The following is a 115,343-nucleotide window of genomic DNA, read 5'->3' as shown; positions in this document are numbered from 1 at the left end:
AGGCAGTTCTTTACCCGTATCCGTAAAGAAGTACTCGATATCGATTTCCGGGTAGTTCCTTGCCATATAGACAGCGAGTGCAGCACTATCCTTTCCACCTGATAGACCAAGAACATGTTTTACTTTACGTACACTACTCATCGACAACACCTGTGTTCTTTAGCCTTGAGTTTCAAGAGAATCTCTCAAAAGCTGCTGTAGTACATTGATTCTTTGAAAATCATCTAAATGTGCTAGTTGACTTTCGATTGTTTCCATTGTGCTTTGTAGGGGAGCGAGCTCTATATCCCTGATTTCACGTCTGAAGGACGTCAGTTTGCCATCCTTACCCTCTAAAACAAGTGACACAAGCTTTGTTTTTGCATTGTCGACATGTCTATCATTGGTATGTTGAGACTTTGCAACGCTCAAAAAATCTTGCGCATAGTCGCTGATTTTGTTGGATGCAGACTGGAGAATTCCTTCATTCCAGTTTTGCTTTCCACGGCCCGTTACAATTTGAATGATGCTCTCAAGCCACTGTAGTAAACCGGTATCGCTTTTCGCCAATTCCCGGGCAAACGCTTTCAAGCGCAAATCACCTGAGTTTTGCTCTACGTATTGACACATCTGAGAAAGTTCTTCTCCCGTTTCAGGGAAGATAGTTTTTACTTTCGTCTTGATACTAGCCAACATTTGTTCATGCTTTTGGCGCAGCTTTTTAAAACAATCTGTCAGAACATCAATTTGGCTAGAGAAGTCATCTTTCCCTAATCGCTTCAACTCTCTACTTAAATCTTTAATTAACAAAGCATGCGGATCGTTAGCTTGTAAAAAGAGATCTCGGATTCGCAGATATGCTTTATTTTGCTCAGAATCATCAGCAACAATACTATGTGCGTTTTTAACCCACTGGGGTAGATTGTGTATAGTGGTCACCAGGGGGGTTGCTACGGACAGAATATTATTCGATATAGTACGGTTGGTTTCAGTGGCAGCAAATACGGCTAGGTGTTGAAGCCATTCCTTCTCTTCTTTAGCCAGGACAATGTACTTAACGGCAAGCTCGTTAGGGCTACGGATAAGCTTGTGCACGTAATCAACATCAGGCTCGGCAATATATGCGAAGTCACCAGATAAATCTTTCTCATAGAAGGCAATCTGCTCCCCTAGAGACTTTAGAAAAGCCAAAAGAAATATCGGAATCACACCTTTAGTTAAACCAAAGGGCGCGTTAGTCCATAGCACAACGATGTCTGATAGAACAACCTGCTGTCCTTTGCATTCTTTCAAGCGAGACTTCGCTGCTGCGAAAGCGACATCGAGATTCGCATCGAGATTTTCAATAAACCAATGCTGTTTTGTTTCCCCCTCTCCCTCCGCGGAGTGAATAAAGGTATTTTTAAGACAGCTGATATACATAGACTTTTCTGGTGGAAAGCCCTCAATGCCCAAGTCTTCGCGCGACTCATTCTCAAGCATAGCTTGTAGAAGTCTTTTTAGGGCTGCAACAGCCGTACCTGATAGTTTATTTCGATTTACCAGTTCGTTTAGGATTTTGGGTGTTTTTTTGAAAATGCTATCAGCGGCATACGTCGCAAGCTCACTCATGGTTTCTTTTTCATAAACCACGCCATTGTATATCCAGTGAGCATTATTGAAAGCACTTGCAAGTGCCGTATCAAGCGCTGATTGCGCGTTAAACGTTCTTGCTCTATGTTCCTCTCTCGCGACTTTGTCGTGAGCGAGATCTGCACCTGTAGTTTTGTCGCTTTTAATGAGCTCTAGCGCGTATTTTTCATTTGATAAGCTAATAATCTCGGCCGCATTTGAAGCACAAGCCATGATTAGAGACTTATCTTTACGAGTTAGTTCAAGTAATTGTTCTTCAGGCTCTTCTTTTAGAAGCAATAAGAAGTTAGCGAACTCTCCATTACGTGATTTCGTTAATGTTGAAATATCTACGCTGCTCAGCTGTAAGGCTACGCTTTGTGTCGCCCAACGGAGCGTTCCAAATTCATGATAATGGCCTTTTGCAATAACCTGCGAGCTGTAGCTGATCCGTTCCAAGGCTTCATTACTATTTTGAAGCTGCTCAACTTTTTCTTCAACTAAGCCTGCAATATCGAGGTCCGAACCCTCGAATACGTCCCACGATGATAGATGCTTTCTATACACGATGCATGAAGCATCCTTGAGCTGCTTGAGTACAAGGTTTAGTTGTTCAGGATCGCTAATTGCTGTAGCTGTGAGCAGCAATTGGTTAGTTGCAGTCAAATTGGCTGCTTTACCAAACAATGTGATCAGAGAAACCGATTTGAGTAATTGTATCGACTCAGGCGAAAAGTCTTGTTTTAATGCTTTTCGAATTGCCTCTGCTGCTGTTGCCCAACCATGACCATCAGGTGAGCCCAAGATGGCATGCTCCATATTGGCTTCGAGATAGTCCCAAAGATTGGCTAGGTCATAACGTGCGTTCTCATCGTTCGTTTGTTGCAAGAAAAGCTGAAAGCTAAACTGCTCATGTGAGTTAAGAAAACTAAACGTACTCCGCTCATTCTGACTAAATCGGCGCTTTGCTAACGGGCCTAATAATAATGCTGTTAGTGGGTGCAGGGGGATGCATTGCTCTAAGCGGCTTAATAGAAGGTCTTTTCGCTGCTGCTTATCATCTAGTGCATTGAGCACTCGTTGAACAAGAGCATCACCTTTTTGTGGCGGTAGCGTCGTTTTCATAGAGTTACTAACGAGGGCTACAGTTTCGTCAGTTGATACGTTATAAAGAATGTCACTATAACGGCCCTGAATTTTTGCCCATTCATCTTGTAATTTTGAGCCTCGCTCCTTCGCGTACTCACTAAAAGCTTGATGTAAAAGACCTAAAAATATAAATGGGGTGTCAATCCGAGAGAGTTCTTCTGCAATGTCCTGGAAAAGATGCAGATCTCCACCTTTGCGGTTGATATACTCTAGGCTTTTCCCCATCTCATCAGCAATGATAAGCACGCCGTCAACAAGTTGTGCTACGTCCTCAAACAGAGATTTCCAAGTACTTATAAGCTCGCTTTCACTCTCTACTGCTGCTTTGCAATATTTATCTAATACTTTAGCTTCGCGTGTATTAGGGTGCTCTTTGAGTGCCTTTATTGTTGCATTCCAAAAAGATTCAACTGGGCCGTGAACGCCCCCTACAGAGCGTATTTGTAGCCAACCATCTCGATACTTAGCGCTTTTCTCGATTAACGTTTTAGACTGTTCGTTAATTGTGCTAATGGCGGCATTGCGAATACCCGAACTAGGGTGAAGTAAACCAGCTAAAAGTAATGCAACCGTAGACTTGCCTGAGCCGTATGCACCGGTCAATGTATAAGCGTTCTGACCAGTTTGAGAGTATTGTCGGAAAAGGGTCTCTAATGACGATTGAGCAGTACCGTGATAAACCAAACCGGAAAAAAAGTCGTCACTTAAGTCACTATCAATACGGGTTGAACGTTGATGGCGTGCCGCAATAGAGTATATGTTACTTAAAGTCACGACTTATTTTCCCTCTGAGATGTAATAAGATTTTAAATATTGTTCCGGGGTGATATCGCTGATATCTGAAAAAGAATGCTGAACCTGCCGTAAGCCTTGAGTATCCGTCCAGGAAATTTTCCTATCCGTAAGCGCTTCTACTTCATCTAACTTGTCGCTCAATCCGCTCGAAGATAGGCGAAAGACGCGTCCTGGTGAGCCAACATCTTTTAGCAATGAGTCAAATGACAGTGTGTTTGTATTGCTGTCTTTCTGTTTCCTCTTCATGAAATCAATCAGCGCAAATGTGAAGACCTCTACCGGCAGGGTTGGTCTTTTCGTGAGCTCAGCTAGATAGTTTTTTGCATCCTCTTGTTTTAACAATTCAAGCTCGGTAAAAGGAGATGCAAAACTATCTTCATTGATTTTGTTTGATTGCAATGATTTGTGAGCATACATTTGAAGAAAGCAGTCAATATCTTTGCTTAGTGTTGCTTCTGTTAGTTGTTTTTCGTGATTTACAAGCGTGTCGTTAATGTCGAGCAGAAGCGCTTCTTTCTTTATCTTTATGCCGTTGAAATAGTTAAAGAAAAATCTGGATGTGTTTAACTCGCCCTTACTCGAGGGCATTGATTGTAATAACCAGTGTAACAGCCACGTTGTACCAATCTTGTCGAGATATTCATCGTATGCAACACACCCGTCGTTGTTCGTAAACAACTGTTCCGCCAAAGGAGTCAGCTTGTACAGCTGCTTAGCATTATCGACACAAGTGACCAGGTTTAAAGCTCTAATCCAGTGACGCACCGAAAGCACCATGTTTTTGCCCATGCCCATTGATTGCATTTGCTTTTCTATATTTGAGCTGCTTGAAAGAGACTCCCCCTTTGCAATCTCTTGAATAATCTTATAAATCCATCCGTATCGTATAGGAAAGGTTTGATGTCCGGAGAATTTCAGGGTCGTTGTTTCGATGCTCAATGTGCTTACCTTGCTGAATTGGAGATTTTATCCAAACAGAGATCTTACACATTAATGTCCTCAGGTCTAGGCGCTTTTATCAAAAATGAGGTATGACTTTTATATGTCCTGAAGGACGATGTAGGAATTTACTCCTTTTTAAACAATTGGTTGGGTCTTTTTGGTGAGGCGGCGCCTACAATTTATGTCGATTTATCGTTCTTCTATAGTGGCATAGTGAATTTGGCCACCTGAATAGACGAAGTGATAGACTCACTTCCGGAAAAAGGTGGTAGAAATGAAGAACACAAGACCGACATTCAGTACAGAGTTCAAATTAGAAGCTGCGCAGCTAGTAACGAAGCAGGGCTACAGTGTAACGGAGGCAGCAAGCGCGATGGGCGTGAGTAATTCAGCCATGCGTAAATGGGTAAACCAGCTTCGACAAGAGCAGCAAGGCGTATCCCCCAAAGGCGCACCGCTCCCCCCCGAACAACAGCAGATCCGCGAGCTAGAGAAGAAAATCCGCCGCATTGAAGAAGAGAACACCATTTTGAAAAAGGCTACGGCTCTCTTGATGTCAGACTCACTGAACAGTTCTCGTTAGTCGAGAAACTCAAGAAGAGCCATAGCGTAGAACGGATTTGTTCAGTATTTGGTATTCACCGCAGCAGTTACAAGTATTGGCGAGGCAGACCTACCACCATTGACTCGAAACAGGTAAAACTGCACAGCTTGGTGCGGGAGGCCTATGAAGCCAGCAATGGGTCAGCGGGTGCCAGAACCCTGGCTGATATGGTGACGACTGCTGGCGTGAGGTTAACTCGCTATCGTGCCACAGGGCTGATGAAGAAACTGGGGCTAGTGAGCTGCCAGGTGCCGCAACATCGCTACCAAAAGGCAGACAAGGAGCATGTCGCCATCCCTAACCTCCTTGACCGCCAGTTTGCTGTGACGGCTCCCAATCAAGTGTGGTGTGGCGATGTGACCTATGTGTGGACAGGCAAACGATGGGCTTACCTTGCCGTTGTTCTGGATTTGTTTGCACGGAAACCGGTGGGGTGGGCGATGTCATTTTCGCCCGATTGTGCGCTAACAAGCAAGGCTCTAACCATGGCCTTTGAGGCGCGAGGAAGGCCGAAAGACCTAATGTTCCATAGTGACCAAGGAAGCCACTATACCAGCCACCGCTTCCGCCAACAGCTCTGGCGTTATCAGATTAAGCAGAGCATGAGTCGACGAGGAAACTGCTGGGACAACAGCCCGATGGAGCGCTTCTTTAGAAGCTTAAAAACAGAATGGATACCGATGACCGGCTATCGGGATATCGGTGAGGCTAAGAGTGAAATTTCGCGATATGTGACGGGGTATTACAGTCAGCTGAGACCACATCAATATAACAGTGGGCTGACACCCAATGAGTCAGAGCGAAGATACTGGCTTGAATACAAAACCGTGGCCAATTTTAGTTGACCACTACAAAAGCAAAGCATGGGCAGACGAGGGAACTGCTGGGACAATAGCCCGATGGAGCGTTTCTTCAGAAGCTTGAAAACAGAATGGATACCGATGACCGGCTACCGAAGTATCAGTGAGGCTCGGGTTGAAATATCACGATACGTGACGGGGTATTACAGTCAGCTTAGACCGCATCAATATAACGGTGGGCTGACACCGAACGAGTCAGAGCGAAGATACTGGCTTGAATACAAAAACGTGGCCAATTTAACTTGACCACTACATTCGAAATTGATGCTCAGACGCAGATAGGCTGCTCTCTCATGATCAATTAATTCTTTAAAATAAAACGTGATCCGGTATACGATAGGACCATAGTGTTAATCAGCATAATGTAACAATTCAATGAAGGACTACTTCGATTTTGCCGCTTCTACTCCAGTTTCACAGCAAGTGCTTGAGGCTATGAAACCTTGGGAAACGGATAATTTCGCTAATGCGTCATCGGCGCATCAAGCGGGGAGAGCTAGCCATCAAGCAATACAGCATGCAAGAGAAGCTATCGCGGATAAAATCGGGGCATTACCTAGTGAAATTATCTTTACAAGTGGTGCTAGCGAAGCAAACAATCTCGCTATTAAAGGTATAGCATTCAAATTTTTAGACAAAAAAGGCCACATCATCACATCTTCGATAGAGCACAAATGTATTCTGAATACTTGTGCTTTTCTTGAGTCAATTGGATTTGATGTCACTTACTTGGCCCCTGACTCGGAAGGGCGGATATCGGCGGAATCACTAATCGAAGCTTTACGTAGTGACACCATCTTAATCTCTATCCATCACGTCAACAATGAGTTAGGGACTATTCAGCCGATCGCAGAGTTTGGTGCTATCGCTTTTGAAAAAGGTGTACCTTTTCACACAGACGCAGCCCAAAGTTTTTGCAAATGTGACATTGATGTTGATGAGATGGATGTCGATATGCTTTCACTATCTGGACATAAGATTTATGGCCCCAAAGGGATAGGTGCTTTATTCGTCCGTAACGCTCGTGATTCAGAATTGGTGCCGATTATTCACGGAGGGGGGCAGGAAGCTGGCTTGCGCGGAGGGACCTCTCCCACACCACTGATTATCGGTTTGGCTGCTGCGGTTGAGTATTATCCAACGAAGGCAGGCCCAGATGAGCAAAGATTTCTTTATGCGATTAAGGAGTTTGAATGTAAGAGAAATGGCGGCGTAGACGTAGTACCTACTATCTGGAGTGTAACGTTTAAGTCAGATGATGATGTAAAGTCTTTCACTCACAAAAATCCTTGGCTTATCTCTCAAGGCTCCGCTTGCAACTCCTTATCCAACGTTGCATCGCACGTACTAATAGCGTTGGGGATGACGGAAGAACAAGCAAGAAGAACCTATCGCATCAGTCTTTCGCCTTACCGAATTAGCGGGAAGTAATCCGAAATCCTACGATCTTTTTTCTTGCGAAGAGAAGCCGCTCTTCGAGAGCCTTCCTATGTATGATAACTTCTGTGTTTTCGTTCGTACCTAAGATCTTCGAGAGCCGCCTATCGAAGCTTTTTTGCTTTTCGTATTGTTCGTGTAGTTTGCCAAGCAATAGGTGTTTATTTAGCAGTGGTGGTCGCCGTGATACCTCCGCATAATCGAAGAAATCAATTTCCTGAACAGCCATTTTCACCTTAATACGCTTAACTAAAAACGGTACAGACTGTTCAAAGTCATCGTAGTGGGTCAAAGTTAACTTACCAGAAGTTGTGTGTATTTTGACCAGGTCGATAGCGTCATCTAACTCACCATACATTTGGATGGCTGCCCCAACATAGACTCGCAGTAACAACGGTAATGAGTCAATGTTCTCTTTATGAAAAATGAGAGAGTGCCCTCTATTAAGAATACTTGCTGGTAACTGCTGATATGCTTTTGCGCATTGTTCTTCAATAAGCTTGGTGTCAGCTATAGCAAAGAGCAACTCTGTAGCTAGATTGATTATTGTGCGATAGTCATCAAATAACGCCTTTATATCTCGCTTTAGGCTATCAGGTTGCTGTGTATAAGGCCTTCTCTTCTCAAATAGCCCCATTGCAAAATACAAAAGGATATCCTCTTTACGGCTTTGTTTCGCCTCTTCAAACTCGTCTTTGCCATAAATTTTCAACAGTAACTGATGCACTTTGTTGTTGGAGCCTATCAGGCTTTTTAGCTGCGCCGAATCACTGAATTCGTCTTGTGCAGGCACTCGGCCCATATCTAAACTTTGCTGCCAGAAGGCGTCAAACAAAGCCTTATTTTGGGCAATTATGAGCCGTGCTTTGTCTTGAGAGGTTATCGGTGTTGGCGAAGTACGCTGCTGCCAATTGTGATTGCGGCGATAACGATTTTGGAGGTAGTCTTGCTCTGCTAATTTATCTTTGAATACGAAGAAAATACCTGGTGCTATAGCTATTGGCACTTCATCTAGTGAGCGCTCTATGTAGGCTTTGATTTCACTTTGCTGGTAGTATTTTTGAAAGGTGTTCCGCGAGGTAATGACGCCATCTTTATATGGTTTAAATTGGCTGACAAACTCATCGGTTCCCAGCATCACGCTAACTACTAAAAGTTTTTTTGCTAATTCCCAGGCGCCCAGCAGAGCCTCAAGTCGTTCGTGTTTATCTTCAATAACATTTAGTACAAAACCGAGATTGACAATATCAGTATAGGTTTTGTCCCCATCTGGGTAGAAATTTGGGTCCCAACCCATTACATCAATGCCGTGAGCCAGTAGCTCATTCATGTCGTCGCCTCTACCACAGCCATAGTCGAGTAGTGAATAGTCGCCTTGTAGATAGCCTTGCTTAGCTAAAGCTTTCATGGGTGCAGAGAGTGCATGGCGGGTAATAGCTGTTAGATGCCGGTCGACTTGATGTCCATGAGTTTGTTTGACCATGGTCGAGCGGAATAGGCGACCGTCCACTAATTCGTATCCATGTTGTCTAATCAGGTTTTCCCATGATTGTTTAAAGCCAATTATCCTTGTATTTTCATACAGCCCAGCACTTTCGCCTTCCTCAGTTAGCTGCGAAAATAAAGAGTGATAATCACTGCTTGGCAACACCATAAGCTCTTTGCGGTGGAGAATTGGCGGATTATCAGAGTCTTGGTATGTGGTGACTCGGTGTGTGAGTTTATTGAGGTCAACTGTAACGCTCTGCGTCAAAGATGGGTAAGAGTCCGTATAAAACGTTGGGTAGCTCAGGAGTGATAGGCAGAAATCGCGCTTAAAAAGCTTCACTAAATGCCAGGTCTCGGTATCTATCTTTAGTGCTGTTGCTACTGCATGAATGAAGGTGACAAGTTCGGAAGGCAGAGCCGTGAATGCATCTTTATGTATGTATATGGCTTCGGGAAGGTGCTTCCCTTTGTTTACTTGATGTACTAGTTGGCTAAATTTGACGTTATCCACTCTACAGCATCTCCGTGATTTCATTATGTTCACAAAGATACAACGCATTTTCTCCACTTGCACGTTGGGAGGGCGCATAACTACCTTTTGTGTTGGGCTATCAGGTGCATTCTGTCTTCATAGCTGCTCACCAAGAAATCAACAGCACTCCCATGGCGTTGGCATATCAGATTACCTTTAGTGTTGACTTCTGAAGCGGCAAGCTAAATAGCTGTTCCTAAATGTAGATCACTGAGTTTCGAAAATAGAAGGAACTCGGCTCGATTCAAGCGATCTGATCAATCGCCAAACCAACCAACTCACACAAACCGAGCCGAGATCATGATTCTAACATTACCAACCCGCTCTGAAAGACGTCGAATACAAAAAAAGATGTATAAAACCAGAGATAAAGACGAGTGCCGTCGCCTGAATGCCATTCTCTTGTTGGCATCTGGACGTACTGTTACTGAAGTATCAGGCTTGATAGCTGCGGCGCGTTCTTCAATCAACAGATGGGTCAGTTGGTACACTGAATGTGGCATTGAGGGGCTAGAGTCTTCAACCAGAGGCCGTTCCTGTGTGCTTCCTTTCCAACAAATAACGAGTGTAATCAAACTACTGCTTCAATTGTCCCCCCAAGAGCTTGGATACCAACGTTCCCGCTGGAGTACTGAATTAATAGCTCTTGAGGTTAACCGCTTATTTTCGCTGCAGGTTCATTCCTCAACGATTCGGCGGTGGTTGCCTAAACTTGGCGTTGTTTGGCGTAGAGCCGCTCCCACCTTGCATATCAAAGATCCTCATAAAGATGAGAAGCTTGCGGAAATTAAGGCAGCTTTGAAACGCTGCAATATAAACCATCCCGTATTTTATGAAGATGAAGTTGATATCCATCTCAATCCAAAAATCGGCGCAGATTGGATGCATAAAGGCCATCAAAAACGAGTGACAACGCCGGGACAGAATAGCAAACGATACTTGCCAGGTGCGCTACACACAGGAACGGGGAAAGTCAGTTATATCGCCAGTTCCAGCAAAGATTCTATGCTATTTCTTTCAATGCTGAAATTGCTCAAAAGACGGTACAGACGAGCCCAAACGATTACGCTCATTATCGATAACTACATCATCCACAAGAGTAAAAAGACTCAAGCTTGGCTCAAGCAAAACCCAAAGTTTATCTTGTTGTTTCAGCCGGTTTACTCATCTTGAGTCAACAAAATAGAGCAGTTGTGGCACGCACTACATGAAACCGTTACCCGAAACCATCAGTGCAAAAACATCTGGAAGTTGATGGAGCGGGTTAAGTACTTTATGGACCATGCTTCACCATTCCCTGGTGGTGGGCATGGTCTCATGAAAGTGGAGCACAATTAGGATCACTTATTTAGCAATCCTTGGTGTCATAAGCACCATAGGCAGACACCTGTTCGCTATGACGGCGAACTGGATTGAATAAGGTGCTAACACTTCGTTGTCGACAATACTTTCAGGACTGACCTCGGCCGCAATAATGGCATGAGTTTTAGACTGCCAGCAGCAGCTTGCGTCAGACCCGACGCTTTTCTTTGCCATATTTACGGGTTTTCCATTCGCCTTCGCCGAACACCTTCAGACCTTTGGCATCGATAACGACATGAGCAATCGCCACATAACTTGGCGCTCGATAAGCGACTTTGACGGTTTTAGCCCATTTACTGATGCAGCTGTAATCCGGTGATGCGAAGCGAATATCCAGTAACCTACACCGACTGTTACTTAATGGTCTTGATAATTTGTTCTTCGGCATAACGTTTTTATATTGAGCGCTTTATTGGCTATTGTGTATTGGATATTTCGCTGGTGTCATGCTCTTAAATTTGAGAGAGAAGTCACCAACAGCGCCATGCTGCCGCAGGCTAACAGTACCCATCCCAAGTGCTGCACCGCGCCTGCCAGAGCAAGGCCGCTGCCGATGAGTAAGTAGTACATCAAGCCGAATAGGGCACCAGCGCTGCCAGCCTGCTGTCGGTACTGAGCCAAGGCCATGCTGAGCACATTGGGGATAGCTATTCCGAATGCCATAACCACGAGTAGCATAGGCGCCAGAAACCCGATGGAGTTCGGCGAGAGTTGTACTCCTATGGCTCCCAGAAGCAGCAATAGAGCGGCGCCTTGCAAGAGCTTGCCTTGAGAGACTCCCTTGGAGATCAAGCGTTTATTGCTGTAGCTGCCAACCAGTGAGCCCAGGCCAAGGATTAAGCCGCTGTAACCGAACTGTTCCGGCGTGAACCCAAGCCTGGCAAAGTTGAATCCACCGAGTTGGTAGTAAGAAAACAGGGCGACGTTATAAGCAGTGACCAAGAGCGCAGATTGCCAGATTTGCCTGTCACCGAGCATACGTTTACTCAAGGCGACCAGTTGCAAACTCTGCCTGCTGGTTTGGGTTTCCGGCAGCCTGATAAAACAATAGGCGAATAATCCCAAGGCCATAATAAATAAAGCTAAAAATACCGCATGATGACCACCCACCTTGACCAATTGGCCACCGGAAAACATGCCGATAACAGGGCTGATGGCAATCCCAAGCCCCATCACACTGAACACTTTCCCCAACTCTTCGCCGCTGAAGGCGTCACGCAGCATGGTTTGGGTGACGATTGAGCCGACAGCAATACCAAAAGCGCTGCAGGCTCTGGCGGCCATCAGCACGGCGAAGCTGGTTGTTGACATGGCCACCCAGGCTGCGACGCCATAGATAAAGAGTCCCAGCAACATGGTCGGGCGACGGCCGCAACTGTCGGCCACTATGCCCCACACTGCCACGCCCAAAGCGAAAGCCAGGAAATAAACCGATAGAGTTTGCGCCGCCTGAGGGTAGGACACGGCAAATGTCTGCGAAATCGCCCCCAGGGCCGGGCTGTAAATGGTTTCCACTATTTGCGGGAACATCAGTAGCGCCAGCATCAACCATAGCGAAGGTTTGGTTTTCATCTCTTATCCTTATCACAATCAAGCAAGCTGCGAACAAGCCCTGTTCCTCTATGCAGGCTTGATCCGCGCTTTTCCAAGTCGGCACGCAGTGTATACTCGTGATGAAACGGCACGTTAACGACATAAAGACAAGAAACATCAAAATAGGGACATCATGGCGATTATTGAGCAGGAAACTGAGTTCGATGCGGATACCTTTCCAGCCAGTGTTATCGGCATTGCGGCCGATGTTGGCCAGCACGATTCGGGCATGCACCAACACCATAAAGGGCAACTACTTTATGCCCCCCACGGCTGCATGAGCTTTGCATTGGAGAACGCCATCTGCATCTTGCCGCCCACCAAAGCCGTGTGGATCCCGCCCGGTATTTCGCACCGCGCGGTAATGACCAATGTGGTGGCCTATCGTTCTTTGTATTTTGATTGCGCCAGGTTCAACACTCCGGCTGAGCTTCGCATGATAGAGGTCAACGCCCTCTTGAAAGCCTTGATAGACAAGATGGCACTGTGGCCTTGGGACACACCGGAGCAGAATATGGCCAATAGCAGTGCGTTATTTTGGGAAGAGTTTTATGCCGCCAAGAAACATTCATTTCAGCTGCCACTGCCACGGGATCGCAGGTTTCGCCGATTCCGCCAGCAGCTTATCAAGGAAGAGTTTCTCGCGCCTGATATAGGCCGACTTGCCGGCAGTGTCGGCGCAAGCACCAAGACAGTCACCCGGTTATTCAAGGCTGAAACCGGTATGACTTATCAGCAATGGCGCCAACAGTGGCGCCTTTTGAAGGCCATTGAACTCCTATCCGGCGCCAGATCTGTCAGTGAAGTGGCCCACAATCTGGCGTTTTCTTCCGACAGCGCCTTCATTGCGTTTTTTAAAAAGCAGACGGGCCAAACGCCTTTGAGCTTTATTCACAATCCAATCAACTGAAAACAAGAGTCAAATGCACAAACAACAGCCTAAAATCACAGTTCCCCAACCGGCTGATTTACATCTAACATCCTTAGTGGTAAAAATTGAGCGGTAAAGCTACTTTCAACTCTCATTGAGGCATTGATGCTGGAGATTGTAATCATCAGATAATCAGTTAACTGACCTTCCAAGGCCGGTCTGATTATCAATGCGCGTAAATCAAAGGTGGACACTGACAAGTGCCCGCATGTTTTGCTCATGATGATTATCGAGTTTTTCCAGTATGAATATATCCCGTCAGGAACAACGTACCCTGCACGTCCTCGCCAAAGGCGGACGCATTTGTTATTTCCGCGACACTTCAGGTCGCGTCACAGCCGTTGAATGTTATAGCCGCGAAGGGCTTGTTCTTTGCGACTGTACCCTCGCCATTTTCAAAAAGCTCAAAGCCAAAAAACTGATCAAATCTGTCAAAGGTCAGCCCTATCGCATAACCACGGCCGGCTTGCACAATGTGCGCGCCCAACTGGACAACCGTTGAGGAAAGAAAGATGAATACACTATTTTCCCGTGACTATATCAACAGCAACATGATGGGCCCCAACGCCCTGCTGCTGGCCGAAGAAGTCTGCCGGTCACTGCAACTGCAACCAGGGATGCGGGTGCTGGACTTGGCCTGTGGCACAGGCATGACCTCCATCTATCTGGCGAAGGCCTTCAACCTCGAAGTCACCGCAATGGATCTTTGGATAGCGGCCGAAGACAACCAGGCAAGATTCAAGGCCGCTGGCCTGGAAGACAGGATCACGGCGGTAAACTTTGACGTAACCCAGATGCGGCCGGGACATGCCCCATTTGCAGAAAACAGTTTCGATGCCGTCTTGTCCATCGATGCCTATCACTACTTTGGTGCCAGTTCAGCGTTTTTTGACACCCACCTCGCCCCTTTCATCAAGCCGGGCGGTCAGGTCGCCATAGTGGTACCCGGGCTGAAAAAGCCTTTTCCACTGCAGCAAAGCGTTGCCCCTGAGCTGGCCCCCTGGTGGCAGCCCGGGATGAACTTTTTCACCGTCGACTGGTGGATGCAACTCTGGCAACAGAGCGCATTTTTACAGTTGGAGCTGTGCGAAGAGAGCGGGCAGTGCACCCAGGCATGGCAGGAGTGGTTGGCATGCGACAACCCTTATGCCGTACGGGATCGCGAGATGATGGCCGCCGAAAACGGCCAGTGGTTCAACTTTACCAAAATGACAGGCCGCATACACAAGTAAGCTTTCAAAAAAGCAAGGAAAGGTATGAATATCAATAAGCTAATCAGCCAGCATTTGCCAATAAGGCTGTCGCCGAACGAAAGCAAAATTCCCTGGAATGATGCCGATTTCAGCCAGCGAATGCTGGAAAACCACCTCTCCCAGGAGCACGATTGGGCCAGTAGAAAACTGGCGGTGATTGAGCGCCAGGTAGATTGGCTCTGCAGCCAACTGGCTCCTGGCGCAAAAGTGCTGGATCTGGGTTGTGGCCCCGGCTTTTACACTCAATTGCTGGCAAAACGCGGCTTTTGCTGCACCGGTGTCGACTTCTCACCAGCCTCTATAGCCTACGCCCAACAACAAGCGCAGGCGGCTGGACTGGATATCGACTATCAACTGCTGGATGTCAGAAGCTACCGGCCGACCAAGAAGTTTGACTTCATCATGATGACCTTCGGTGAGCTGAATGTTTTCAGCACAGCGGATGCCAAGAGTTTACTCAAGCATTGTGCAAACTGGCTGATGCCGAATGGCAAACTACTTGTGGAAGTTCACAGCTTTGATGAAGTCAAACGACAGGGACAGGCAGAGCCAAGCTGGCAAAGGCATTCACAGGGCCTATTTCTCGATGCTCCCCACCTGCTACTGACGGAGCATGCTTGGGACGAGGCACTCCAAACCAGTTCCACACTGTTTTGGGTGATTGAAGAAAACGGCAAGGTGGCGCGATTCGGCAGCCGGATGCAGGCTTGGCAAGATGAGGAATATCTGCAGCTGTTAAACGAGTGCGGCTTCAACAAGATTCAGCGGATAGACACTGCAGAGTGGCCCAGCAGCAATACCTTTGAGGGCAAGCTCTACACACTAATGGCATGCTCCAAGGCATAACCTGAGTCCGTTTGAAAGAGGAAGGTGTTAAGGTCTAAACCCCGGGTACCTTCCTCTTTTTTATTGTTATCAACACCAATACATTTCAGTAGCGCTTTCTAAGCAGTCTCAAGGCGTTGGCAGTTACCAACACAGTTGCGCCCGTATCGGCCATCACCGCCAGCCAGAGGCCGGTGATCCCCAGTAAGCTGGTCACCAGAAAAATCGCCTTCAGCCCCAGCGCCAAGGCTATGTTCTGGCGGATATTGCTCAGGGTTGCCCTGGCCAAGTGGATCATTGCCGCCACCCCTCCCAACTGATTATGGGTCAGGGCCGCATCGGCGGTTTCCAGCGCGGCATCGGTTCCGCCGCCCATGGCAATACCGATACGGGCTCGCTTCATTGCCGGGGCATCATTGATACCATCTCCCGTCATGGCAACATTGCGGTGCTCGGCCAATGCCGCCACCTCAGAAACTTTATCTTCCGGCAGCAGCCCGGCGCGCCAATCGATGGCCAGTTCCTCGGCAATCGCCTTGGCGGTTCTTGGGTTGTCACCGGTCAGCATTATGCTGTCGATACCGAGATGGCGTAGCTTAGCTATGGCTTCGGCGGCCTCGGCGCGCAGCTGATCCCTGAGGGCAATAATGGCCACAGGAAGAAGTAGCTCCCGCTCGGCATCACACAGTACCACCAGGGTTTGCCCCTGCTGCTCCAGTTCTGTGACGCGTTGCAGCAACTCAGGAGCTAGGTTTGGCAGCCTTGAAGGGGCCAACAGTCGCCAGTTTTGCGAATCGACCCGTCCTTCAACGCCCATCCCGGGTAAGGCCCGAATAGCTTCTGCGCCTGGCAGTTCCAGCCGCTGCTCTTTGGCATGATTGACTATCGCCTGTGCCAGGGGGTGATGTGAGCCCAATTCAATGGCGGCGGCCACCCTGAGCCACTTGGTCGCATCCTGCTCTGTGAGGCTCTCCACCAGGGTAACTTCAGGTTTACCTTCTGTGAGGGTACCGGTCTTATCGAAGGCGACGGTATCGACATGTGCCAGTGCTTCCAATGCCGCGCCGCCCTTAATCAAGGCTCCCTGACGGGTTGCGGCCGCCAGCGCAGAGGTTACCGCCGCCGGCGTCGAAATTACCAAGGCGCAGGGGCAACCTATCAACAACAGTGTCAAACCACGGTAGATCCATTGCTCCCAAGGCTCGGCGTACAGCAGAGGTGGCAACAGCACAGTCAACAAGGCCAGCAACATGATGGCTGGTGTGTACCAGCGACTGAACTTGTCGATGAATCTCTCTATCGGTGCTCTTTGCCCTTCGGCCTCTTCAATCAAATGCAGGATGCGGTCTATGGCGTTGCTGCCGGGCTCGGAGACAACCTTCATCTTCACCAGCCTGTCGGCTGCCAGGCAGCCGGCGGCGACCCGTTCGCCCTTAACCCTTTCTACCGGGATAGATTCTCCCGTAAGGGCACTTTCATCAAATGCCGCCGAGGCATCGAGCAGTTCGGCATCGGCCGGCAGGCGAGCTCCAGGCGCAACTTCTATGATGTCGCCCGGATGCAGCTCTGAGGCGGCCACCTCTTGCCTCTGGCCATCATTTAACCTCAATGCCTTGTCCGGTACCAATGCCATCAAGGCGCTGACTCCGGCGCGGGCGCGGCCGGCCGCAAACGATTCGAGCTGCTCACCGAGCATAAACAGGAGCAACACCATAGCCGCCTCGGCCGTTTCGCCCAGCAACAAGGCACCTATGGCGGCAACTGTCATCAGGGTTTCAATGGCAAAAGGGGTGCCGCTGCGAATAAGGGCCCAAGCCTTGCGGGCAATAGGCAACAGCCCCCAAACTGTAGCCAGAGTGAACAGGCTGGTGCTGATACTCGCAGGCGCCAGAGCCGCCAGCAGCATTAACAGTGCCAGTGACAAAGGTTGCCAGTATTTGGGTTGCCAGTATTTGCCAAGCCGGCTCGCCGGGCCGGGTTTTGGGCCTTCCTTACCTGCCTGGGCCTGCTGCTTAAGCTTAAAGCCGGCCGCATGCACAGCATCGACTATGCCTTGGGGCGAAACGCCGGGCGTCAGTTCCACCAGCAGCTTTTCGGTGGCAAATACCACCCTGGCGCTGCAAACGCCGCTCACCCTGGAAACCGCAGTTTCGACTTTACGGGCACAGCTGGCACAGTCCATACCCAGTATTTGCCACTGATGCTGCTCACCTTGAGCAAACCGGGCAGTGTTGACTTCGGCAGCGGAGTCGGCCTGATGGGACTCATGATGATCATGGCAACAAGCCGAATGACAGCCAGAATGCTCGTTGGAATGACTGACGGCGTTACCGGCTACCTGGCTATCTGTGCAATTTGCCGGGTCCTTAGCCCCCGCCTTTACAGTCTCGGGCGTGGGTTTGGGATCACAACAGGAATGACTCATAACTGTGCCTCATGCTATGGCTCAAATGATGCCTCGGAACTCAAATGTGACTATCCGGGCCGTTTGTTATTGCCAAGGAGTGTAAAGCTTGGAGTAAGCTCCAGAGTCAAGCATCTGTGCCAAAGTATTTGCCCGGCCCGAAAACCAAGCCCTATCAATTAACCAACCAGCCCAAGCCCGATCAGCCAGCCACTATCAATTAACCAGCCATAGCCGCTATGCCGCCCTAGCCTACAACGACGCTGATTGTCCCATTTACCGGCGCCAATGTTGCGCTTGACAGTCAACCGGCTTCCACCAAAAATGCGCCGGGGATTTAAAGTGCCAGGCGCAGTTTCGCCACAAAGCAACATACGGGTAAAGGCTCAGGAAGATACTGAGAGACGCTGCATTGCAAGCCATCTTCTGCACAGCGCAAAGAATAGATGGCGCAACTTATACGGCTGAAGCAGGCTAAACCTCTTGTACCAATGCTTATGTGAGCAGGCCCTAACTCCCTGTCAACGCCAGCTTAAGATTGAAGCCTGGTGGCGACTGCGGTTAACATAGTCGGTCGATTTTTCTTTTTATGATCCTGAGGGAGCCCAAGTTGTCCTTGATTCGAGGTTGTCTTGCCTTTAGCGGCTATGTTATCAACACCCTGTTTTGGAGCCTGCCAATTCTGCTGGGCAGCCTGATAAAACTGCTTCCAATAAAGCCATTACAGCGCCTATGCAGCCACGCTTTGGATTTCTGCGCCAGCGCCTGGATCAGTGTTAACGGCGGCATAGAAAAGCTGTTTCATCCGCTGAAGATGCATATAGACGAGCTTCCGGATCTGTCAGAGCAGGAGTGGTATATGGTGGTAGCCAACCACCAGAGCTGGGTCGATATTTTGATCCTGCAGCGACTGCTTAATCGGCGGATCCCTTTTCTCAAGTTTTTCCTGAAAAAAGAGCTGATTTATGTCCCTGTACTTGGGCTGGCCTGGTGGGCGCTGGACTTTCCCTTTATGCGCCGTTACAGCACGGCCGAGTTGAAAAAGAACCCGAAACTCAGAGGCAAAGACATTGAAATTACCCGTAAGGCCTGTGCCAAATTCAAGCACAAGCCGGTGAGCGTGATGAACTTTGTCGAAGGTACCCGCTTTCAGCCCAGCAAGCACCAGAAGCAAAACTCACCGTTCAAACACCTGCTCAGACCCAAGGCCGGCGGCATGGCCTTTGCGTTGTCGGCCATGGGCGATCAGATCCATAAACTGGTGGATGTCACCATCTATTATCCCGGCAAGATCCCCAGTTTTTGGGACTATATCAGCGGCCGTCTGCCTGAGGTTTACCTCCATTTGGAGGTCAAGGAGATAGACTCGGGGATGCGGGGTGACTACGCCAATGATCGTCAGTTCAAACAAGCCTTCCAGGAACGGCTGAACGCCCTCTGGCAGCACAAGGATGAAGTGCTGGAACAATTGGCCGCCAAGGCAAACCATTCTCAAGGGGACTCCTGATGTTGCACTTCCTGCCCGGGCCTGTGCTGTTTATTCTCAGCCTGAGCTTGCTGATCATCAATACCGCCGTTTGGGGGTCGCTGGTGTGTATCGGCGGCCTGTTCAAATTGTTGCTGCCCTGGAAGGGTGGCCGCATCGCCATGACCCGGTTAATGAACCGGTTCATGTGGGCCTGGGCCAGCTGTAATGGCGGCATACTGCACCTGATAGCCAAGGTCGAATGGGATGTACAAGGGTTAGAAAGCCTCAAGCCAGATGGTTGGTATCTGCTGATCAGCAACCACCTCAGTGGCTTTGATATTGCTGCGCAGACCTATATCCTGCGTAACAACATCCCCATGCTGAAGTTCTTTCTCAAGAAAGAGCTGCTGTATGTTCCTATCATGGGCCTGGGTTGCTGGGCGCTGGACATGCCCTTTATGAACCGCACCAGCCCGGAAAAGTTGAAGAAGAATCCCAAGCTCAGGGGCAAGGATCTGCAAACGACCCGGCGCTCCTGCGAAAAATTCAAAGACTTGCCCACCTCCATCATCAACTATGTGGAAGGCAGTCGCTTTACCGAAGACAAACGACAAAGGCAAAAGTCCCCCTACAAACACCTGCTGCGGCCAAAAGCCGGCGGCATCGCCTTCACCTTGTCGGCCATGGGCGAGCAGTTTGATGCCTTGCTGAATATGACTGTGCTTTATCCCGATGCGCCCAAGGATATTCTCGGCGCCGTGATGCAGGGTAAAGTGCACAAAATCGTGGTGCGAATCGAGGCCCTGCCTGTGCCTCAGGTGGATTCTGTTCGCTACTTCAGCGAGCCAGAGTACAGGGTCGAGTTTCAACGCTGGCTCAACGACATCTGGCAACAAAAGGATGCCCAAATAGACCAGTTGCTGGCCGAATGCCATCCCGCCGACGACTACAGCAAGCTGGCACAAAAAAGCCACTGACAGTGATTGTCCAGGACAAAACAATGCCGGGTCTAAGCCCGGCATTGTTGTTTTAAAACTGAGTATTTCGACTCAAGCGCTTTTATCGCATTCAGTCAGATACTTCTCGGCGGCGTCCAGCTCAAATTCGCTGAACACTTGAATACCATGGCGCATCAGCAAAGCGGCGGTCACGCCGTCGCCCTCTATGAGTTGGCGGGAGAAACTGCCATCGTAAATCTTGCCTTTGCCACAGGAAGGACTGCGGGCCTTGAGAATGGCAGCAACCACTTGCTGTTGCTGCGCCTTGGCCAGTGCCAGCTCGGCGCCTCGCTCAAAGGCCTCTGTCACGTCCTCACCGTCACAGGTCAGCACTCGTCCCTGTATCTGTTCGGCCGGAGCTCTGGGTGTCGGCAAGCCGCCGGCGCACTCGGGGCAGAAAGGCACAAACCGCCCTTGGGCCTGCCATAGCTGCACTCTGGCATCATTGAGCAAGTTATGGCCACCGTCATAGCGTACTTCTTGCCCCAATAAACAGGCGCTTATCAATATCCGATTCGGTTTTGCTGTGTTGATGATTTCTGCGCTCATGCTTTGTCCACTCTTGTCACTCTTGCCTCTCTCCTCACTCGAACGATTCACTCCGGGGAACCGCCCTCGCCTAATTGGCAGTGGCTCATGCTCTCGGTTTAACGGCCCAGGGTCTGGGACACTGCTACGGATAACAAGCTTCGCTCTTTTCCTTGTCTACCGCTGACAAGGAGCATTCTATCAGTCGCCCCTCAAGAAAACTGTTTAAAACGGGATTGTCGACAATAGTTGCAATAGCAAGTGTAAACCCATGCTAACAGCAAGTTTAAAAAATAAACCCAAGACAATGTTAAGTAAGGGTTTAACCACCAAAAACACCAAATTATTAGACTTACGTCTAGGTAAAGGTATTGTTGACAATGACCCAGATCACATCTAATGTCGAACCATTGTTAACAATCGAGCGAAACTTAAGCAGTGACTCAGGCACCTGTATTGGACAAAAACAACGTTGATAAAGCCACTCCGGAGAAGAGCAGCACCCTAGTGGATCAGATCCTGGTGCAAATTCAGACCAGCATCATCAAGGGTGAGTTGGCTCCCGGCAGCAAGATCAACGAGCAGGCGCTGGCACTCAAGTACGGTATCAGCCGCGGTCCAACCCGTGAGGCCTTGCAGATCCTCGAGCGTCAGCGCTTGGTAGTACGTATCCCCCATGTGGGTGCCAGAGTCGCCGCCATGACAGTGGCTGAGCTCAACGACCTCTACGAACTGCGCAGCACGCTGGAAGCCATGGCCTGTGAACTGGCCGCCAAACGGATAACCGATGAGCAGCTCAGCCAGTTATGGCAACTGCTGGCCCGTCAGGAAGCGGCGCTGGCAGAAGGCGATACCTATTTTCAGGAAGAGGGTGATGTGGACTTTCACTACCAGATCATCCGCGCCAGCGGTAACAAGCACCTGCAGGAAACCCTGATCGGCGGCTTATATCACCTGCTGAGAATGTATCGCTATCAATGCACCAATAAGAACCGCCCGGTCAAAGCCATCGCCGAGCACAGACGCATAGTCGAAGCCATAGCCCAGCGCGATGCCGAACTGGCCGGCTTGCTGATGCGCCGTCATATCGAACAGGGACGGCGCAATACCGAACTCAGACTCAAACAGCTTCAGGCGGAGCATGCCGCCCTGGACTCAATATAAGGAAGCAAACAGATGACTCGCAGCGCAGGACTCAGATTCCGCCAGGCTCTGGCCAAGGCCAAGCCGCTTCAAATCGTGGGAACCACCAATGCCTATTTCGCCCTGATGGCCGAGCAATCCGGTGTTCAGGCCCTGTACCTTTCCGGTGCCGGTGTCGCCAACGCCTCTTACGGCCTGCCGGATCTGGGCATGACCTCAATGAACGATGTGCTGATCGATGCCGGCCGTATCACATCGGCCACCGAACTGCCGCTGCTGGTCGACATAGACACAGGCTGGGGCGGCGCCTTCAACATTGCCCGCACCATCAAGGAGTTTGAAAAGGCCGGTGTTGCCGCCGTGCATATGGAAGATCAGGTGTCACAGAAACGCTGTGGTCACAGACCCAACAAGGCCGTGGTCAGCACCGAAGAGATGGTTGACCGTATCAAGGCTGCCGTGGATGCCCGCACAGATGAGAACTTCGTCATCATGGCTCGCACAGACGCAGTTGCCGTGGAAGGGCTGGATGCCGGTATCGAACGCGCCCAGGCCTATATCGAGGCGGGTGCCGACATGATCTTTGCCGAGGCGCTGACCGAGCTGGATCAGTACCGTCGATTCAAGGCGGCCGTCAACGCCCCGATCCTGGCCAACATGACCGAATTCGGCAAGACAGAACTGTTCAACAAGGAACAACTGGCCGAAGCCGGTGCCGACATGGTGCTCTACCCACTGAGCACCTTCCGCGCCGCCAACCTGGCCGCCCTGAAAGTGATGCAGGCACTGATGGCCGACGGTCATCAACGCAATGTGGTCGATGCCATGCAAACCCGTGAAGAGCTGTATAAGTTCCTCGGCTACCACCACTACGAAACCAAGCTCGATGAGCTGTTCAGCCAAAAGTAACGGCTGAATCCAGGGATGATTGACCGGCGCAGACGCGCCGGTTGCAGGGTTTGCCCCAAGAAACACCCGGGGTTGCCGCCCTACACAGCGCCCCAGAGCGCTGAAAAAGGCAACCGCATACCAGACCAGCCATGGCTGGCCAACAAATTGACAAGAGTGTAACGGAAGAGGGAATGCATTATGACTGACAAGAAACTGAGCGGCGCCGGATTACGCGGCCAAAGCGCAGGCGAAACTTCACTGAGCACAGTCGGTAAGTCCGGCTCAGGCCTGACCTACCGCGGCTATGACGTTAAAGATCTGGCCGAAAACGTCAGCTTCGAGGAAGTGGCCTACCTGATCCTTTACGGCGAACTGCCCACCGAAACGCAACTGGCGGCCTATCGTCAGAAACTCAAAGGCATGCGCGGCCTGCCACAGGCACTGAAAGAGGTGCTGGAGCGGATCCCGGCCGATGCCCACCCTATGGACGTTATGCGTACCGGTTGCTCCATGCTGGGTAACCTGGAAACCGAAAAAGATTTCTCCGAGCAGAGTGAAGTGGCCGACCGTCTGCTGGCGGCATTTCCTTCCATCATCTGTTACTGGTATCGCTACAGCCATGACGGCGTGCGTATAGACACAGAAACCCATGACGACCAGATAGGCGCCCACTTCCTGCACCTGCTGCACGGCGAAGCTCCATCTGCCCTGCATGCCAGGGTTATGGATGTGTCACTGATCCTCTACGCCGAGCACGAATTCAACGCCTCTACCTTCACCGCCCGGGTTTGTGCCTCTACCCTGTCTGACATGCATTCCTGCATAACAGGCGCCATTGGCTCACTGCGCGGCCCTCTGCACGGCGGCGCCAACGAGGCGGCGATGGAGCTGATTCAGGATATGCGCGATGAAGACCATGCCCGCGAAGTGCTCAAGGGCAAGCTGGAGCGCAAAGAGAAGATCATGGGCTTTGGTCACGCCATCTACCGCGAGTCTGACCCCCGCAACGTGATCATCAAAGAGTGGTCGGAAAAGCTGGCGCAGGAATATGGTGATGATCGCCTCTATCGCGTTTCTGTTGCCTGTGAAGCCCTGATGTGGGAAGAGAAGAAACTCTTCTGTAACGCCGACTTCTTCCACGCCAGTGCCTATCACTTCATGGGGATCCCCACCAAGCTGTTTACCCCCATCTTCGTTTGCTCCCGCCTCACCGGCTGGGCCGCGCACGTGATGGAGCAGCGCGCCAACAACCGCATTATCCGCCCGAGTGCCGATTATGTTGGAGTTGAACCACGCAAGGTGACGCCTCTCAGCGAGCGTTGATCCCGGCGGCCAAACGGCCGCCCGATGAATGAGCAAGAGCGGGCACCCAAGTGAGCAGGGGCCCGGCTCTTTTTGCAGTTGCTTCTCAGTGGACAGAACTCATGAATACCAATTACCGAACTCACCTGCCCGGCACCAGCCTCGAGTATTTCGATACCCGCGCCGCAGTCGAGGCCATCAGCCCCGGAGCCTATGCCAAACTGCCCTACACCTCGCGGGTGTTGGCTGAAAACCTGGTCCGCCGAGCAGAGCCCGGCAGGCTCAACGACTTCCTCGAACAGATTATCGAACGCAAACGGGATCTGGACTTCCCCTGGTTCCCGGCGCGGGTGGTGTGTCACGACATTCTCGGCCAAACAGCACTGGTTGATTTGGCCGGTCTGCGTGATGCCATCGCCGACAAGGGTGGCGATCCGGCCAAGGTTAACCCTGTGGTGCCAACCCAGCTGATTGTGGATCACTCTCTGGCGGTGGAACACCCCGGCTTTGAAGCGGATGCCTTCGAGAAAAACCGCGCTGTTGAAGACAGACGCAACGAAGACAGATTCCACTTTATCAACTGGACCAAGACGGCCTTTAAAAACGTCGATGTGATCCCGCCCGGTAACGGCATCATGCACCAGATCAACCTGGAGAAGATGTCCCCCGTAGTGCAGAGCCGCGACGGCGTAGCCTTCCCGGACACCTGTGTCGGCACCGACAGCCACACGCCACATGTGGATGCCCTCGGGGTGATCGCCATAGGCGTGGGTGGCCTGGAAGCCGAAAGCGTGATGCTCGGCCGCGCTTCCTGGATGCGCCTGCCGGACATAGTCGGCGTCAAGCTGACCGGCAAGGCCGCTCCCGGCATTACCGCCACGGATATAGTGCTGGCGCTGACCGAATTCCTGCGTAAAGAGCGGGTGGTGGGTGCCTATCTGGAATTCTTCGGTGAAGGCGCCGCCAGCCTGACCCTGGGTGACAGGGCAACCATCTCCAACATGACTCCCGAATATGGCGCCACTGCCGCCATGTTCTATATCGATCAGCAAACCATAGATTATCTGCGCCTCACCGGCCGTGATGACGAGCAGGTAGCGCTGGTGGAAAACTATGCCAAGACCACGGGTCTGTGGGCCGACAGCCTCGAAGGCGCCGAATATGAGCGGGTACTGGAGTTCGATCTCTCCTCCGTGGTGCGCAACATGGCCGGTCCTTCCAACCCGCATGCCCGTTTGGCCACCAGCGACTTGGCCGCCAAAGGCATTGCCGGCAAGGTCGAGCAGCAAGAAGGCCTGATGCCGGACGGCGCCGTGATTATCGCCGCCATCACCAGCTGTACCAACACCAGTAACCCACGCAACGTGATTGCCGCCGGCCTTATCGCCCGCAACGCAGTGGAAAAAGGCTTGGTACGCAAGCCTTGGGTCAAGACCTCTCTGGCCCCCGGCTCCAAGGCGGTGGATCTCTATCTGCGCGAGGCTGGGCTATTGCCTTACCTGGAACAGCTGGGCTTTGGCATAGTCGCCTTCGCCTGTACTACATGTAACGGCATGAGCGGCGCGCTCGATCCCAAAATCCAACAGGAAGTGATCGACAGAGATCTTTACGCCACCGCGGTATTGTCCGGTAACCGTAACTTCGATGGCCGGATCCACCCCTATGCCAAGCAGGCATTCCTGGCCTCGCCGCCTTTGGTAGTGGCCTACGCCATTGCAGGGACTGTGCGTTTCGACATAGAGAAAGACGCACTCGGCACAGATCAGAACGGCAACGCCGTAACCCTCAAGGACATCTGGCCCAGCGACGAAGAGATAGATGCCATCGTCAAGTCGTCGGTCAAGCCGGAGCAGTTCCGCAAGGTGTATGAGCCCATGTTCAATATCGCCGTGGAATACGGTGATGGGGTCGACCCTCTATATGACTGGCGCCCAATGAGCACCTATATCCGTCGCCCACCCTACTGGGAAGGCGCCCTGGCCGGTGAACGTGCGCTCAAGGGGATGCGGCCACTGGCGGTATTGGGTGACAACATCACCACGGATCACCTGTCGCCATCGAACGCCATTCTGCCATCCAGCGCCGCCGGTGAATACCTGGCCAAGATGGGCTTGCCGGAGGAAGACTTCAACTCCTACGCCACCCACAGGGGTGACCATCTGACAGCTCAACGGGCCACCTTTGCCAACCCCAAACTGTTCAACGAAATGGTCAAGGACGACAACGGCAAGGTGATCCAGGGCTCGCTGGCCCGTATCGAGCCCGAAGGGCAACAGGTACGCATGTGGGAAGCGATAGAAACCTACATGGAGCGCAAGCAACCCCTGTGCATCATAGCCGGTAAAGACTATGGCCAGGGCTCCAGCCGTGACTGGGCCGCCAAGGGCGTGCGCCTGGCCGGAGTCGAGGCGATTGTGGCCGAAGGCTTCGAGCGCATTCACAGAACCAACCTGATAGGCATGGGCGTGCTGCCGTTGGAGTTCTTCCCGGGGACCGACAGGCTGACCCTGGGCATAAATGGCACAGAAACCTTCGACGTTCTCGGCGAGCGCACTCCCGGTGCCACTCTGACCCTGTTGCTGCATCGCAGCAATGGCGAAACGGTAGAAGTACCTGTGCGCTGCCGCCTGGATACCGCTGAGGAAGTAACCATCTATGAAGCCGGTGGTGTACTGCAGCGTTTCGCGCAGGACTTCTTGCAGGGCAATGTTTAAGCCGGCCCTTGATGCGTGACCAAGTCGGCCATAGCCAAGGTTATGGCCGACTGATAAGAATATTCATGTCAAAGGATCCAATGCCATGGCATTTAAACCACAGATAAAAATTCCCGCCACCTATATGCGCGGCGGCACCAGTAAGGGAGTGTTCTTCCGCCTGGACGATCTGCCCGAGGCGGCCAGAGTGCCCGGCCCGGCCCGCGATGCCTTGTTGATGCGGGTCATCGGCAGCCCGGACCCCTACGGTAAACACACAGACGGCATGGGCGGCGCGACCTCGAGTACCAGCAAATGCGTGATCATGAATGCCAGCCAGGTTCCCGGCCACGACGTGGACTACCTCTATGGTCAGGTCTCCATAGATAAGCCCTTTGTCGACTGGAGCGGCAACTGCGGCAACCTTTCCACTGCGGCAGGCGCCTTTGCCCTGCATGCCGGTCTGGTGGCCCCGGAACGGGTACCGGAAAACGGCATCTGCGAAGTGCGGATTTGGCAGGCCAATATCGGCAAGACCATTATCGCCAAGGTGCCGGTCAGCGCCGGTGAAGTGCAGGAAACCGGTGACTTTGAGCTCGACGGTGTCACCTTCCCCGCCGCCGAAATTGTGCTGGAATTTATCGACCCAGCCGATGACGGAGAAGACGGCGGTGCCATGTTCCCTACCGGCAAGCTGGTGGATGAGCTGACGGTTCCCACCCAAGTACACCCCAGCGGTAAAATTCAGGCGACGCTAATCAACGCCGGGATCCCGACCATTTTCGTCAATGCCGCCGATCTCGGCTATCAAGGCACCGAACTACAGCCGGAGATCAACGGCGATCCCGAGGCGCTGGCTCGCTTTGAGCTGCTTAGGGCACACGGCGCGCTGGCCATGGGGCTGATTAAGGAGCTATCCGAAGCCGAAACCCGCCAACACACTCCCAAGGTAGCGTTTGTAGCCAAACCGCAGGCGCATCAGGTTTCCAGTGGCAAACAGCTGGCAGAAACCGACGTCGATCTCTTGGTTCGCGCCCTGTCCATGGGTAAATTGCACCACGCCATGATGGGCACGGCGGCAGTGGCCATAGGCACGGCCGCGGCTATCCCGGGCACCCTGGTTAACCTGGCGGCCGGCGGCGGTGAGCGCAGTTCGGTACGCTTCGGCCACCCATCTGGCACCTTGAAAGTCGGCGCCGAAGCCGAGTTCAAAGACGGCCAGTGGCAGGTGACCAAGGCCATCATGAGTCGCTCGGCGCGTATCCTGATGGAAGGCGCAGTACGAATTCCGGACGACAGTTTTTAACAGTAGCTTGGCTTTCGATGGCAGTCGTTGATAACACAGCTGTCGATTGCCTCTCCCCCTTTCCAAAAGGCTCCGCTTCCTCCCTTCCGGCGGGGCCTTTTTTCCTTTCTGTTATCAACTGGGCAACAAAGTAGGATAAAGTGCGATAAAGTTTGCCAAACTGAGAAAAGAAATCTGTTATAAAATAAATTCTCACCAATCAAAAACCTACTGAAAAAAGAGGGCCTCTTGTCTCGGATCTGCTGCCTACTCGCCGCTCTACTGTTATCTGTCTGCCTGTTTGAGCTCAGGGCAGAACCTGCGCCCCAGCTCAGATTCCAGCATGTCAGCAGCATGAATGGCCTGAATCAGAACAGCATCACCAGCCTCTACCAGGACAAGGCGGGCATTTTGTGGATTGGCACCCAGGATGGGCTGCACAGTTACAACGGCATCGAATTTACTCTGTTTCAACATGACCCCTACCACAGCCAGACATTGTCGGATAATCATGTCACCGACATACTGCAGGATAGCCGGGGGCAGTTGTGGATAGGCACCTTCAACGGCGGACTGAATCGCCTGGATCTACAGACGGGAGTATTCACTCCCGTTGGCCGTGACAAGGGGATCAACAGCAAAAGAATCAACCGCCTGACTCTGGTGGGTGAGACACTCTGGGTTGGAAGCGGCAATGGACTCTACGCCCTGGATACGGTCAGCGGCGAGCTGCATGAGTTGTCACTGGGGCAAAATATCAACGCCGATATCCGGGTACTGACTCCCATAGGAAAAGATGCTCTGCTGATTGGCACCCAAAGTGATGGTTTGCTGGTTTTGCGCAATGAAGGACTCAAGCCCCTGCCCTTACCCGATGCCGAACATGGTCATCCGGTACAGGCCCGCCAGAGCGAAGATGGCGCCCTGTGGCTGGTTATCGATGATGCACTCTGGCGTTATCCGCCCGGGCTGAAAAACCCAGAGTTCATCTACCGGCTGCCAACGCCCAATCGGGGCATTCTGGAGTTTATCTTTGACAGCAGGGGCGGCATCTGGCTAGGGGGCCAACAGACGGGGCTTATCCAGCTACAACTTAAAGAAGGCCAGTGGCAAGCCAGGCACTACCGCTATGACCCATCCGATCCCAATAGCCTCAGCGATAATGATGTCTACAGCCTGCTGCAGGACAACAACGGTATTCTGTGGATTGGCAGCCTGTTTTCAGGCATAGACAAGGTGAACCTGGCCCGGCAGTATTTCGAGCATATCTACAACAATCAACAACCCCTGGAGCGCCAGCGGGACAACAATATCCGCGCCATTTTTCGCTCCGGCGACGGCTTGCTGTATTTGGGCACCGACAGGGCCGGCTTATTTCATATGGATCAAGATGGCCGATTTTTCTCCCACAACAGCCAGCTTGCCAAACTACTTGGGCAGGATGAATCCTTTTTGGATCTCACTATCAGGGCGATTACCGAGGACAGCAGCCGGAGGTTATGGCTGGCCAGCAGTGAAGGCTTGATAAGACTGAACAATAACGGCCAAATGCAGCTGTATCGGCCCCCGGGCAACGAACCCGGTATTCGCGATTTGATCATCAGCCCAGATGAACAGATCTGGCTCGGTGCCGGCAACACTTTATACCATTTCGACCCGGATACCGGTGTTTTCCAGGCCCACTTTGTCAACGAGTATCTTGAAGAAGGGCCACAGTCGCAGATGATCCTCAGCCTGACCACGGCCAACAACGGCATCTGGGTCGGCACCACCAATGGCGCTTATTGGCTGCAACCCGACACCGGCCAACAGCAGATCATCCGCGGTGATCGCCTGGCCAATCCCATGGTGCGGGATATTCTCAGAGACAGGGACGGCAATATCTGGTTTGCCACTCACGGTGGCCTCAGTCGCCTGCGCCAGGATGAGCTGCAACACTTCGGCCGTAATCAGGGATTACCGGGCAATACCGTCTATGCCATGGAGCAGGACAAGAGCGGCGACCTCTGGCTCAGCAGTAATTCAGGGATCAGCCGCTTTGCCATCGACAAGGAAAAGGTGCTGACCTTCAACGAATATGAAGGTTTGCAGGCGCTGGAATTCAACGGCAATGTCAGTTGGCAGGACAAGGATGGCAGTATCTGGTTTGGAGGCATCAATGGGTTGAACCATTTCTACCCTCAGCAGGTGCCCAAGGTACGCAAACAACCCAAACTTGCCCTGGCCGGTTACCGCCTGGGCAACAGCTATTTTCCCAGGCTGGATCTTGGCCATATACCCGAGCTGACGATTCCCTATAGTGAGCAGTTAATAAGCTTTGAGATCACTGCACTGGATTTTGCCTATCCCCAACGCCACAGATTCAGCTTTTTCCTTGAGGGCTGGGACAAGAGTTGGCATCCGGCCCAGTCGCTGCACGAGATCAGCTATACCAATTTGGCGCCCGGCGACTATCGGCTGTTTGCCCGCCATCAGTTGCAGCACAATCCCGAAGGACATGAGCAACTGTTGTTAAAACTCACAGTGCCGGCCCCTTTTTACCGCACCACCCTGGCTAATCTGTTTTATCTGGCACTGGCGCTGTTGTTGTTTGGCCTCTGGCTAAGGCGTTTCCTGTCGCAACGTCGTCTCGAGCAGCAAACACAGTCCAATATCCAGCTTTCTGAAGAGAGGCTGAAACTGGCGCTCTGGGGCTCGGGTGACCGGATGTGGGACTGGCAGTTGGAAGACGATCGCTTCTTCGTTACCGGCCCCAAACAAGGCTCGGAAGCACCACTGGAAACCAACGCCAGTCGGCAGATGGCGCTGGTACATCCCGACGACAGGCCCCATGTTCAAGCGGCACTGGAGAGCTACCTGCAGGGGGATGCCGAATTCTTCGAGGCCGAGTATCGTATCAAGCTTGGCAACACGCACTGGGGCTGGGTGTTGGATCGCGGTAAAATAGTCGAACGCGACCGTAGTGGCAAACCTCTGCGCCTGGCGGGCACCTACACGGATATCAGCATGCGCCGTGGCCAGGAAGAGGCGCTGCGGCTATCGTCCCAAGTACTGGAAAGCATGAATGAGTCTGTGGTGGTCTGCGATCTCAACTACCGCATCATCTCGGTCAATCCGGCGTTTTGCAGCACTACCGGCTTCAACGAACAGAAGATCTCCGGCAAGTCTTTCCTGTTCCTGACCCGAGGACTCTACGCCAGAAGCTTCTATCAGCAGATAGAGCATCAATTGCTGAACCAAAAACACTGGTCCGGTGAAGTGCAGATCCGCACCCACAGCAAGCAGCCGCTGCTGGTATGGATGGAAGTCAATCAGGTGCTCAACAGCCAGGGCGAAGCCAGTCATTTCGTGGTGGTATTTACCGATATCACAGACCGTAAACAGGCCGAGGAAGACCTGCGCCTGTTGGCCAACTATGATCAGCTCACCGGCCTGCCCAATCGCACTCTGTTCCAGGACAGACTGGATCATGCCCTGCGCCAGGCGCACCGTAACCGTAACATGGTCGCCCTGTTGTTTCTGGATCTGGACAGGTTCAAACACATTAACGATTCTCTGGGCCATCATGTGGGCGATCAACTGCTGAAAGCGGTTTCCTCCAGACTGACCCAAGCGATAAGAGATGGAGATACGGTTGCCCGCCTGGGCGGTGACGAGTTCATCATCATCCTCGAAGGCCTGCAAAAAACCAAGGCGGCGACCGTTATCGCCGAAAAACTGCTGGCGGCGTTCGAACGCCCCTTCGCACTGGAGAACTTCAGCCTCAATGTTTCACCATCCATAGGCATCAGCCTCTATCCGGATGATGCCGAAGAGGCGCTGGAATTGCTGAAGTTTGCCGATACCGCCATGTACCATGCCAAGTCGCTGGGGCGCAATAACTTCCAGTTCTACACAGCTAAACTCAACGCCTATGCGGTGCGCCATGTGCAGCTGGAAGCCGGGCTGAAACAGGCGCTGGATCGCGACGAATTCTATCTGCTGTACCAACCCAAATTCTGCGTCCATACCGGCAAACTCACCGGCATGGAGGCCCTGCTGCGCTGGGAAAGCCAGGATCTGGGACCTATTTCTCCGGCGGAGTTTATTCCGCTGGCCGAGGAAACCGGCCTGGTCAACGCCATAGGTCAGTGGGTACTGCTGAGTGTCTGCAGTCAACTGGAGCGCTGGCAGAATCAGGGGCTGGAAGCGGTTCCGATAGCGATCAATATCTCCGCCAAACAGCTGCAGACTGACATTATTTCCAGCATAGAGGTTGCTCTTGCCATGCATGGTCTGGCTGCAGATCTACTTGAGATAGAGCTGACAGAGTCGGCTGTGATGCAGCAACCGCTGGAATCAGTGGAAATACTCAATCAACTGAAGGGGTTGGGGTTAAGCCTGGCGGTCGATGACTTCGGTACCGGCTACTCCAGTCTGGCCTATCTCAAGCGTTTCCCGCTGAACACCTTGAAGATTGACCGCGAGTTTGTCCGTGATATCACCAAAGATCCTGATGATGCCGCCATTACCAGCGCCATCATAGTCCTGGCTCACAGCCTGGAGTTACAGGTGGTGGCAGAAGGGGTAGAAACCCAGGCCCAGCTTAACTTCCTCGCCGCCCAGGGCTGCGATCAGGCACAGGGCTTCCTGCTGGGGCGCCCAATGACAGAAGCGCAAGCACAAGCCTTACTCGGCCGAAAATAGCATCACCCCATAAAAAACGCGGCTCAAATGGCCGCGTTTTATCAATAATTAGTTATTGGCTTATGCCTTCTCCAGCCTGGGCACTTTGCAAACCCAACCTTGAGGGCCTTGTCTGTGCCCTTTCTGGATTTCGGTGAAAATTCGATAGATGCGACTGACATGTTCACCCACCTTGCCGTCACCAACAGTGACCACCCGGCCATCTTCAAAAATGTAGGAGCCGACCGGAGAAACCACGGCTGCTGTGCCGAAACCGCCGGCTTCGATGATCTCGCCCGACTCGACACCTGCAATAAAATCATCCAGTTTGACCTGCTCCTGGCGGACATCACAGCCAAGCAGTGGCGCCAGCTCAATAATAGACTGTGAGGTGATCGACTTGAGTATGGTATCGGTAAACTCAGGGATGATCACTGTGCCATCCTTGAGAATATGGAAGTGGTTCATCGCCCCGGCTTCTTCGATATATTCATTGGTCGAGTCCAGATACAGCACCTGGGAAGCACCGTGAGCCGCGGCAGCCTTACCGGCACGCAGTGAAGCGGCATAGTTGCCGGCGGCCTTGGAGGCACCGGTACCACCGGATACTGCACGGTGGAATTCTTTACTGATCAGCAGGCGAATGGCGTTGAGGCTCTCACCATAGTAGGCGCCGCTGGGGCTCATCACCACACAGAAGGTGTAGCGGTTGGCCGGGCTGACTGACAGTCTGTCTTCGGTGGCAAAAATAAAGGGTCGAATATAGAGGCAAGCCCCGTCCTGCATGGGGAACCAGAGACGGTCGACATCGATAAGGGCGTTGATCGCCTTAAGCTGCATGGCTTCATCAATATTGGGAATACAGACGATATCGGCAGAGCGGTTCATGCGTTCGGCATTCTTGTTGAGACGGAAGGTATAAATCTCACCGTCTTCATGCATAAAGGCCTTGGCGCCCTCAAAAATACTCTGACCATAATGCAGCGCCATCGCGCCGGGAGCCATCTCAAACGGACCGTAGGGGACGATGCGGGGATCCCGCCACTCGCCATCATAATAATCCATCATGAACATATGGTCGGTGCGCAGACGACCAAAGCCAACATTACCTTCAGGGCAAAACTGCTCTGAGCGACGCTCTGCGGCGGGCTTTAACTGATACTTGATTTCCATTGCTTACCACCTTGACTATTGTTCAAGCAGACTAGGGAGCGCCCGGAATAATGTCAAGAGGACCAAGGCCTGTGTCCAGCAGGAGTACTGTAAAAAATTTAGCCATCAAATATCGGTAAGTTCCCCCTGGGGAGCTAAGCGGGAAAAGTCGCCGCCCTCTTCAGGGCTGACCAGAGTAAACAGCCCTGCATCCCTGTGCCGCTTAAGCAAGAGATCCACTTCCAAAGTGGCGTCCTCCTTTAACAGCCTGGATACCGCGCCGGCATCAGACTGGAACTCAACCGCACGATAATAACAGGCGCCATCATCTGGGCGCGGTACCAACTTAAAGCCGATTTTCCCTTGAGACAGGGTCTGCATCTTGGCGGCATCCAGATACAGGGTCAGGCAGTTGGGGCTCTGCTGGTTGCGCTGCTTATCCTGCATAAAGCCTCTTGGCAGAATACCCGGCAGATACTGCTCGCCACTGAGCAGATAAAAATCGAAATCCTCTATGGCGGCGCCGGTATCATCCCACACCCGAATCACCAGCATGGTGTAACGCTTCTTGGTGGTCCGGCTTTGGGTTTGCCGCGTAAGCTCCTGACAGGCACGGCGGTAAGCCTCTACCGAGTCGACCTTCAACCAATTCAGAATCGCCTGCACTACCGGCTTGTTGGCAGCGTTTCTACGACTGACGGAACGCATGATCCCCATTTTCTCTTTGCTGTGGCAGGCCTTGGGAATAATGCCGAAGCCACTGACAGGGGCCTGAATGAAACTTTCCGGCGCCAGCTTGGCCACGCAGGCACCATCAAAGCTGTCACATTCCTGTACCTGCTCCACCAGGCGCAGGCGAGCATAATTCATATTCGCCGCGGCTACCCGCACGACACCATCCGAGCCCGGCTCGGCGGTATAGGAGTTGAGATAATCATAGAGGGACGCATCTATACTTTCGCCGGTCAGCACCAAGGGCCAAAGCCGAGCGGCCTCAAAATCATAGTTCAACCAGGCTTTACTTAAAGCAGCCTGCCCCAGGCTGCCCAGCTCCAACCAGTCGAGGATCTTCTGCCCCGGCTCCAATCCATCGAACCAGGCCTTAATCCTGGCGAGGCGCGACTTGCCAAGCTGTGCCAAGGCGGAGCCGTGGTTGGCTGGTGCCAGCATGATCATATGAGTCACGGGACAAGCCGACAACTTTTGGGCTCCGAAGAAGGTCTCCAACCAGCAACGTATCACGGCTGCTCCAGTGCTGTGGGTGATCACCGCGAAAGCTTCATCCCCCAGCACTTCACGTCTGGCAGCCTCGAAGGCCAGCGCAACGTCCTCCAACTTCACCTGGTCCTGAAAACTGATATAGCGTCCCAGGTGCAGATGACTCACCTCAAGCTCAGTGTCTGCCAGCTTGGCCAATGCCTGCGGCAAATAACCATAGGTCTCTGTGGACGTCACACTCCAGCCGTGTACAAATACCAGTCTCATCCCTTTTCCCTCAGGTTAACAGTCTATTTTTCGACCACAAACCCATCACTGACCCACAACAATTGGAATTTCTAACATCAGGTTTTTTAACACAAAAAGCCAATACATACGATTAAAAACCCGATCCAGCTCTCATTCAGGTGGAGTTCAGTAAAGCGGTCCTAACCTGCCGATGAACACAAGTTGACCCGGCTTAAAAACAGCCATCCGGACTTTCCCGGATCCAGGAGTAAATTATGAAAATTCAATCTCTAGTACTGGCTTCCGCTGCGGCTCTCGCTTTCTCAGCCCCTTCTTTTGCAGCTGACTGGTTTGTTGGCGGCGGTGTTGGTGCGCAGCAAAATGACTACTCTCATAAGCCCACTGATGGCGGCAAGTTCAGCGATGATGATCGCAATGCCGTCTACATGCTGCGTGGTGGTGCCTTCCTGACCCCCAACCAGCGTCTTTACGCGACGTACAGCTACAACAGCGATGACTTTGCCAAGCAGCAGATGGGACTGGTTTCCTATGACTACCTGATAGGTTTGGATCAGGCCAACAAACTGAACTGGTTTGTCGGTGCCAGCGCCGGTATCAACCACACGGCACCGGATAGCGGTGCCCTGGAATCAGACAATAATTTTGTCTGGGGTGGTCAGACAGGTCTGGTGTATAAGCTGAGCGACAATCTCAATACCGAGATAGGTTATCGCTATCTGAAGCAGGACTATGACAACAAGATAGACTCAGGCAAATATGCACTGGATAACACCCAGCAACTGTACCTGAGTGTCGACTATCGATTCTAGCCAAACTCCAGCCTCTAAAAAGCCCCATTTATGGGGCTTTTTGTTTAATATCTCTTCTTGAATCGAGTGGCATGGTTAACAGCCACGACGATACAGCGACTTTAGCAAGCCACTCCCCCACCAGGTTCATGTCTCACAATTTACTGCAAGTTATTTTGGTATAAGTGAAAATTCGAACTACTTTTATACCATTCTGCATGGAAGCAGGTGCAACTTTGGATAGCTCAAGCTTCCATCTGGAAGCGCATAATTTAACTTCAAACTAAAAGACCAAGATATGAAACCTTACCAAGCCATAGATTGCGGCCGCTATGATTACCTGGAGTTGGCCTGTATTCGCGGTTATCCGCTGAAAATAGAGCTGTTGCAAGGAGAGATACTGCATGGCAAGGCGCTGATCACCGAGACCCGTCCCGACAAGAGCGAGTGGCTGCTGGTGCAAACGGCCACCAGCAACCGCGCCATTCGAATGGATCAACTGTTGGCTATCACACCTGAGCAGGAAGGCGCCGAGTTTGGCCGAGTGCTGATTGCCTCGGCAGGCTGTGAGATTTAAATCGCCGCAATAACCGAGACTTCCACCAGATACTCGGGTTCGGCAATAGCCGCCTCCACACAGGCTCTGGCCGGTGCATGCCCCGCCGGTAGCCAGGCATCCCAAATAGCATTCATGGCATCATAATCGCTCATCTGTTTCAGGTAGATAGTCGCAGAGAGGATCCGCTCACGACTACTGCCAGCCCGCTCGAGCAGTTCATCCACCTCTTCGAGCATGGTACGGGTCTGCTGCTGAATATCGGCAAACTTATCCTTGGCAACCTGACCACAGAGATAAACCGTGTTGTTGTGGATCACTATGCTGCTCATGCGCGGATTGGTATCGATACGTTGAATTGTCATCGGCTTGGTTCCAGGTGAAAACCGTTATTTTATCCGGCAAAAGTCGGCTTGGGACAGTTGTGGTTCAGATAAGTGAAAAAAACTGCCAAACAGCCAATTTTATCGCATATTTTTTGGACACTTGGAGATAAGAGCTATTCCTTAAGCCAGCGGCACTGATAGAATCAATATCTCATTCGCCCAACTATTTAAGGACTCCTGTATGAGCCTAGAATTACTGTCCAAACTGGAGACCAAGATCCAGGCCGCGCTCGAAAATATTGAGCTTCTGAAAATGGAGCTGGAAGAAGAAAAGCAGAAGAATGCCCATCTGATAGAGCAAAACCAACAACTTCAGCAAGATCTCAACTCGTGGAACGAGAAAGTCACCGGCCTTGTTGGTCTGCTCAACGACGAAGTCAACTGAATCTAAACGGTTTTAGCTTGGCTATTCTGAGTTTCAATGAGTTCGTTCAATTCCATGATAGCCTGCTTTACCTTTGGCAGGCTTTTTCTCGGCAGCAAAAAGCGCCCTTTATCAAACTCTAATCTTCCCAGATCTTTCACCCAGACGGCGCCGGTCAAGAATATCCTTACGTGTTTGACAATCAGCTTGGGAGCATAGACAGGAAATACACGCACGAGAAACCTCCTTTAGTTGATTTCCGATCCCGAAGTTTTGACCCCCCAACCCGGTGGAAGGTTTCATTTCAATCCGGGAAAATGAGTCAAAATTCGCAAATATGCGCCTTTGTTCTAAAAATCTTGCTGTTATACCTCTCGCCCAGGTGAATTAGTCAATAAAGCAACACTTGCCAATTTTTTGACGCACTGCTAGAGTAAAGCCGTTACTCAGGGTAAAAACTGAGCCCTATGGCTCTAATCCGTGCTTCTTGCGACCAGGGAGTACGGTTTTTTTTTGCTTTATGCCCAGCTGTTTTCCGGGTAACAAAAAAGGGCCATTAAGGCCCTTTTTTGTATTTAGATGCTAAATTATTTCAGCTGAGTCAGATAGATAGCAATATCCAACATCTCGTCATAAGACTTGATGGCACCGGTTTCAACCCGATACTTACCATTCACCACCAGCGCTGGAACACCTGAGATCTTGGCGTTTTCTGTGTTGCGCTTCATGTTAGCCACCATGCTGTTGACCATAAAAGAGTTGGCCGCAGAATCAAACTGCTTGGGATCCACACCATTGGCAACAAAGATAGCCTTGATGTCGTCACGATTGGTGAAATGCTGCTTCTTGTCCTGAATCGCGCTGAACATGGCATGATTGACCTTATCAGACACCTTCAGTACTTCGGCAGTGGCGAAAGCACGGGACATCTCAACACCCATCTCGCGGCCGATAAAGTCGACATGGTTTTGCTCAAAAGCCACACCTTCGGGCAGACGAGCCTTCAGCTTGGGGATCACGTTCTTTTCAAAGTTATAGCAATGAGGACAGTAGAAAGAGAAAAACTCTGTGATTTCAGGCTTGGCGGAGGCGGGGCCTTCACTAACCACAGTATAATGCACGCCTTCTTTGTACTGGGCCGCTGTGGCCGCCAGGGGAAGCAGCAAAAATGCCGCCGCCAACATCAGGATTTTCTTCATTGGAGTTCCTTGTTTATTAAAATTTCAGCCAACACTGCTGGAGTTGCTGAATAACATAATCTTCTTTTTGAGTCGAACTCAAGCTCTGAGTTCCCTTTTTGTTAAATCCAAATGCCGGGCGGCCATATCCTCAACGCCCGGCACTCGTTCGATGCAGCCTCAATAAAGAATAAGACTCAGTGGTGCTTCATCCAGGCGCTGTTGCTGTTCTTTAAAGGCTTGCAACTGCTGTTGCCAGTATTCTTCGGTCGCAAACCAGGGGAAGTGGCGCGGAAACGCGGGGTCGTCCCAGCGCTTGGCCAGCCAGGCGTTGTAATGCAGCATTCGCAGAGCCCTGAGTGGCTCTATCAACTGCAGCTCTTTGGTATCGAAGTTGGAGAAGGCCTCGTAGGCCTCCAGCAAGACTTCCAACTGCAGCGTCTGTTGCTGCCTATTGCCAGACAGCATCATCCACAGATCCTGCACCGCAGGGCCGTTGCAGGCATCGTCGAGATCGACAAACCCAGGGCCATTGGGGGTCCAGAGAATATTGCCGGGATGCAGATCGCCATGCAGACGCATACTCTGGTATTCGATACCTTGCCAACGCCGCTGCAGCTCAGAGAAGAGACTTAACGCCGCCTCGAGCAGATGTTCCCGCATAGCGTTCGGGATCAGCTCTGTGCGCTGCAATTGTTCCAGCGCCGGAGTACCAAGGGTTGTCGGCGTCAGATTCAGGCGCTGTTTGAACAGGCTGCCACGGGAATACTGGTGCAAACGGCCGATAAACTGGCCGGCACCCTCTATCTGATCCAGGTTGTCCACCTCAAAGCTGCGACCTCCTATGGAAGGAAACAGCGCAAAACGCCACTCTTTGAAGTGATGCAGACTGCAGCCGTCGAGCACCACAGGTGCAGCAATGGGGATCTCGGCTTCGGCCAGCTCGAACGTAAATTCATGCTCTTCCAAAATCTGGGCATCGGTCCAACGCTCGGGGCGATAGAACTTAACCACGTACCTCTGGCCACGATCGCAACGAAACTGATAGACCCGGTTCTCATAGCTGTTGAGTGGCGTTAGCCCCGTCTCGGGGTAAATCGCCAGACTTTCAATGGCATCCAAAATCAGTTCAGGGGAAAGATCCCGATAATGAAACGCCGCCGTGGCCTGCTTTTCTGTCATGCCTGTGACTCCAGTAAGTGCTTCAGGTATACCAACACATCCCAGTCTTGTTCATTCTGGCAGCTCAACCAGCACACATCGCCGTAGAACTCATAGTTGAGCCACAAGAGACTGCCTTCAAAATCCAGCAGCCATTGGTGACGATCAGCCCCCCATTGCCGCTCCAGCACCTTGGCATCGAGCGCCCGGCACAGGGGCTCGGCAAAGCTGTCGAAGGCTTCGAACTCGACCCCGGCCGTCATCGACAGGGTTTTATGCTCGGGATCCAAGCTAAGATTTTGATACTGCATTTTTTAATCCTATTTCTTAACTACTGCAGGACATGATCAACCCCTGCCCCCAATCCGGAGGTCGCTTGGCATACTCCTGCATCTCAGGCTGTTCATCGAACGGGCGTCTGAGGAGCTGGTGCAACTGCTCAAGCGGCTGGGTATTGCCCTCCTCTTCGATGGCAATTATCGCTTCCTGAGCCAGATAGTTGCGCAAGATATATTTGGGGTTGTGGGCCCGGCGCTCGGCCTGCCACTGCTCAAGTCCCTGGCGAGTATCGATACGGCACCGGTACTCGGGCAGCCAATCATCCCAGCCCTGACGATTGATAAAATCATCCCTCAGACTGCTGTTTTCTGCCTTGGGATCCAGCTCGCCAAAGCGGCGCAGGCTCTGGGTGTAGTCCAAGGCGTTTTGTTCCAACAAGCCGGTAAAGGCGCCGATAAGCGCCAGGTCCTTGTTGTCCTGCTCCAGCCGGGCATCAAGGCTTAAATCTTCGGCCAAAGGTGCCAGCCCCAACTTGGCGCGCATCAAACCAAGATATTGCTGCACTAACTCATGCTGATAGCTATTGAGCGCGGCTATCAAATCATCGGAAGCCAGCACTGGCGTCAACGCCTGCGCCAAACGTTGCAGGTTCCACAAGCCGACGCCGGGTTGCTGACCGAAGGCGTAGCGTCCCTCGGGATCAGAATGGTTACAGATAAAGTCTTCCTTGAAGGTATCGAGGAAGGCGAAGGGGCCAAAGTCGAAGCTGTCACCGAGAATCGACATATTGTCGGTATTCATCACCCCGTGGGCAAAGCCCACCGCTTGCCAGTGGGCTATCATACGCGCGGTATCACGTACCACCAGAGCAAACCAGGCCTTGTAGCCCTCATAGTCCAGGCTGAGCTGGGGATAATGTTGGCTCAGGGTGAAATCGAGCAGCTGCTTGAGCTTGTCGGCCTGACCCTTCTCGCTGTAACAGAAATACTCGAAGTGACCAAAACGTATATGGCTACGGGCCAGGCGCACGGTAATGGCGCCTTTTTCCAGCGACTCGCGCCACACCGGCAGCTCAGAGCCGATCACCGCCAGCGCCCTGGTGGTGGGCACGCCCAAATGATACAGCGCCTCGGAAACCAGAAACTCGCGCACCGCAGAACGCATCACTGCACGGCCATCACCGTGACGCGAGTAAGGCGTGGGTCCCGCGCCCTTCAAGGCCAGATCCCAGGCACCGTCAGGCCCCTGCGCCTCACCGAGAATGATCGAACGGCCATCGCCCAACCTGGGGCTGTAGCCGCCAAACTGATGTCCACTGTAGACTTGGGCGTAATATTCGGCGCCCGGCATTCTCTGGTTGCCGGCGAGTTGCTGCAGCAGGGTTTCATTGGGGCCAGCCAAGCCCAAAAGCACCGCCGCATCATCACTCCAGGCCAACCAATGGGGCGAAGGTAGCCCGGCAGGCAGTACCTGCTGGTAAAATCCCGCCAGGCGGGTGAAGTAATCCTGTTTAAATTTCATGTCCCTTAGGGGCCGTTATTGTGCCATTGGTCACAGATTATCATATCCCTGTCGTCGAGACGGCAGTTGTGACCACACTCGAAGCTGCCCTTGCCCTCATTGAGGCGCTGCATGCCTCTGCCCTTGTCCTGGCACTGCTGCAGGGTTTGATAATAACCGGCAATGGCGTGGTAACGATCCAACGTCTCGGCCGTTTGCGGCTCGACGTCCGACTTATCTCTATTCGGCTGCTGTATATCCGTATCCGGATAGTAAAACAGGGTCCATTGCGGCTGCTTGCTGCAGGCTGCCAGCAGCAACAGCGAAGTGAGGGCAACCCATAAAGTCGCTGGTTTCATTGCGGCTCTCCATCAATAAAAAAGCGAACCCGCAGGCTCGCTTGGGAAGGAGTGAAAAAGCACTTTGCCCTTCACTCCTTGCTTGATTCTACACATTGAATCGGCTTTTGTACTCAGGCTGAGGCTTTATCCCTGGCCTTTTCTATCCGTTTGATACGACCTTCAAAGCCCGTAACTGTGCCATCTTCCAGCCCATATTCAATCGCCTTGTTGCAAAGAGCTATGGCGGCATCGAAACGACCTGCATCGCTGCACAGGGTAGAGAGCTGCATAAAACCCGTGCCCTTGAACTCGGCCTTGGGTGATTTGCTGAGTACTTTCTCCCGACTGGCGGCAAACAGGGCGCTATATGCGGTATCGTACTCTTGCCCCAACTGCAGATACTTGCTGTTTTTCCGCTGCTTGTAGCATTCACCTATCACGGCCAGTAAAGCATCATGCGCTTCGATAGCGCCTTCAGAGGCCTGATACTGTTCCATCGCCCGCTTGAGGGTGATATTGCCCCAACTGATATCCGGCGCAGCCGCCTTGACTGGCTCTGGCTCTGGCTCTGGCTCTGGCTCTGGCTCTGGCTCTGGCTCTGGCTCTGGCTCTGGCTCTGGCTCTGGCAGGACAGTCTCAACCTCGGCGCGGCCAACTTCCACCTCAGGGGCGATATTTTCCGCTTGAGGTTCAAGCTCAGGCGACTCTGCGACCGCTTGCTCAGCCGATGGCTGAGGCTTGGGTTCGGCTTGCTCTTTCGATTCGGCAAAGTCCAGATCGACACTCTGGTGCTCCTCCTGAGTCTCGTTTTCCGTCTCGGCCTGTGGTGCCTGAGGCATGGCCGAAGCTCTGTCTTTGAGCTTAAGCGCCTCATCACGCTCCTCTTTTGCCAGCCGCTGCGCCCGGTTATAGAGGAAAATACCCACTGCGACCAACAGTACTACGACCAGAATTTGAAACATCTTCGCCCACCATTTCTTGAGTGCCGGGCCAACTGGCGGCCCTGTTTTGTGGTATTGGCAATCCGCCAAAGCCACCCCGCTCTGCACAGAGTTTAACCGATATTAATAGAGTATCGTCTTAGTATAAATCAAGTATTTATGCTTTTTCTGCTCGCTTTTAGGCGCTTTTTGCAATTGAAACTCAGTCTGTGAAGCCTGTTGCGCCATCGACAGATACAAGCTGGTACACTCCCAGGGTTTTGATCCCAAGAATGGCAAACAAGGATTCAGATGCAAAAATTACTGATAGTGGCTCACGCCAGCCCTTATGGCACAGAAAAATTATTCAACACTCTGCGTATCGCCCTGGCGCTGAAAGACCAGGAGCAGACCGAAGTGGAGCTCAAGTTATTCCTGATGTCAGATGCTGTCTTTGGCGCAGTAAAAGGTCAGAATACCCCTGATCTCAGCTACAACCTGCAGCAGATGTTTGAAATCCTTACCGCTCAGGGTGTGCCCTTGCTGCTGTGCAAGACCTGTGTTGAAGCCCGCGGCGTAGTGGCCGACATGCTGCTGGACGGTGCCACCATTGGCACACTCGGCGATTTGAGCCGCTGGACACTGGAAGCCGACAAGGTTATCCATATCTAGGGTTAACTTGTCATTTGACCCTGGGTGCGCATAAAGCTTCATTTTGTGCGCACCTTCATAATTCCTGCCACTGACTTTGAACCCTGCCCCGCCTCAGGACTAAGATGACCATAGTTGAGTTATTTACTAAGGTAAGGCTATGGAACTGCTGCAAGGAAAACTACTGACCGAATTCCGCACTGTTTCTGCCATGGTGTGGATCTACTGCCGTGACCATCACCCCAGAACTGAAGATGGCAGCCTCTGCCCCGACTGTCAGGCCTTGATGGAGTACGCTCACACCCGCCTCGACCGCTGCCCCTACGGTGAAAGCAAGCCCACCTGCAACAAATGCCCGGTACACTGCTACAAACCTGAACCCAAAGAACAGATGCGTCAGGTGATGCGTTACGCCGGTCCCAGAATGCTGTTGAGCCACCCGATACTGGCACTGCGCCACCTCTGGTGCGAGCGCAAAGCCGCACCGGGCAAGCCCCCGAAGGATGCCTCCAACCGCCATAAGCGCATGCAGTGCGCCAAAAACTGACTATTTTTTGTTGCACCCCTCAAGCGGCTGAGATAAGAATGTCGTTAAGGGGGCCAGATGACTGCATTCAGCGACATTTTTACCCAAGCTTACTGGTGGCTGTCGCTGCTTGGAGGCCTGCATTGCCTGGCGTTGTCCATCTACGCCCGCTTTGTCTATCAGGACAGCCATAGCCAACGTCGACTGCTCGCCGGCATCTTTGCCTTGATGGCACTCTATTTCTTTACCGGCCTGTTCAATAGTGACAATACCCCGGCGCCTATCCATTTGCTGTTTCTGTTATTACTGCCGCTGTACTTCCTGTTGATGCCGGCACTGTATCAATACCTGAAGCAACAACTCAGGCCGACTGTAGATGCAAGGTTGCCGCTCAAGCATCTGTTGCCGTCCATACTTGCCATGTTCCTGGTGGTGTTGCTGTGGCTATTCAATCCCAGCCTGGTCACTGGTGTGGCTCTACTGGGCTACCAGCCCAGCCTGAGTTGGGGTTCCCTGCTGTTGCCACTGTTGCTGTTACTGCAAACTACCCTGTACCTGGTATTGGTGCTGCAGCTGATGAAGCGCCACTTTCATGCATCGGCTCAGCAGGACAACAGGTTGCAACAGCTGCGCAGTAACTGGCTGCTGGTATTGACCCTGGCACTGATACTGAACTGGTTGGTTCGTAACATTGCCGTACTCTTGACTCTGTTTCTCGGCGATCAGTTTTCGGCTGTGGCGCAGGCAATCCCGAGACTGGCACTGCTGCTGACCCTCTATCTGCTGGCCATCTACGGCCTCAATCAGCTCACCCGCGCCGCCTATCTGCGTGGACGCGAATCCCGTGCTCAAGCCACCTCTGTACCCAAACAGCCTCTCGATAAGGAAGAGCTGGATTTTCTCAATGAGATACTGCACGAAAAAAAAGATAAGTAACATCGCCCAGGCTGTGACCTTTACGTTAATCTAATGCGGCTTTTAATAACAAAAACAAAGGAACAGAGATGGGATTGCCTAACAGCTACAGCCTGCTGGCCCTGTGCCTTATCGGTATGGGAACCCAGGTATTGGCCGCAGAGCGGCAGCATAAAATAACCAACCAGGACTTTTTCGAGATAGCCAACATGGGCCAGGTAGTGCTCAGCCCGGATGCCAAAATGGCCGCCTGGCTGGAATCGCGCTGGGACAAAAATCTGGATAAGGCCCAGAAAGACATCTGGCTGGTCGACAGCAAGAGCCGCCAGAGCAAACGACTGACCTTCAGCAACGAGAGTGAAAGCGCTATCAGCTGGAGCCCGGATGGCCAATATATCTACTTTCTCAGCAGCCGCGGCAATGCCGAGCAGCCGGCGCCCTTCAACGCCAAACCGCAAATTTATCGTCTCTCTATCCAAGGTGGTGAAGCTGTTCCCGTTACCCAAGAGACCGGTGGCGTCAAGAGTTACCAGTTGAGTGACGATGGCAGCCAGCTCTATTTCCTGACCCATAAGACCCTGACAGACAAAGATCCCTGGGCCGGTATGCGCGCCGCTCACCAAGGCCCTGGGTATGCTCACGGCAGTCGCAATACCAATCCCCTGTACCGCCTGGATCTGAACCATTTTCGCAAGCAGTTGCTGCTGGATGATGACAAAGTGGTTTGGGAGTTCAGCGTCAGCCATGATGGCAATAAACTGGCGCGGATCACCACAGAAGACAACGAGTTGGTCAATCTGGAAGGTTGGTCCAAGGTAGAAGTCTTCGATATCAAAAACGCCGGCAGCCTGGTTCTGGCCGACAAGCGTTGGCGTGAACAGGCGCCCTCCCCTTACGGCTGGCTGCTGGGGCTGAGTTGGGCCGAGGATAACCGCCGTCTCGCCTTCAGAATCGATTTCGACGGCCATCCAGGCAGGCTGTTTATCAGTGATACCAGTAAACCCGAACAGGCACCTTTGAGTGTTAAACGCCAGGGTGATATGACACTCAGCGGCGGCGACATCCATTGGCGTCCGGGCAGCGAAGAGATCTGCTATCGCGGCGCCGATCATGCACTGGTACGCCTCTACTGCACTGAAATCAATGACCTGGAACAGGGTGACACCCGGACTCTGCTGCAGGATGATACCGTCATCGGCAGTTACAGTTTCAGTCACAACGGCAAGCAACTGGCGTTCAGCCATAACGGCCTGGATCACTTCTACGATCTGTTCATCGCCAACGCCGAGAAGCGCAAAGCACCGGCCAAACGCCTGACCAATATCAATCCGCAAACCGATTCCTGGTTGCTGCCACAACTGAGCATAGTCAAGTGGCAAGCCGCCGATGGCACTCAGGTTGAAGGCATACTGGAATTACCACCCGGCTACCGCAAAGCCGATGGCCCCCTGCCACTTGTTGTGCAAATTCACGGAGGCCCCACTGCCGCTACCCCGTTTGCACTGCAACACAGATCCTATGGCCGTGCCACTTTCGCCGCCAACGGCTGGGCCTTGTTGTCGCCCAACTACCGCGGTTCTACCGGTTATGGCGACAAGTTCCTCACTGATCTGGTGGGCCATGAACACGAGATTGAGGTAAACGACATCATGGCCGGTGTGGACAAGCTGATTGCCGAGGGCCTGGTCGATGCCGACAAGCTGGCCGTCATGGGCTGGAGCAACGGCGGCTATCTGACCAATGCACTTATCGCCAGTAGCGACAGATTCAAGGCCGCCAGTTCAGGGGCCGGGGTATTCGATCAGCGCCTGCAATGGATGCTGGAAGACACGCCCGGACATGTGGTCAACTTTATGCAGGGCTTGCCATGGGAAAAACCCGAGGCTTATACCCATGGCTCGTCGCTGACGCATGCAGACAGAATAAAGACCCCGACACTTATCCATATCGGAGAGAAAGACGCCAGGGTACCTTTAGGGCACGCCCAGGGGCTATATCGCGCCCTCAAGCATTACCTGAATGTGCCGGTGGAACTGATTACTTACCCGGGTGAAGGCCATGGTTTGAGCCGCTACAAGCACAAACAAGCCAAGATGGATTGGGATCAGGCCTGGTTTGAACATTATGTTCTCGGCAAACCCTTTCCTTAGCAGTGCTGTATAGGAGATGGGTTAACTGAACTCTGGCTGACATTCACTCCAAAAAGCGCCGTTATCGGCGCTTTTTTAGTCTCCCCCTCTGTATTTTTGCTGCCGGACAAGTAAGCTCAAGAGTACCTACAGGTACCCAGTCTCTCATTGACGGGGAGCTTAAGACTCTCAATTTGGAGGTTCATCATGAAAGCCATTTCAAGTGCCTTGTTTGCCTTATTAGCCCTGGCGAGCAGCCTGCTGCTGATCCCGACGGCCAGTGCCAATGACAGCTACAGCAGTGCCATAGCTACCTTCAAACAAGCCAGTGAAACCCATAAATTCTTCGACTCTGCCTATGGTTACGCCATATTCCCCACTGTCGGCAAGGGAGGTCTGGGCATAGGGGCGGCCTATGGTAAAGGACGTGTCTATCGCGGCGGCGTTTATACCGGTGAGTCGAGCATGACTCAAGTTTCCATCGGTTTTCAAATCGGTGGTCAGGCCTACAGTGAGATTATTTTCTTTAAGGATGAACAGGCCTACCGCGACTTTACCAGCGGCAGCTTTGAATTCGGCGCCCAGGCTTCCGCCGTAGCCATCAACGCCGGTGCCAACGCTCAGGCCGGTACTACAGGCAACTCGGCCGGAGCCGGCCAATCCGGCGGCAGTCAGGCTGCCAAGGCCTCCTATATCAACGGCATGGCGGTGTTTACCGCTGCCAAGGGTGGCCTCATGGTTGAAGCCGCACTTGCCGGACAATCATTTACCTTCGAAGCGCAATAAGCCCATGGGTGAGGTGATCCTGAGTCGCCTCACCCATTTGCCAGTATTATCAATGTCCCCATGGCGCCGGAGGTGGCGTTACTTCATTGCTTAAGTTGAACTGCAACAGAAAATCGCGCTTCTCCCGGGTCAGGCGATAACTGAAATTCTGCTGATCCAGCCCCAGATGCCAAACATTGGTTACCGACTGGGCCAGACCATGCTGTTTGAAATTGGCAATTGAAAATTCATCGACCGGGAATGACTGCCAGGACTCGGTTCCCGGACTGCGACTGTCACCGCCATACTGGGTTACGGCATCTTCGCTGCCATCCTGATGACGATGATCATGCTTGAGCCTGAGGCCATCGGCCGTCTTGCTGATCACCCAGGTGCGGGATCTGTCCTCTCCCACATGCAGCGGAATACGGATCTCGGTTGTTGAGCATTGGCGCACATGCATCACCAGCGGCTGGCCCGTAAAACCATCGCCGCTGCTGCCCCCCTTGATCAACTCACCACTGTAGGCCTTGCCACACAAACCGGATAAGTGGTTAAAAAACTGCTCGGCAGCAGTCAACTCCTGCCCCTGAACCGTCGTTGCCAGCAGCAAGGATGCCATCAGTCCCAATCGTTTCATTATTCTTGTTCCTTCTCCATTAAATGAACGACTATAACGGCGCAGTTTGAAACCAAACTGAATCCTGAAGAATCCCCTGATGATTTACAAATAAATCATCAAATTAGGGTGGAAGCGCATCTTGTTGCATGATCAAATGGTTTCGCCAAAAACTACACTTGGACAACAAGATGCGCGAAGCCAATATCCTACAACATTCTTTACACCAATACTGCCCAGAACTTCACCTAAAACGATTAAACAGCTTGATGCTGGCCTCTAAGGCACTGATTGAATGTAAGACACTGACCTTGACTGAGTTAGGTCGAAATTTACAAACCACGGCCCGAACCAAGCACAACATCAAGCGCATTGATCGTTTGCTCGGCAACACGCATCTGCATCAAGAACGGTTAGCTGTCTACCAATGGCATGCCAGCCTCATCTGTTCTGGTAACCCTATGCCGATTGTGCTCGTCGATTGGTCAGACATCCGAGAGCATAAACGCATCATGGCTCTGCGCGCCTCAATAGCCTTCAATGGCCGCTCTATTACCCTGTATGAGAAGTCCTATCCCCTATCAGAACAATGCTCTAAGGCCTCCCACAACGGTTTTTTAGCGGACTTAGCCAAGATTTTACCTTTGCATGTTACCCCTCTCATCGTGACTGACGCGGGGTTCAAAGTGCCTTGGTACAAAGAGGTTGAGGCGCATGGTTGGTTTTGGCTAAGCCGTATTCGCGGTACAGTTCAATTTGCAGATATTGGCGCTGAAAATTGGCGTGCAGTTCGCAGTACACATGACTTGGCCAACGGTCAAGCGAAGAGCCTGGGTTGTAAGACCTTGACCAAAACTAACCCTATCAATTGCCATCTCACGCTTTATCGTAGCAAACCTAAGGGGCGTACAAATCAGCGTTCAACGAGGACTAATTGCCACCATCCATCGGCAAAAACGTACTCAACATCGGCGAAAGAGCCTTGGGTGTTAGCCAGCAATTTACCACCAGAATCTCGGAGCCCAAAGCAGCTGGTAAACCTGTACGCCAAACGTATGCAAATAGAGGAAACCTTTCGTGACCTCAAAAGCCCGGCATACGGCTTTGGCTTACGCCAAAGTCGTACCAACAGTCCAGAGCGATTCGACATAATCCTACTGATAGCGTTGATGGTTCAATGCCTGTTGTGGCTAGTTGGTTTACACGCACAGCAACAGGGCTGGGATAAGCATTTTCAGGCCAATACCATTGGGCATCGAACGGTACTCTCAACGATTCGCTTGGGATTGGAGGTACTCAGGCGGCCTGATTATCAAATCACGGAGAAAGAATTGCTGGCGGCCTGGGTATTATTCGCCAATCAGTTGCTCAAATATGGCTATGCTATGGCTGATTTATGAGGGGATCCTTCAGAACTGAATCCCTATAACAAGTTTTTGTCATGCGCAAGTAGCAAAGTCACAAGTGAGTATCTCGAAAATACTTTCACTGTATTACTTGAGTAAATTCACACCCTGAGAATAAAAATAACCCTATGTTAATTTCGTCTGCGGAAATAAGGTTTTTTCGCTTAGCTAAAAATAGGAAGCAATTCATGTTTCAAATAATTAACTATTTCTCAATGTGATCTTAATCTTGGCAATAGGCCAACAATGAATTCATAGTAATGTCTCAGCAGTGTGGGGAGCGATTACATGAAAATTGACAGCCTTAATTACAACCAATTAAAAGTTTTACTCGCTGTATATAAACATGGTCAAGGAAGCTTGGCCGCAGCCGAATTAGGTATATCCAGTTGTGCCGTCACCCGTACACTAAATGCGCTACGTGATGTTTTTATGGACTCTTTATTTGTCCGTAAATCAAATGGATTAATTCCTACACAAAAGACCGAAGAGTTAATCCCACACGCCAAATTATTGGTAGAACAATATCAACTGCTTGAGAGGCAACATTCTGTCTTTTCCCCCAGCCAATCCGGCGGTCATTTTGTTATCAGAGCCTATGATGAGTTTGTCTATGCGGTTCATAAAGTCATAGATAACTATATTCTTCCCGAAGCCCCCAACTTGCGTTTCGACATCCGTACACTCAGCCATGACTGCAGCAATGAGCTCATTGGTGGCGGCGTCGATTTCGTGGTGGTCTACGAAGGCTTCGATGACACCCGGCTCAACTATGAAATCTTCTCTGAGACAGGTGATATCTACATTCTGGCCAGAAAAGATCATCCAATTCTGTCCGAATCCATGTCATTGGAGCAGCTATCCCACTATCCCTTGCTGGAAATCGACAACTACAACGACCTGACCTGCCCTTTGCTGGTCAATCTGTGTCGGGACAACGGCCTGCAGATGGATGTCGCCGGTTATACAGACAGTGTTGCCACCGCGATGCAGATCCTTGCCGAGTCGGACAATATAACCCTCAGCTGCAATCAATTTACCCGCAAGTTTGTCGACATGTTGCCGGCGGTCAGTTATCGAAGATTATCTGACAACATGATTGAAAATATAAAAGAAATCCGTAGCGAACATCGTACCGTCGGCAATTACATTCTTTATGGAAATATTAATAATTCCCCGGCATTCAACTGGGTGAAATCAAAACTCGTTTATGGACTGGAACGGGAATGGCGTTTGGCTGCGGCCACATAGAGATAAATCACAAGTGAAACAAGAGGTATCCAATGGAGTTCACACTATTTTGCATTACGGCCTATGCCGCTTATCTGGTTTATAAGAAACCAGAAAAAGAAAAACTGGCAGATAAACTTCTTTTCGGTTGTATCGGAATGAGTTTCTTTATTTGGATCATGATGTCCTGGGGCATTTTACTTCCAGTCGGAAATTACTAAAGAGTCGTTATGAAAGAGCATATATTCAACAAGTTGGCATCCTTCGCCGCTATTGTCATCATGGCCTTACCCGTAGGTATTGCCTGTTTCTTTTTCGGATTTATTCTCCTGGATAACCCTTGTGCATTTTGCTGGCAAGAACGTACGGCAATGATTCTGGTGGCGCTGACCGCTCTGTATATTGTGCGCTTTGGCCTCAAGCCGAAATATATTGCCGCGCTGGTTTGGCTGGGTATTTATGGTGCCTTTATGGCATTCGTGCATACTTCCATCAACCTCGGCAGCGACATAGGCCAGGGCTTCTCATTGAAGATCATGGGCGCCCATACCTACACCTGGGCACTGCTGGTCTTCATCGTGGTCCTTGTGGTTGTTGCTCTGCTGATACTGACCCTGGGCAATAAATTTCCCGGCAATGCCTATGGCAAACAGCCGCTGGACACCCTGCCAAAATTGGCCTGCGGCGTATTCCTGGTAGTGATTGCCGGCAACATAGTACAGGCCTTTACCCAAACCGGCCCGATTCCCTTCGTCGGCCAGGACAGTCCAGGCCGCGTATCCTTCAATCCCAAGTTCATGAGCTGGGAACTGGACCACTGGCCAACCTATGCCCCGGATGCCCGCGGCGCCTATGCCATCAGCAACCCTGATATGGAAAGTTGGAACAAGACGGCTGCACTGTTTACCTCGGCTCCAGAAGCCAGACTACTGAGTCAAACGGCATTGCCGGAAGCGATTTCCGGCCGGGTAACCGCCATCGACTACCAGCCTGAAAGCCAGCTCTACGCCCTGACCACTTCAGACAACTGGGTCTACATACTCGACCGTCAGTTCAAGCTGCTCACTCAGGCGCAAATCGACGGCATGTATATGCTGCACATTGAAACCTTGAGCGGCGTCAGCTTTACCTCGGCCAACAGCCTGTTGGTGATGGGGTTCAACAAGGCCTGGGCCGAACTGGTAGTGGATCCTGAGCAAAATTGGGAAATGAACTATCGCCGCTTCAATCAGAGCAACGACGGCATAGGCGAAACGGCCCGTGGTCAGTTCAGCACTGTCAGAGCCAAGACCAGTTATAGCCTGGCACTGGGTTACAGCAAAGCGCTGGATCAATACGTCACTGTCACCACCCGCAACGAACTCAGCGATGCCTTGGTGGTATCCCGTTTCGACAAGGGTGACATGACACTGTCTGCCGAAGCCAATCTCAAGGGGCTTGAAGGCAAGGCGCTGCCACAACTGACGGGTATCAGCGTCGATGGCGAGCAAGCCTGGCTGCTCAACAATGACGCGAGTGAAGCCGTGCAACTCAACCTGCTCACAGGTGAAGTTCACTCAGGTGTGAAACTGCCTGGCACAAACAACCCACAGGGCTTGCTGGTTCGCGATGGTCAACTGCTGACTGTCAGCCTGGTGAATGGCCGTAACCAACTGCAAACCTTTGTAATGTAACGCACCTTAGCTCCGGGGGGGGATCCCCCGGGGTAACGCCGGGAAACCGGCACTATAAAGGCCCTTGGGCCAACAATCATAACGGACCCAGGGTCCAAATTATGGTGAGTGATGACTATGAAAATCAACAGACGCACATTTCTACAGGGGGCCAGCGCCACAGCCGTGCTTTCCTCACTGTCAGGGTTGACTCCCGGTGTTGCCAATGCCAAAGAGGCGGGAGCCAATTCAGGGTTGCTGGCCAAGCGTAACGGCAAAGTCGTGTACCACAGCTGCCTGCGTAACTGCGCCGCCCGCTGTCTGCTCAAGTTCCGGGTTCAGGACGGCAGAATGACTTATGTCACCGGCGCCGAGGAACAGGCCAAGACTGGCAAGGCACCCTGCCTCAAGGGGCAAAGTTATGTTCAGTACACCTATGCCGCCGACCGTATCCTGCATCCCATGGAACGGGTGGGCAAGAAGGGTGAAGGCAAGTGGCGCCGGATCACCTGGGATCAAGCCTACAGCAAGATCGCCAGCCGCTTTAAGCAGATCATCAATGAGCACGGTTCGGAAGCAATTCTGCCCTACAGCTATTCGGGTAACTATGGTGCTATCGGCATGTCGGCCTCCGGCGAGCGTTTCTGGAACCGTATCGGTTCCTCCATTCTGGAACGTAAGGTATGTACCTACGCCGCCTATGACGGCCTCAAGTCACTCTACGGCACCTTCCTCGGCCCGGATCCTGAAGATGTGCTGCTCAGTGACGTCTATCTGACCTGGGGACACGATGAAGTCGTTTCCAACACCATAGCTATCAAGCTCATCAACCAGGCCAGGGATCGCGGCACCAAGCTGCTGGCGGTCAACCCACAGCGCACACCTTTGTGCTCTCAGGCTGACATCTACCTGCAACCTCGCCCCAGCACAGACGTACAACTGTGTGCCGGTATCATGAAGTATCTTGTAGAAAAAGATCTGGTTAATCATAAGTTTATCGCCGAACAGACCATAGGCTACGATGAGTTGCTCAAGCGCCTCGATGAAATCAGCTACGACGAAATCGAAGTCATTACCGGGGTACCCAGAGCCAAGATGTTTGAATTTGCCCAGGTACTGGGTGAAAACGAAAAAACCATGCTGCGTATGGGTTATGGCTTCCAGCGCAACTTCAACGGTGCCCGTATGTCTCGCGCCGTCGCCATGCTGCTGGCGGTCACAGGCAATTTCGGTAAGCGCGGTAACGGCCTTATCTATGACAACGTTCATGCGGGTGGTGGCTTGAATCAGTACCAGGCCAGCGGCAAATATATGCGCCCGAATCCGGATGCCCAGCGGATCAATATGACAGAGCTGGCCAAGGCGCTGCATCCAACCAATCCCACCAGCCACGACAAGCCCAGCAAGCCGATCCACGGGATGATCATCTACAACGGTAACCCTGTGGTTGTGGCACCCGATACCAATGCGGTGCTCGAGGGGATGAAGCGCGAAGACCTGTTTGTTGTCGGCCACGACATGGTAATGACAGACTCTCTGCAGTACTGCGACATCATAGTCCCGGCTGCCAGCCAGTTTGAAACCGATGATATTGTCGGTGACTACCACGGCTACTATGTACAGGTGTGCCAGAAGGTGATTGAACCTCTGGGTGAAGCCAAGTGTAACTGGACCTTCTTCCGCGAGCTGGGCCAGGTAATGGGCTTTGAAGACCCCGCCTTTCAGGCAAGCAATGACGATGTGATCCGCGAGCTGCTGGATACCGACTCCGAGTACTATAAAGGAGTAACCTATGACCGGCTGATGAAGGAGAAATACATCAAGCTGGACATTCCTCAGCCCGTATTGGCCGACGGTAAATATGAAACCCCAAGCGGCAAGATTGAATTCAGTTCTCAGTTGATGGCCGATGCCGGTTTCCATCCGGTACTGGATTGGGGCCTGCCAGAGGATGAGATGGAACCCAGAGAGCGAGAGCTGCCATTCCGCTTGCTATCTTCCGGGGTACCACAGCGGGTTAACAGCTCCTTCTACAATGTGAAATATATCCGCGCTATTCCAGCCTACTACGTCAAGATCAATCCCAAAGATGCCCAACAATACGGCATTGCCAACAACGACACAGTCAAACTCAGCAACCACAGAGGTGAAGCCAAATTTGTGGCCATGGTCACCACAGGTGTGCCAGAGGGCTCGCTGATGACTCCCAAGTGTAACTGGCTCAGGCTCAATCCCAACGGCACCGAAGGCTGCACCAACTCGTTGACCACAGACAAATTGACCGATATGGGCGGCTGCTCGGCCTATCACTCAACCCGCGTGGCACTGGCCAAAGCCTGAAGGAGATCCTCATGGAAAACAAACATCAACTCGGATTCGTCTTCAGACAGGAAAACTGTGTCGGCTGCCAGGCCTGCACCATAGCCTGCCAGATCCACAATGAGCTGCCGGAAGACGTGCGCTTTCGCAAGGTAGACCGCTACGAAGTCAAACGTGACGACGGCATGGTGGACGTGTGGCTCAGTCATTCCTGCATGCATTGCGGCAACCCGGCTTGTCTCATGGTGTGCCCGGCTCAGGCCTATACAGTGCGTGACGATGGTTTGGTAGTACTCAACCGCGAGAAATGTACCGGTTGCGGCCTGTGTGTCAGTGCCTGCCCTTATGATGCGGTAGTCATGCTGAAAACCGATGGCAAAGCCGCCAAGTGCAACATGTGTATTGAGCTTATCGATCAGGGTCTCAAGCCCGCCTGTGTCGACGGTTGTCCGGTCAAGTGTCTGGATACCGACAGAGTACAGCAGGTGTTGGCCCAGAAACCTTCAGCCAGTAAACAAGGCGTAGGTTACGGCGACTGCATCACCAAGCCTAATATGGTCATCATCAAGGAGCGGCCATGACAGATCTCGACCTCGGTCCGGTCGCCAGCGGCTATCAGGCCTTGAAGGGAATGCTGTTTGCCCCCTCAAGCCCTGAATCGCTCAAGCGGCTTATCGATTGGCTGGAACAGGAGCAGCGCTATCCAGAGTTGCTCCAACAAGCCAAACATTGGCAATCAGAGCCTCTGGAACTTGAGTGTGACTTCAACCGTATGTGTATCGGCCCCACCAAGTTGCTGGTGCCTCCCTATGAGTCTGTCTACCGCGATGTCGGCCGGCAGATCCATACGGATCGCACTCTGGAAGTCGCCGACTTCTACCAGCAGCTGGGACTGGTGACAGATACAGGTTTCAACGAACCGGCTGACTATATAGGCAATGAGCTGGAGTTTCTGTTTTGTGCCGAGGCCCTGCGCCATCAGCAGCAAAACGAAGACCCGGCCGCAGCCGATGAGCTGGAGCAGTTGGCGCAAGTCTTCCTCGAGCAACATCTTGGCACCTGGTATCAAGCGTTTGCCCAGGGGATCAGCCAACATTCACGGCTGGATTTCTGGCGTTGCTATGCCCAGGTGCTGGAAGACTTCCTCACTTCCAGACTGAAGAATTCCGGGGTCGAGACTCCGACTGCAAAGCATCATTAAGATGTTTAAGGATTTGACATGAAAAGTTTGAATGCCTTTATCTCAGGTGCTGTGGCCTTAGTATTCAGCTTACCGCTGCTGGCCGCCGACACTCTGACACCCGAGCCACAACAGTGGCAACCGATACAGGAAGTGGCAATTCAGGGCGATATCCCTGAACTCAGGGGCATGCCGCAACAGGTACAGTTCCCGGACGCGTTGCCCCCCGTCAATCAAGGGTATCTCGATACTCTGGCGCCGGCCTCCTGGTGGGCCGACCTCCTGAGCTACAGCTTCTTTGGCATGATAGTACTGCTGGCATTGTTCGTGGCCATCAATGGTAAAGCCAAGCTGAGCCAGGGCTTTTCTGGCAAAAAGGTCGACCGCTGGAGTGGCATGGATGTGCTGGTGCACTGGGTGGGCGCCATCGCCTGCCTGCTGCTGATCATCACAGGCCTTATCATGGTTGCCGGCCGTTTCTGGCTGGAACCCAACATGGGCGCCTCCCACTGGACCGGCTTTATCGGCACTTCGGTAGCCCTGCATGACCTGATGGCCTTCCCCTTCATCCTGGGATGGGCGGTCATGGTGGTCAAATGGGCCGGTAAGCAACTGCCGGAAGCCTGTGATATCGGCTGGCTCAAAGTGGTTGGCGGCTATCTGAACTTCGGTCCCTTCAAGGGCAAGCATCCGGATGCCGGTTTTGCCAATGCCGGTGAAAAACTCTGGTTCTGGTGCTTCGCCTTGTTCGGTGCCCTGATGGTCGGCTCGGGTCTGGTGCTTATGTTCCCAAGCCTGGTGGCCACCAAAGACGGTGCCAATCTGGCATTGATCCTCCACCTAGTCAGTGCCTTCGTGCTCGGCGCCTTTACAATAGTGCACATCTATATGGCCACAGTGATCTCTGAAGGCGGTATGGAATGTATGCTCAGTGGCAAGTGCGACGAAAACTGGGCGAAACAGCACCACAACCTCTGGTACGACAGCCTCTCCAAAGGCAAATAACCCCTGCGCCCTCCTCCTGCTCCCGGGGGAGGGTTTTCCAAACCTATGGCAACCACGGCCCTGATGGGTCGGGGATCCCTATACCCAAATGAGGGACAAACAGATGCGAACATCTTCCCTGTATTTACTCAGTTGTGCCCTGCCGCTGACAGCAATGGCGGCCGACAATAACAGCAACGGTGACTGGCAGCAGATTGACCAGCGCCTGCAACGCTTGGAGCAGCAACAAGTCAGCTCCAGCGCCGAGAACACCAGCTTCAGCCTCTATGGCTCACTGCGCCCGACCCTGGTTTACAGCGACAGTGACATCACAGATGAGTGGGATGTGGGCGATGCCCTGTCCCGCATCGGCGTCAAGGGCCGCACCGAATTTGCCCCCGGCTGGGCCTTGCTGGCTCAGGGTGAATGGAAAGTCAACCTCAATGGTGATGGCAGCTTCGGCGATGCCAGGCTGGCATTTGCCGGGGTGGATTCACCCTATGGTCAACTCAGCTTCGGCCGCCAGCGGCCGGTGCAGTACACCCTGGTGGCCGAATACACAGACATATTCAACAACGCCAATAGCCCGTTTGCCTACAACCAGGAAAGCCCCTTCTTCGCCGACAACCTGGCGTTGTATCAGTTGAAGTTGCAGCACTTTACCCTGATGGCCTCGGCACGTTTCGATGGTGAAGGCGATAACAGCGGCGCCGATGCCATCAATGCCGGTCTGGGCTTTGACTGGCAGGGTTTGCATCTGGGGGTGAGCTATCTGGAACAGGACAATTTCGAGGGTGAGCTGAAAACCGGCAAGGATAAGACCAGCGCCGCCGCTGTGGCCTACAGCTTCGACAACGGCATCTATCTGGCGCTCGCCTACCAGTATAAAGACTATCAATTGACAGGCTCCGAAGACAGGGACGGCAGCACCCTGGACGCCGCACTGGCGATCCCGCTGTGGCAGGACTACAAACTCAAGCTGGGCTACTTCCGCTTCGATGATGGCCTGGAGCCCGATATCAGCCTGGATTATCAGGGCTTCAACACCACGCTGGAATGGAACCCCGCCGGCAATGTACGCCTGCACCTGGAGTACCTGCAGCAAGACAACGAACAAGGTGCCACCGACAAGAGCATTGCCATAGGCATTCGCTACGACTTCGATCTGAACTGGCGCTTCTGAACCTTCTCCATTGGGCCAGGGACGGCCAACCTTGAGTTACTGCTCATCCCCAAACCAGCGCTTCAGCGTCTGATCGGCTTCCTGCTTCACCTCGGCATTCACGTAGAGGCTCACCATGGTCAGTGCCGCTGCCAGCGCACCGAGATCATCACTGAAACCCACCAAGGGCGTCAGATCCGGAATGGCATCCAAGGGAGTAATGAAATACGCCAGGGCGCCAAAGATCACCGTCTTGGCCCATTTGGGGGTATCGGGTCTTTGGGCGGCATAGTATAGCCAGAGTGCCTTTTGCACTACCTCCCTGCCGGCCTGCCTGGCATAACCCTTGAGTTTGGCCCAGAAACCACTGTCGCTGTACTGCTCTTGTTCCATCTCACTCTCCACTGCCGATATAGAGGACAGTATTCAACCCAGGCCCCGACAACGTCAAGCACCATAAAAATGTCTGATACTGGAATAATCCGCCGACTCATTTACCTTTATGCAACAGTCTTAATAAAGTGAATATTTAATCAAATAATCGCAATATAATCTCAAATATATCGATATATCATACATATCCATTTATTTTAAATGTTCCTTATTTTATGTATAACCAAAACAATATATAAATATAAAGTGTAAATTTTTGGTACAACTCATTAAAAACAATAAAAATTTAAAATAAGCAGATACACTTTTTCACAAGTGATTGGAACTATGACTTAGCTCATACTTTTATTTTTTGGCCGGATATAAACTCGCAATTAAGTTATCACCAGTGCTTTTCTCTAAACGTAATGGAGTTGTATATGAAGAGAAAGTCCAAAATCATGGCGCATATAAGGCGCACCCGACATATCATGATGCCAACCCATCGTGACTATTTTGACTACTCCTACTTTTTCCCCGCCTCAATCATCGCTGACTGAGGAGATAGGCTGCTCCGCGCATCCATCTCCTTAGCATCCCCAATACATACAATTAGTTGCTTTTACTCGGCCGGTAATATCCTGCACGCGTAACGGTAAGGCTTTCTTATACCTTTTCTCTGACGAAGCATTCGTCATGGTATCTCTACGCCTTACATAAATATCGCTGCTTGAATATATCAGCCCAGGGCTGACTTTATCTAAATTTTAATATTGGAATTTATTTTCCGATACGAGCCCTGCTGACTTTTTTAAATAAGGTTATTTTATGAAATCACTAAAAATTGCAGCAAGTTTATCTGTTCGTTCTTGTTTTGATACTGAAAGAGAAGTGGTCAACGTATTAACTACCGACTTTTGCGATATTGGTGCCGTGGTTGTTTCAGTCACAGACGTTAATAACGGTATAGTCGACAAAATCAATAACACAGGCCTGAAACTGCCGATCTTCGTTGCCGTATGTTGTGAAGAAGCCTTTCCCGATGATATCTGCTCTTCCATTACCGGCGTATTTGAGCTGTGCGCCAGCAGCAGTACTGAGTTTTACGGCAAACAGGTAGAAACCGCGCTCAATAAATATGAGCAGGCCCTGCTGCCACCTTTCTTCGGTACACTGAAGAAATATGTGGAAATGGGTAACTCCACCTTTGCCTGCCCAGGACACCAAGGCGGCCAGTTCTTCCGTAAGCACCCTGTTGGCCGTCAGTTTTTTGATTTCTTTGGCGAAACAGTATTCCGCTCCGACATGTGTAACGCCGACGTCAGACTGGGCGACCTGTTGATCCACGAAGGCGCCCCCTGTGATGCCCAGAAGCATGCCGCCAAAGTATTCAATGCCGACAAGACTTACTTTGTCCTTAACGGCACTTCAGCCTCCAACAAGGTGGTGTGTAATGCGCTGCTGACCAAGGGCGATCTGGTACTGTTTGACCGCAATAACCATAAGTCAAACCACCACGGCGCGCTGATCCAGGCCGGTGCTACCCCGGTTTATCTGGAAACTGCCCGTAACCCCTTCGGCTTTATCGGCGGTATCGATGCCCATTGTTTCAGCGAAAACTATCTGCGCGAAGAAGTCCGCAAGGTTGACCCCTGCCGTGCCGATGCCAAGCGCCCCTTCCGTCTGGCGGTGATCCAGCTGGGTACCTACGACGGCACCATATATAACGCCCGTCAGGTCGTGGACAAGATAGGTCACCTGTGTGACTACATATTGTTTGACTCCGCCTGGGTGGGCTATGAGCAGTTTATCCCCATGATGAACGACTGCTCACCGCTGTTGCTGGAGCTGACCGCAGAAGATCCGGGGATCCTGGTGACCCAGTCGGTACACAAACAACAGGCCGGTTTCTCACAAACCTCGCAAATCCACAAGAAAGACAGCCATATCAAGGGCCAGGACAGATACTGCAACCATAAACGTTTCAACAACGCCTTTATGTTGCACGCCTCCACCAGCCCCTTCTATCCGCTGTTTGCCGCACTGGATGTCAACGCCAAGATGCACGAAGGCGCCAGTGGCCGCTTCCTGTGGCGTGAGGCGGTGAAAGCCGGTATCGAAGCCCGTAAACTACTGCTGAAAAAGTGCAAATATATCAAGCCATTCATTCCGCCAATGATAGAAGGTAACCCATGGCAGGATCATGAAACCGAACAGATGGCCGATGACCTGCGCTTCTTCGAATTCGAACCCGGTCAGAAATGGCATGCCTTCGAGGGATATGAGAAAGGCCAATACTTCGTCGACCCTTGTAAGTTCCTGCTGACGACTCCGGGTATCGATGCCGAAACCGGCAAGTACACCAACTTCGGTATTCCGGCGACGATTCTGGCCAACTTCCTGCGTGAAAATAACATCATTCCGGAGAAGTGCGACCTCAACTCGATTCTGTTCCTGATCACCCCGGCCGAAAACATGGCCAAGATGCAGCATCTGGTATCTCAGATTGCCCGCTTCGAGAAGCTGGTCGATGAAGATGCGCCGCTGTCTGAAGTGCTGCCCAATGTCTACAACGCCAACAAGGAACGCTATCAGGGTTACACCATACGCCAGCTGTGTCAGGAGATGCATGACCTCTATGTCAGCCATGATGTAAAACAGCTGCAAAAAGAGATGTTCCGCCAGGCCCACTTCCCCAAAGCCGTGATGAACCCACAGGAAGCCAACATAGAGTTTATCCGCGGCAATGTGGAGCTGGTGCCCCTGTCACAGGTGGAAGGACGCATCGCGGCCGAAGGTGCCCTGCCTTACCCACCGGGAGTGCTCTGTGTGGTTCCCGGCGAGATCTGGGGTGGCGCGGTTCAACGTTACTTCCTCGCCCTGGAAGAAGGGATCAATCTGCTGCCGGGTTTCTCACCTGAGCTGCAAGGCGTGTATCTGGAACAAACCCCTGAAGGCCGGCAACAGGCCATGGGCTATGTCCTGAAAGCTTAACCATAAGCGGCGGGGCATGGCGCCCCGCCACCTGGCAACATGACTTAGGTAAATAATTATGAGCAAAGCAAATAATAAAATTGGCGTGGTTCAGCTAACCATACTCACCATAGTGAACATGATGGGCTCAGGTATCATTATGCTGCCAACCCAGCTGGCTCAGGTGGGAACGATTTCAATTCTGTCCTGGTTGGTGACGGCGGCGGGTTCAACGGCATTGGCCTACGCCTTTGCCAAGTGCGGTATGTTCAGCAAAAAATCGGGTGGTATGGGCGGTTATGCCGAGTATGCCTTCGGTCGCAGTGGCAACTTTATGGCCAACTATACCTATGCGGTATCTCTGTTGATCGCCAACGTGGCCATCGCGATTTCCGCCGTGGGCTATGGTGCCGTGCTGTTCGGTGTCGAACTCAGCCCCATCGCTATCTGTCTGGCCACCATAGGTGTGCTCTGGCTGGCCACTGTGGCCAACTTCGGTGGTGCCCGCATCACAGGTCAGGTATCCAGTGTTACCGTGTGGGGGATTATCATTCCGGTTATCGGGGTGTCCCTCATAGGTTGGTTCTGGTTCGACTTTGACCTGTACAAAGCGGCCTGGAACCCCCACGACATGCCATTCTTCAAGGCTCTGGGTGGCTCAATCGCCATGACACTGTGGGCCTTCCTGGGATTGGAATCTGCCTGTGCCAACTCTGAAGCAGTAGAGAACCCAGAGAAAAACGTGCCTATCGCGGTAATGGGCGGCACCATAGGTGCAGCGGTTATCTACATCATCTCTACCAACGTGATCGCCGGTATTGTACCCAACGGTGAGCTGGCGCTGTCCAACGCACCTTTCGGTCTGGCCTTTGCGCAAATGTTCAACCCCACTATCGGTTCCATCGTCATGGCCTGTGCCATCATCTCTTGTACCGGTTCCCTGCTGGGTTGGCAGTTCACCATCGCCCAGGTGTTCAAGTCATCTGCCGATGAAGGTTTCTTCCCTAAAGCCTTCTCCAAGGTGACCAAGAAAGACGCCCCGGTTGTGGGCATGCTGATCATCGTTTCGGTACAAACGGTACTGTCACTGATGACCATCAGCCCATCGCTGAGCAAACAGTTTGAGGCGCTGGTTAACCTGGCCGTGGTCACCAACATCATCCCTTACATCCTTTCCATGGCTGCTCTGGGTGTGATGCAAAAGCAATTGAATATCCCTGTAAAACAGGCCCGAATTGCCAACTTTATGGCGGTAATTGGTGCCCTGTACAGCTTCTATGCCCTCTATAGCTCAGGGGAAACCGCCGTAATGCTGGGTTCTATCGCAACCTTCTTCGGTTGGACCCTGTTCGGCATTATTTCCAACAAAAACGACAAGCAAAAATTGAAACACGCTTAAGGCTTACGGGTGTGCACTCCCCTGCGTGCGCGCCCACCTAAAAGTTAAATCAATAACAATATTGGATGAGGTGGACTATGAACAAGACAATACTGGCGCTGGCAATCCCTGCGCTGCTACTCTGCGGCTCAGCCCAGGCAATCGATCTGTACAACGATGATACCAATAGCTTTGGCATCAGCGGATGGCTGGGTTTCGCCGCCTACAATGATGGCCACGAGACCTCGGTAATTGACGACACGTCAAGGATACGTTTGAGCTTCGAGCGTAAAGAACGCAACGGCTGGACCGCCTATGCGGTCACCGAATGGGGCATCAACATGGTCACCAGTGATGACAATCTGGTGCTACAGGGCGGCAGACTCGCCGCAGAGAAAACCGATGACTTCCTTAACAACCGCCTGGGTTATGTCGGTCTGTCCCACGATACCTGGGGTAGCCTGACCTTCGGGAAGCAGTGGGGCGCCTATTATGATGTGGCCGGTACCACTGACTTACCCAATGTCGTGGCCGGTTATGCCGTCGGCGCTTACACCTTCGGCGATGGTGGCCTGACGGGTACCGGGCGCGCCGATGCCGCATTCCAATACCGCAATGACTTTGGCCCGCTGCATCTGGCACTGCAATACGCCGCCAAGCAAGATGGTGAGGTCTCGGTACAGGACAGCAATGGCGAACCACTGGCCAACTCTGAACTGGACTTTGATTCCAGCTACGGTGCCAGCCTGACCTACAGCGTCACCGACAAGTTCAAACTGCTGGCCGGCTTCAACCGTGGTGATATCGATGGCCACCTGGAAGGCAGCGAACTCAAGGTGACCAACCAGATAGTAGGCATAGGTGCCATGTATGGCGACTATTATCACTATGCACCCAACCGTGAAGCCAGCGGTTTGTATGTGGGTTTCAACGCCCACAAGAGTGACAACAACGAACTGGTTGGCGGTGAACTGTACGACGCCACCGGCGCCGAACTGATGGTGGCCTACCAATACGACAACGGCTTTGTGCCCATTGCCATGCTCAGCTACCTGGATCTGGATACAGATCAGCACAGCGCCATTCAAGGGGACTGGCGTCGCCAGTTTGCCATGGTGGGTCTGCACTATAGATACAGCAGAGACACTGTGATGTTCTTTGAGGCCAAACTGGACTTCAGCGACATGGATGACCCGGCCGAAGATGCCGCCCAGGACAATAACTTCGCAGTGGGGATCAACTACTTCTTTTAACTGAACTTCTATAGCGGCACACTCCCACTCCATTGCTGGCAGTACCCTTTTTGCCAGGCACGCTCGGCCACCCTGACCCCACTTCCTTCCAGGGTGGTTTTTTTTACTTGAAACCGAAAAGTTTGGCGGGAGATATGCCCCCAGGCTCCACTCAAAACGACCGGCATCATGGCGCATTTCTGGAAAGCTTACGCCTAAACCGTTAGGATACTTGCCATCCCGCGGCTTCAGTGGATGCAGCCGCGCCAACGCAAAAAAGTAGCCAAGGTCATGCCCGCCAAACCATTACTCGCTTACTACCAGGATTGCTATAAGGAAGATTGTGTCGACCTTAATCTGTGGCACCTTGGCAAACTAAACCAGGAAGACAGGCTATTTATTGAGGGCGAGGATTCGCTGCTTTCAGGCTTCCTGCCAAGACAGCCAATCGCCCATGAAGCCGGGGCGCAGCTCCTGCCCAGAATCGCCATGTACCAGCGCGAGCGCCAACTGCTCTATGTTTCCCATTTCGTGGTCGGCCAGCTAAAGGAAGAGGGGCAGACCCGCACTGTACTCAGCCCTCTGGTTTTTAAAGAAGCACAGTTGGAAGAAGATGACGGCAGCTTCTATGTTTCCCTCAAAGAGGGGGCACTGCAGATTAACGAACCCTTGCTGCGGCTGTTGCTGCCGGAAGACAGTATGGAAGCCGGCTTTGACGCCATCTTCGCTCCCGAGCGCCCCGACAGCTGGACCTCGCTGTTGAGCCAGAGCCACCAGAACATAGATACCCTGGGGCTGCTGGGATTCCCCAAGCTGACAGGCTATGACAGCCTCGCCCGCCTGACCCGCAAGCGTAAGTTAACTCTGGTGCCGGCATCGGCGCTGGTGTTTCTGAAACGCCCCAGCGCCAGTCGCGGCATTCTGCATGAGATCTCTGCCATGATGAATGCCGCCGAACTCTCGGCGCCGCTGCAGAATCTGATGGGAACACAACTGCCACCCAAGGCCGAAGCCAAGCGCCGGCTCAAAAGCCAGTACCTGCCCTGCCTCTTGTCCCGGGCACAGCAGCAAGTGCTGGAGATTGGCGCCGGCCACAGTCTTGGCTGCGTTGTCGGGCCGCCGGGAACAGGCAAGAGTTATACCATAGCCGCCGTCGCGACCGAACATATGGCCCGGGGCGAGTCTGTGCTGATCGTCGCCAACAACGAACATGCGCTCGATGTCATTAACGACAAGCTTGAGAGTCAGTTCGGGCTCAAGGACATCAGCCTGCGGGCGGGACAAAAGGCCTTCCTGAAACAGCTAAAGGATTATCTCAGCAATCTGCTGGACGGCTATCATTCACTTGAGCACACCCCCCCGCAGCAGTTGGAAAGCCAGCTCAATTTATTGAACCGGCAACTGGACAACTCAGAACGCCGGCTGCTGCGATTTTTACGCCGCGCCATCCGCCGCGGTCAAAGGCTGCACAAACTGGAGCGCTCACAGCGGCGCTGGTTGTTGCAGCTCTATCTTGCTCTGTTTGGCCACAGCATGGAAAACCTGAGCCAACATTGGGACACTCTGGATGAGTTGAACGATAGCCTGACAACCAAAGAGGCGCTGGCAGCCAAGTTGCTGCAAAATGTCAAAGCCAGCCGGGTCGCCGGCTTGCTGAACAACCACAGGCAACAGCTGCAAACTTTCAATCAAGCGATTCGTTCCCGCACCTCACAGCGGCAGTTTGCACTGTTCGATACCTTGGATTACCAGGTGTTGCAGCAGGCGTTTCCCATCTGGCTGGTGAGCCTCAACACCCTTCACAAGGTGTTGCCGTTGCAGCGGGAGCTATTCGATCTGGTTATCTTCGATGAAGCCAGCCAGAGCAATATCACCAGCGCCTTACCGGCGCTGTTTCGGGCCAAACGGGCCCTGGTGGTCGGCGATGGCAAGCAACTCAGGCATATCTCTTTCCTGTCCCGCAGCAAAGAGCAGGCGTTGCAACAACTGCATGGCGTGTCCACAGCGCAATCCGGCATCTGCAGCTATCGCGATAAATCGATTTTGGATCTGGTGGCCGAGCAGATAGCCTCCCAGCAGCAGATCGCCTTTCTCGATGAGCACTTTCGCAGCGCTCCCGAGCTTATCAGCTTCAGCAACTCACAGTTTTATCAGCAGCGGCTGCGGATAATGCAGCACAGACCCTGTACCAGCAGCGGCCATCTGCATCTGCACTCAGTGATGGGCGAGCGCAGTGAACAGGGAGTCAACCAGGCTGAAGTCAGTGCACTGTGCAACCTGATAAGGCAGCAGATAGACAGTTGCGAACAAGCGGGAATGCCCAAGTCGCTGGGAGTGTTATCGCCTTTTAGGGCTCAGGCCGATGCGCTGGCCGATGCTTTGTTCAAACAGTTTTCCGCCACCGAGCTGGAAAAATATCGCCTGCGGGCCGACACCCCCTTTGGTTTTCAGGGAGAGGAACGCGACATTATGTATCTCTCCTTCGCCGTTGACCCACAGAGCAAGAGAGCCGCGGTATATCTCAACCGCGAAGATGTGTTCAATGTAGCCATTACCCGCGCCAGGGAACAACAGCACCTGTTTGTTTCGGTAGCGGCCCAAGAGCTGCCGAGCAACTCACTGCTGCGCCTCTATCTGGAATCCAGCCGTCAATTCAATGCTCGGCACAGGCAAAATGACCAGTTGGATCAGTTTCAGCGCCAGCTTTGTGACGCCTTGGCCGGGCACAATATCGAAACCTGGCCGGGCTATGAGATAGCCGGCACAGAGGTGGATATCCTCTGCCGCTGGCAGGGCGAGTATCTGGCGCTGGATCTCATCGGCTTTCCCGGCCCCTGGATGGACTTTTTTGAACTGGACACATACAAGATACTGCAGCGGGCCAAGGTGCCCATGTTGCCCATCAGCTATGGACTCTGGTTGAAGAATCCCGGTGCCTGTATCGAGCGCATTCGCAGTAAGCTGACTCGGGAACCCCAGAGTTAACAATCATCAGAAGCGGTTTTGGCGGCCGCAAGCGAACCCAAACGGGAATGACGCAGCAGCAGTAACCATAAGGTCATCCCCAAACAAAGCACGCCGGCCCAAAACATGGCGACCCCAAAGCCGGCGGCAACCGCCTGATGATTTATCGCCGCTATCCCACTCGGTTCAAACTGTCCCCCGCTTTCAGTCTCTTTGGCCGTGTAGATGACCCGGCTCATCAAGGTGCCCAAGAGGGCGATCCCCAAGGTCATACCCGTCTGCCTCACGGCATTCATGGTGGCCGAAGCCATGCCCGAGCGCTGGGCCCCGACACTGGCCATCACCAGCTCACTGGTTGCCGGTACCGCCAGCCCCATTCCCAAACCAAGCAGGGCAAGATAGCCCGCCGTCAGAGAATAAGCCGTTTCCGCTTGCAGGTTTGACAGCAACATGAGCGCCAAAGCCATCAATCCATACCCCAGACTCATCAGTCGCCTGACTCCAAAGTTCGCCGCCAGGCGGCCAAACCCCATGGCCGCCACAGCCATGGCGATAAACTCGGGCGCCATCCGCCAACCGGCCTCGGCGGCATCCCAACGCTGCGCTTCCTGAAAAAACAGCGACATAAAAAACACGCTGCTGTAGGCAGAAAAGCCCAACACAAAGGAAGCCGAGTTATAGCAACTAAAGTCCCGCTGCCGAAACAACTTCAGCGGCAGCAGTGGCCGCGGCGCCTTAAGTTCAACCCGGATAAAGACCGCAAACAAAATGGCGGCCAACAGCAGCGGCACCAAGGTGTGATAACTCAACCAATCATGCTCACCCAAGCCGATAAGGCCATAGGTCAGTCCCCCAAGGAAGAGTATGCTGAGCAACTGCCCGGCAAAATCCAGTGCCGCCTGTTCCGGGTCGGCACTCTCGTCCAGCCCCCAAGCCCCCAGCAGTAATGCGATTATGCCTATGGGGACATTGATCCAGAAAATGCTCTGCCAACCCACATGCTGCACCAGCAAACCGCCGACTATCGGCCCCAGTATCAGTGACAGGGCACTGACCGATGACCAGATGCCTATCGCGCGGGTGCGGGCGCCAACGTCAGAAAAGGCGTGGGTCAACAGAGACAGGGCTCCCGGGATAACGGCGGCACCGGCAATCCCTTGAATCACCCTTCCCAGAAGTAACAGCCACAGAGAGTCTGCCATGGCGCAGGCGATTGAACCCAGAGTGAACAGCACGCCCCCGCAGAGCCACAACAACTTGCGGCCAAAACGGTCCCCCAGCGGCCCGGAAGAAAGAATTAAAGCCGATAAACACAGGGCATAGGCGTTCACCACCCATTGGGAATCCGCCATGCTGATTGCCAACTCCTGTTTCATGGTCGGCAAGGCGACATTGACTATGCTGATATCCAGAGTCGCCATAAAAGTGCCCAGACAGATGGCCGCAAGCAGAGCGACCTGACGCAGAGAAGACATGCTGTTCCTCCTTGAAGCTTAACAATTATTGAGAATAATTCTCAATATAGATTTCGACCGACCGTCGGTCAATGATATTTACAATCACTGGACGGTCGGCATCTGGCCTTGGATCATCACTTTAGGTAGGATGAATGCCGATTCCGACCTAAGGAAGGTGCGAATAAGTCCTCGTGGCACTCTGGCTTACAAGCCTGCCTGCTGTGTTGTGCTTCTTGCAAAGGACTAGGGCCATTTACTGCAAACCACGCCTTGCATTCAGGCCCGTAAGCCGACGCAGAGCACACATGGGATTTGTTCGCACCTTCCTAATGCACAGGGGCTTGATTCACTCGGCGAGTATGAAAGAATTTGGCGGCCAATCGGCCAAGAAAAACATTATCCTGGCCGACGCAGTTTCCTGGCAGATCAAACTTCTTATATTGAGTGGTATGGCTAATGACAAATAACAGCACCCCGGGAGCTCCACGTACCAAACCGGCAGAGGTTCGTCTCGATGAACTCATGGATGCGGCCCAGAAGTTATTTATTGAGAAGGGGTTTGAAGCCACTACAGTCAGCGACATAGTGCGCGAGGCCAAGGTCGCCAAGGGGACTTTTTACCACTACTTCGATGCCAAGCCGGAGATACTCTCGGCTCTGCGGCAACGCTTTAGCCGGCATTTTGTCGAGCAGGTGCAACTGGCAATGGATGCCTGCGATAGCGATGACTGGCCGACACGACTGGATGTTTGGTGCCGGGCCAGTGTCAACGCCTATCTGGCCGGTATAGAGCTGCACGACCTACTCTTCCATGACAACTATTATCACGGTCACGGCAACAGTGAGCGGGATCGGGTGTTGGCGCAGATTATTGAGCTTTTGCTAAGCGGCAAGCGCCATGGCGCCTGGCAGTTGCAAAGGCCTGAGCTGAGCGCCATCATCCTCTATCACGGCATGCATGGCGCGGTAGACAACGCCATGCATAACGGCATCAAGGACCGCCAAGCGACGGCGCAACAACTCGGCAAAGATCTGTCACTGGAATTCCGGCGTCTGCTGGGCTGTTAGCCTACGCAGCCCTTGTTTAGAACAAAGGCTTGCTAGCGCCCTCTATCGTCTTGGGTTTTTACTTTGATTTCTTACTCTGGCCCTGGCTTTTACCCTGACTTTTACCCTGAGCATGGCTCTGAGCATGGCCAAAGACAGGCCTGGCACCTGGTCTGGCTTTGCCACTGCCGGGCTTGGAGCCTTTAGCTGTTGTCGGTTTGCCTGTTGTGTGGTCGCCGCCCTTGCCTTTTCCGGCCTTGTTACCGCCTTTGGCCCCTTCAGTGGACTTACCCTTGGCGGCTTTGCCGCTGCGCTCTGCAAACTGATTGTCGCTGAAACGGGTGAGTCCCTGGCGGCCCTTGTCTGCCCCCTTGCGGTTATGCTTACCGGCCCAGGCTTCGGCGCGGCCTTCCGGGGGCACCAGATGCTGTGGCCCGGTGCCGATAAGATGCTGTTTCCCCATGGCGATAAGCGCCTCGCGGATCAGCGGCCAACCTGCGCTGTCGTGATAGCGCAGCAGGGCCTTGTGCAGTCGCCGCTGACGCCCCTTCTTGGCCACCGGCACCTCTTCGCTGCTGTGTTTGACGTTTTTCAACGAGTTCAGCTCTGTGTGGTAGATGGTCGTGGCATTGGCCATAGGCGATGGGTAGAAGTTCTGCACCTGATCCAGCTTGAACTTACGCTCCTTGAGCCACAGTGCCAGGTTGAGCATGTCCTCGTCCGTGGTGCCCGGGTGAGCCGAAATAAAATAGGGGATCAGATACTGCTGCTTACCCGCTTCGGCCGAGTATTGGTCGAACAGCTCCTTGAACTTGTCGTAGGTGCCCATACCTGGCTTCATCATCTTGGACAAAGGCCCCTCTTCGGTATGTTCCGGCGCTATCTTGAGATAGCCGCCCACATGGTGCTTGGCCAGCTCTTTAACGTAACGCGGATCTTCAATCGCCAGGTCATACCGCACGCCGGAGGCGATCAGTACCTTCTTGATCCCGGGAACATCCCGGGCGGCGCGGTAAAGATCTATGGTGTGCTGATGATCTGTGTCCAAATGGCCACAAATACTGGGAAAGACACAGGATAAGCGCCGACAGGTCTTTTCGGCCTTTTCGCTCTTGCAGCCGAGACGATACATGTTGGCCGTTGGGCCGCCGAGATCGGAAATCACCCCGGTAAAGCCGGGCACTTTTTGCTGTATATCTTTAATTTCTTTGATAATTGATTCTTTCGAGCGGCTCTGGATAATTCGCCCTTCATGCTCGGTTATCGAGCAAAATGAGCAGCCACCGAAACAGCCTCGCATGATATTGATCGAGGTCTTGATCATGTCGTAGGCCGGGATCTTGGCCTTGCCGTAAACCGGGTGTGGCACCCTGGCGTAAGGCAAGTCGAATACCGCATCCATCTCATCTGTGTTGAGCGGCCAGGCCGGAGGGTTGACCCAAACACCACGATCGCCGTGGGGCTGGAACAGGGCTCTGGCACAACCTGGGTTTTGCTCCTGATGCAAAATCCTCGATGCATGGGCGTACAGGTATCTGTCTTCACTCACCCGCTCGAAGGCCGGCAGCAACACATAGGTCTGCTCCCAGGGCCTTGGCTTGGGTGGCTGCACGCTGATGGGCTTGGGAGCGTCGTTGTCGAAGATCTTCTTGTCGGATGGACCGGACAAGTTCTGGCAGCCGACATCATCGGCGCCATAGGGATTGGGGATAGGGTCAATTTTGTGCAACTGATCTATCTTGCGCGAGTCCATGCCGCGCCATTCTGGCAGTGGCTCTTTTCGGATAACCGCTGTGCCGCGGATATTCTGCATCTGCGCCATGGTTTCACCCTTGGCGAGACGGTGCGCCACTTCCACCAGCGGCCGCTCGGCATTACCGTAGATCAGGATGTCGGCCTTGGCATCAAAAATCACACTGCGGCGCACTTTGTCGGACCAATAGTCATAGTGGGCAATCCGCCGCAGGCTGGCCTCGATACCGCCTATGACCACGGGCACCTCTTTAAAGGCTTCCTTACAGCGCTGGGTATAAACAGTCACGGCGCGATCCGGGCGCTTGCCGCCTTCATTGCCCGGGGTATAGGCATCGTCGTGGCGCAGTTTACGATCGGCCGTATAACGGTTGATCATCGAATCCATATTGCCTGCAGTGACCCCGAAAAACAGATTCGGCTTACCCAGGCTCATAAAGGCCTCTTTGCTGGACCAATCCGGCTGCGAGATGATCCCCACTCTGAATCCCTGCGCTTCCAGCAAACGGCCAATCACCGCCATGCCAAAACTGGGGTGATCCACATAGGCATCACCTGTCACCAGGATCACATCACAGCTGTCCCATCCCAGTTGTTCCATCTCCTTGCGGGACATAGGCAGAAAGGGAGCCGTGCCGTAACACTCGGCCCAATACTTGGGATACTGAAATAAGCTGGATTCGACTTGCATTTGAGACTGACCATCAGAGGATTCGACACACGGCAGCCACGCTGCCTCAGGGCCGCGGAGTATAACAGGCTAACCTGGTTAAGTGTGACTAATTTTTCACCAATTGCCGACTATTTGTGCCCCTTGTTTGTGCCTGCAAGCCAAGGCCCTACTAGGATTGTGGCTTATCTCGGCTCAGAGCAATAAGCGCCCCACATACTGCCAGAGGTTAAACAGCGCCAGCACGAGTATGCTTATCCAGGTGAACAAGGTGCCGAGGAAACGGCCCGGGTGGTAACCGCCCTTGCCTTGGGTCAGACCTATGGCATGCAGCAATCTGGCCACCAGCCAAATCGTCCCCAGTAGATGTAACCAAACGCCGGCCATGCCGTTGGCCTCGGCCAGCACCAAAAGCAGCAAGGCTATCGGGGCATTTTCCAGCAGGTTACCGTGTACCCGGTTGGCCAAATGCAGTGCATCGTTACCGCCATCGCCCAGGCCTATCTTGTAAGCACGGCGCAAACGCACCACCCGGTAGGCTAAAGCCAAGACCAAAAGCCCCGTCAATGCGGCATAAAAACCCGATATAAACAATGACATAAGTTATTTTATCTCCTTTTGAAATTCTCTGTTCAGCCTTGACTGATGCGACGCTGTCCAAGCGCAGCCAATCAACCTTAACGCAACAAGCTTGCACTTAAGCTCACATAAAGGAAATAATTTTTAAAATGTCATTAACCGGATTCTGCCCCCTTGCTGTAGAATCCGCGCGGGCAAAAAGCCGTCCATCCAATCAAGGGCACAGTGGGAAACCGAGTGGATAATCAAGAATTCATTGAAAAGCGCCGTTTTATCATTAAGTTGGGTAAGGCTCTGCATAAGTTCGGCACCCCGGCTTATCGGCTCGAAACCCACTTGCAGACAGTGGCCAAGACGCTCGGCATCGAAGGCTATTTTCTGATCTCGCCCACTTCGATGACCTTTGTGCTGCAGCACGACACAGATCAGGAATACAACCATGTTGCCAGGGTCAAACCCGGCGAGCTGGATCTGGGGTCGCTGGCCCGTACCGACGCCTTAGTGCAGGAGCTGAGCCTGGGGCAACGCAGCCTGAGTGAAGCGCTGGAACGGCTGGATGAGATAGCCAACAAGCCCAATCCCTATGGCCCTATGTTAACCCTGGGCGCCTTTGGTACCTCGGCCGCCGCCTTTGCCATGCTGATGGGCAGCAGCTGGAATGATGTGTTCTGGTCGGCCTTGATAGGCATGCTGGTCTATGGCTTGGTATTCAGCGCCGAACGCTCGCGGCGGATGGCCGAACTGCTGGAGCCTCTGGCCGCCATGCTGGCCGGTTTCGCCGCCTGTGGCCTGGCGCAACTGGATGCCGGGCTGAATATCCCCGTGGTGGTACTGTCGGGGATCATCGTCTTTATTCCCGGCCTGGCGCTGACCCTGGGCCTGGCCGAACTGGCGGCAAGGGATCTCATGTCAGGCACCATGAGGATCATGGATGCGGTAATGCTGCTATTTAAACTCTACTTCGGCGCCGTACTCGGCGTGGCAATAGGCAATGCCCTGTTCGGCGAATCCCTTTATATTGAGCCCATGCCGTTGCCTCGCTGGGCCATCTGGTCGGCGGTGCCCATACTTTCCATGGCGCTGGTGTTTATCTTCAAGGCCAGGCTCAAAGATGCCCCCTGGGGCGTACTGGCCGGTATTGTGGCCTTCTTCTCCGCCATGTTCGGCGGCCTCTATTTGGGGGATTCTCTGGGGATCTTCTTCGGCGCCCTGGCCGTGGGTATTTACGCCAACCTGTTTGCCCGCTGGATGAAGGCACCGGCCTCCATAGCTCTGCTACAGGGGATAGTCATCCTGGTGCCTGGCTCCAAGACCTATATCGGCCTCAATGTGCTGATCTCGGGTGAAACCATGTTGAACCAGTCGCATCTGGGGTCGCAGATCTTTCTGATATTTATGTCACTGATCGCCGGGCTTATCTTCTCCAACGTGGTGGTGCCGCCGAGAAATACTCTCTAAACACAGCTGCCGTGGGCATTAGCGCCGGGAAAAGATAGTTTATTACAAGCTAAATCATTACTTTATTTCGAAGGTCGCCTTGACTAACCGCCTATTCGGTTGTGTTATTGAAGTGTGAATATCAGCCCGATATTCACTACCGAGAGGAGGCAGTCTATGGCAACAAGCCGCAGTGTCTTGCTTCTGGCAACCCTGTTTGCCAGCCTCTCCGTTTTGGCCGAAACCGGCACCAAAGGCGATAGCACAACCTCGTCTTCCCAAGGCCAAAATCCACTCCCTGAGCGATTCAGGGTTGGCAAAATTGTGGTGGTCAGCAACCCAATTTTCGACGAGTCTGCCGACAACGCCATCTTCCTGCATAATTGGGCCAACGCCCTGCATATCAATACCCGGGAGTCGGTGATCCTCAATCGCCTCAGTATCCAGGAGGGGCAGGAAGTGACCCCAAGGCAATTGGAAGAAGCGCAGCGAATTCTTAGGCGTGAAGCCTATCTCAGAGACGCCAGGATCTCTGTGGTCAAGGTCGACCCGAGTGCCGATCAACAGCCTGATGGTGAAACCTTGCTGGTGGAAACATGGGATCAATGGTCGCTGCTGCCCACTATCAGCCTGGGACGCAGCGGCGGCAACAACAGCTTCTCCGTCGGGTTGAAAGACGACAATATTCTGGGCCTGGGGATCCGCACCCGTTTGAAGTATCAATCCGACGAGGACAGAACCGGCTACAAAGTCGCGTTCGAAATGCCGCTGAACATCATCAAAAATGCCACTGTGGCGGCCAACTTCTATGACAACAGCGATGGTCAGGCCAAACAACTGTATTTCGACAAGCCTTTCTATACCCTGGACGACACCCGGGCCTACGGTGCCGAGTATCTGGATGAAGACAGAATCGACACCATTCGCCAAAACGGCCTCGACATCAACGAGTTCGATGAAGAGATCCGCTATCGCAACCTCTACTGGGGCTTTATGTTCGCCAAAGAGAACCAGAGCCGGCAAAGATTACGCCTTGGAGTTACCCAGGATAAGCACAGCTTTCACGCCCTGCCTCAATACCCGCAGCAGCCCTTGCCTCAGGACAGAGACTTTCTCTACCCTTGGGTAGAATGGGAGTACCTGCAGGATGACTTTCGGGTACTGACCAATATTCACCTGGTCAACTATAACGAAGACTTCAACCTCGGCTGGCATCACAGCGTTAAATTGGGGCTGGAAACCAAAGACAGTGACAACCTTGGCTATCACCTCAACTGGCGCAGCAGTCGCGGCTATTTTGAGGGTAAGGAACTACTGTTGCTGGCATTTAGCGGTGAAGCCACCCTGGCCACCCGGCAACGGGACTTTTATCAAGTGAATGTTGCCGCCGAGTATTTTTATAAGTTCACCCCCAAGTGGACCGCCTATTCCAAGGTGCGGCTGTCCAACTCCAACAACAACTATATCGACCGTCCCTTTGCACTGGGGGATGAAACCGGCATTCGCGGTTATCCCAACGACTACCAGCACGGTGACAATCAATGGCTGCTGACCGGCGAAATCCGCTATTACCCCAATATCAACCTCTACCAACTGGCAGAGTTGGGCTGGGCCGCCTTTATCGATGTCGGTCAGGCCTTTGGTGGTGCCATGGCCAATGACAACGAAGTCTCGGGCCCCATAGGCTCTATCGGCATAGGTGCCAGAATCTACTCTTCCCGCTCCAGTTATGGTCATGTCGCCCATATCGATTTCAGCGTGCCCTTTACCCGGGGCGAGGAAGTAGACGGCTGGGAATGGCGCTTTCAAGTGAAACAGAGTTTCTAGGCTGACTTTGCCAACCCAGCGGCAAACTCTGCACTAAACTTGAAGGGTCACAGCAACCTGGACCTGACATGAAAAAACTCCTTTCCTCTGTGCTGCTCGGCCTGTCGTGCCTGATATCGGCACAGGCAAGCACGTTGAAAATCGCCTTTTTTGATTTTGCGCCATACAGCTTTCAGGAAGAAGGAGAACTCAAGGGCGTCATGGTAGAGATGACTCGCCTGGCCTGCCAGCGCTGGGAGGAAGGCTGCCAACTCAAGCTGTGGCCCAACCGCCGCGCCAGGCAACAGATGAACTCGGGAGAAACCGGTGCCATGGGGCTGGCCTGGGCAGATTATCGCACCTCACAATACTATTTCTCGGTCCCCCTGTTGCAGTCTGAATATGGTTTCTTCAGCCTCAAAGCACTGAGTTTGAAGCAGATGCAGCAGCTATCGGATCAGCGTGTGGCAGTGTTCTCACCATCCAATACCCACAATGCCCTGCAAAAATTGAATCAGGAACTGCTCCGGCAACAAGTCCCCCCCATGCAGGTGGTTACCTTTCCACAAAGCGATGAGTTACCACTGAAAATGCTCGCCAGAAAGCGTTTTGATGCCTATTTTGTCAACCGGGATGTCGGTCGCTGGTACGCAGGGAAACAGGGGATTGAAGGCTTGGACTATCTACCCAGCCAACCCAAGACTTACTACTGTCTGGCATTCGATATCCGTCATAATGACCGACAGACCATAGCCCGCTTCAATCGGCTGTTGTTGGAATTGCAGCAGGGAGAAGCCTGGCACCAGCTACTGCAGCGCTGGCAGGTTGAACCGGCCCAATGGCAGCCTGAGCAAGCCCAAGCCATGAACATTCCACTCGAGTAGAAAAGCAAAAGGCCGCCCGTGATAACACGGGCGGCCTCATTTTATTTGGTGAGTTGGCCTATAAGCCGGGTCCTGTTCTCCCGAAGGAGCGGCAGTCATTCCTCTAGGCCTGCAATCGCTCACAGGCTCAAGCAATCTACCCGGTTCCAACGCGAGCCACGCATTAATTCCGAAGAATAGTGGAACCCTATTTGATCTTGCTCCGGGTGGAGTTTACCGTGCCGCGAACTGTTACCAGCCGCGCGGTGCGCTCTTACCGCACCCTTTCACCCTTACCGGCCCGAAGGCAGGCGGTCTACTCTCTGTTGCACTGGTCGTCGGCTCACGCCGCCCAGACGTTATCTGGCACCCTGCTCTATGGAGCCCGGACTTTCCTCCCCGTTCTTGCGAACGCAGCGACTGCCCGGCCAACTCGGCGCAGATTATAGCCCATAGCGAGCCTCACACCAAGGCATTTCCTTACCAGCCCAGCTCCAGCCCTTTTTTATAGAGAGCGTTTTTCTTCAACCCATGGATCTGTGCCGCAATGGCGGCCGCCTTCTTCAGCGGTAATTCATCACAGAGTAGTTTGAGGGTATCCAGCGCCGCGGCGGGCGTTTCGTCTGCTTCTTCACTGACAAAACCGTGCAGCATAAGCACGATTTCACCGCGCTGCTGGTTGGCATCGGCTTCTACCTGCGCCAGCACTTCGGCCGTGGTGCCGCAGAGGAAGGTTTCAAAGGTCTTGGTCAGTTCCCGCGCCATCACCATCTGCCTATCCGGCCCCAGGACCTCCACCAGCGACTTGAGGCTGGGCAGAATTCTGTGGGGAGACTCATAGAAAATCAGGGTGCGCGGGTCTTCCCTAAGCGCCAGCAGTTTATCCTGGCGCCCTTTGTCTTTGGCCGGCAAAAAGCCTTCAAACGAAAAGCGATCCGAGGGCAAGCCAGATGCCGACAGCGCGGCAATGGCGGCGCAAGGGCCGGGCAGCGGGATCACCGGATAACCGGCGGCGCGCACATGGGATACCAGGTGATAGCCGGGATCGGAAATCAGCGGCGTACCGGCATCGCTGATCAGCGCTATGGCTTCACCTTCGCCGAGGCGTTCGACAATCCACTGCGCCCGGGCACGTTCATTGTGGTCATGCAGCGCTGTCGTGCGGGTGTCTATGCCGAAGTGACTCAGCAATTTACCGCTGTGGCGAGTGTCTTCACAGGCGATCAAAGCCACCTGATTCAATACTTCCAGAGCCCTGGGGCTCAAGTCCCCCAGGTTGCCTATGGGAGTGGGAACTATATACAGCGCGACCGACAGGTCCATAACTACCTCGGAGATGAAAGTGCCGAGACTTTCGTCAGGCACAATAGAAGGTTAAACTAGAGCCAGCATCTTACCAGAGTGAAGCCCTGTGTTAAAAAGCCTGAATAGAGTTAAGTACATTTCTGCTGCGATTTTGCTTGCCAGCCTGTGGGGCTGTAGCAGCACGCCATCGGCAGACAAAGATCAGCTGGCCGTCGTTTCTCTGGTCAGTGCCCCGCAAGCCCCGGCCGAGTATTTGGCATTTGCCGCCAAGGCGCCCAGCAAGGAAAACCGCGAGCGTTACCTGCTGTTGGCCGCCAATGCTTACCTCAAGCAAGGTGATACAGATGCCGCTGCAGATATTCTGCGTTCAATGCAGGCCGGGCTGAGCCCGGTGGATGAAATCCAGGCCGAGCACCGTTTTCTCAGCGCCCGCCTGCAAGAACTGACCGGCAAAAACGCCGAGGCCCTGAGCACCCTGAATTACCCCGGTAATTGGCAACTGGCCGATTGGCAATGGGCCAGTTATCACCAAGCCCGTGCCCGACTATTTGCTGCCAACCAGCAACCCGTGGAGCAAGTGCGTGAGTTGAGTAAGCTCAGTCAGTATCTGCCGGTGAAGGCGACCGGCGAGGTTAACGATGAAATTTGGCAATTGCTCAAGCCACTGCAGGAAGAAACCCTGCAGAGCTTTGCCGCTCAAGAGAGCGATGCCGTATTTACCGGCTGGCTGCAGCTGGCTTATCTGGCCAAACACTACGCGGTGGATCCCTCAAGCCTGATCCGCCAGCTGAGTGATTGGCAGAAACGTAATCCTTATCATCCTGCGGCGGTGCAGTTGCCTTCGGATCTGCAGCTGGCGCTCAGTGCCAAGCCATACAGACCCAGCAATATTGCCGTGCTGCTACCTCTTTCGGGCCCAAGAGCCGGAGTCGCCAACACAGTGCGTCAGGGCATACTGGCCAGTTATCTGAGCGACCCGGACAGCAATGTCAGCCTCAACTTCTTCGACACGGCCCAAGGTGCCGACAAGGCCTACCAGCAAGCGCTGCAGAGCGGCGCGGAATTTGTGATAGGCCCGCTGCTGCAAAACGAAGTGGAACAGGTGATGGCGGCCCAGCAAGCTGCAAAGACAGATACCCCGCCGCAACTGTTTCTCAATCAAATAGATAAGCTGCAACCGCAACAGAATAAGTACTACTTCGCCCTGTCTCCCACTCAGGAAGCCAGCGATGCCGCCAGACGCATGTATCAGGATGGCATACAGGTGCCACTGCTGCTGGCCAGCAATGATGCCGTAGGCCAACGTATGGCCCAGAGCTTCAAGCAGACCTGGATGGAGCTGACCGACAGTGATGCCGAGGTTCACTTCTATGATAACGGTGACAAGATGCGCGAAACCGTGGAAGGTGCCCTTGGCGTGACTGACAGCAAGGCGAGGATCCAGGCCATTAAGGCACTGCTGGGCAGTAAGGTGAAGGCCGACTTCCGCTCCCGTACCGATATCGATGCCATCTATATGATCTCGGGGATTCAGGACTTGCCACTGCTGAAACCCTTTATCGATGTCAACTTCAGTGTCTTTGCCGAGCAAGTGCCGCTGTATACCAGTAGCCGCGCCCGTCAGGAAGACAACGCCAAGCAAACCGCGATTGAACTGAACAATATCACCATCAGTGATATCCCCTGGTTGCTGCAGGCCAGTGAAGAAACCGAAGCGGTCAACAAGTTGTGGCCCACCTGGGGCAATGCCCAAAAACGCCTGTATGTAATGGGCTATGATGCCCTGCAGCTGGTCAATCGTCTGGCTCAGATGCATGCCTTCCCCGGATACCAGTACAGTGGCCGCAGCGGCCAGCTGACGGTGAGCCCGGATGGCGTGATCGATCGTCAGCTCAGTTGGGCCAAATACCAGCGCGGCGTTTTGCGGCCACTGTAAGCCGGCTTATGGATCTGGGACAGGAAGGCGAGCGTCTGGCTCGCCGCTATCTGGAACAACAGGGCCTGACCTTTGTCGAACAGAATGTGCGCTACAGTTTCGGCGAACTGGACTTGGTAATGAAACAGGGCAGCCAATGGGTGTTTGTTGAGGTAAAATACCGCTCACCAAGCCGATTCGGCGGCGCTTTGCAGTCATTGAGCCAGGCCCAGATAACCCGGCTTCGCAAGGCCGCCAGCCAGTATCTGCAGCAACACAGGATCAATGCCCCCTGTCGCTTCGATCTACTGGCCATTGATGCCGGCAAGGTGCAATGGCTACAGGACGCTTTTTAGTAAGCGCTTAACCCGAAACAAATTTACACTTTAATGCCTGAACAAAGCCCCCGGCCTATGGCATGATAGCAACACTTGATAGTGAAGGACTTATCCATGTTAGAACGTATCAAAGACAGCTTCACCGAGTCGATTCAGACCAAGATTGACGCCGCAGAGGCGCTGCCAGAGTCTATCGCCAAGGCCGCAGAAATGATGGTGCAATGTCTGTTGGGTGGCAATAAGATCCTTGCCTGTGGTAACGGCGGCAGCGCCGGTGATGCCCAGCACTTTTCAGCCGAGCTGTTGAACCGCTACGAAGTGGAACGCCCACCTCTGCCGGCCATAGCTCTGACCACAGACACTTCTACCCTGACGGCCATCGCCAACGACTACAGCTACGACGAAGTGTTCTCCAAACAGATACTGGCACTGGGTCAACCCGGTGACATACTGCTGGCCATTTCCACCAGCGGTAACTCAGGCAACGTCATTAAAGCGATGGAAGCCGCGCTGAGCCGGGATATGACCATAGTAGCGCTCACGGGTAAAGACGGCGGCGCCATGGCCGGATTGCTGAGCACCAATGATGTTGAGATCCGCGTCCCCTCCAATGTCACGGCCCGCATTCAGGAAGTGCACCTGCTGGTTATCCATTGCCTGTGCGACAACATTGACCGCACCCTGTTCCCGCAGGACGAACATCAATGAGACGTCTGCTGCCCCTGTGTCTACTGCTTACCAGTTTGACCGGCTGTGCCGGAGCCGTAATGGTGGGTGCAGTTGGCGGCGCCATGGTGGTTAACGATGAGCGTTCGCTCAAGACCCAGTTGGATGACACCAATGCCGATTTTCGTATCTCCAGTGTACTGGGAGCGGAAGATGATCTGAAGAATCAGACCAATATCACCGGGGTCAGCATGAACGGCAATGTGTTGATGATAGGTCAGGCGCCCAACTCCATGCTCAGGGACAAGGCGATTCGGCTGGTCAAAGAGCTGCAACTGGGTGGCAAGATCCACAATCAGATCCGTATCGGCAACCCAACTTCCTTCACTACCCGCAGCAACGACACCTGGATCACCACCAAGGTCAAGGGTCGGATGCTCAACGACAAGAATCTGGATGTCACCAAGATCAAGGTGATCACAGAGAATGGTGAAGTCTTTCTGCTGGGCCTGGTCGAGCGTGAACAAGCCGACCTGGCGGTAGAAATCGCTCGCAATACCGCTGGAGTACGTAAGGTGATCAAGGTGTTCGACTACGTCACCCCTTAACGCCCTTTATATCGAGTCGAACGAGAGCCGGTCACACCGGCTCTTGTGCTTTCAGCTCGCGGGCTTTCATCAACTTGGCGATGGCGGGCAGGCACAAAGTCGGCAGCACCACCAGGGCAGCCCCTACCCAACTCAAAGTATCCAGCCACTCGTCGAACAGCAGCCAACCGAGGAAGACAATAAAGATAAGCCCGCTGTATTCGGCTACGGCAATTTCACTGGCCTTGGCCCTGCGATAGGCCAGGACACAGAACCAGTTATATGCCAGCAGGAAGGCATTGGATAACAGCGCCACTCCGAGCAGTTGCCAGCTCAGCCCGGCCAGTTGTTGCGACAGCGCCACCAGCAGGATCAGCGGCAAACTCAGCAGGTTGTAACAGAGCAAAGTCAGACTGGCGGCCTCAGTACTGGGCAGCTTGCGCAGGCTCATCTGGTTCAAGGAGAAGGTAAAGGCCGAAACCAGCACAGCAATGCCGGCCAACTCCAACTCGCTGGGCCTGAGGATCAACAAGATACCGGCAAATCCCAGCGCCGCAATCCCCCACTGCAACGGTGTGATCTGTTCTTTCAGGAATAGGGCACCTAGCACCATGATCATCAAAGGCGCCGAATAGAACAGTGAACTGACAGTCGCCAAGGGCAGTGCCATCAGACCAATAATCAAAAAGAGCGCGCCAACAGCTCCTGTGTTGGCACGCCAAAGGTGGATCTTAAAATGAGAAGTCCCCGGGCGACCGGCCTTGAGCCACAGGGGCAGCAACATAAGTACCGCTGTCACCTGGCGCACCAGCAGGAAAGTCGCCGCATTGGCATCATCCGGTAACCACTTGACCGACACGTCATAAAAAGCGCTGAAGAGATTTCCTACGGTCAATAAAATCAAACCGATAGTAACGGTTCTCTGCATCTTGGTTATCCTAAACGACTCTCAATCGGCGGCATCATATCCGGGTTAAAAACCAAACTGAAATGATGTTTTTTGCGTATAAATGAATTAAATTCATACTAAATTTCCGGAAAGAATAGCCGATGCGAAAACTTCCCCCCTTGAGAGCGCTGCAGGTATTCGAGGCAGCTGCACGCCAGAGCCACTTTTCCCGCGCCGCCGAAGAGCTGTGCATCACCCAGAGTGCCGTGTCCCACCAGGTCAGATTACTGGAGGAACACTTTGGGGAGTCCCTGTTCCAACGTCAGGGGCGCAGTCTCAAACTGTCACCCAAGGGAGAGATTCTCTACGGGGAACTGGAGCGAATATTCAACGAGCTGGCTGACCTTGGCCGTTTGTTCGGTGAACCCAATCGCGAGCTGAAACTGGCGGTTTACAGCTCTTTTGCAGTTAAATGGTTGATCCCCAGACTCAGCGACTTTCGCCGCCGTCACCCCGAGGTGCAGATCAGGCTGGAGATGGTGACTCAAGATCCCGAGCTCAGCGACAGCGTGGCCGATCTCTTTATCAGTGGCGGCCTCAAACGACGGGGTTACTGGCAGACGGTGCTGCACAAGGAGCGGCTTATTCCGGTTTGCAGCCCGCAATTGCCCCCCAGAGCCGGGCAGATAACTATCCAGAGTCTGCAGCAGTATCCGCTGTTGACCGTGGATGAAGGCCCGCTGGGGCTGGACTGGAACCGTTGGGCCGAGGCCAACGGTGTGGCTCTGACAGCCAATCACAGGCAGCATATTTTCAGCCATGTGTTGATGGCCATAGAGGCCGCGATTGCCGGTCAAGGCATAGCACTGGCATCAGACTTTATGGTAGAGGATGATATTGCCAGTGGCCGTTTGATTGAGGCCGAACTGCCGGATATGCATACAGGGTTTGAATTCACTTTTTGCTGTAAGGAGCGGCGCCTCAAAGAACCGGCGATAGCGGCCTTTGCCGATTGGCTGATGTTGATGGCAAGCCAGCCGCAACCGCAGTAATTCGTACGCAGCCACAAAAAAGCCGACCTTGTAGGTCGGCTCTCAAGATTGGCTGATTTACACCAGCAAGCCTATCTTCTCATAAACTTTCTTCACTGTGACTTCGGCGCGAGCCTGGGCCTTTTCGGCGCCCTGCTTCATTACCGACTCCAGGAAGGCTCTGTCTTCGCGGAATTCACGGAAGCGTTGTTGCAGCGGCTCCAACATACCGACCACGGCTTCACCGGCGGCCACTTTCAAATGGCCATACATCTTGCCTTCAAACTCGGCTTCCAGTTCGGCTATGCTCTGGCCTGTCACCCCGGACATCAGGCTCAGCAGATTGGACACCCCAGGCTTGCTGTCTATGTCGAAACGCACCACAGGCGGCTCATCGCTGTCGGTCATCGCCTTTTTCAGCTTCTTCATCACCGCCTTGGGATCCTCCAATAGGCCGATGACATTGTTGCGGTTGTCATCGGACTTGGACATCTTCTTGGTGGGATCCTGCAGCGACATCACCTTGGCACCCAGCTCAGGGATAAAAGGCTCGGGCACTGTGAAGGTGTCACCATAAGCGTTGTTGAAGCGGGTGGCGATATCCCGGGTCAATTCCAGATGCTGTTTCTGATCCTGACCGACAGGGATCTCATTGGCCTGGTACAGCAGGATATCGGCCGCCATCAGTACAGGATAACCGAACAGACCCACGTTGATATTGTTGGCGTGTTTTTGTGACTTGTCCTTGAACTGAGTCATGCGGCTCAGCTCGCCCATCTGGGTATAACAGTTCAAAACCCACCCCAGCTGAGTGTGCTGCGGCACCTGTGACTGAATGAACACTGTGCTCTTCTTGGGATCGACACCACAGGCAAGGTACAGCGCCAGAGTATCCAAGCAAGCTTCACGCAAGGCATTGGGATCCTGGCGCACTGTGATGGCATGCAGATCCACCACGCAATAGAGGCAATCATGGCTGTCCTGCATGGCTACCCACTGACGCAGGGCACCCATGTAGTTACCTATGGTCAACTCGCCTGAGGGCTGGGCACCGCTCAATACTATGGGTTTGGGACTGCTCATGAATTTCATTACTCCGATTGCTGTGGCGGCAAATGCGCCAAAATTTGCTCAAAATGATCGCATACGGCATCTGGGCCGCAAAGCCCAATATCTTCACCGTAGTTGTAGCCATAGGTCAAGCCGATTGAGGCAATACCTGCGGCTTTCGCCGCCAGAACGTCGTTGCGGGAATCGCCCACCATCAACATCTGCTGAGGTTGCAACTGCCATTTATCCAGCAGGTGGGTCAGCGGCAAGGGATCCGGCTTCATCTTGGTGAGTGAATCGCCGCCGAGAATTTCACTGAAAAACGACTCAATACCAAAGGCCTGCAATAGGGGCACAGTAAATCGATAAGGCTTGTTGGTGACTACCGCCAGCTTGAAACCTCGTCGCTGCAGGGTGCCAAGCACGGACTCAACCCCGGGATAGAGCTTACTGTAACGCTCGAGGCAGGCCTCATAGTGCCTCATAAATACCGGCATGGCATCGGCCATGACAGAGGCATCCGGCTCATCGCCCAGGCTCGAGGTCAGCGCCCGGCGCATCAACATCTCTGTGCCATTGCCAACCCAGCTGCGAACCTGGTCTTCGCTGCAACCACGCAGTCCCATATCGGCCAAGGTTGCCTGGGTTGCAGCGGCCAAGTCCGGCACACTGTCCACCAGAGTGCCATCCAAATCAAAGGCGATCGCACTGATACTGCTTGCGATCATAACTTACACTCCTGCCAGTTCACTGCGCATCTGGTCGATAACCGCTTTATAGTCCGGTTGGCTAAAGATGGCAGAACCGGCTACAAACATATCGGCACCGGCGGCGGCGATTTCGGCAATATTGTCCACCTTAACCCCACCGTCGACTTCCAAGCGGATATCGCGGCCACTCTCATCGATGCGGCGACGCACTTCGGCCAGTTTGTCCAGTGTCGATGGAATAAATGACTGACCACCAAACCCTGGGTTGACCGACATCAGCAAAATCACATCCAGCTTATCCATCACATAGTCCAGGTAGTGCAGTGGCGTGGCAGGGTTGAAAACCAAACCCGCCTTACAGCCATTGTCGCGGATGAGTTGCACTGTACGATCCACATGCTCGCTGGCCTCTGGATGGAAAGTGATGATAGAAGCCCCCGCCTTGGCAAAGTCAGGCACTATGCGATCGACCGGCTTCACCATCAGGTGCACATCGATATCGGCGGTAATACCATAGTCACGCAACGCCTTGCAGACCATGGGGCCTATGGTCAGGTTAGGTACATAATGGTTGTCCATCACATCGAAGTGAACCACGTCGGCCCCCGCATCCAATACGGCTTTAACATCATCACCCAGGCGGGCAAAATCGGCAGACAGAATGGAAGGAGCAATAAGATATGGGCGCATAGCATTCTCACAGGATGTTTAAGAAGTCGCCTATTTTACCCGCCAAGGCGCTCGGGCTCTATAGCCTGGCGCCCATTTCTGCCGTTGAAAAGCGCCATAAGTTGGAATAAAGTTGTTACTTGGTAAAAAGCTGTTCAATTTATCAACGGCTTTGTTATAATTGACCGATGTCACATTTGGGATTGGAACAGGATGAACCAGAAACCGCAGGTTTTCACACACAGCATCAAGTCAGCAGTCATACTCGCTGTCGCCGCTGGCGTGGTGGGAGCAACTGCCGTTGGTTTCCAAAGCCTGGGTTCTTCCAGCAATAATCTGGCCTGTAGCTGCAGCCAGGAAAATGACTACAATCCCAACCTGCCTTCCAGCCATCCCAATAATCGCTGTGCGACTCAGGAAGATGATCTGAGCTGGAAGAGTTGGCTCAGCGGCAAGAGTCGTTCGGGTCAGTTCCATTTTGTTGACTTGTTGGAGTTGCTGCACGGCCATCAACGTAAACCGGTTGATGATATGGCCCCGGCGAATTCCAATAACGGTTTCTAGATGCTTGGCCGCTACTGGCGTTACCTTTACAGTACGCTGGCAGCCTTCTTCGGCGTGCAGAGTGAGTCCAATCGCGTCAGGGACTTCAGCGCCAATTCCTCACCTCTCCCTTATATCATCACGGGCGTGTTGCTGGCCGCACTACTGGTACTAGGTCTGTTGCTGCTGGTAAATCGAGTACTCGCCTGATTACTTTGGCAAAGATGACTTTCAGTCGTTCTCGTTGTGATAGGTTTCGTCGTACAGAGCCATCAACTCATTCACCTTGGTTCTGGTGCTGCCTTTCTGGCTGATGTTACGTTGAACCTGTATCGCTTCCATTCTCGAGCCGTGATAGAGCTCGCGGGTCAACGGAATATCATGGTTACTGATAAGCACAGGAATGCCACGCTCAATGGCGGTATGACGGGAATGCCTGGCCAGCAGTGCCTGGTCATCCAAAGAGAAGCCGGCACCGACATAAGTGGTAAAACTGGCGGTGGTCGATAAAGGTGCGTATGGCGGATCGCAATAAATCACGTCACCGCTTTTAGCCAGGGCAAACGCCTGCTCGTAGCCAATGCAGCGAAACTCGGCATTTTGTGCCTTGGCAGCAAAACCGCGGATCTCTTTCTCAGGGAAATACGGTTTCTTGTAGGAACCAAAGGGCACATTGAATGAGCCTTTACGGTTATAACGACACAGACCATTAAAGCCGTGGCGGTTGAGATAGAGAAAATAAACTGCCCGCTCGAAGGGGTCACGACTGCGATTGAATTTTTCTCTGACCAGATAGTATTGCTCTTTATCGTTCATCCGCGGTACAAACAGTTCCGCTGCCGCCCCTATGTAGGCTTCCGGACGAGTCTGAATGATAGAGTAAAGATCGATCAGATCGCGATTGATATCGCACAACAGATAGCTCGGATAATCTGTGTTGAGAAACACAGAACCGGCACCGACAAAGGGCTCAACCAAGCGCTCACCCTTGGGCAAGTGCTGAGTCAGGGCATCAACCAGTTTAAATTTACCACCGGCCCACTTAAGAAAGGCTCTTTGTTTTTTCTTCATTAAAATTGATTGGTGCCCGGAAAAACGAAAGTGAGGATTGTACTCCGTTTAAGATGAAATTTCACTGTTACTTAGGCCAGCTTGTAAGCGATAGTGCTGCAGTGATTGCCATGACTTGACCAAGGGTTGAGACAGGCCCAAAGTCTGCTGCAACATTTTACCGGCTTCGATGGCCTCTTGCTTACTGGCATATTCCCCTACCAATACCACCCACCAATCCTTGTGCTTGGCTACCCTGACATTTTCCACTTTTTTCAGCTTGGCCATAAACGCCGTCAGTGACGATTCACGTTTCAGACTCACCAACTGCAAAGTATAACCCTGTGTCGGTAGCACTCCGGCACTGGACTCTTGTTCTAGCTCAGATTTATTCTGAACTTCTTGCGGCTTGGTATCTTGAGAAGCCTTAGCAGCCTCTTTGACCTGCGGCTTTTGGGTAACCGGCGTAGTAACAGGAGCGGTTTGCACATCCAATATTGCCTTGGCGTCACTCAGTAGCTCAGATTCTGACTCTGAGGATCGCGCTGTAACCACTTGAGTCTCTACATGCTGAGCGCTTTTTTGCTCCAAGACCGCCTGCGGCTCTGTTACCTGGCTTTGTACTTGTTCCAGGCTAACGTAAACGGGCGTAGTTGAGAGCGCCTCCTGATCTTGGTCAATATCGAGCCAACGTTCGGCAAATTGGCTTAAGGGACTTGTACTATGCTCCAGCACCAGGGCTGACTTGGGCAATTCAGGCAGAGGCTCGGTCGAGCGCAGCAGATACCAAGAGAGCAGCGCCAGAGAGATAAGCACGGCAAGGCTCGATGTCAGTATGGTCTTCCAAGGGAATACCCTTGGCCTCGGCGGCTCACCATTCAATGCCAGCTCCAGCAATGCCAATACCTCGGCCGGTGTGCCTTGTTGCCTCTCCAACTGCTTGACCACTATGGCCCGTGGCGTGAAAGTGTGCACTGCGCTGCGGGTCAACAGTGTCTGATACAGGCCCTCACGCTCGACGAGAGAAAGCGGCTCAAGCTTAACCGGCAACACCTGTTGTTTCTGTGCTTTGGGCAGTTGAAGCTGTAGCTGCTCGGCAAACTCCGGAGAGACAGAACCGGTCAACGTGATAGGCTCACCTCTGGCCTGCAGCTGAGTCAGCAATAAACACTCGGCCCAAAGCGCCAAGGGCATATTATCGGCATCGTCGATCAGAATGTGGATAGGCTTGCGCATCTCACCCAGATAGCGCAGCAGGGTATCGGCCAGAGGCTGCTCGTCGTCAAACAGGGGATCGGGCAGCAACTGGATCAGCAACTTGCGCCTTATTTCAGCAGCATCGGCATGTTGAGGGCAACTGACCAACGCCAGATTATGCTCATCGAGCACATTGGCCAAGGCGGTCAACAGTCGTGTCTTACCTGCTCCAGCCTGCCCCTGCAACAAAACCAGCTGCTGACCATAACAGGCCAGATGCTGCAGTCTTTGTAACAGTGCCTCTTGCGAGGGCAGGAGAAGTTCTTCGGTTGCCACCATTGTTACCCATTAAGGATCAAGTGCGGCAGATCACCTGTTCGAGTAGGGATTCCGGCACTTGAGCAAAAATACCGGCCTGACCCATGTCTGTGGGCAAAACCAGGCGAATTTGCCCTGCCAAAACTTTCTTGTCACGCCGCATGTGTTTGATAAAACTTTCAAAATCCATGGACTCTGGTGCAGTTACCGGTAAGTCGAATACCTGTAGCAGCACAGTGATGCGACGGAGAATTGACTCGTCAATCAGTTCCATGGCTTTTGCAGTTTGTGCAGCAAGGACCGTGCCAGCGGCAACCGCTTCACCGTGAAGCCAATTGCCATAGCCCATTTCGGCTTCGATAGCATGTCCGAAGGTATGCCCCAGATTCAACAGAGCGCGAACACCCTGCTCTGTCTCATCTTCGGCAACCACTTCGGCTTTTATCTCACAGCAGCGACGTATGGCATAAGCCAGTGCCTCTGGCTGCTGCGATTTGAGTGACTCAACATTGTTTTCGAGCCACAGGAAAAAGTCAGCATCCCAAATGATGCCGTATTTGATCACTTCAGCCATGCCGGCGGCAAATTCACGCACCGGCAGAGTCTTCAGGCACAGGGTATCTATCAGCACAAGTTGTGGCTGATAAAAAGCGCCTATCATGTTCTTGCCCAGCGGGTGATTGACCGCCGTTTTGCCGCCCACAGAGGAATCGACCTGAGACAGGAGCGTAGTGGGGATCTGGATAAAGTCCACGCCCCGCTGATAACAGGCCGCAGCGAAGCCGACCATGTCACCAATGACACCGCCACCGAGAGCCACCAGCACCACATCACGACCGCAGTTGTGCTCAAGCAGAGCCGTAAATACGCTTTCGAGTTGTGCCAGTGTCTTGTACTGCTCACCATCGGGCAGAATATGAGCAAAGACCTGAGCCGCAGGCAGCAGAAGGCGCTGCAAAGACTGCAGATACAGGGGAGCTACTGTGTCATTGGAGACAATGAGGACTTTTTTACCCGAGACACTCGCCGTCAGGCAATCGCTCTGGGCCAACAGACCCTGGCCAATGAAGATAGGATAACTGCGTTCACCTAAATCAACCCGGATCTGTTGCATCTTGCGTCCTAGAAGCCTAATTGTTCAATGATTTGATTGGCCACAACTTTGGCGCTTTGCTCGTCTGTCTTGACGATAACATCGGCGATTTCCTCATAGAGAGGATTACGCACGTCTGCCAGTGCTTCCAACACTTCACGAGGATTATCTACCTGCAGCAAGGGGCGACGCTTGTCGCGCTGGGTACGGGCCACTTGCTTGTCGATAGTGGTTTCCAGATACACCACGATACCGCGGGCAGATAGGAAGTTGCGGATATCTTTGCTTTGAACTGAGCCACCACCTGTGGCCAGAACTATGCCTTGTTTCTCGGTCAGATCGGAAATCACCTGAGCCTCGCGGCGACGGAAACCTTCTTCGCCTTCAACGTCAAATACCCAGGCAATGTCAGCGCCAGTGCGATTTTCAATCTCTTGATCTGAATCGTGGAATTCCAAATGCAGCATTTGTGCCAGATGACGACCTATGGTGCTTTTGCCTGCGCCCATAGGGCCTACCAGAAAAATATTACGTTTTTCAGCCATTTCTTGTACGTCTGAATCTTATGAAAAGTTTGCCGAATGTCGACTTACTATCAAATCGACGGGATTTGTTACCTTGCTCTAATGAGACTTGACCGGGGATTATCTCAGCTTAAGGACATTCAAGGCAAGTAATGCCGACTATTAAAGCCAAATTTCCCGGTGCCCAAACATCAAAGCCAGCGACTGGCACTGGCTTTGATTGAGGTTTTACAGGTTTGGAAAAAACTTAGGTTGACCCCGGCATGCCTTCAATCAGATGCCTTGAATGCCAATTGCTGTGCAAGCCACGCTCTACAAAAGAGAACGCCACGATGACCCATTCACACCTTCCCTAGATTTCTTCGGTCACTATCTTGGGCGTTACGAAGATCAGTAGCTCCTGGCGCTCATTCTTGTCCGAAGTATTGCGGAACAGGAAGCCGACCAAGGGGATATCCCCCAATACAGGAACCTTGCTGACCCGGCTGATCAGGTTCTGTTGATAGATACCACCCAAGACTATGGTTTCACCATTATCCACCAGCACTTGAGTACCTATGCGCTGGGTATCGATGGAGACAGCCTCTCCCAACGGAGTTTGTACTACCTTACCCTGCGAGTCCTGAGTAATTTCCAGATCCAGTATCACGCGGTTGTCCGGGGTGATTTGAGGTGTTACCCGCAGCGACAGTACCGCTTTCTTGAACTGTACAGTTGCCGCCCCACTGGAAGCCGATTCCACGTAAGGGATCTCGACACCCTGCTCAATATAAGCGGCTTTCTGATTCGAAGTGGTAATCCTCGGACTGGCAATGATTTCACCCTTGTTTTCCTGCTCCAGCGCACTCAATTCCAGGTCCAAGACGGTACCGTCAGCCAATTTGGCCACATGAAAAGCTATGCTGGTAGCATTGCTTGGTGCTGCCGGCAGATTCACATTGAGACGATCGCCAATTGATGGAATGGTGCCGTTGGCTATGTCCTGAGCACCTTCCAGGCTACCCGATGTGCCCTTATTGCCCTGCTGATCTGTAATTCCCCAACGGATACCCAGGTCTTCCGAAACATCATCTTTAACCGTGACCATTCGGCTTTCAATCAGCACCTGACGAATAGGCACGTCCAATACTTCAATCAACTTATGCACATTTTCCAGAATATCGGCCGTGTCTTTAACCAACAGAGTATTGGTTCTTTCGTCCACGGCAACAGTGCCACGCTTGGACAACAGGCTGGAGCCTTCTCCCTTCAGCAGGTTGGCAATATCATTGGCCTTGGCGTAATTCACCTGCAGATACTCTGAGTAAAGCGGTGCCAACTCTTCAGAAACCTTTTTCTTGTTCTTGAGTTGGTTTTCTTCACGAATGGCCAGCTCTTCCGCCGGCGCCACCATCAGGATATTACCCTCGATTCGCTTATCCAGCCCCTTGGTTTGCAGGATAAGATCCAACGCCTGATCCCAAGGGACATCGTCCAGTCTCAGGGTGATGCTGCCGTCGACAGTATCACTGGTCACCAGATTGAAATCATTGTAATCGGCGATAATCTGCAGCACGGTTCTGACGGAAATATTCTGGAAGTTAAGTGACAGAGTCTTACCTGAGTATTTCTTCTCTTCTTCCAGTTGAACTTCACGCTCGACCTTGTTCATCGCCAAGGTGAACATATTGCCATCTTGCTTGTAGTTATATTCGTAGTCACCTTTGATATCGATTAGCACCCGGGTAGTCAGCTCTTCTTTGAAGGTCTCAAAGCTCTTCACCGGAGTGGCAAAGTCCTGCACATCCATGACATATAGCATGTCAGATGGAATATCTGTGTTATACAACTTCAGCTCCAGCCTGGAGCCAACTTGCTCCACATTGGCGGCAACCGATGAATTACGCAGCTCAACCAGCAATTCTCCGCCATTGTCACCCAAGCGGCGGAAATCAATATTCTTTATGCTATTGACGAAAGGACTACTGGCCTTGCTCTGGGGATCCATGACCTCATCATTGACAGTCAAACGATAAACGTTGTCTACCGCTTTACCCTGATAAGGTTTCACTTTTTTCAGTGCCAGAACCAGTCGTAAATTATCGCCGTCCTGCATGCTGGACAGCTGCTCGACACCGGCAGTATTAATAGGGATCTGTGCTTTCTCCAGCGCCGAAATACTGTCGCTGAAGTCCAATTGGATACTGGCTGGATCGGCACTCAAATTGATTTCCGGCTCAGATATCGGCTTGTCAAACACCAACTCCAGCTCCAGTTGATGATCCACAATGGCGTGGTACTTTACATCCACCAGCTTGTTGGCAGCACCAGCGTAGGGACTGAGCCCCAGGACGAGCAGGCTGCCCAGGATAAACTGCATCCATTTGGCTGCATTCTTCGGGGTGATATTCGCGGCAGAAGATTCCATTATTCCCTCATCCTTCGCTTGTTATTCTCCGGTCAATTCCAGGCTGCTGTTGCGCTCTGTCCAACAGCCGGAACCGTCCGGTACTAATTCAATGATGTCGATATTCTGTGCTGATACTTTGGCGATGCGGCCGTGATAGAGTCCCAAATACTCGCCCACTCCCATCCGATAGACATTGCCATCGGTTGTTTCCACCAAGGCCCAAACCACGTTGTCTTCGCTCAGGGTGCCGCGCATCTTGAGGTTGTCCAGCGCATAGGTTTCGAGACGGCTCTTGCGACGCTTGAGATCCGGCTGCAGGCAATCCTTGGTGGTATCTATCACCTCTTCCGTCAGTTCCCGGGAAGGCGGCACAAAGGGACTACGCAACATATCTGCCTGATAATCAAAATGCTCAAACTGAGGCGGCTCTTTCAACGGCGGGATCCTGGCAACATGCTGAGCCTTGGTGCTGGTGACAAAGGCTTCAAGATCTGTTCTGTCACCGATACAGCCGCCAAGCATTAACGCCGCCGCGATCAGGGGGATGAGTTGTTTCATTTACCTTTCCCCTTAGCCTTCTCCGGCGGTAATTCCGTTCCCTCTTTAAATCTGTAGGTCTTGGCCAGAATTTCCATTGCCAAGGTGCCGGATGGATCGCGCTTAACCACAAAGTCATGCAGGCTGACGATCCGTGGCAGCTTGGCAACTCCGCCGACCATGTGCCCCAATTGGTGATAGTCACCGGTCACAGCCATGCGTATCGGAAACTCAATATAGAAATCCCGTTGGATCTCGGCATCCCAATCCAGACTCTGGATCTTCAGACCCGCATCTGTGGCGACATAGGTCAAGTCATCAAGCAAACCCGGCATTTCATTCTCTGATGGCAGCATCTTCAACAGTTCGGCAAATTGTGCCTCCATCTGTACCAATTGCTCCCTATACAATTTCAGGTTAGCGGCCAACAGATACTTTTGCTTGAAATCATCACGCAGTTGTTGCTCTTTCACCTGTTCAGACTGGTAAATATCTATGGCGTCTGAAACAAACAGATAATAGCCACCGACGAACACCAGAATCGCCAGCAAGCCTGCAAATACGGCCTTGACCTGAGTCGGCCAGCCGCCGATATTCTCCATGTCCAGATCATTGAACTGGCTCAAATCGAAACTCATTTGCCCGCTCCTTTCGCCATCTGTGCCGTCCCTTCAAGCCGGTTTGCTCCCTTGATACTGACTTTGAGACTGAAGCGTTGCAGCTCTCTGAGTTCTTCCTGTTGAGAGACTATCGACTGCATACTCGGATCCTGAAGCCATTCTGATGCTTTAATTTTTCGCATCATGTTGGCGACATTGTTATTGGACTCACTGCGTCCTTCGATCCAGATAAGGCTGCCTTTCTTTTCTATGCTGGAAAGATAGATACCTGGCGGAATAACCCGTACCAGCTCATCCAATACGTGGGTTGGCAAATTACGCGCCTGTTGCAGGTTAAGAATAATCTCGGTGCGACGTTCAATATCCTTTTTGCGCTGTTTTATCTTGGTGATTTCAGCTATCTGCTTGTCAAGCAAACTAATTTCTGACTGGAGATAAGCATTTCGCTGACGCTGATCCTCTGTCATCAAGTCGATAAAGTTCAGTGCCAAATAAACCAATAACGCGGCGCCAATAAAAACAGCAGCCAGAATACCTATATAATCGCGCTTCTGTTTTTCCCTGGCTTCTTCACGCCATGGCAATAAGTTTATGTTCGCCATTGAGCATAACTCCTCAGTGCCAGGCCGCAGGCCACCATGTATTTACTGATATGGGGTTGCAGGGCATTTTTTACTGAATCGTCCGCATGTAAACTTCCCTGAAAGGGGTCGGCAATTATAGTGTGAACACCTAATTCATTGGTTAGAAGATTAGCCATGCCTTCTAATTTGGAAGTGCCGCCACAAAGCACCAAATGATCGACTTTATCCTTACCACTGGAAGTGCAATATATTTGCAGCGTACGTTTTATCTGTTGCAATAATTGCGTTTGAAATGGCGATAACACCTCAAACATATAATTGCGAGGTAGATCACCTTCTATCTTGGCCTTTTCCGCCTGCTCATAGGACATACCGTAAAAAGACAATATAGATTGAGTGAAGAGTTCACCACCAAATGCTTGCTCGCGGATAAAGGCTGTTTCCCCTTTTTCCACCACGGCGAAGGTGGTCATGTTGGCACCGATATCAACCAAAGCGACAACCTGATCTGCTGCGCCATCCGGAAGCTGCCCCAGGATCAATTCATGGGCACGTCCCAGAGCATAGCCTTCTACATCAACAACTTTAGGCTCAAGGTCGACACTGTCCAGCGCGTCGATTCTGGCATCAATATTTTCGGTACGGCAAGCACTAAGCAAGACATCAACCTTGCTGGGGTCTGTCTTGTTGACGCTCAGCGTTTCAAAATCAATGCTGACCTCATCAAGTGAATAGGGAATGAGGTTATCCGCTTCAATCTCAATCTGCGCCTCCATTTCAACCTCACTCAAGGAGGCGTCCATGTAGATGACTTTAGTCATTACGGCTGATCCGGATACAGCGACAGAAGCAAATTTAGTTGATTTGGGCAATTGCCTCTTCAGCTGTCTCATTGCTTCAATAACGGCTTCAGGATCGCGAATATCATGATCATTGATGGCTCCTTTTTTTACAGGAGCAGCGGCATAAGCCTGGATTTTATAACCATCGCCTGTCTTGCCCAGCAGGATCGCTTTGACCTCGTGAGAACCGATGTCAATACCCACCATTTGCGGAGCCTGACGCTTCCATAGATTCGAAAGCATAGTCCTTTGTCACTTTGTTATTGTTAGGTTTTAGATTAGCACATTTTCAAATTGTTACGCCCCTTTGTATAAAATGTTTGAGCACATTACAACGGCTAATTTTTTGACGCTGCCTTTTTGCTTCACCCTGCACAAAACGCCTTATATACTATTGTGCCCGCAGCAAGTTTTGGAATAATCTCGTGAAGTGGTTAAAACGTATACTCATAGCTCTATTCAGTCTGGCCCTTCTTGGGGTTGCAGCTATCGTTGGAGCCTACTTCTACGTCCTGCCCGAACTCCCGGATGTCGCTACACTCAAGACAGTTCAACTGCAAACGCCACTGAGGGTGTATTCCAGTGACGGCAAACTGATCTCGCAATTCGGTGAAAAACGCAGGATCCCGCTGGAGTTGGCCGATGTGCCCAAACCACTATTGCAGGCCTTCCTGGCAACTGAAGATTCACGCTTTTATGAGCATAAAGGTATCGACCCCATAGGTGTGGTGCGCGCCGCATTGGTTATGCTGGCCACCGGCGAGAAAAAACAGGGTGCCAGTACCATTACCATGCAAGTGGCCAGGAACTTCTTCCTGACTCGAGACAAGACAATTATTCGTAAAGTCAAAGAGATATTTATCTCTATCCACATAGAGCAGCTGCTAACCAAAGATGAAATTCTGGAGCTCTATGTCAACCGTATCTATCTTGGACAGCGTGCTTACGGGGTTGGCGCCGCGGCTCAAGTTTATTATGGCAAGGAAGTCAAAGACTTGACGCTTGCTGAAATGGCAGTTATCGCAGGTTTGCCAAAAGCCCCTTCAACACTCAACCCTATCACCTCCCCCAGCCGAGCTTTGACCCGTCGTAACCTGGTGCTCAACCGTATGCTGGAGGTCGGCTATATCACCCAGAGTGAATATAACGAAGCCAGTGCTCAACCTATTACCGCCAAATACCATGGCGCCGAAATCGATCTCTACGCCCCTTACATTTCAGAGATGGCCAGAGATTATATGGTGCAGAAATATGGTGAAGAGGAAGCCTATACCGGTGGTTACGATGTTTACACCAGCATAGACTCATCACTGCAGTTAAAAGCCCAGAAGGCACTGCGCAACAATGTCTACGCCTATGATGAACGCCATGGCTATCGAGGCCCTGAAGCGGTTCTATGGACAGACAAGCAGCCTGATGAGAGCGAGTTGATTGCCACCCTGAAGAAAACTATGCCCATTCAGGAGCTCAGGCCAGCCGCCGTATTGCAAGTAGAGGAACAGCAGGCACAGGTGCTGCTCGCCTCGGGAGAAAAACTCACTCTGCCTTGGGATGGCCTCAAATGGGCCCGCAAGTTTATCAATGACAAACGCCAAAGCGCACCACCGAAGAAAGCCGAACAGTTTCTGAAAGTGGGCGAGCAGATTTGGGTGCGTAACAACGGCGATATCTGGCAATTGGCTCAGGTGCCTCAGGTTGCCAGCGCCATAGTCTCGATAGATCCCAAAGATGGTGCAATTCAGGCTCTGGTCGGTGGTTACAGCTTCAGTCAGAGCCAGTACAACCGGGTAACTCAGGCCAAACGTCAGCTGGGCTCCAACATAAAACCTTTCCTATATGCCACGGCGCTGGAGAAAGGCTATACCCTGGCGACACTGATCAACAACGCGCCGATCAACAAGCCCGACCTCAGCCAAGGTACGGCATGGCGTCCCAAAAACTCACCCGACGTATACGGCGGCCCTACCAGGCTGCGTCTGGGACTGGCCCAGTCTATCAACGTGATGTCGGTGAGAACCCTGCGTTATGTTGGGCTGGATGCCGCCATCGACAAGCTGGTGCAGTTTGGTTTCGATGCCAAAGAGCTCAACCGCAACGAGTCTCTGGCGCTGGGATCACCATCTGCCACACCTTTGCAGGTGGTCACGGCCTTCTCTGCCTTTGCCAACGGGGGCTACCTGGTTGAGCCTTACTTCATTAAACGGATCCAGAATGCCCAGGGCGAAATCCTTGAACAAGCTCATCCGGCTCTGGCTTGTGATGCGCCGCTTAAGCCTGAAGAGGATATGGCGGATAACGCGATAACCGATTTGACTATGCAAGAGCCGCTGCAGCCCCAGGTTCAGGAAGATCCTTTCAGCTGTGACAGCCCAAGTGCCCGTCACGCCAAGCAAGTGATCAGCGAGCAGACCGCATTCCTGATCACCGATGCCCTCAAGAGTGTTATCTGGGGTGGCGGTAACTGGAGCAAGGGCACTGGCTGGAACGGTACCGCCTGGCGCGCCGCCAGAGTGGTCAAACGCCATGACATAGCCGGTAAAACGGGAACAACCAACGAATCGCGGGACACCTGGTTCAGTGGCTACAATCCCAAGCTTGCCACCACCGTCTGGGTCGGCTTCGATGACCATGGCCGTGAGCTGGGACGTACCGCCTGGAATGCCAGCGGCGCCAAAGATCAGATTTCAGGGGCCGAATCTGGTGCCAAGACCGCGGGCCCAGGCTGGAACGAGTTTATGCGCGATGCCCTGGAAGGAACGCCGGAAGAACCCAGCATTCCACCGGCTGGAATCGTTTCGGTGCGTATTGATTTGGATAGCGGCAAGCTGTCGCGTAAGACAGACTACACCAGCGACTTCGAGTACTTTATTCAGGGTACAGAACCCAAGGAGTACGCCACCGGCGCCGAAGATGACAGCGACATCTTTATCGAAACACCGCCGGAAGAGCTGTTCCAGTAACAGTCTGTTTAACACCGTCTGCTAAACATTAAAAAACGCGCCAATTGGCGCGTTTTTGTTTGGCTCGAATCCGAGGGATAGCTTCTATTTGGCCTGCTTGGCTGTCAGTGCGGCCTTGACCTGCTCTACCGCGGTACCACCGAGAATATTGCGCTTCGCCAGGCAGGAATCGATACTCAGATGCGGATAAACATCCTCCGCTATGATGTCGGCATAGCCTCGCAAGACTTCAAGTGGCAAGGCTTCCAGCGGCTTACTCTCGGCAATAGCTTGCAGCACCACTTCACCCACAACGTGATGCGCCTGCCTGAAGGGCATGCCTTTACCCACCAGATAGTCCGCCAACTCAGTGGCATTGGCGTATCCCTGTTGAGCTGCGGCCAACGCATTGGTTCGGTTAACCTTGACACCTTCAAGCACCAGAGCCGCCATTTTCAAGCACAGGCTCCAGCTGTCCATCACATCGAACAAGCCTTCCTTGTCTTCCTGCATATCCTTGTTGTAGGCGAGTGGCAGCGCCTTCATGGTGGTGAGGATCCCCATCAAGCTGCCGTATACCCTGCCCGCTTTACCACGAATAAGCTCAAGCGCATCGGGGTTCTTCTTCTGCGGCATCAAGGAAGAACCTGAGGTGACATTGTCAGCCAGCTCGATAAAGTTGGCTTCGCCGGAATTGAAGAAGATCATATCTTCGGCCATACGACTTAAGTGCATCATGCTGATAGAGGCATCGCTGCAGAGCTCGATCACATGGTCACGATCAGACACGCTGTCCAGGCTGTTGAGGGTAGCAGAGGCAAAGCCTAGGCTGGCCGCCAGCGCCTGACGGTCGATGGCATAAGCTGTACCCGCCAAGGCGCCACAACCCAGAGGGCAGGTGTTGAGGCGATTCAGTGCATCCTGCAAGCGGCTGATATCCCGCTCAAACATTTCAACATAAGCCAAAGCCCAGTGGCCAAAGGTCACGGGTTGTGCCCGCTGCAGATGGGTATATCCCGGCATTACTGCATCCAACTCGCGCTCGGCCAAGGCCAGCAGCCCCTGTTTGACTTCAATCAACAGACTCAGCAGGTGTGCGCCTTCCTGTTTGCACCACAGCTTGAGATCGGTCGCCACCTGGTCATTGCGCGAACGGCCGGTGTGCAGCTTCTTACCCAAGTCACCCACCTTGGCGATCAGCTGTGATTCCACAAAACTGTGAATATCTTCGGCGCCGGAAGCGATGATCTGCTCCGGCGTATCTTTAACTTCTGCGAGCAACTCAGCCAGCGCCTGAGTCAGGGTCTGGCATTCCTCCTGGGTTAACACGCCGGCCTGGGTTATCGCCTCGGCCCAGGCGACTGAGCCCTGGATATCCTGCTCCAGTAAACGGAAATCCACCGGCAGGGAATCGTTGAAGAGTTTGAAAAGTTCGCTGCTTTGGCCGCTGAATCTGCCACCCCATAAAGCCATGATAAGGTCCTCTTTCTCGGGCATAAAAACTAAGGGGCGCCAATGCGCCCCTGATATACTGACGCTTACTTGCTGTTGAGCGCGCGAATACGGCTCGCCAATGAGTAGAGACGGATAAAGCCTTCGGCGTGTTTCTGATCGTAAACCGTGTCTTCACCGAAGGTGGCAAACGCCTCGGAATACAGGCTGTTGGGAGAACGTTTCTTCACGGCAACCGCCTGGCCCTTGAAGAGTTTGATCACCACTTCGCCGTTAATGTCCTGGGCCAGTGCCTCGGATGCCGCTAACAGCGAGTTGCACAGAGGTGTAAACCAACGGCCATCATAGACCAGATGTGCCATCTGAGCGGCGACCTGTTCCCGCCAGTTACGGCTGGTCTTGTCGAGCACCAACTCCTCAACCGCTCTCAGAGCAGCAAACATGACAGTGCCGCCCGGTGTTTCATAACAGCCACGGGACTTCATCCCCACCAGCCGGTTTTCAGTGATATCGATACGGCCAACACCATGAGCGGCAGCAATCTGGTTCAGCTTCATCAGCGCCGCATAGGGGCTCAGGGCTTCACCGTTGACTTCAGTCACCCGGCAGTTTTCCACTTTCAGGCTGACATACTCAGGCTCATCTGGCGCATCCAGCGGATCGACTGTCATGGTCCACACCTCTTTGCTGGGCTCATTCCAGGGATCTTCCAGTTCCCCACCTTCGTGGGAGATATGCCAGGCGTTGGCGTCGCGGCTATAGATCTTGGTGGCCGAAGCCGAGGTCTTGATGTTACGCTCGGCCAGGTAAGCCAGCAGATCTTCACGGCTCTCCATGGTCCACTCACGCCAAGGGGCAATCACTTTCAGATCCGGCGCCAGTGCGGCAAAACAGCCTTCGAAACGCACCTGATCGTTACCCTTGCCGGTACAACCATGACACAGGGCGTCGGCGCCGACCTTACGGGCCACTTCCACCTGAGCCTTGGCGATGATGGGTCTGGCCATGGAGGTGCCCAGCAGATAGGTTCCCTCGTAGATGGCACCGGTTGCTATGGTGGGATAGATGTAGTCTTTAACAAACTCTTCTTTCAAATCAACAATATGACATTCACTGGCGCCGGAAGCCAACGCCTTTTCTGTCAAACCTTCGAGTTCGGCTTCCCCTTGTCCAACATCGGCACAAAAGGCAACGATCTCACAGTTGTTATAGTTCTCTTTCAGCCAGGGAATGATGGCCGAGGTATCCAGGCCGCCGGAGTAGGCCAGGACAACTTTTTTCACATCTGTGTTTTTCTGTGCAATAGACATCTTAATTTTCCTAGATTCAACTGGCCCTTGGCCATCAGCTCAAAAGTGTTACCAGAACGGCATTCTGCGCGTGCATGCGGTTTTCTGCCTGTTGCAGGATCAGAGAACCTTTGCCATCCATCACCTCATCTGTCACTTCTACCCCTCTGTGAGCGGGTAAACAATGCATAAAATACTTCACCTTATACTGATCCATCAGCGGCTGATTGATCTGATAAGGATTAAATTTTGTTTCAATATCAGAAAGTTCTGTTTGGTCGCCCATGGAAATCCAAGTATCAGTGTAGACGGCATCCTGACCTTCCAGGGCGGCGATGTCTGAAGTCAGTATCAGGCTGCCTCCATTCTCGGCCGCCAGTTGCTGTACTTCATTGACAATCAGACCATCGGGGAAATGCCCTTCGGGGCAGATAACCGTCATGCTGGCACCCAGAATAGCAGCGCCTATCATCAATGAATGGGTCACGTTGTTGCCATCACCTACATAGGCCAATTTCACCTTGCCCAAGTCACCGAGCTGTTCTGACAGGGTCAGAAAATCCGCCAGTGCCTGACAAGGGTGGTACAAGTCCGACAGCGCATTGATCACAGGTACAGTGCCGAACTCGGCCAGGCCTTCTATGGTCTTGTGGCTGAAAGTCCGTGCCACTATGGCGTCGGCCCAGCAGGAAAGGTTACCGGCGAAATCGGCAACAGATTCGCGCTTGCCCAAAGCACCATTTTGTTGATCCAAATAAAGACAGTGACCACCCAGCTTATGGATACCGATATCGAAACTGACCCTGGTACGCAGGGAAGGTTTTTCAAACAGCATCACTACGCTCTTGCCCGCAAGCGCGTGTCGGTAGTCTGCCGGATTGGCCTTGATCTTCTTGGCCAAGTCCAACAACGCCAGCAACTGGGATTGGGTGAGTTCTTTAATGGTCAACAGGTGCTTCATACTGCCTTCTCCTATGGTTTTATTTGCGTACCCACGGCTTCGCCCTGAGCCAATGCAGCCAGTTGCGCCGCATCTCTCCAGGAAGCAACCTGTACCGGCTGCCCCATGAGTTCTGCGACTTCCAACGCCGCCTCTACTTTGACTTTCATACCTTTCTCTATCACGCCCAATTTCACCAGGTCGTCGATTTCGCTACGATTAAGACTGGCGATCAACTGCCCCTTACCGTCCAATACTCCGGAAACATCGGAGAGCAGCACCAGCTTGCCCTGCACCAGCTTGGCCAGCACTGTGGCAGCCTGATCGGCATTGACGTTAAGCAGTTGCCCTTCGCTGGATACTGCAATGGAGCTGACAATGGGCATCCAACCCTGAGACAGGACGAAATTGATATAGCTGCCGTCTTTGGGGGAAACTTCACCCACCAGCCCCAAACGTTCATCTTTAATTACCGCATCGACCAAGTTGGCATCCGCCAGACTCATGCCAACGCTGGCGACACCAGCCTTGATGGCCGCCGCCTGCAGTATCTTGTTGGACATACCGGCCAGGGCGCCGGCGATGATCGGCATCTGCTCCGGCGGGGTGACCCGCAAGCCATCGAGCTTCACCGTATCCATGCCATTGGCCTTGAGCTGTTCATCCACCAGATAACCGCCACCATGAACCAGAACCACCTTCTGTCCCTGGGCCAGCATTTTCGCCGCCGTATCCATCAGCCTGGCCATTCCCATCTCACACTGCATCAGTGCGCCGCCAACTTTCAGAACCAACACCTTGTCTTTCGTGCTCATAGTGACAACTCTCTCTAACCGTTCCGGGAATAATTAGTATTTAAAGTGAATCTTTATGCATTGCAGCGCCTGACTGGCAGCGCCCTTCATCAGGTTGTCTATGGCACTGGCCACCACCAGATAATGGTTCTGTTCATCAAACTTCCACCCCAGATGACAATTGCCTGTGTGTACCACGTCATCCACCTTGGGAAATTGGTTCTGTTTTACGCTGACAATGCTCGAGCCATGGTAGATGCTGTAAGCCTCGGCAACGTCCTCTGCCTTGGTACCCGGCTTGAGCTGCAGCGTAATGGTGGCGAGAATGCCGCGTTTGAAGTTGCCAAGGTGCGGAGTAAAAATCACTTCCTGCCCCAGTTGGCTGGCGATTTCGGGCTGATGCCTGTGACCAAGCACACCGTAGGGCGTTAAACTCACTTCACAGAAACTGGTGTGCAGCTGCGCCTTGCGCCCGGCTCCGGTCACACCGCTAACAGCATTGATAACGGGGAAAGCATCTGTCATCAGTGACTTGAGCGGCTTAAGCGCCAACAGGGATGCCGTGGGATAACAACCGGGAACCGCAATCATCTTGCTGTTGGCAATCGCCTTGGCATTCCACTCGGCCAGACCATAAACTGCCTGTGCCAATACTTCGGCTTGGTTATGCTCAAAGCCATACCACTTGGGATAATTGGCCGCGTCGCTGAAACGATAAGCACCGCTCAAATCAAATACCGCCAGCCCCTGGGCATAAAACCAGGCCGCCAATTCCAGGCTTACCGAATGTTCGGTCGCCAGCGCCACGGCGTCGGCCTGCGCCACTATCTGCTGTTTGGCCTCTGGCGTTAACGGCTGCAACACTGCAGAGATATGTTGATATACAGGATAAAGTTCAGCCAGGCTTTTGCCCTTATCCAGACTATTTTCAGAAACATACAAGCCTTGAATGCTTAACTCTGGCTCAGCTTGGATCAGGGCGGTTAACTGGGCACCTGTATATCCACTGGCCCCTATGATGGCGATATTTTTCATGGTTTCTAATTCTTCAAGCTAATCAAAAAAAGGAAGGGCACAACGAAAGCCCGTGGCTCAGCGCCTAATGACAAGTTTATCGTCGCAGGGAGTTATTGCAGTTTTTGGTCTGAATCAAGCTCAAGGTCGAACTCAACATACTTAGTCTCACTGAATTTAGTCACCATGAAAGATGACACTGGCTTTAGCTGTTTGCTAGACTAACACAGCAATTTATTTATGCAATATATATGAATAGTTATTTTTAATGTTTTGCAGGATAGTCATGAAAAAACTGCCGGAACTCACAGAAAGCTTCAGTGCGCTTATCGCCTCGCCCTCCATCAGTGCCCTGGAGCCCGAACAAGATCAATCCAATGCTGCCGTTATCGACTTGCTGGCCAACTGGTTTGCCGATTTGGGGTTGGAGTGCCGCCGCCAGCCGGTGCCCGGCAGTCGCAACAAACATAACCTGCTGGCCAACCTGGGCACTGGCCAAGGTGGCCTACTGCTGGCCGGGCACACAGACACAGTACCGTTCGATGAAGGCCGTTGGCAGCATGATCCCTTTCGGCTAACCGAAAAAGATAACCTTTGGTATGGCTTGGGAACTTGTGACATGAAGGGTTTCTTTGCCTTGATATTGGAGACCTTGAAACAACTGCCGCTGACACAAATGAAGCGACCTCTTTATATTCTCGCCAGTGCCGATGAGGAAACCACAATGAATGGGGCCAAGGCCTTTGCCGCCAACGCTGCAATCAAGCCTGAATTTGCCATCATAGGCGAACCCACCAGCCTACGGCCGGTTTATATGCATAAAGGGCACATGGCTCAAGGCATTCGAGTAACGGGCCGCAGCGGCCACTCGTCAGATCCGGCCAAGGGACTCAATGCCATAGAAGTGATGCATCTGATCATAGGCCGACTACTTAAACTCAAGCAGCATTTGAGCGAACACTATCGCGAAGATGCCTTCAGTGTGCCTTACCCAACCATGAACTTTGGCCATGTCCACGGCGGCGATGCAGCCAACCGTATCTGTGGTTGCTGTGATCTGCATCTGGATATTCGCCCGCTTCCCGGTTTGGCTTTGACCGATCTGCAACTCATGCTGCAGCAGTATTTACAGCCGGTCTGCGAACAATTCCCAGGATCAGTTTCCATCAGCGAACTCTATCCCGGCTCAGAGCCGTTTGCCGATGATAGAGACTCTCCCTGAAGCCAACTGGTCGCCAGCCTGGCGGGACAGCCACCTCAAGTGGTGAACTATGCCACCGAGGCGCCTTATATTCGGCAACTGGGGTGCCACACTCTGGTATTGGGACCCGGCAGCATAGAGCAGGCTCATCAACCGGATGAATATTTGGATACGGCGCAGATCAAACCTACAATAGATTTGCTGAAACAGCTTATTTATCATGCCTGTATAAAATAATGATCCAGCCCACAGCTGCTGGAAACAACGTAAGGCAAATACCTCAGCGTATTGACCATAGGGCACAGTGCTGGTTATTGTGCTCTACTCAAGTCCGCCCGAAACGACGACTCTTTCTCACTATTCTTTGGAGCAATCAACACGATGGCAGATATGTATGCATCCTTAAGATCCAACGTCAGTATGCTTGGGCAGATCCTCGGCGACACCATGCGATCCGATCTGGGGGAGCCATTTCTCGATAAGGTGGAGCAGATCCGTCAACTGGCCAAGAGTTCCCGTCAGGGTGATGAAAGCGCCCGTCAGCAGATGTTGGAACTGCTGACGGCCTTGCCCGATGACGAACTGGTGCCGGTCACCAAAGCCTTTAACCAATTTCTCAACCTGGCGAATATCGCCGAGCAGTTTCATACCATCAGCCGCAACTGTGATGAACTGGTGTGTGTACCGGATCCCGTGGAGCAACTGCTCGGACGCATGCTGAACGGCCCGATAGATCAGAAGCAGATGCTGTCCTGTCTGAGGGAGATGAACATAGATCTGGTACTGACGGCACACCCGACCGAGATATCCCGCCGCACCCTGATCCAGAAGTACTCATCTGTGGTCGATTGTCTGACGGCTCTGGAAAACGATCAGCTCAGCGAGCGCGAGTTTAAACAGATCAATCTGCGACTGCGGCAGCTAATTGCCCAGATTTGGCATACCAATGAGATCCGCCGCGAACGCCCGACGCCGGTAGATGAAGCCCGCTGGGGTTTGGCGACTATCGAAACCTCACTGTGGCAGGCGATTCCCGACTTTTTACGCCAGCTCAACGACCAGGTAGAAGAGCGCACCGGCAGCCAGCTACCGATTGATATCGCTCCAGTGCGATTCTCCAGCTGGATGGGTGGCGACCGTGACGGCAACCCCTTTGTTACCGCCAAGGTCACTCAGGAAGTATTGGATCGTAACCGCCATGCCGCCGCCAGACTCTATCTCAAAGATATCGTATCTCTGGTTGGCGAATTGTCCATGGAAGAAGCCAACGAGGAGTTGAGCCAGTATACCAACGGCAGCTGTGAACCTTATCGTGACGTGCTTAGAGATCTGCGCCAAAAGCTGCGCAACACCATAGACTATCTCAATGCCCGCCTCGAAGGTCATCAGCCCGAAATCGACAGCCATAGCATCATCTGGCACCAGGACGACCTGAAAAGGCCGCTGCTGATGCTGTATCAAAGCCTGTGCGATTGCGGCATGAGTCTGATAGCCAATGGCTTGCTGCTGGATATGTTGCGCCGCTTGGCCTGCTTCGGCATTCATATGCTGAGGTTGGATATCCGCCAGGATGCAGAGCGCCACGCCAATGCCATTGCCGAGCTTACCCGCTATCTGGGCATGGGTGACTTCAACCATTGGGATGAGACAGAAAAGCAGGCCTTCCTGCTCAGGGAACTGGCCAACCGCAGACCCTTGATCCCGGTAAACTGGCAGCCATCAGACGAGGTGGCCGAGGTACTGGCAACCTGCCGCTTGATAGCCACTCAGCCTCAACAAGCTCTGGGTTCCTATGTGATATCCATGGCCAGCCAACCATCCGACGTGTTGGCGGTACTCTTGCTGCTCAAGGAAACCGGCTGTCACTATCCCATGCGGGTAGTGCCGCTGTTTGAGACCCTGGATGACCTCAACAATGCCGCCGATTGCATCTCTGCCCTGCTCGATATCGATTGGTATCTGGGTTACACCAAAGGCATGCAGGAAGTGATGATTGGCTATTCGGATTCGGCCAAGGATGCCGGAGTCATGGCCGCGGCCTGGGCACAATATCGGGCGCAAGAACAACTAGTTGCGGTATGCAAGAAGGCTGGCGTCAAACTGACCCTATTCCACGGCCGTGGCGGTACTATCGGTCGTGGCGGCGGCCCGGCTCACCAGGCGATTCTGTCACAGCCTCCGGGCTCAGTTGACGGACGGATCCGGGTGACAGAGCAAGGAGAGATGATCCGCTTCAAGTTCGGTCTCCCTAAGTTGGCAGTGCAGTCACTGGCGCTTTACACCTCGGCGGTGATGGAAGCCACTTTGCTTCCGCCTCCCGAGCCTAAACAGGAATGGCGGCAATGCATGCAGCGACTGGCCGATGAATCTGTACTGGCCTACCGCAGCATAGTCAGGGAAGAAGCTGACTTTGTTGCCTATTTCAGAGCCGCAACGCCTGAAGTGGAGCTAGGTAAGCTGCCACTCGGCAGTCGACCGGCCAAACGCCGGGTGGATGGAGGTATCGAAAGCCTGCGCGCCATTCCCTGGATATTTGCCTGGTCACAGAACCGTTTGATGCTGCCGGCCTGGCTCGGTGCCGGTGAGGCGCTAGAAGCCGCGGCCAAACGAGGAGAGCTTTCTCTGCTACAGGAGATGGAACGTCAGTGGCCCTTCTTCAACACCCGTATCTCCATGCTGGAAATGGTGTATGCCAAGGCAGAACCCAACCTCGCCCGCTATTACGACACCTGCCTGGTGCCTGAAGACCTGCGTCATTTGGGTGAAGCTCTCAGGGAGAGGCTGCAACAGGGGATCCAGGCGGTACTCGAACTGACCCGCTCTGACAGCCTGATGTCGCATACTCCCTGGAACAGGGAATCGGTGCGGCTTCGAAACCCCTATATCGACCCGCTCAACTTCCTGCAGGCCGAGTTGTTGGCCCGAAGTCGCAAGGAACAGGAAACTTCGGAACAATTGCAACTGGCGCTGATGCTGACCATAGCCGGTGTCGCGGCGGGCATGAGGAATACAGGATGAGGCTGCCCCTACTGCTGTCTCTGTGGTTGATGCTGATGTTGGGCGGCTGTGTCAGCCAATACAGCATCAGCGAAGGACAGCTGGAATCCTATCTGAATAAAGAGCTGCAACTGGATATGCAAGACACCCAGGGGCCACTGGCAACAGAGATCCAGTTGAATCGGGTAACAGTCAAATTGGGGCACAAGCCGGATACCATGGCGGTGAAAGCCACCTCTGAGCTGATACTCAGAACGCCGCTGTTTCCCCTGCGTGCCAGCCTGACAACAGAGTTTGAGGCCAAGCCTTGGTATGACAACCAAACCCATGGCGTCTATCTCCGTGGTCTGGAGTTGACCTCTGTCGAGTCCAATCCCAAGGATATTCAGCGGGCTTTACAGGGTATTGCCCCACAGTTGATGGGCTTTATCCGCAACTTCCTCGAAAGTCAGCCGGTTTATGTTCTGGATACCCAGGACAGCAACCAAGCGAGACTGGCCGATATGACCAAGAGCCTTCAGGTTAAACCAGGCAAACTGGTGCTGGAGTTTAAATAAATCGATATTCAGAGCACAAAAAATACGCAGCCTTGGCTGCGTATTTTTATTTAACCTATTACTGGTTTAACTTATTGCTGCCTTTGACTATTTGGCAAATCGACCAATAGAGGAGTAGTCAACAATAACCGCCTCGCCCAGCAACTCGCGGCGCAGCATGTCATAGGCTACTGCGCTGCTGAGGCTGCGAACCAGCTCTCGAGAACGTCTTGGCAGCTGAATCATCTGGCTGTAACAACCTCCCTTGGTTGCCAAGGCTATGGCGACAGTACCGACAGGCTTCTCCTCTGTGCCACCATCAGGACCGGCAATACCACTGGTGGCCAGAGCATAGTCGCTATCCAGTATCGCCCTGGCCCCCATCGCCATCTCCTCAACGGTGGCAATCGACACAGCGCCATGGTCATCCAGTGTTGAAGGTTGAACCCCAAGAATACGCACCTTGCTCTCATTGCTGTAGGTCACCAACCCCTGATGCAAATAGGAAGAACTGCCAGGAAAAGCCACCAATTGGCTGGTCAACATACCTCCGGTACAGGACTCGGCCAGACTAAGACTAAGGCCTGAATTCAACAACCTATGATGGATCTCTTCCGCCAGTGTCGCGCGATTTTCGGCAACAACCGCAGTACCCAAAACCTGTCGTACATGATTGGTGACTCGGGGTAACAGAGCAATGGCCTTATCACCGCGGGCAAACAACTTGATCTCTATATGTGGCATAGAGGAGCGATAACCTATGGTGATCCCTGCTGGCAACTCCAATGCTTCCAGCTTATCGGCCAGCGTCGATTCGCCATGGCCCAGGGTCAACAGCTTGTTCAATGCGACTTTTGCATCCAGGCCGAACTCCTGTTTGATAAAGGGTAGAAACTGCTCCTGAACCATATGTTTCAGCTCAAATGGCACCCCTGGAGTGAAGTAGAGCCAAGCACGATTGAGTTTGACTCTAAAGCCACAGGCCGTGCCAACCGGATTATCCACCATGACGGCAGACTCAGGCAGTAAAGCCTGTTTCAGATTACTGGCCGGCATCTCTCTGTTGTTACGGCTGAACCAGGCCTCCATCTTGGCACGCCATTCGGCGTTCTCAACCAGAGGCTCACCCTTGGCCTTGGCCATAGCTTCGGCCGAGAGATCGTCGCTGGTTGGCCCCAAACCACCATTAACCAGAATGATATCGGCATGGAGACTACGCTCCTGAAATACGGCTATCAGATCTTCGAGTCTATCCCCCACTGTGACCCTGCGCTGCACCTCAATCCCATGCTCCATCATCACATTGGCAAACCAGGCGGCATTGGTATCTACTATCTGACCGGACAACACTTCCTCTCCGGTACAAATCATCTCTAACTTCATTCAAAGATCCCTTTGGCAAAAACTGCATATACGTTAAGTAACCACTGGATGAATAGCAAGCACGGCTTGGAAGACACAAGAAAGGGAGAAACAGGGAGAGTGGAAAACCAGCATGACACGCAGTTTCGAGAGTTGTACGCACGTTAGTTTGCAGGGGCAGAAGTCGATTTGTCGCGGGGTAAAGTTCAACGCAGTTCTGGATAAAAAGTCTGTGGATAAAAACGAAAAAAGCCTCATCTTTCGATGAGGCTTTCTCTTTAAGTTGGCGGAGCGGACGGGACTCGAACCCGCGACCCCCGGCGTGACAGGCCGGTATTCTAACCAACTGAACTACCGCTCCTTTAGTATCACGCCTTGGCGCACTACTAAAATTGGGCGTCTGGCGATGACCTACTCTCACATGGGGAGACCCCACACTACCATCGGCGCGATTGCGTTTCACTTCTGAGTTCGGGATGGGATCAGGTGGGACCACAATGCTATTGTCACCAGACATATTCTTACTGGTTAATTGTCCGTCTGACGGTATTGTTTCCTCGCTACGCTGCTCATGTACTTCAGTACACTGCGCGGCTCGCTCGTCACGGCTTTGTCAGCCAAACTATTACCTGCGTCATTAACCTTTGTTCTTCAATTCAGAAAGCTGTTGCTTTGAAATATGGTGGTCGCTACTGGGATCGAACCAGTGACCCCCTCCTTGTAAGGGAGGTGCTCTCCCGGCTGAGCTAAGCGACCGGTATTCTTGGCTGTGCTCTTTTCAGAGCCTGAGTTCAAACTTCAATCAAGTATCGACTTCTTCAAGTCCGTAAAACCCATCTGGGTTGTATGGTTAAGCCTCTCGAGTCATTAGTACAGGTTAGCTCAACGCCTCGCAACGCTTACACACCCTGCCTATCAACGTCCTGGTCTCGAACGGCTCTTCAGAGGGCTCCAGGCCCTAGGGATGACTCATCTTGGGGCTCGCTTCCCGCTTAGATGCTTTCAGCGGTTATCGATTCCGAACGTAGCTACCGGGCAATGCCATTGGCATGACAACCCGAACACCAGCGGTTCGTCCACTCCGGTCCTCTCGTACTAGGAGCAGCTCCCCTCAATCATCCAACGCCCACGGCAGATAGGGACCGAACTGTCTCACGACGTTCTGAACCCAGCTCGCGTACCACTTTAAATGGCGAACAGCCATACCCTTGGGACCGACTTCAGCCCCAGGATGTGATGAGCCGACATCGAGGTGCCAAACACCGCCGTCGATATGAACTCTTGGGCGGTATCAGCCTGTTATCCCCGGAGTACCTTTTATCCGTTGAGCGATGGCCCTTCCATTCAGAACCACCGGATCACTATGACCTGCTTTCGCACCTGCTCGACGTGTCTGTCTCGCAGTTAAGCTGGCTTATGCCATTACACTAACCGTACGATGTCCGACCGTACTTAGCCAACCTTCGTGCTCCTCCGTTACTCTTTGGGAGGAGACCGCCCCAGTCAAACTACCCACCAGGCACTGTCCCTAACCCCGATTAGGGGCCCAGGTTAGAACATCAACACTACAAGGGTGGTATTTCAAGGTTGACTCCAACAAGACTGGCGTCTCATCTTCATAGTCTCCCACCTATCCTACACATGTAGGGTCAATGTTCAGTGCCAAGCTATAGTAAAGGTTCACGGGGTCTTTCCGTCTAGCCGCGGGTATACGGCATCTTCACCGCAATTTCAACTTCACTGAGTCTCGGCTGGAGACAGCGTGGCCATCATTACGCCATTCGTGCAGGTCGGAACTTACCCGACAAGGAATTTCGCTACCTTAGGACCGTTATAGTTACGGCCGCCGTTTACCGGGGCTTCGATCATGAGCTTCTCCGAAGATAACCCAATCAATTAACCTTCCGGCACCGGGCAGGCGTCACACCGTATACGTCATCTTGCGATTTTGCACAGTGCTGTGTTTTTGATAAACAGTTGCAGCCACCTGGTATCTGCGACTCCCGTCAGCTCAGAGAGCAAGTCTCATCACCAACAGGAGCGTACCTTCTCCCGAAGTTACGGTACCATTTTGCCTAGTTCCTTCAGCCGAGTTCTCTCAAGCGCCTTGGTATTCTCTACCCGACCACCTGTGTCGGTTTGGGGTACGATTCCTGCTAACCTGAAGCTTAGAAGATTTTCCTGGAAGCATGGCATCAACCACTTCATCCCCGTAGGGACTCGTCGTCAGCTCTCAGTGTATGTGTGCCCGGATTTGCCTAAGCACACCACCTACTACCTTAAACGCGGACAACCAACGCCGCGCCGGCCTAGCCTTCTCCGTCTCTCCATCGCAGTTAGCAGAAGTACGGGAATATTAACCCGTTTCCCATCGACTACGCCTTTCAGCCTCGCCTTAGGGGTCGACTCACCCTGCCCCGATTAACGTTGGACAGGAACCCTTGGTCTTTCGGCGAGGGGGTTTTTCACCCCCTTTATCGTTACTCATGTCAGCATTCGCACTTCTGATACCTCCAGCGTGGGTTACCCCTTCGCCTTCAACGGCTTACAGAACGCTCCTCTACCGCACTGATGCAAGCATCAGTACCCGTAGCTTCGGTGAATTGCTTAGCCCCGTTACATCTTCCGCGCAGGCCGACTCGACTAGTGAGCTATTACGCTTTCTTTAAATGATGGCTGCTTCTAAGCCAACATCCTAGCTGTCTAAGCCTTCCCACATCGTTTCCCACTTAGCAATTACTTTGGGACCTTAGCTGACGGTCTGGGTTGTTTCCCTTTTGACGACGGACGTTAGCACCCGCCGTCTGTCTCCCGGATAGCACTCTTTGGTATTCGGAGTTTGCAAAGGGTTGGTAAGTCGGGATGACCCCCTAGCCTTAACAGTGCTCTACCCCCAAAGGTGTTCGTCCGAGGCGCTACCTAAATAGCTTTCGAGGAGAACCAGATATCTCCCGGTTTGATTGGCCTTTCACCCCCAGCCACAAGTCATCCGCTAATTTTTCAACATTAGTCGGTTCGGTCCTCCAGTTGATGTTACTCAACCTTCAACCTGCCCATGGCTAGATCACCGGGTTTCGGGTCTACACCTAGCAACTATACGCGCAGTTAACACTCGGTTTCCCTACGGCTCCGCTATTCGCTTAACCTCGCTACTAAATGTAAGTCGCTGACCCATTATACAAAAGGTACGCAGTCACGGTCTCAAGAACCGCTTCCACTGCTTGTACGTATACGGTTTCAGGTTCTATTTCACTCCCCTCACAGGGGTTCTTTTCGCCTTTCCCTCACGGTACTGGTTCACTATCGGTCAGTCAGGAGTATTTAGCCTTGGAGGATGGTCCCCCCATATTCAGACAACATATCACGTGTGCCGCCTTACTCGATTTCATCTCTGGTTAGTTTACGTGTACGGGGCTATCACCCTGTGCCGCTGTGCTTTCCAACACATTCCACTAACACCCCAAAGACTTAAGGGCTAATCCCCGTTCGCTCGCCGCTACTTGGGGAATCTCGGTTGATTTCTTTTCCTAAGGGTACTTAGATGTTTCAGTTCCCCTCGTTCGCCTCACTAAGCTATGTATTCACTTAGTGATGACACCTTATGGTGCCGGGTTTCCCCATTCGGACATCGCTGGCTCAAATGCTTGTTACTGGCTCACCAACGCTTTTCGCAAGTTACTACGTCCTTCATCGCCTCTGACTGCCAAGGCATCCACCGTATACGCTTGGTCGCTTAACCATACAACCCGGATGAGTTTTCATTTCGCTTGTCAGTACTCATGTTGTCGTTATTGTGCTTTTCATTCGTCAGTCATGTAGCGCTGCTACACTCCTTCCTCACTCAAATCACCGCTTAGACACCATGTCGCCTGACTGCGCTACCTTATCGGTAACATAGCGGAAAACACGGGTTGTATTGCAACCAGCTTAGGTTTACTTGTCTCACCTCCGGGTTAAGGAAGTGGACTCGCCTTGAAGAATTTCCAAAACACTTGATTGAAGTGTTTGAGAACTCAATTTGTATGCATCAAATCCTACTCCGAAGAGTTGGTTTTGATGTCTACTATCAGCTTTCCAAATTGTTAAAGAACTCATTGACTTACCAGGGTCAACGGCCTGCTCTATGAACAAGCAATCTGTGTGAACACTCAAAAGGTACACGGATGTACCGAATGTCGAAAATTCAGGAGCAATTTCCGACCAAGCACCAATTATCGCTTAGGTAAGGAGGTGATCCAGCCCCAGGTTCCCCTAGGGCTACCTTGTTACGACTTCACCCCAGTCATGAACCACACCGTGGTAAACGCCCTCCCGAAGGTTAAGCTATCTACTTCTGGTGCAGCCCACTCCCATGGTGTGACGGGCGGTGTGTACAAGGCCCGGGAACGTATTCACCGTGGCATTCTGATCCACGATTACTAGCGATTCCGACTTCATGGAGTCGAGTTGCAGACTCCAATCCGGACTACGACCAGCTTTATGGGATTAGCTCCACCTCGCGGCTTCGCAACCCTCTGTACTGACCATTGTAGCACGTGTGTAGCCCTACTCGTAAGGGCCATGATGACTTGACGTCGTCCCCACCTTCCTCCGGTTTATCACCGGCAGTCTCCCTAAAGTTCCCGGCATGACCCGCTGGCAAGTAAGGATAGGGGTTGCGCTCGTTGCGGGACTTAACCCAACATTTCACAACACGAGCTGACGACAGCCATGCAGCACCTGTCTCACAGTTCCCGAAGGCACTGAGGTATCTCTACCAGATTCTGTGGATGTCAAGAGTAGGTAAGGTTCTTCGCGTTGCATCGAATTAAACCACATGCTCCACCGCTTGTGCGGGCCCCCGTCAATTCATTTGAGTTTTAACCTTGCGGCCGTACTCCCCAGGCGGTCTACTTAATGCGTTAGCTTGAGAGCCCAGTGTTCAAGACACCAAACTCCGAGTAGACATCGTTTACGGCGTGGACTACCAGGGTATCTAATCCTGTTTGCTCCCCACGCTTTCGTGCCTGAGCGTCAGTCTTTGTCCAGGGGGCCGCCTTCGCCACCGGTATTCCTCCAGATCTC

The 115,343-nt window shown here is 52.7% G+C and carries 92 protein-coding genes, 2 tRNA genes, 3 rRNA genes, 1 other RNA gene and 4 pseudogenes (2 of these 102 cut by a window edge); 53 read left to right on the top strand and 49 right to left on the bottom strand.

The window, feature by feature from the left end:
* The 3 genes in view from ACWAU4_RS01910 to ACWAU4_RS01900 are tightly spaced (at most 18 nt apart) and all read right to left on the bottom strand, a layout consistent with a single transcriptional unit that may run on beyond the window.
* On the bottom strand, positions 1–141 hold the 5' end (the start) of the coding sequence (locus ACWAU4_RS01910; RefSeq protein WP_045283631.1) for a phosphoadenosine phosphosulfate reductase domain-containing protein. It extends 759 nt beyond the left edge of the window; the window shows 141 of its 900 coding nt (coding positions 1–141); its start codon is at positions 139–141; its stop codon lies beyond the left edge, outside the window.
* A gap of 18 nt (positions 142–159) precedes the next feature.
* The gene (locus ACWAU4_RS01905; protein ID WP_144377790.1) at positions 160–3,513 is read right to left on the bottom strand and encodes a hypothetical protein; all 3,354 of its coding nucleotides are present in this window, start codon (positions 3,511–3,513) and stop codon (positions 160–162) included.
* A 3-nt stretch (positions 3,514–3,516) separates the two neighbouring features.
* Positions 3,517–4,473 carry a DUF4007 family protein gene (locus ACWAU4_RS01900; protein ID WP_144377792.1) on the bottom strand — a complete coding sequence of 319 codons (957 nt, stop codon included), beginning with the start codon at positions 4,471–4,473 and terminating at the stop codon, positions 3,517–3,519.
* A gap of 277 nt (positions 4,474–4,750) precedes the next feature.
* On the opposite strand from ACWAU4_RS01900, the gene ACWAU4_RS01895 reads away from it, so the two are divergent.
* The 3 genes and pseudogenes from ACWAU4_RS01895 to ACWAU4_RS01885 all read left to right on the top strand — a co-directional run bounded on the left by ACWAU4_RS01895 (position 4,751) and on the right by ACWAU4_RS01885 (position 7,371).
* Positions 4,751–5,925 (top strand): IS3 family transposase gene (locus ACWAU4_RS01895; protein ID WP_144406826.1). Its coding sequence is split into 2 segments (ribosomal slippage): positions 4,751–5,009 and positions 5,009–5,925, totalling 1,176 coding nucleotides; the frame shifts between segments, so codons are not numbered across the junction.
* A gap of 9 nt (positions 5,926–5,934) precedes the next feature.
* Positions 5,935–6,186 (top strand): annotated as a pseudogene (locus ACWAU4_RS01890) (integrase core domain-containing protein); the annotation flags it as partial.
* Between the two features lie 129 nt (positions 6,187–6,315).
* Positions 6,316–7,371: a cysteine desulfurase family protein gene (locus ACWAU4_RS01885; protein WP_045283612.1), complete on the top strand. Its 1,056-nt coding sequence runs from the start codon at positions 6,316–6,318 to the stop codon at positions 7,369–7,371.
* Here ACWAU4_RS01885 and ACWAU4_RS01880 read toward each other — a convergent pair.
* The gene (locus ACWAU4_RS01880) at positions 7,358–9,376 is read right to left on the bottom strand and encodes a DNA phosphorothioation-associated putative methyltransferase (protein ID WP_144377795.1); all 2,019 of its coding nucleotides are present in this window, start codon (positions 9,374–9,376) and stop codon (positions 7,358–7,360) included. The two genes, ACWAU4_RS01885 and ACWAU4_RS01880, sit on opposite strands and share 14 nt — an antisense overlap.
* A gap of 321 nt (positions 9,377–9,697) precedes the next feature.
* Here ACWAU4_RS01880 and ACWAU4_RS01875 point away from each other — a divergent pair.
* Positions 9,698–10,735 (top strand): annotated as a pseudogene (locus ACWAU4_RS01875) (IS630 family transposase).
* A 13-nt stretch (positions 10,736–10,748) separates the two neighbouring features.
* On the opposite strand, the pseudogene ACWAU4_RS01870 reads toward ACWAU4_RS01875, so the two are convergent.
* Positions 10,749–11,114: pseudogene (locus tag ACWAU4_RS01870) on the bottom strand (transposase); the annotation flags it as partial.
* An 89-nt stretch (positions 11,115–11,203) separates the two neighbouring features.
* Positions 11,204–12,331, bottom strand: coding sequence for a multidrug effflux MFS transporter (locus tag ACWAU4_RS01865; RefSeq protein WP_454290430.1), 1,128 nt, complete (start codon positions 12,329–12,331; stop codon positions 11,204–11,206).
* Between the two features lie 154 nt (positions 12,332–12,485).
* Here ACWAU4_RS01865 and ACWAU4_RS01860 point away from each other — a divergent pair, with 154 nt between their 5' ends.
* The 4 genes from ACWAU4_RS01860 to ACWAU4_RS01845 all read left to right on the top strand — a co-directional run bounded on the left by ACWAU4_RS01860 (position 12,486) and on the right by ACWAU4_RS01845 (position 15,382).
* Entirely contained in the window at positions 12,486–13,262 is a 777-nt protein-coding gene (locus tag ACWAU4_RS01860; RefSeq protein ID WP_045283610.1) for an AraC family transcriptional regulator, read from the top strand.
* A 265-nt stretch (positions 13,263–13,527) separates the two neighbouring features.
* A complete protein-coding gene (locus ACWAU4_RS01855; protein WP_025010861.1) occupies positions 13,528–13,785 on the top strand; it encodes a YjhX family toxin in 258 nt (85 codons plus the stop codon).
* 10 nt (positions 13,786–13,795) lie between these two features.
* Complete coding sequence (locus tag ACWAU4_RS01850) at positions 13,796–14,515, top strand: SAM-dependent methyltransferase (protein ID WP_025889872.1); 720 nt, start codon at positions 13,796–13,798, stop codon at positions 14,513–14,515.
* A gap of 24 nt (positions 14,516–14,539) precedes the next feature.
* Entirely contained in the window at positions 14,540–15,382 is an 843-nt protein-coding gene (locus ACWAU4_RS01845; protein WP_096142576.1) for a class I SAM-dependent methyltransferase, read from the top strand.
* 85 nt (positions 15,383–15,467) lie between these two features.
* On the opposite strand, the gene ACWAU4_RS01840 is transcribed toward ACWAU4_RS01845, so the two are convergent.
* A complete protein-coding gene (locus ACWAU4_RS01840; RefSeq protein WP_345888881.1) occupies positions 15,468–17,786 on the bottom strand; it encodes a zinc/cadmium/mercury/lead-transporting ATPase in 2,319 nt (772 codons plus the stop codon).
* A gap of 589 nt (positions 17,787–18,375) precedes the next feature.
* On the opposite strand from ACWAU4_RS01840, the gene ACWAU4_RS01835 reads away from it, so the two are divergent.
* Positions 18,376–19,272: an acyltransferase gene (locus ACWAU4_RS01835; RefSeq protein ID WP_243880247.1), complete on the top strand. Its 897-nt coding sequence runs from the start codon at positions 18,376–18,378 to the stop codon at positions 19,270–19,272.
* Complete coding sequence (locus tag ACWAU4_RS01830; protein ID WP_045283607.1) at positions 19,272–20,210, top strand: acyltransferase; 939 nt, start codon at positions 19,272–19,274, stop codon at positions 20,208–20,210. Before ACWAU4_RS01835 ends, ACWAU4_RS01830 begins: the two co-directional genes overlap by 1 nt.
* Positions 20,211–20,282: 72 nt before the next feature.
* Here the strand turns inward: ACWAU4_RS01830 and ACWAU4_RS01825 are convergent, their stop codons facing one another.
* Positions 20,283–20,780, bottom strand: coding sequence for a 2-thiouracil desulfurase family protein (locus ACWAU4_RS01825; protein ID WP_144377819.1), 498 nt, complete (start codon positions 20,778–20,780; stop codon positions 20,283–20,285).
* Positions 20,781–21,215: 435 nt separating this feature from the next.
* Here ACWAU4_RS01825 and ACWAU4_RS01820 point away from each other — a divergent pair, with 435 nt between their 5' ends.
* The 6 genes from ACWAU4_RS01820 to ACWAU4_RS01795 all read left to right on the top strand — a co-directional run bounded on the left by ACWAU4_RS01820 (position 21,216) and on the right by ACWAU4_RS01795 (position 32,759).
* Entirely contained in the window at positions 21,216–21,923 is a 708-nt protein-coding gene (locus ACWAU4_RS01820) for a GntR family transcriptional regulator (RefSeq protein ID WP_243880621.1), read from the top strand.
* A gap of 12 nt (positions 21,924–21,935) precedes the next feature.
* Positions 21,936–22,811, top strand: coding sequence for a methylisocitrate lyase (gene prpB, locus ACWAU4_RS01815; protein ID WP_025889867.1), 876 nt, complete (start codon positions 21,936–21,938; stop codon positions 22,809–22,811).
* A gap of 180 nt (positions 22,812–22,991) precedes the next feature.
* Complete coding sequence (gene prpC / locus ACWAU4_RS01810; RefSeq protein WP_025889866.1) at positions 22,992–24,116, top strand: bifunctional 2-methylcitrate synthase/citrate synthase; 1,125 nt, start codon at positions 22,992–22,994, stop codon at positions 24,114–24,116.
* Positions 24,117–24,217: 101 nt separating this feature from the next.
* On the top strand, positions 24,218–26,809 hold the full coding sequence (gene acnD, locus ACWAU4_RS01805) for a Fe/S-dependent 2-methylisocitrate dehydratase AcnD (RefSeq protein WP_454290429.1): 2,592 nt from the start codon (positions 24,218–24,220) through the stop codon (positions 26,807–26,809).
* Between the two features lie 85 nt (positions 26,810–26,894).
* Positions 26,895–28,094 (top strand): 2-methylaconitate cis-trans isomerase PrpF, encoded by a 1,200-nt coding sequence (gene prpF, locus ACWAU4_RS01800; RefSeq protein ID WP_025010854.1) that lies wholly within the window; start codon positions 26,895–26,897, stop codon positions 28,092–28,094.
* Between the two features lie 228 nt (positions 28,095–28,322).
* Positions 28,323–32,759, top strand: a complete 4,437-nt coding sequence (locus ACWAU4_RS01795; RefSeq protein ID WP_454290428.1) for an EAL domain-containing protein — start codon at positions 28,323–28,325, stop codon at positions 32,757–32,759.
* A 60-nt stretch (positions 32,760–32,819) separates the two neighbouring features.
* On the opposite strand, the gene ACWAU4_RS01790 is transcribed toward ACWAU4_RS01795, so the two are convergent.
* Both ACWAU4_RS01790 and ACWAU4_RS01785 read right to left on the bottom strand, forming a co-directional pair.
* Positions 32,820–33,911: a branched-chain amino acid aminotransferase gene (locus ACWAU4_RS01790; protein ID WP_025889864.1), complete on the bottom strand. Its 1,092-nt coding sequence runs from the start codon at positions 33,909–33,911 to the stop codon at positions 32,820–32,822.
* 105 nt (positions 33,912–34,016) lie between these two features.
* Positions 34,017–35,375, bottom strand: a complete 1,359-nt coding sequence (locus tag ACWAU4_RS01785) for a lipase family protein (protein ID WP_045283605.1) — start codon at positions 35,373–35,375, stop codon at positions 34,017–34,019.
* 236 nt (positions 35,376–35,611) lie between these two features.
* Here ACWAU4_RS01785 and ACWAU4_RS01780 point away from each other — a divergent pair, with 236 nt between their 5' ends.
* Together ACWAU4_RS01780 and ACWAU4_RS01775 are read left to right on the top strand one after the other, a co-directional pair.
* Complete coding sequence (locus ACWAU4_RS01780) at positions 35,612–36,166, top strand: outer membrane beta-barrel protein (protein WP_025010852.1); 555 nt, start codon at positions 35,612–35,614, stop codon at positions 36,164–36,166.
* 277 nt (positions 36,167–36,443) lie between these two features.
* A complete protein-coding gene (locus ACWAU4_RS01775; protein ID WP_028781134.1) occupies positions 36,444–36,722 on the top strand; it encodes a Rho-binding antiterminator in 279 nt (92 codons plus the stop codon).
* Here ACWAU4_RS01775 and ACWAU4_RS01770 read toward each other — a convergent pair.
* Positions 36,719–37,066, bottom strand: a complete 348-nt coding sequence (locus ACWAU4_RS01770) for a RidA family protein (protein ID WP_037468030.1) — start codon at positions 37,064–37,066, stop codon at positions 36,719–36,721. The genes ACWAU4_RS01775 and ACWAU4_RS01770 overlap by 4 nt on opposite strands.
* A gap of 202 nt (positions 37,067–37,268) precedes the next feature.
* Here ACWAU4_RS01770 and zapB point away from each other — a divergent pair, with 202 nt between their 5' ends.
* On the top strand, positions 37,269–37,472 hold the full coding sequence (gene zapB / locus ACWAU4_RS01765; protein ID WP_025010851.1) for a cell division protein ZapB: 204 nt from the start codon (positions 37,269–37,271) through the stop codon (positions 37,470–37,472).
* A gap of 2 nt (positions 37,473–37,474) precedes the next feature.
* On the opposite strand, the gene ACWAU4_RS01760 is transcribed toward zapB, so the two are convergent.
* The 7 genes from ACWAU4_RS01760 to ACWAU4_RS01730 all read right to left on the bottom strand — a co-directional run bounded on the left by ACWAU4_RS01760 (position 37,475) and on the right by ACWAU4_RS01730 (position 42,872).
* A complete protein-coding gene (locus ACWAU4_RS01760; RefSeq protein ID WP_025010850.1) occupies positions 37,475–37,687 on the bottom strand; it encodes a DUF1107 domain-containing protein in 213 nt (70 codons plus the stop codon).
* Positions 37,688–38,038: 351 nt separating this feature from the next.
* Positions 38,039–38,650, bottom strand: a complete 612-nt coding sequence (locus tag ACWAU4_RS01755; RefSeq protein WP_025889862.1) for a thiol:disulfide interchange protein DsbA/DsbL — start codon at positions 38,648–38,650, stop codon at positions 38,039–38,041.
* 159 nt (positions 38,651–38,809) lie between these two features.
* The gene (locus ACWAU4_RS01750; protein WP_045283604.1) at positions 38,810–39,811 is read right to left on the bottom strand and encodes a serine/threonine protein kinase; all 1,002 of its coding nucleotides are present in this window, start codon (positions 39,809–39,811) and stop codon (positions 38,810–38,812) included.
* Positions 39,808–40,101 carry a DUF3630 family protein gene (locus ACWAU4_RS01745; protein ID WP_144134341.1) on the bottom strand — a complete coding sequence of 98 codons (294 nt, stop codon included), beginning with the start codon at positions 40,099–40,101 and terminating at the stop codon, positions 39,808–39,810. The genes ACWAU4_RS01750 and ACWAU4_RS01745 overlap by 4 nt, the downstream gene beginning before the upstream one ends.
* A 16-nt stretch (positions 40,102–40,117) precedes the next feature.
* Complete coding sequence (locus ACWAU4_RS01740) at positions 40,118–41,590, bottom strand: protein adenylyltransferase SelO (RefSeq protein WP_044733505.1); 1,473 nt, start codon at positions 41,588–41,590, stop codon at positions 40,118–40,120.
* A 5-nt stretch (positions 41,591–41,595) separates the two neighbouring features.
* Positions 41,596–41,928: a hypothetical protein gene (locus tag ACWAU4_RS01735; protein WP_025010847.1), complete on the bottom strand. Its 333-nt coding sequence runs from the start codon at positions 41,926–41,928 to the stop codon at positions 41,596–41,598.
* 113 nt (positions 41,929–42,041) lie between these two features.
* The gene (locus ACWAU4_RS01730) at positions 42,042–42,872 is read right to left on the bottom strand and encodes a hypothetical protein (RefSeq protein ID WP_342197736.1); all 831 of its coding nucleotides are present in this window, start codon (positions 42,870–42,872) and stop codon (positions 42,042–42,044) included.
* Positions 42,873–43,142: 270 nt separating this feature from the next.
* Between ACWAU4_RS01730 and ACWAU4_RS01725 the strand changes: the two genes are divergently transcribed.
* The 5 genes from ACWAU4_RS01725 (at position 43,143) to ACWAU4_RS01705 (ending at position 47,837) form a co-directional block, all read left to right on the top strand.
* Positions 43,143–43,502 carry a DsrE/DsrF/TusD sulfur relay family protein gene (locus ACWAU4_RS01725; RefSeq protein ID WP_045283603.1) on the top strand — a complete coding sequence of 120 codons (360 nt, stop codon included), beginning with the start codon at positions 43,143–43,145 and terminating at the stop codon, positions 43,500–43,502.
* A 139-nt stretch (positions 43,503–43,641) separates the two neighbouring features.
* Positions 43,642–44,028 carry a nitrous oxide-stimulated promoter family protein gene (locus tag ACWAU4_RS01720; RefSeq protein WP_025011925.1) on the top strand — a complete coding sequence of 129 codons (387 nt, stop codon included), beginning with the start codon at positions 43,642–43,644 and terminating at the stop codon, positions 44,026–44,028.
* A 57-nt stretch (positions 44,029–44,085) separates the two neighbouring features.
* Entirely contained in the window at positions 44,086–44,943 is an 858-nt protein-coding gene (locus ACWAU4_RS01715; protein ID WP_454290427.1) for a hypothetical protein, read from the top strand.
* 68 nt (positions 44,944–45,011) lie between these two features.
* Positions 45,012–47,072: a S9 family peptidase gene (locus ACWAU4_RS01710; protein WP_454290426.1), complete on the top strand. Its 2,061-nt coding sequence runs from the start codon at positions 45,012–45,014 to the stop codon at positions 47,070–47,072.
* 186 nt (positions 47,073–47,258) lie between these two features.
* Positions 47,259–47,837: a lipid-binding SYLF domain-containing protein gene (locus tag ACWAU4_RS01705; protein WP_454290425.1), complete on the top strand. Its 579-nt coding sequence runs from the start codon at positions 47,259–47,261 to the stop codon at positions 47,835–47,837.
* A 49-nt stretch (positions 47,838–47,886) separates the two neighbouring features.
* Here the strand turns inward: ACWAU4_RS01705 and ACWAU4_RS01700 are convergent, their stop codons facing one another.
* Positions 47,887–48,456 (bottom strand): hypothetical protein, encoded by a 570-nt coding sequence (locus ACWAU4_RS01700; protein WP_037475286.1) that lies wholly within the window; start codon positions 48,454–48,456, stop codon positions 47,887–47,889.
* A gap of 170 nt (positions 48,457–48,626) precedes the next feature.
* On the opposite strand from ACWAU4_RS01700, the gene ACWAU4_RS01695 reads away from it, so the two are divergent.
* The 9 genes from ACWAU4_RS01695 (at position 48,627) to ACWAU4_RS01655 (ending at position 58,389) form a co-directional block, all read left to right on the top strand.
* Positions 48,627–49,835, top strand: a complete 1,209-nt coding sequence (locus ACWAU4_RS01695) for an IS4-like element IS10A family transposase (protein WP_454290424.1) — start codon at positions 48,627–48,629, stop codon at positions 49,833–49,835.
* A gap of 294 nt (positions 49,836–50,129) precedes the next feature.
* Entirely contained in the window at positions 50,130–51,092 is a 963-nt protein-coding gene (locus tag ACWAU4_RS01690; protein ID WP_025011927.1) for a LysR family transcriptional regulator, read from the top strand.
* Between the two features lie 32 nt (positions 51,093–51,124).
* Positions 51,125–51,292 (top strand): hypothetical protein, encoded by a 168-nt coding sequence (locus ACWAU4_RS01685; protein ID WP_164489371.1) that lies wholly within the window; start codon positions 51,125–51,127, stop codon positions 51,290–51,292.
* A gap of 9 nt (positions 51,293–51,301) precedes the next feature.
* Complete coding sequence (locus tag ACWAU4_RS01680; protein ID WP_454290423.1) at positions 51,302–52,744, top strand: disulfide bond formation protein B; 1,443 nt, start codon at positions 51,302–51,304, stop codon at positions 52,742–52,744.
* Positions 52,745–52,861: 117 nt separating this feature from the next.
* Positions 52,862–55,063, top strand: a complete 2,202-nt coding sequence (locus tag ACWAU4_RS01675) for a molybdopterin-dependent oxidoreductase (RefSeq protein WP_454290422.1) — start codon at positions 52,862–52,864, stop codon at positions 55,061–55,063.
* Positions 55,064–55,074: 11 nt separating this feature from the next.
* Entirely contained in the window at positions 55,075–55,623 is a 549-nt protein-coding gene (locus tag ACWAU4_RS01670; protein ID WP_025890007.1) for a 4Fe-4S dicluster domain-containing protein, read from the top strand.
* A complete protein-coding gene (locus tag ACWAU4_RS01665; protein ID WP_045283601.1) occupies positions 55,620–56,243 on the top strand; it encodes a TorD/DmsD family molecular chaperone in 624 nt (207 codons plus the stop codon). Before ACWAU4_RS01670 ends, ACWAU4_RS01665 begins: the two co-directional genes overlap by 4 nt.
* 18 nt (positions 56,244–56,261) lie before the next feature.
* The gene (locus tag ACWAU4_RS01660; protein ID WP_045283600.1) at positions 56,262–57,227 is read left to right on the top strand and encodes a formate dehydrogenase subunit gamma; all 966 of its coding nucleotides are present in this window, start codon (positions 56,262–56,264) and stop codon (positions 57,225–57,227) included.
* A gap of 103 nt (positions 57,228–57,330) precedes the next feature.
* Positions 57,331–58,389, top strand: coding sequence for a porin (locus ACWAU4_RS01655; protein ID WP_045283599.1), 1,059 nt, complete (start codon positions 57,331–57,333; stop codon positions 58,387–58,389).
* 36 nt (positions 58,390–58,425) lie between these two features.
* Here ACWAU4_RS01655 and ACWAU4_RS01650 read toward each other — a convergent pair whose 3' ends face one another.
* Positions 58,426–58,761 carry a YkvA family protein gene (locus tag ACWAU4_RS01650; protein WP_025011932.1) on the bottom strand — a complete coding sequence of 112 codons (336 nt, stop codon included), beginning with the start codon at positions 58,759–58,761 and terminating at the stop codon, positions 58,426–58,428.
* A gap of 407 nt (positions 58,762–59,168) precedes the next feature.
* Here ACWAU4_RS01650 and speFL point away from each other — a divergent pair, with 407 nt between their 5' ends.
* The 5 genes from speFL (at position 59,169) to ACWAU4_RS01625 (ending at position 67,308) form a co-directional block, all read left to right on the top strand.
* Positions 59,169–59,300: a leader peptide SpeFL gene (gene speFL, locus ACWAU4_RS01645; protein WP_363325324.1), complete on the top strand. Its 132-nt coding sequence runs from the start codon at positions 59,169–59,171 to the stop codon at positions 59,298–59,300.
* Between the two features lie 268 nt (positions 59,301–59,568).
* A complete protein-coding gene (gene speF / locus ACWAU4_RS01640) occupies positions 59,569–61,734 on the top strand; it encodes an ornithine decarboxylase SpeF (RefSeq protein ID WP_208163145.1) in 2,166 nt (721 codons plus the stop codon).
* Positions 61,735–61,792: 58 nt separating this feature from the next.
* Positions 61,793–63,112, top strand: coding sequence for a putrescine-ornithine antiporter (potE, locus tag ACWAU4_RS01635; protein WP_028780970.1), 1,320 nt, complete (start codon positions 61,793–61,795; stop codon positions 63,110–63,112).
* A gap of 77 nt (positions 63,113–63,189) precedes the next feature.
* Entirely contained in the window at positions 63,190–64,344 is a 1,155-nt protein-coding gene (locus ACWAU4_RS01630; protein WP_025011934.1) for a porin, read from the top strand.
* Positions 64,345–64,614: 270 nt separating this feature from the next.
* Complete coding sequence (locus ACWAU4_RS01625; protein ID WP_454290421.1) at positions 64,615–67,308, top strand: DEAD/DEAH box helicase; 2,694 nt, start codon at positions 64,615–64,617, stop codon at positions 67,306–67,308.
* Here ACWAU4_RS01625 and ACWAU4_RS01620 read toward each other — a convergent pair.
* Positions 67,305–68,762 (bottom strand): MFS transporter, encoded by a 1,458-nt coding sequence (locus tag ACWAU4_RS01620; protein ID WP_454290420.1) that lies wholly within the window; start codon positions 68,760–68,762, stop codon positions 67,305–67,307. The genes ACWAU4_RS01625 and ACWAU4_RS01620 overlap by 4 nt on opposite strands.
* Before the next feature lie 438 nt (positions 68,763–69,200).
* On the opposite strand from ACWAU4_RS01620, the gene ACWAU4_RS01615 reads away from it, so the two are divergent.
* A complete protein-coding gene (locus ACWAU4_RS01615; RefSeq protein WP_454290419.1) occupies positions 69,201–69,812 on the top strand; it encodes a TetR/AcrR family transcriptional regulator in 612 nt (203 codons plus the stop codon).
* A gap of 58 nt (positions 69,813–69,870) precedes the next feature.
* Here the strand turns inward: ACWAU4_RS01615 and ACWAU4_RS01610 are convergent, their stop codons facing one another.
* On the bottom strand, positions 69,871–72,234 hold the full coding sequence (locus ACWAU4_RS01610; protein WP_335919251.1) for a YgiQ family radical SAM protein: 2,364 nt from the start codon (positions 72,232–72,234) through the stop codon (positions 69,871–69,873).
* A gap of 174 nt (positions 72,235–72,408) precedes the next feature.
* A complete protein-coding gene (locus ACWAU4_RS01605) occupies positions 72,409–72,813 on the bottom strand; it encodes an MAPEG family protein (RefSeq protein ID WP_025011611.1) in 405 nt (134 codons plus the stop codon).
* A gap of 216 nt (positions 72,814–73,029) precedes the next feature.
* On the opposite strand from ACWAU4_RS01605, the gene ACWAU4_RS01600 reads away from it, so the two are divergent.
* The 3 genes from ACWAU4_RS01600 (at position 73,030) to ACWAU4_RS01590 (ending at position 76,919) form a co-directional block, all read left to right on the top strand.
* Complete coding sequence (locus ACWAU4_RS01600) at positions 73,030–74,250, top strand: threonine/serine exporter family protein (protein ID WP_025889321.1); 1,221 nt, start codon at positions 73,030–73,032, stop codon at positions 74,248–74,250.
* A gap of 156 nt (positions 74,251–74,406) precedes the next feature.
* The gene (locus ACWAU4_RS01595) at positions 74,407–76,056 is read left to right on the top strand and encodes a ShlB/FhaC/HecB family hemolysin secretion/activation protein (RefSeq protein ID WP_454290418.1); all 1,650 of its coding nucleotides are present in this window, start codon (positions 74,407–74,409) and stop codon (positions 76,054–76,056) included.
* Positions 76,057–76,124: 68 nt separating this feature from the next.
* Entirely contained in the window at positions 76,125–76,919 is a 795-nt protein-coding gene (locus ACWAU4_RS01590; RefSeq protein ID WP_082050117.1) for a substrate-binding periplasmic protein, read from the top strand.
* A gap of 45 nt (positions 76,920–76,964) precedes the next feature.
* Here ACWAU4_RS01590 and rnpB read toward each other — a convergent pair.
* An RNA gene (gene rnpB / locus ACWAU4_RS01585) (RNase P RNA component class A) lies at positions 76,965–77,334 on the bottom strand.
* 44 nt (positions 77,335–77,378) lie between these two features.
* Positions 77,379–78,221, bottom strand: a complete 843-nt coding sequence (gene rsmI, locus ACWAU4_RS01580) for a 16S rRNA (cytidine(1402)-2'-O)-methyltransferase (RefSeq protein WP_028780979.1) — start codon at positions 78,219–78,221, stop codon at positions 77,379–77,381.
* 88 nt (positions 78,222–78,309) lie between these two features.
* Here rsmI and ACWAU4_RS01575 point away from each other — a divergent pair, with 88 nt between their 5' ends.
* The 4 genes from ACWAU4_RS01575 to ACWAU4_RS01560 all read left to right on the top strand — a co-directional run bounded on the left by ACWAU4_RS01575 (position 78,310) and on the right by ACWAU4_RS01560 (position 81,730).
* Complete coding sequence (locus ACWAU4_RS01575) at positions 78,310–80,139, top strand: penicillin-binding protein activator (protein WP_219014702.1); 1,830 nt, start codon at positions 78,310–78,312, stop codon at positions 80,137–80,139.
* 8 nt (positions 80,140–80,147) lie between these two features.
* Positions 80,148–80,474 carry a YraN family protein gene (locus ACWAU4_RS01570; RefSeq protein WP_025889313.1) on the top strand — a complete coding sequence of 109 codons (327 nt, stop codon included), beginning with the start codon at positions 80,148–80,150 and terminating at the stop codon, positions 80,472–80,474.
* 96 nt (positions 80,475–80,570) lie between these two features.
* Entirely contained in the window at positions 80,571–81,164 is a 594-nt protein-coding gene (locus ACWAU4_RS01565) for a phosphoheptose isomerase (protein WP_028780981.1), read from the top strand.
* On the top strand, positions 81,161–81,730 hold the full coding sequence (locus tag ACWAU4_RS01560; RefSeq protein WP_025011605.1) for a BON domain-containing protein: 570 nt from the start codon (positions 81,161–81,163) through the stop codon (positions 81,728–81,730). Before ACWAU4_RS01565 ends, ACWAU4_RS01560 begins: the two co-directional genes overlap by 4 nt.
* A 31-nt stretch (positions 81,731–81,761) precedes the next feature.
* Here the strand turns inward: ACWAU4_RS01560 and ACWAU4_RS01555 are convergent, their stop codons facing one another.
* Entirely contained in the window at positions 81,762–82,637 is an 876-nt protein-coding gene (locus ACWAU4_RS01555; protein ID WP_045283592.1) for an EamA family transporter, read from the bottom strand.
* A gap of 122 nt (positions 82,638–82,759) precedes the next feature.
* On the opposite strand from ACWAU4_RS01555, the gene ACWAU4_RS01550 reads away from it, so the two are divergent.
* Entirely contained in the window at positions 82,760–83,650 is an 891-nt protein-coding gene (locus ACWAU4_RS01550; RefSeq protein ID WP_045283591.1) for a LysR substrate-binding domain-containing protein, read from the top strand.
* Positions 83,651–83,707: 57 nt separating this feature from the next.
* On the opposite strand, the gene trpS is transcribed toward ACWAU4_RS01550, so the two are convergent.
* From trpS to rpe, 3 genes are read right to left on the bottom strand one after another with little or no spacing between them, the layout of a single operon-like run.
* The gene (trpS, locus tag ACWAU4_RS01545; protein WP_208169139.1) at positions 83,708–84,712 is read right to left on the bottom strand and encodes a tryptophan--tRNA ligase; all 1,005 of its coding nucleotides are present in this window, start codon (positions 84,710–84,712) and stop codon (positions 83,708–83,710) included.
* An 8-nt stretch (positions 84,713–84,720) separates the two neighbouring features.
* Positions 84,721–85,407 (bottom strand): phosphoglycolate phosphatase, encoded by a 687-nt coding sequence (locus tag ACWAU4_RS01540; RefSeq protein WP_045283590.1) that lies wholly within the window; start codon positions 85,405–85,407, stop codon positions 84,721–84,723.
* A gap of 3 nt (positions 85,408–85,410) precedes the next feature.
* Complete coding sequence (rpe, locus tag ACWAU4_RS01535) at positions 85,411–86,079, bottom strand: ribulose-phosphate 3-epimerase (RefSeq protein WP_025011600.1); 669 nt, start codon at positions 86,077–86,079, stop codon at positions 85,411–85,413.
* A 192-nt stretch (positions 86,080–86,271) separates the two neighbouring features.
* Here rpe and ACWAU4_RS01530 point away from each other — a divergent pair, with 192 nt between their 5' ends.
* Together ACWAU4_RS01530 and ACWAU4_RS01525 are read left to right on the top strand one after the other, a co-directional pair.
* Positions 86,272–86,622: a hypothetical protein gene (locus tag ACWAU4_RS01530; RefSeq protein WP_025011599.1), complete on the top strand. Its 351-nt coding sequence runs from the start codon at positions 86,272–86,274 to the stop codon at positions 86,620–86,622.
* Entirely contained in the window at positions 86,623–86,811 is a 189-nt protein-coding gene (locus tag ACWAU4_RS01525; protein ID WP_025011598.1) for a DUF2970 domain-containing protein, read from the top strand.
* Positions 86,812–86,832: 21 nt separating this feature from the next.
* Here the strand turns inward: ACWAU4_RS01525 and ACWAU4_RS01520 are convergent, their stop codons facing one another.
* The 9 genes from ACWAU4_RS01520 to ACWAU4_RS01480 form a co-directional block, all read right to left on the bottom strand.
* Positions 86,833–87,672 (bottom strand): Dam family site-specific DNA-(adenine-N6)-methyltransferase, encoded by an 840-nt coding sequence (locus tag ACWAU4_RS01520; protein WP_071237680.1) that lies wholly within the window; start codon positions 87,670–87,672, stop codon positions 86,833–86,835.
* A 48-nt stretch (positions 87,673–87,720) separates the two neighbouring features.
* On the bottom strand, positions 87,721–89,187 hold the full coding sequence (locus tag ACWAU4_RS01515) for an AAA family ATPase (protein ID WP_454290417.1): 1,467 nt from the start codon (positions 89,185–89,187) through the stop codon (positions 87,721–87,723).
* 16 nt (positions 89,188–89,203) lie between these two features.
* Positions 89,204–90,280 (bottom strand): 3-dehydroquinate synthase, encoded by a 1,077-nt coding sequence (gene aroB, locus ACWAU4_RS01510; RefSeq protein ID WP_418074849.1) that lies wholly within the window; start codon positions 90,278–90,280, stop codon positions 89,204–89,206.
* An 8-nt stretch (positions 90,281–90,288) separates the two neighbouring features.
* On the bottom strand, positions 90,289–90,804 hold the full coding sequence (gene aroK, locus ACWAU4_RS01505; RefSeq protein ID WP_025011596.1) for a shikimate kinase AroK: 516 nt from the start codon (positions 90,802–90,804) through the stop codon (positions 90,289–90,291).
* Positions 90,805–91,135: 331 nt separating this feature from the next.
* The gene (pilQ, locus tag ACWAU4_RS01500) at positions 91,136–93,190 is read right to left on the bottom strand and encodes a type IV pilus secretin PilQ family protein (protein ID WP_144128708.1); all 2,055 of its coding nucleotides are present in this window, start codon (positions 93,188–93,190) and stop codon (positions 91,136–91,138) included.
* Between the two features lie 21 nt (positions 93,191–93,211).
* Entirely contained in the window at positions 93,212–93,730 is a 519-nt protein-coding gene (locus tag ACWAU4_RS01495; protein WP_025011594.1) for a pilus assembly protein PilP, read from the bottom strand.
* Positions 93,727–94,347 carry a type IV pilus inner membrane component PilO gene (locus ACWAU4_RS01490; protein ID WP_025889304.1) on the bottom strand — a complete coding sequence of 207 codons (621 nt, stop codon included), beginning with the start codon at positions 94,345–94,347 and terminating at the stop codon, positions 93,727–93,729. The genes ACWAU4_RS01495 and ACWAU4_RS01490 overlap by 4 nt, the downstream gene beginning before the upstream one ends.
* On the bottom strand, positions 94,344–94,931 hold the full coding sequence (locus ACWAU4_RS01485; RefSeq protein ID WP_028780990.1) for a PilN domain-containing protein: 588 nt from the start codon (positions 94,929–94,931) through the stop codon (positions 94,344–94,346). Before ACWAU4_RS01485 ends, ACWAU4_RS01490 begins: the two co-directional genes overlap by 4 nt.
* Positions 94,919–95,998 carry a pilus assembly protein PilM gene (locus tag ACWAU4_RS01480; protein ID WP_025011592.1) on the bottom strand — a complete coding sequence of 360 codons (1,080 nt, stop codon included), beginning with the start codon at positions 95,996–95,998 and terminating at the stop codon, positions 94,919–94,921. Before ACWAU4_RS01480 ends, ACWAU4_RS01485 begins: the two co-directional genes overlap by 13 nt.
* Positions 95,999–96,180: 182 nt before the next feature.
* On the opposite strand from ACWAU4_RS01480, the gene ACWAU4_RS01475 reads away from it, so the two are divergent.
* On the top strand, positions 96,181–98,715 hold the full coding sequence (locus tag ACWAU4_RS01475) for a penicillin-binding protein 1A (RefSeq protein WP_028780991.1): 2,535 nt from the start codon (positions 96,181–96,183) through the stop codon (positions 98,713–98,715).
* Positions 98,716–98,799: 84 nt separating this feature from the next.
* Here the strand turns inward: ACWAU4_RS01475 and argH are convergent, their stop codons facing one another.
* The 5 genes from argH to argC all read right to left on the bottom strand — a co-directional run bounded on the left by argH (position 98,800) and on the right by argC (position 104,204).
* Positions 98,800–100,167 (bottom strand): argininosuccinate lyase, encoded by a 1,368-nt coding sequence (gene argH / locus ACWAU4_RS01470; protein WP_345871147.1) that lies wholly within the window; start codon positions 100,165–100,167, stop codon positions 98,800–98,802.
* Positions 100,168–100,232: 65 nt separating this feature from the next.
* Entirely contained in the window at positions 100,233–101,456 is a 1,224-nt protein-coding gene (locus ACWAU4_RS01465) for an argininosuccinate synthase (RefSeq protein ID WP_025889296.1), read from the bottom strand.
* 34 nt (positions 101,457–101,490) lie between these two features.
* Entirely contained in the window at positions 101,491–102,396 is a 906-nt protein-coding gene (locus tag ACWAU4_RS01460) for an ornithine carbamoyltransferase (protein ID WP_096142608.1), read from the bottom strand.
* 11 nt (positions 102,397–102,407) lie between these two features.
* The gene (argB, locus tag ACWAU4_RS01455) at positions 102,408–103,190 is read right to left on the bottom strand and encodes an acetylglutamate kinase (RefSeq protein ID WP_025011587.1); all 783 of its coding nucleotides are present in this window, start codon (positions 103,188–103,190) and stop codon (positions 102,408–102,410) included.
* 33 nt (positions 103,191–103,223) lie between these two features.
* Positions 103,224–104,204: an N-acetyl-gamma-glutamyl-phosphate reductase gene (gene argC / locus ACWAU4_RS01450; RefSeq protein ID WP_096142609.1), complete on the bottom strand. Its 981-nt coding sequence runs from the start codon at positions 104,202–104,204 to the stop codon at positions 103,224–103,226.
* Positions 104,205–104,469: 265 nt separating this feature from the next.
* Here argC and argE point away from each other — a divergent pair.
* The 3 genes and pseudogenes from argE to ACWAU4_RS01435 all read left to right on the top strand — a co-directional run bounded on the left by argE (position 104,470) and on the right by ACWAU4_RS01435 (position 108,938).
* A pseudogene (gene argE, locus ACWAU4_RS01445) lies at positions 104,470–105,621 on the top strand (acetylornithine deacetylase).
* Between the two features lie 144 nt (positions 105,622–105,765).
* Positions 105,766–108,402, top strand: coding sequence for a phosphoenolpyruvate carboxylase (ppc, locus tag ACWAU4_RS01440; RefSeq protein WP_044733473.1), 2,637 nt, complete (start codon positions 105,766–105,768; stop codon positions 108,400–108,402).
* Positions 108,399–108,938, top strand: a complete 540-nt coding sequence (locus tag ACWAU4_RS01435; RefSeq protein WP_101057634.1) for a DUF1439 domain-containing protein — start codon at positions 108,399–108,401, stop codon at positions 108,936–108,938. The genes ppc and ACWAU4_RS01435 overlap by 4 nt, the downstream gene beginning before the upstream one ends.
* An 87-nt stretch (positions 108,939–109,025) precedes the next feature.
* Here ACWAU4_RS01435 and ACWAU4_RS01430 read toward each other — a convergent pair whose 3' ends face one another.
* From ACWAU4_RS01430 to ACWAU4_RS01405, 6 genes are all read right to left on the bottom strand, one after another.
* Positions 109,026–110,300 carry a CinA family nicotinamide mononucleotide deamidase-related protein gene (locus ACWAU4_RS01430; protein ID WP_025011584.1) on the bottom strand — a complete coding sequence of 425 codons (1,275 nt, stop codon included), beginning with the start codon at positions 110,298–110,300 and terminating at the stop codon, positions 109,026–109,028.
* A 263-nt stretch (positions 110,301–110,563) separates the two neighbouring features.
* Positions 110,564–110,640 (bottom strand) — tRNA-Asp (locus ACWAU4_RS01425).
* Positions 110,641–110,677: 37 nt separating this feature from the next.
* Positions 110,678–110,793, bottom strand: a 5S ribosomal RNA gene (gene rrf, locus ACWAU4_RS01420).
* Between the two features lie 166 nt (positions 110,794–110,959).
* A tRNA-Val gene (locus ACWAU4_RS01415) sits at positions 110,960–111,035 on the bottom strand.
* A 90-nt stretch (positions 111,036–111,125) separates the two neighbouring features.
* A 23S ribosomal RNA gene (locus ACWAU4_RS01410) occupies positions 111,126–114,018 on the bottom strand.
* Between the two features lie 484 nt (positions 114,019–114,502).
* Positions 114,503–115,343 (bottom strand): 16S ribosomal RNA (locus ACWAU4_RS01405); it runs 704 nt beyond the window's last position.
* The 16S, 23S and 5S rRNA genes sit together here with 2 tRNA genes alongside, the layout of an rRNA operon.

It is taken from the genome of Shewanella sp. FeAMO (assembly GCF_053653955.1).
The sequence above is the reverse complement of the archived record's forward strand: the minus strand, read 5'-3'. Positions and strand labels throughout refer to the sequence as shown.

Bases quoted from the DNA above. Each gene is read 5' to 3' on its own strand.
- ACWAU4_RS01460 (WP_096142608.1), bottom strand. From the start codon at position 102,396: ATGAAGCACCTGTTGACCATTAAAGAACTCACCCAATCCCAGTTGCTG.
- ACWAU4_RS01650 (WP_025011932.1), bottom strand. From the start codon at position 58,761: ATGGAACAAGAGCAGTACAGCGACAGTGGTTTCTGGGCCAAACTCAAG.
- ACWAU4_RS01770 (WP_037468030.1), bottom strand. From the start codon at position 37,066: ATGACAATTCAACGTATCGATACCAATCCGCGCATGAGCAGCATAGTG.
- ACWAU4_RS01845 (WP_096142576.1), top strand. From the start codon at position 14,540: ATGAATATCAATAAGCTAATCAGCCAGCATTTGCCAATAAGGCTGTCG.
- rsmI (WP_028780979.1), bottom strand. From the start codon at position 78,221: ATGGACCTGTCGGTCGCGCTGTATATAGTTCCCACTCCCATAGGCAAC.
- ACWAU4_RS01565 (WP_028780981.1), top strand. From the start codon at position 80,571: ATGTTAGAACGTATCAAAGACAGCTTCACCGAGTCGATTCAGACCAAG.
- ACWAU4_RS01520 (WP_071237680.1), bottom strand. From the start codon at position 87,672: ATGAAGAAAAAACAAAGAGCCTTTCTTAAGTGGGCCGGTGGTAAATTT.
- ACWAU4_RS01830 (WP_045283607.1), top strand. From the start codon at position 19,272: ATGTTGCACTTCCTGCCCGGGCCTGTGCTGTTTATTCTCAGCCTGAGC.
- ACWAU4_RS01485 (WP_028780990.1), bottom strand. From the start codon at position 94,931: ATGGCGAACATAAACTTATTGCCATGGCGTGAAGAAGCCAGGGAAAAA.
- ACWAU4_RS01720 (WP_025011925.1), top strand. From the start codon at position 43,642: ATGGAACTGCTGCAAGGAAAACTACTGACCGAATTCCGCACTGTTTCT.
- argB (WP_025011587.1), bottom strand. From the start codon at position 103,190: ATGAGCACGAAAGACAAGGTGTTGGTTCTGAAAGTTGGCGGCGCACTG.
- aroK (WP_025011596.1), bottom strand. From the start codon at position 90,804: ATGGCTGAAAAACGTAATATTTTTCTGGTAGGCCCTATGGGCGCAGGC.
- ACWAU4_RS01560 (WP_025011605.1), top strand. From the start codon at position 81,161: ATGAGACGTCTGCTGCCCCTGTGTCTACTGCTTACCAGTTTGACCGGC.
- ACWAU4_RS01780 (WP_025010852.1), top strand. From the start codon at position 35,612: ATGAAAATTCAATCTCTAGTACTGGCTTCCGCTGCGGCTCTCGCTTTC.
- ACWAU4_RS01480 (WP_025011592.1), bottom strand. From the start codon at position 95,998: ATGCTTTCGAATCTATGGAAGCGTCAGGCTCCGCAAATGGTGGGTATT.
- ppc (WP_044733473.1), top strand. From the start codon at position 105,766: ATGGCAGATATGTATGCATCCTTAAGATCCAACGTCAGTATGCTTGGG.
- ACWAU4_RS01570 (WP_025889313.1), top strand. From the start codon at position 80,148: ATGGATCTGGGACAGGAAGGCGAGCGTCTGGCTCGCCGCTATCTGGAA.
- ACWAU4_RS01825 (WP_144377819.1), bottom strand. From the start codon at position 20,780: ATGAGCGCAGAAATCATCAACACAGCAAAACCGAATCGGATATTGATA.
- ACWAU4_RS01750 (WP_045283604.1), bottom strand. From the start codon at position 39,811: ATGACAGAAAAGCAGGCCACGGCGGCGTTTCATTATCGGGATCTTTCC.
- ACWAU4_RS01665 (WP_045283601.1), top strand. From the start codon at position 55,620: ATGACAGATCTCGACCTCGGTCCGGTCGCCAGCGGCTATCAGGCCTTG.
- ACWAU4_RS01860 (WP_045283610.1), top strand. From the start codon at position 12,486: ATGGCGATTATTGAGCAGGAAACTGAGTTCGATGCGGATACCTTTCCA.
- ACWAU4_RS01655 (WP_045283599.1), top strand. From the start codon at position 57,331: ATGCGAACATCTTCCCTGTATTTACTCAGTTGTGCCCTGCCGCTGACA.
- ACWAU4_RS01525 (WP_025011598.1), top strand. From the start codon at position 86,623: ATGCTTGGCCGCTACTGGCGTTACCTTTACAGTACGCTGGCAGCCTTC.
- ACWAU4_RS01540 (WP_045283590.1), bottom strand. From the start codon at position 85,407: ATGATCGCAAGCAGTATCAGTGCGATCGCCTTTGATTTGGATGGCACT.
- ACWAU4_RS01680 (WP_454290423.1), top strand. From the start codon at position 51,302: ATGAAAGAGCATATATTCAACAAGTTGGCATCCTTCGCCGCTATTGTC.
- ACWAU4_RS01690 (WP_025011927.1), top strand. From the start codon at position 50,130: ATGAAAATTGACAGCCTTAATTACAACCAATTAAAAGTTTTACTCGCT.
- prpC (WP_025889866.1), top strand. From the start codon at position 22,992: ATGACTGACAAGAAACTGAGCGGCGCCGGATTACGCGGCCAAAGCGCA.
- ACWAU4_RS01735 (WP_025010847.1), bottom strand. From the start codon at position 41,928: ATGAAACCAGCGACTTTATGGGTTGCCCTCACTTCGCTGTTGCTGCTG.
- ACWAU4_RS01495 (WP_025011594.1), bottom strand. From the start codon at position 93,730: ATGAAACAACTCATCCCCCTGATCGCGGCGGCGTTAATGCTTGGCGGC.
- speFL (WP_363325324.1), top strand. From the start codon at position 59,169: ATGGAGTTGTATATGAAGAGAAAGTCCAAAATCATGGCGCATATAAGG.
- ACWAU4_RS01695 (WP_454290424.1), top strand. From the start codon at position 48,627: ATGCGCGAAGCCAATATCCTACAACATTCTTTACACCAATACTGCCCA.
- ACWAU4_RS01885 (WP_045283612.1), top strand. From the start codon at position 6,316: ATGAAGGACTACTTCGATTTTGCCGCTTCTACTCCAGTTTCACAGCAA.
- acnD (WP_454290429.1), top strand. From the start codon at position 24,218: ATGAATACCAATTACCGAACTCACCTGCCCGGCACCAGCCTCGAGTAT.
- ACWAU4_RS01850 (WP_025889872.1), top strand. From the start codon at position 13,796: ATGAATACACTATTTTCCCGTGACTATATCAACAGCAACATGATGGGC.
- ACWAU4_RS01730 (WP_342197736.1), bottom strand. From the start codon at position 42,872: ATGTTTCAAATTCTGGTCGTAGTACTGTTGGTCGCAGTGGGTATTTTC.
- argC (WP_096142609.1), bottom strand. From the start codon at position 104,204: ATGAAAAATATCGCCATCATAGGGGCCAGTGGATATACAGGTGCCCAG.
- ACWAU4_RS01755 (WP_025889862.1), bottom strand. From the start codon at position 38,650: ATGAAGAAAATCCTGATGTTGGCGGCGGCATTTTTGCTGCTTCCCCTG.
- ACWAU4_RS01745 (WP_144134341.1), bottom strand. From the start codon at position 40,101: ATGCAGTATCAAAATCTTAGCTTGGATCCCGAGCATAAAACCCTGTCG.
- ACWAU4_RS01490 (WP_025889304.1), bottom strand. From the start codon at position 94,347: ATGAGTTTCGATTTGAGCCAGTTCAATGATCTGGACATGGAGAATATC.
- ACWAU4_RS01555 (WP_045283592.1), bottom strand. From the start codon at position 82,637: ATGCAGAGAACCGTTACTATCGGTTTGATTTTATTGACCGTAGGAAAT.
- ACWAU4_RS01620 (WP_454290420.1), bottom strand. From the start codon at position 68,762: ATGTCTTCTCTGCGTCAGGTCGCTCTGCTTGCGGCCATCTGTCTGGGC.
- ACWAU4_RS01435 (WP_101057634.1), top strand. From the start codon at position 108,399: ATGAGGCTGCCCCTACTGCTGTCTCTGTGGTTGATGCTGATGTTGGGC.
- pilQ (WP_144128708.1), bottom strand. From the start codon at position 93,190: ATGGAATCTTCTGCCGCGAATATCACCCCGAAGAATGCAGCCAAATGG.
- rpe (WP_025011600.1), bottom strand. From the start codon at position 86,079: ATGCGCCCATATCTTATTGCTCCTTCCATTCTGTCTGCCGATTTTGCC.
- prpF (WP_025010854.1), top strand. From the start codon at position 26,895: ATGGCATTTAAACCACAGATAAAAATTCCCGCCACCTATATGCGCGGC.
- ACWAU4_RS01615 (WP_454290419.1), top strand. From the start codon at position 69,201: ATGACAAATAACAGCACCCCGGGAGCTCCACGTACCAAACCGGCAGAG.
- ACWAU4_RS01465 (WP_025889296.1), bottom strand. From the start codon at position 101,456: ATGTCTATTGCACAGAAAAACACAGATGTGAAAAAAGTTGTCCTGGCC.
- ACWAU4_RS01775 (WP_028781134.1), top strand. From the start codon at position 36,444: ATGAAACCTTACCAAGCCATAGATTGCGGCCGCTATGATTACCTGGAG.
- aroB (WP_418074849.1), bottom strand. From the start codon at position 90,280: ATGCAACAGATCCGGGTTGATTTAGGTGAACGCAGTTATCCTATCTTC.
- ACWAU4_RS01605 (WP_025011611.1), bottom strand. From the start codon at position 72,813: ATGTCATTGTTTATATCGGGTTTTTATGCCGCATTGACGGGGCTTTTG.
- trpS (WP_208169139.1), bottom strand. From the start codon at position 84,712: ATGAGCAGTCCCAAACCCATAGTATTGAGCGGTGCCCAGCCCTCAGGC.
- zapB (WP_025010851.1), top strand. From the start codon at position 37,269: ATGAGCCTAGAATTACTGTCCAAACTGGAGACCAAGATCCAGGCCGCG.
- ACWAU4_RS01625 (WP_454290421.1), top strand. From the start codon at position 64,615: ATGCCCGCCAAACCATTACTCGCTTACTACCAGGATTGCTATAAGGAA.
- ACWAU4_RS01685 (WP_164489371.1), top strand. From the start codon at position 51,125: ATGGAGTTCACACTATTTTGCATTACGGCCTATGCCGCTTATCTGGTT.
- ACWAU4_RS01610 (WP_335919251.1), bottom strand. From the start codon at position 72,234: ATGCAAGTCGAATCCAGCTTATTTCAGTATCCCAAGTATTGGGCCGAG.
- ACWAU4_RS01710 (WP_454290426.1), top strand. From the start codon at position 45,012: ATGGGATTGCCTAACAGCTACAGCCTGCTGGCCCTGTGCCTTATCGGT.
- ACWAU4_RS01790 (WP_025889864.1), bottom strand. From the start codon at position 33,911: ATGGAAATCAAGTATCAGTTAAAGCCCGCCGCAGAGCGTCGCTCAGAG.
- speF (WP_208163145.1), top strand. From the start codon at position 59,569: ATGAAATCACTAAAAATTGCAGCAAGTTTATCTGTTCGTTCTTGTTTT.
- ACWAU4_RS01675 (WP_454290422.1), top strand. From the start codon at position 52,862: ATGAAAATCAACAGACGCACATTTCTACAGGGGGCCAGCGCCACAGCC.
- ACWAU4_RS01515 (WP_454290417.1), bottom strand. From the start codon at position 89,187: ATGGTGGCAACCGAAGAACTTCTCCTGCCCTCGCAAGAGGCACTGTTA.
- ACWAU4_RS01700 (WP_037475286.1), bottom strand. From the start codon at position 48,456: ATGAAACGATTGGGACTGATGGCATCCTTGCTGCTGGCAACGACGGTT.
- ACWAU4_RS01590 (WP_082050117.1), top strand. From the start codon at position 76,125: ATGAAAAAACTCCTTTCCTCTGTGCTGCTCGGCCTGTCGTGCCTGATA.
- ACWAU4_RS01725 (WP_045283603.1), top strand. From the start codon at position 43,143: ATGCAAAAATTACTGATAGTGGCTCACGCCAGCCCTTATGGCACAGAA.
- ACWAU4_RS01530 (WP_025011599.1), top strand. From the start codon at position 86,272: ATGAACCAGAAACCGCAGGTTTTCACACACAGCATCAAGTCAGCAGTC.
- ACWAU4_RS01785 (WP_045283605.1), bottom strand. From the start codon at position 35,375: ATGAGACTGGTATTTGTACACGGCTGGAGTGTGACGTCCACAGAGACC.
- ACWAU4_RS01670 (WP_025890007.1), top strand. From the start codon at position 55,075: ATGGAAAACAAACATCAACTCGGATTCGTCTTCAGACAGGAAAACTGT.
- ACWAU4_RS01660 (WP_045283600.1), top strand. From the start codon at position 56,262: ATGAAAAGTTTGAATGCCTTTATCTCAGGTGCTGTGGCCTTAGTATTC.
- ACWAU4_RS01715 (WP_454290427.1), top strand. From the start codon at position 44,086: ATGACTGCATTCAGCGACATTTTTACCCAAGCTTACTGGTGGCTGTCG.
- ACWAU4_RS01865 (WP_454290430.1), bottom strand. From the start codon at position 12,331: ATGAAAACCAAACCTTCGCTATGGTTGATGCTGGCGCTACTGATGTTC.
- ACWAU4_RS01550 (WP_045283591.1), top strand. From the start codon at position 82,760: ATGCGAAAACTTCCCCCCTTGAGAGCGCTGCAGGTATTCGAGGCAGCT.
- ACWAU4_RS01705 (WP_454290425.1), top strand. From the start codon at position 47,259: ATGAAAGCCATTTCAAGTGCCTTGTTTGCCTTATTAGCCCTGGCGAGC.
- ACWAU4_RS01840 (WP_345888881.1), bottom strand. From the start codon at position 17,786: ATGAGTCATTCCTGTTGTGATCCCAAACCCACGCCCGAGACTGTAAAG.
- ACWAU4_RS01855 (WP_025010861.1), top strand. From the start codon at position 13,528: ATGAATATATCCCGTCAGGAACAACGTACCCTGCACGTCCTCGCCAAA.
- ACWAU4_RS01740 (WP_044733505.1), bottom strand. From the start codon at position 41,590: ATGAAATTTAAACAGGATTACTTCACCCGCCTGGCGGGATTTTACCAG.
- ACWAU4_RS01430 (WP_025011584.1), bottom strand. From the start codon at position 110,300: ATGAAGTTAGAGATGATTTGTACCGGAGAGGAAGTGTTGTCCGGTCAG.
- ACWAU4_RS01595 (WP_454290418.1), top strand. From the start codon at position 74,407: ATGGCAACAAGCCGCAGTGTCTTGCTTCTGGCAACCCTGTTTGCCAGC.
- prpB (WP_025889867.1), top strand. From the start codon at position 21,936: ATGACTCGCAGCGCAGGACTCAGATTCCGCCAGGCTCTGGCCAAGGCC.
- potE (WP_028780970.1), top strand. From the start codon at position 61,793: ATGAGCAAAGCAAATAATAAAATTGGCGTGGTTCAGCTAACCATACTC.
- ACWAU4_RS01630 (WP_025011934.1), top strand. From the start codon at position 63,190: ATGAACAAGACAATACTGGCGCTGGCAATCCCTGCGCTGCTACTCTGC.
- argH (WP_345871147.1), bottom strand. From the start codon at position 100,167: ATGGCTTTATGGGGTGGCAGATTCAGCGGCCAAAGCAGCGAACTTTTC.